The 115,343-nt window shown below is 41.9% G+C and carries 99 protein-coding genes and 1 pseudogene (1 of these 100 only partly in view); 55 read left to right on the top strand and 45 right to left on the bottom strand.

The features are described 5' to 3' along the window. Together feoB and J2128_RS11965 are read right to left on the bottom strand one after the other, a co-directional pair. Window positions 1-1,150, bottom strand: the 5' portion of a protein-coding gene (feoB, locus tag J2128_RS11970) for a ferrous iron transport protein B (RefSeq protein ID WP_209691659.1). 695 nt of this gene lie to the left of the window's left edge; the window shows 1,150 of its 1,845 coding nt (coding positions 1-1,150); its start codon is at window positions 1,148-1,150; the stop codon falls past the left edge of the window. Between the two features lie 19 nt (window positions 1,151-1,169). Further along, complete coding sequence (locus tag J2128_RS11965; protein ID WP_209691658.1) at window positions 1,170-1,817, bottom strand: metal-dependent transcriptional regulator; 648 nt, start codon at window positions 1,815-1,817, stop codon at window positions 1,170-1,172. A 101-nt stretch (window positions 1,818-1,918) separates the two neighbouring features. On the opposite strand from J2128_RS11965, the gene J2128_RS11960 reads away from it, so the two are divergent. Then, the gene (locus J2128_RS11960; protein WP_209691657.1) at window positions 1,919-2,701 is read left to right on the top strand and encodes a DUF2115 family protein; all 783 of its coding nucleotides are present in this window, start codon (window positions 1,919-1,921) and stop codon (window positions 2,699-2,701) included. A gap of 298 nt (window positions 2,702-2,999) precedes the next feature. Then, the gene (locus J2128_RS11955; protein WP_209691656.1) at window positions 3,000-4,727 is read left to right on the top strand and encodes a response regulator; all 1,728 of its coding nucleotides are present in this window, start codon (window positions 3,000-3,002) and stop codon (window positions 4,725-4,727) included. Window positions 4,728-4,834: 107 nt separating this feature from the next. Here the strand turns inward: J2128_RS11955 and J2128_RS11950 are convergent, their stop codons facing one another. Continuing rightward, entirely contained in the window at window positions 4,835-6,178 is a 1,344-nt protein-coding gene (locus J2128_RS11950; RefSeq protein ID WP_209691655.1) for a PEGA domain-containing protein, read from the bottom strand. A 482-nt stretch (window positions 6,179-6,660) separates the two neighbouring features. Here J2128_RS11950 and J2128_RS11945 point away from each other — a divergent pair, with 482 nt between their 5' ends. Both J2128_RS11945 and J2128_RS11940 read left to right on the top strand, forming a co-directional pair. After that, window positions 6,661-8,331: a YIP1 family protein gene (locus J2128_RS11945; RefSeq protein ID WP_209691654.1), complete on the top strand. Its 1,671-nt coding sequence runs from the start codon at window positions 6,661-6,663 to the stop codon at window positions 8,329-8,331. Window positions 8,332-8,428: 97 nt separating this feature from the next. Then, complete coding sequence (locus J2128_RS11940) at window positions 8,429-9,643, top strand: PKD domain-containing protein (RefSeq protein WP_209691653.1); 1,215 nt, start codon at window positions 8,429-8,431, stop codon at window positions 9,641-9,643. Window positions 9,644-9,699: 56 nt separating this feature from the next. Here the strand turns inward: J2128_RS11940 and gpmA are convergent, their stop codons facing one another. The 4 genes from gpmA to J2128_RS11920 form a co-directional block, all read right to left on the bottom strand. After that, complete coding sequence (gpmA, locus tag J2128_RS11935; protein WP_209691652.1) at window positions 9,700-10,452, bottom strand: 2,3-diphosphoglycerate-dependent phosphoglycerate mutase; 753 nt, start codon at window positions 10,450-10,452, stop codon at window positions 9,700-9,702. Window positions 10,453-10,534: 82 nt separating this feature from the next. Beyond that, window positions 10,535-12,163 carry a zinc ribbon domain-containing protein gene (locus J2128_RS11930; protein WP_209691651.1) on the bottom strand — a complete coding sequence of 543 codons (1,629 nt, stop codon included), beginning with the start codon at window positions 12,161-12,163 and terminating at the stop codon, window positions 10,535-10,537. A gap of 117 nt (window positions 12,164-12,280) precedes the next feature. Beyond that, window positions 12,281-12,880, bottom strand: a complete 600-nt coding sequence (locus J2128_RS11925; protein WP_209691650.1) for a DUF2115 domain-containing protein — start codon at window positions 12,878-12,880, stop codon at window positions 12,281-12,283. A gap of 15 nt (window positions 12,881-12,895) precedes the next feature. Beyond that, the gene (locus J2128_RS11920) at window positions 12,896-13,645 is read right to left on the bottom strand and encodes a TrmB family transcriptional regulator (protein ID WP_209691649.1); all 750 of its coding nucleotides are present in this window, start codon (window positions 13,643-13,645) and stop codon (window positions 12,896-12,898) included. A 541-nt stretch (window positions 13,646-14,186) separates the two neighbouring features. Here J2128_RS11920 and J2128_RS11915 point away from each other — a divergent pair. The 3 genes from J2128_RS11915 to J2128_RS11905 all read left to right on the top strand — a co-directional run bounded on the left by J2128_RS11915 (window position 14,187) and on the right by J2128_RS11905 (window position 19,701). Next, on the top strand, window positions 14,187-14,630 hold the full coding sequence (locus J2128_RS11915; RefSeq protein WP_209691648.1) for a hypothetical protein: 444 nt from the start codon (window positions 14,187-14,189) through the stop codon (window positions 14,628-14,630). Window positions 14,631-14,660: 30 nt separating this feature from the next. Further along, the gene (locus J2128_RS11910) at window positions 14,661-17,048 is read left to right on the top strand and encodes an RND family transporter (protein WP_245323721.1); all 2,388 of its coding nucleotides are present in this window, start codon (window positions 14,661-14,663) and stop codon (window positions 17,046-17,048) included. A 313-nt stretch (window positions 17,049-17,361) separates the two neighbouring features. Further along, window positions 17,362-19,701: an RND family transporter gene (locus J2128_RS11905; protein ID WP_209691646.1), complete on the top strand. Its 2,340-nt coding sequence runs from the start codon at window positions 17,362-17,364 to the stop codon at window positions 19,699-19,701. 109 nt (window positions 19,702-19,810) lie between these two features. Here J2128_RS11905 and J2128_RS11900 read toward each other — a convergent pair whose 3' ends face one another. The 3 genes from J2128_RS11900 to J2128_RS11890 form a co-directional block, all read right to left on the bottom strand. Next, on the bottom strand, window positions 19,811-20,728 hold the full coding sequence (locus J2128_RS11900; RefSeq protein ID WP_209691645.1) for an AEC family transporter: 918 nt from the start codon (window positions 20,726-20,728) through the stop codon (window positions 19,811-19,813). A gap of 686 nt (window positions 20,729-21,414) precedes the next feature. After that, entirely contained in the window at window positions 21,415-21,615 is a 201-nt protein-coding gene (locus J2128_RS11895) for a hypothetical protein (protein ID WP_209691644.1), read from the bottom strand. Next, window positions 21,605-22,048: a PIN domain-containing protein gene (locus J2128_RS11890; RefSeq protein WP_209691643.1), complete on the bottom strand. Its 444-nt coding sequence runs from the start codon at window positions 22,046-22,048 to the stop codon at window positions 21,605-21,607. Before J2128_RS11890 ends, J2128_RS11895 begins: the two co-directional genes overlap by 11 nt. Before the next feature lie 126 nt (window positions 22,049-22,174). Here J2128_RS11890 and J2128_RS11885 point away from each other — a divergent pair, with 126 nt between their 5' ends. The 12 genes from J2128_RS11885 to J2128_RS11830 all read left to right on the top strand — a co-directional run bounded on the left by J2128_RS11885 (window position 22,175) and on the right by J2128_RS11830 (window position 35,909). Beyond that, window positions 22,175-23,314, top strand: coding sequence for a glycosyltransferase (locus tag J2128_RS11885; protein ID WP_209691642.1), 1,140 nt, complete (start codon window positions 22,175-22,177; stop codon window positions 23,312-23,314). A 158-nt stretch (window positions 23,315-23,472) separates the two neighbouring features. Next, a complete protein-coding gene (locus J2128_RS11880) occupies window positions 23,473-24,438 on the top strand; it encodes a GDP-mannose 4,6-dehydratase (RefSeq protein ID WP_209691641.1) in 966 nt (321 codons plus the stop codon). A gap of 100 nt (window positions 24,439-24,538) precedes the next feature. Next, window positions 24,539-25,591: a GDP-mannose 4,6-dehydratase gene (gmd, locus tag J2128_RS11875; RefSeq protein ID WP_209691640.1), complete on the top strand. Its 1,053-nt coding sequence runs from the start codon at window positions 24,539-24,541 to the stop codon at window positions 25,589-25,591. A gap of 19 nt (window positions 25,592-25,610) precedes the next feature. Beyond that, a complete protein-coding gene (locus J2128_RS11870; protein ID WP_209691639.1) occupies window positions 25,611-26,690 on the top strand; it encodes a glycosyltransferase in 1,080 nt (359 codons plus the stop codon). A 118-nt stretch (window positions 26,691-26,808) separates the two neighbouring features. Beyond that, the gene (locus tag J2128_RS11865) at window positions 26,809-27,576 is read left to right on the top strand and encodes an ABC transporter permease (RefSeq protein WP_209691638.1); all 768 of its coding nucleotides are present in this window, start codon (window positions 26,809-26,811) and stop codon (window positions 27,574-27,576) included. Between the two features lie 12 nt (window positions 27,577-27,588). After that, the gene (locus tag J2128_RS11860; RefSeq protein ID WP_209691637.1) at window positions 27,589-28,830 is read left to right on the top strand and encodes an ABC transporter ATP-binding protein; all 1,242 of its coding nucleotides are present in this window, start codon (window positions 27,589-27,591) and stop codon (window positions 28,828-28,830) included. A gap of 124 nt (window positions 28,831-28,954) precedes the next feature. After that, window positions 28,955-29,869 (top strand): radical SAM/SPASM domain-containing protein, encoded by a 915-nt coding sequence (locus J2128_RS11855; protein WP_209691636.1) that lies wholly within the window; start codon window positions 28,955-28,957, stop codon window positions 29,867-29,869. 418 nt (window positions 29,870-30,287) lie between these two features. Continuing rightward, entirely contained in the window at window positions 30,288-31,007 is a 720-nt protein-coding gene (locus tag J2128_RS11850) for a class I SAM-dependent methyltransferase (RefSeq protein WP_209691635.1), read from the top strand. An 11-nt stretch (window positions 31,008-31,018) separates the two neighbouring features. Next, window positions 31,019-32,263, top strand: coding sequence for a bifunctional 2-polyprenyl-6-hydroxyphenol methylase/3-demethylubiquinol 3-O-methyltransferase UbiG (locus tag J2128_RS11845; protein WP_209691634.1), 1,245 nt, complete (start codon window positions 31,019-31,021; stop codon window positions 32,261-32,263). Continuing rightward, a complete protein-coding gene (locus J2128_RS11840) occupies window positions 32,264-33,847 on the top strand; it encodes a glycosyltransferase family 1 protein (RefSeq protein ID WP_209691633.1) in 1,584 nt (527 codons plus the stop codon). Then, window positions 33,848-34,756: a glycosyltransferase family 2 protein gene (locus J2128_RS11835; RefSeq protein ID WP_209691632.1), complete on the top strand. Its 909-nt coding sequence runs from the start codon at window positions 33,848-33,850 to the stop codon at window positions 34,754-34,756. An 88-nt stretch (window positions 34,757-34,844) separates the two neighbouring features. After that, window positions 34,845-35,909 (top strand): glycosyltransferase family 1 protein, encoded by a 1,065-nt coding sequence (locus J2128_RS11830; protein ID WP_209691631.1) that lies wholly within the window; start codon window positions 34,845-34,847, stop codon window positions 35,907-35,909. 173 nt (window positions 35,910-36,082) lie between these two features. On the opposite strand, the gene J2128_RS11825 is transcribed toward J2128_RS11830, so the two are convergent. Then, complete coding sequence (locus J2128_RS11825; RefSeq protein ID WP_209691630.1) at window positions 36,083-38,290, bottom strand: hypothetical protein; 2,208 nt, start codon at window positions 38,288-38,290, stop codon at window positions 36,083-36,085. Window positions 38,291-38,431: 141 nt separating this feature from the next. Between J2128_RS11825 and J2128_RS11820 the strand changes: the two genes are divergently transcribed. Continuing rightward, window positions 38,432-39,385 (top strand): glycosyltransferase family 2 protein, encoded by a 954-nt coding sequence (locus tag J2128_RS11820; RefSeq protein WP_209691629.1) that lies wholly within the window; start codon window positions 38,432-38,434, stop codon window positions 39,383-39,385. After that, window positions 39,378-39,809 (top strand): GtrA family protein, encoded by a 432-nt coding sequence (locus tag J2128_RS11815; protein ID WP_209691628.1) that lies wholly within the window; start codon window positions 39,378-39,380, stop codon window positions 39,807-39,809. The genes J2128_RS11820 and J2128_RS11815 overlap by 8 nt, the downstream gene beginning before the upstream one ends. Window positions 39,810-40,716: 907 nt before the next feature. On the opposite strand, the pseudogene J2128_RS11810 reads toward J2128_RS11815, so the two are convergent. Further along, window positions 40,717-41,654, bottom strand: a pseudogene (locus tag J2128_RS11810) (IS5 family transposase). A gap of 91 nt (window positions 41,655-41,745) precedes the next feature. Next, window positions 41,746-43,359: a hypothetical protein gene (locus J2128_RS11805; protein WP_209691627.1), complete on the bottom strand. Its 1,614-nt coding sequence runs from the start codon at window positions 43,357-43,359 to the stop codon at window positions 41,746-41,748. A gap of 253 nt (window positions 43,360-43,612) precedes the next feature. On the opposite strand from J2128_RS11805, the gene J2128_RS11800 reads away from it, so the two are divergent. Both J2128_RS11800 and J2128_RS11795 read left to right on the top strand, forming a co-directional pair. After that, window positions 43,613-44,644: an NAD-dependent epimerase/dehydratase family protein gene (locus J2128_RS11800; RefSeq protein ID WP_209691626.1), complete on the top strand. Its 1,032-nt coding sequence runs from the start codon at window positions 43,613-43,615 to the stop codon at window positions 44,642-44,644. 10 nt (window positions 44,645-44,654) lie between these two features. Continuing rightward, window positions 44,655-45,377 carry a nucleotidyltransferase family protein gene (locus J2128_RS11795; protein ID WP_209691625.1) on the top strand — a complete coding sequence of 241 codons (723 nt, stop codon included), beginning with the start codon at window positions 44,655-44,657 and terminating at the stop codon, window positions 45,375-45,377. A 334-nt stretch (window positions 45,378-45,711) separates the two neighbouring features. On the opposite strand, the gene J2128_RS11790 is transcribed toward J2128_RS11795, so the two are convergent. From J2128_RS11790 to J2128_RS11745, 10 genes are all read right to left on the bottom strand, one after another. Next, window positions 45,712-47,478 carry a flippase-like domain-containing protein gene (locus J2128_RS11790; protein WP_209691624.1) on the bottom strand — a complete coding sequence of 589 codons (1,767 nt, stop codon included), beginning with the start codon at window positions 47,476-47,478 and terminating at the stop codon, window positions 45,712-45,714. A 42-nt stretch (window positions 47,479-47,520) separates the two neighbouring features. Then, window positions 47,521-48,240: a transaldolase gene (locus J2128_RS11785; RefSeq protein WP_209691623.1), complete on the bottom strand. Its 720-nt coding sequence runs from the start codon at window positions 48,238-48,240 to the stop codon at window positions 47,521-47,523. A gap of 90 nt (window positions 48,241-48,330) precedes the next feature. Beyond that, entirely contained in the window at window positions 48,331-48,924 is a 594-nt protein-coding gene (locus J2128_RS11780) for an HAD-IIIA family hydrolase (protein ID WP_209691622.1), read from the bottom strand. A 7-nt stretch (window positions 48,925-48,931) separates the two neighbouring features. Continuing rightward, window positions 48,932-49,537 (bottom strand): SIS domain-containing protein, encoded by a 606-nt coding sequence (locus J2128_RS11775; protein WP_209691621.1) that lies wholly within the window; start codon window positions 49,535-49,537, stop codon window positions 48,932-48,934. A 14-nt stretch (window positions 49,538-49,551) separates the two neighbouring features. Then, window positions 49,552-50,262 (bottom strand): sugar phosphate nucleotidyltransferase, encoded by a 711-nt coding sequence (locus tag J2128_RS11770; protein ID WP_209691620.1) that lies wholly within the window; start codon window positions 50,260-50,262, stop codon window positions 49,552-49,554. Further along, window positions 50,262-51,245: a hypothetical protein gene (locus J2128_RS11765; RefSeq protein ID WP_209691619.1), complete on the bottom strand. Its 984-nt coding sequence runs from the start codon at window positions 51,243-51,245 to the stop codon at window positions 50,262-50,264. The genes J2128_RS11770 and J2128_RS11765 overlap by 1 nt, the downstream gene beginning before the upstream one ends. Next, entirely contained in the window at window positions 51,242-52,219 is a 978-nt protein-coding gene (locus J2128_RS11760; RefSeq protein ID WP_209691618.1) for a Gfo/Idh/MocA family protein, read from the bottom strand. Before J2128_RS11760 ends, J2128_RS11765 begins: the two co-directional genes overlap by 4 nt. A 5-nt stretch (window positions 52,220-52,224) precedes the next feature. Next, on the bottom strand, window positions 52,225-53,088 hold the full coding sequence (locus J2128_RS11755) for an SDR family oxidoreductase (RefSeq protein ID WP_209691617.1): 864 nt from the start codon (window positions 53,086-53,088) through the stop codon (window positions 52,225-52,227). After that, window positions 53,085-54,056 carry an NAD-dependent epimerase/dehydratase family protein gene (locus J2128_RS11750; protein WP_209691616.1) on the bottom strand — a complete coding sequence of 324 codons (972 nt, stop codon included), beginning with the start codon at window positions 54,054-54,056 and terminating at the stop codon, window positions 53,085-53,087. Before J2128_RS11750 ends, J2128_RS11755 begins: the two co-directional genes overlap by 4 nt. 411 nt (window positions 54,057-54,467) lie before the next feature. After that, the gene (locus J2128_RS11745) at window positions 54,468-55,172 is read right to left on the bottom strand and encodes a class I SAM-dependent methyltransferase (protein WP_281069318.1); all 705 of its coding nucleotides are present in this window, start codon (window positions 55,170-55,172) and stop codon (window positions 54,468-54,470) included. Between the two features lie 376 nt (window positions 55,173-55,548). On the opposite strand from J2128_RS11745, the gene J2128_RS11740 reads away from it, so the two are divergent. The 3 genes from J2128_RS11740 to J2128_RS12805 all read left to right on the top strand — a co-directional run bounded on the left by J2128_RS11740 (window position 55,549) and on the right by J2128_RS12805 (window position 57,652). Continuing rightward, the gene (locus J2128_RS11740; RefSeq protein WP_209691614.1) at window positions 55,549-56,709 is read left to right on the top strand and encodes a glycosyltransferase family 2 protein; all 1,161 of its coding nucleotides are present in this window, start codon (window positions 55,549-55,551) and stop codon (window positions 56,707-56,709) included. 279 nt (window positions 56,710-56,988) lie between these two features. Beyond that, window positions 56,989-57,429, top strand: a complete 441-nt coding sequence (locus tag J2128_RS11735) for an acylphosphatase (RefSeq protein ID WP_245323717.1) — start codon at window positions 56,989-56,991, stop codon at window positions 57,427-57,429. A gap of 13 nt (window positions 57,430-57,442) precedes the next feature. Next, window positions 57,443-57,652 (top strand): hypothetical protein, encoded by a 210-nt coding sequence (locus tag J2128_RS12805; protein ID WP_245323715.1) that lies wholly within the window; start codon window positions 57,443-57,445, stop codon window positions 57,650-57,652. Between the two features lie 157 nt (window positions 57,653-57,809). Here J2128_RS12805 and J2128_RS11730 read toward each other — a convergent pair whose 3' ends face one another. The 7 genes from J2128_RS11730 to J2128_RS11700 form a co-directional block, all read right to left on the bottom strand. Further along, window positions 57,810-59,159 (bottom strand): ATP-binding protein, encoded by a 1,350-nt coding sequence (locus tag J2128_RS11730; protein ID WP_245323712.1) that lies wholly within the window; start codon window positions 59,157-59,159, stop codon window positions 57,810-57,812. A 441-nt stretch (window positions 59,160-59,600) separates the two neighbouring features. Next, window positions 59,601-61,979 (bottom strand): oligosaccharyl transferase, archaeosortase A system-associated, encoded by a 2,379-nt coding sequence (locus J2128_RS11725; RefSeq protein WP_209691613.1) that lies wholly within the window; start codon window positions 61,977-61,979, stop codon window positions 59,601-59,603. Between the two features lie 174 nt (window positions 61,980-62,153). Further along, the gene (locus tag J2128_RS11720) at window positions 62,154-63,035 is read right to left on the bottom strand and encodes a hypothetical protein (RefSeq protein ID WP_209691612.1); all 882 of its coding nucleotides are present in this window, start codon (window positions 63,033-63,035) and stop codon (window positions 62,154-62,156) included. Window positions 63,036-63,182: 147 nt separating this feature from the next. Continuing rightward, window positions 63,183-63,812 (bottom strand): YIP1 family protein, encoded by a 630-nt coding sequence (locus J2128_RS11715; protein WP_209691611.1) that lies wholly within the window; start codon window positions 63,810-63,812, stop codon window positions 63,183-63,185. A 167-nt stretch (window positions 63,813-63,979) separates the two neighbouring features. After that, the gene (locus J2128_RS11710; RefSeq protein WP_209691610.1) at window positions 63,980-64,531 is read right to left on the bottom strand and encodes a YIP1 family protein; all 552 of its coding nucleotides are present in this window, start codon (window positions 64,529-64,531) and stop codon (window positions 63,980-63,982) included. Between the two features lie 262 nt (window positions 64,532-64,793). Then, window positions 64,794-65,165, bottom strand: a complete 372-nt coding sequence (locus J2128_RS11705) for a hypothetical protein (RefSeq protein WP_209691609.1) — start codon at window positions 65,163-65,165, stop codon at window positions 64,794-64,796. A gap of 35 nt (window positions 65,166-65,200) precedes the next feature. Further along, window positions 65,201-65,404, bottom strand: coding sequence for a hypothetical protein (locus tag J2128_RS11700; protein WP_209691608.1), 204 nt, complete (start codon window positions 65,402-65,404; stop codon window positions 65,201-65,203). On the opposite strand from J2128_RS11700, the gene J2128_RS11695 reads away from it, so the two are divergent. Continuing rightward, a complete protein-coding gene (locus J2128_RS11695; RefSeq protein ID WP_209691607.1) occupies window positions 65,398-65,556 on the top strand; it encodes a TraR/DksA C4-type zinc finger protein in 159 nt (52 codons plus the stop codon). The genes J2128_RS11700 and J2128_RS11695 overlap by 7 nt on opposite strands. Window positions 65,557-65,641: 85 nt before the next feature. Here J2128_RS11695 and J2128_RS11690 read toward each other — a convergent pair whose 3' ends face one another. Next, the gene (locus J2128_RS11690; protein WP_209691606.1) at window positions 65,642-66,280 is read right to left on the bottom strand and encodes a type IV pilin N-terminal domain-containing protein; all 639 of its coding nucleotides are present in this window, start codon (window positions 66,278-66,280) and stop codon (window positions 65,642-65,644) included. 2 nt (window positions 66,281-66,282) lie between these two features. Then, window positions 66,283-67,086 (bottom strand): type IV pilin N-terminal domain-containing protein, encoded by an 804-nt coding sequence (locus tag J2128_RS11685; RefSeq protein WP_209691605.1) that lies wholly within the window; start codon window positions 67,084-67,086, stop codon window positions 66,283-66,285. A 400-nt stretch (window positions 67,087-67,486) separates the two neighbouring features. Here J2128_RS11685 and J2128_RS11680 point away from each other — a divergent pair, with 400 nt between their 5' ends. The 4 genes from J2128_RS11680 (at window position 67,487) to J2128_RS11665 (ending at window position 70,835) form a co-directional block, all read left to right on the top strand. Further along, window positions 67,487-67,852: a DUF5658 family protein gene (locus J2128_RS11680; RefSeq protein ID WP_209691604.1), complete on the top strand. Its 366-nt coding sequence runs from the start codon at window positions 67,487-67,489 to the stop codon at window positions 67,850-67,852. Between the two features lie 511 nt (window positions 67,853-68,363). After that, entirely contained in the window at window positions 68,364-69,476 is a 1,113-nt protein-coding gene (locus J2128_RS11675) for an iron ABC transporter permease (RefSeq protein ID WP_209691603.1), read from the top strand. Then, window positions 69,467-70,252 (top strand): ABC transporter ATP-binding protein, encoded by a 786-nt coding sequence (locus tag J2128_RS11670; protein WP_245323709.1) that lies wholly within the window; start codon window positions 69,467-69,469, stop codon window positions 70,250-70,252. The genes J2128_RS11675 and J2128_RS11670 overlap by 10 nt, the downstream gene beginning before the upstream one ends. 202 nt (window positions 70,253-70,454) lie before the next feature. Then, the gene (locus J2128_RS11665; RefSeq protein WP_209691602.1) at window positions 70,455-70,835 is read left to right on the top strand and encodes a hypothetical protein; all 381 of its coding nucleotides are present in this window, start codon (window positions 70,455-70,457) and stop codon (window positions 70,833-70,835) included. Window positions 70,836-70,889: 54 nt separating this feature from the next. Here the strand turns inward: J2128_RS11665 and J2128_RS11660 are convergent, their stop codons facing one another. Genes J2128_RS11660 through J2128_RS11640 form a run of 5 tightly spaced genes read right to left on the bottom strand, consistent with a single transcriptional unit; the run spans window position 70,890 to window position 76,786 of the window. After that, window positions 70,890-71,864: a flagellin gene (locus J2128_RS11660; RefSeq protein ID WP_209691601.1), complete on the bottom strand. Its 975-nt coding sequence runs from the start codon at window positions 71,862-71,864 to the stop codon at window positions 70,890-70,892. After that, window positions 71,861-72,289, bottom strand: coding sequence for a type IV pilin N-terminal domain-containing protein (locus J2128_RS11655; protein ID WP_209691600.1), 429 nt, complete (start codon window positions 72,287-72,289; stop codon window positions 71,861-71,863). The genes J2128_RS11660 and J2128_RS11655 overlap by 4 nt, the downstream gene beginning before the upstream one ends. A 22-nt stretch (window positions 72,290-72,311) precedes the next feature. Beyond that, window positions 72,312-74,123: a type II secretion system F family protein gene (locus tag J2128_RS11650; protein WP_209691599.1), complete on the bottom strand. Its 1,812-nt coding sequence runs from the start codon at window positions 74,121-74,123 to the stop codon at window positions 72,312-72,314. Next, window positions 74,107-76,005 carry a type II/IV secretion system ATPase subunit gene (locus J2128_RS11645; protein ID WP_245323707.1) on the bottom strand — a complete coding sequence of 633 codons (1,899 nt, stop codon included), beginning with the start codon at window positions 76,003-76,005 and terminating at the stop codon, window positions 74,107-74,109. The genes J2128_RS11650 and J2128_RS11645 overlap by 17 nt, the downstream gene beginning before the upstream one ends. 7 nt (window positions 76,006-76,012) lie before the next feature. Next, window positions 76,013-76,786, bottom strand: coding sequence for a hypothetical protein (locus tag J2128_RS11640; protein ID WP_209691598.1), 774 nt, complete (start codon window positions 76,784-76,786; stop codon window positions 76,013-76,015). Between the two features lie 728 nt (window positions 76,787-77,514). On the opposite strand from J2128_RS11640, the gene J2128_RS11635 reads away from it, so the two are divergent. The 15 genes from J2128_RS11635 (at window position 77,515) to J2128_RS11565 (ending at window position 94,268) form a co-directional block, all read left to right on the top strand. Then, on the top strand, window positions 77,515-79,161 hold the full coding sequence (locus tag J2128_RS11635) for an ABC transporter substrate-binding protein (RefSeq protein WP_209691597.1): 1,647 nt from the start codon (window positions 77,515-77,517) through the stop codon (window positions 79,159-79,161). Continuing rightward, entirely contained in the window at window positions 79,145-79,999 is an 855-nt protein-coding gene (locus J2128_RS11630; protein WP_209691596.1) for a class I SAM-dependent methyltransferase, read from the top strand. Before J2128_RS11635 ends, J2128_RS11630 begins: the two co-directional genes overlap by 17 nt. 9 nt (window positions 80,000-80,008) lie before the next feature. Continuing rightward, window positions 80,009-80,992, top strand: a complete 984-nt coding sequence (locus J2128_RS11625; protein ID WP_209691595.1) for an ABC transporter permease — start codon at window positions 80,009-80,011, stop codon at window positions 80,990-80,992. Next, complete coding sequence (locus J2128_RS11620; protein WP_209691594.1) at window positions 80,989-81,924, top strand: ABC transporter permease; 936 nt, start codon at window positions 80,989-80,991, stop codon at window positions 81,922-81,924. Before J2128_RS11625 ends, J2128_RS11620 begins: the two co-directional genes overlap by 4 nt. Before the next feature lie 3 nt (window positions 81,925-81,927). Further along, window positions 81,928-83,643, top strand: coding sequence for an ABC transporter ATP-binding protein (locus J2128_RS11615; protein ID WP_209691593.1), 1,716 nt, complete (start codon window positions 81,928-81,930; stop codon window positions 83,641-83,643). A gap of 144 nt (window positions 83,644-83,787) precedes the next feature. Then, entirely contained in the window at window positions 83,788-84,543 is a 756-nt protein-coding gene (locus J2128_RS11610; RefSeq protein ID WP_209691592.1) for an AAA family ATPase, read from the top strand. Window positions 84,544-84,986: 443 nt separating this feature from the next. Continuing rightward, complete coding sequence (locus J2128_RS11605) at window positions 84,987-85,712, top strand: type IV pilin N-terminal domain-containing protein (RefSeq protein WP_245323706.1); 726 nt, start codon at window positions 84,987-84,989, stop codon at window positions 85,710-85,712. A gap of 4 nt (window positions 85,713-85,716) precedes the next feature. Beyond that, a complete protein-coding gene (locus J2128_RS12800) occupies window positions 85,717-86,346 on the top strand; it encodes a type IV pilin N-terminal domain-containing protein (protein WP_245323705.1) in 630 nt (209 codons plus the stop codon). An 11-nt stretch (window positions 86,347-86,357) separates the two neighbouring features. Continuing rightward, window positions 86,358-87,236 carry a type IV pilin N-terminal domain-containing protein gene (locus J2128_RS11595; RefSeq protein WP_245323704.1) on the top strand — a complete coding sequence of 293 codons (879 nt, stop codon included), beginning with the start codon at window positions 86,358-86,360 and terminating at the stop codon, window positions 87,234-87,236. A gap of 3 nt (window positions 87,237-87,239) precedes the next feature. Beyond that, the gene (locus J2128_RS11590; protein WP_209691590.1) at window positions 87,240-87,920 is read left to right on the top strand and encodes a type IV pilin; all 681 of its coding nucleotides are present in this window, start codon (window positions 87,240-87,242) and stop codon (window positions 87,918-87,920) included. 69 nt (window positions 87,921-87,989) lie between these two features. After that, a complete protein-coding gene (locus J2128_RS11585; RefSeq protein WP_209691589.1) occupies window positions 87,990-88,889 on the top strand; it encodes a bifunctional 2-polyprenyl-6-hydroxyphenol methylase/3-demethylubiquinol 3-O-methyltransferase UbiG in 900 nt (299 codons plus the stop codon). Continuing rightward, complete coding sequence (locus J2128_RS11580) at window positions 88,886-90,049, top strand: iron ABC transporter substrate-binding protein (RefSeq protein ID WP_209691588.1); 1,164 nt, start codon at window positions 88,886-88,888, stop codon at window positions 90,047-90,049. Before J2128_RS11585 ends, J2128_RS11580 begins: the two co-directional genes overlap by 4 nt. Window positions 90,050-90,532: 483 nt before the next feature. Then, complete coding sequence (locus J2128_RS11575; protein ID WP_209691587.1) at window positions 90,533-91,618, top strand: FmdE family protein; 1,086 nt, start codon at window positions 90,533-90,535, stop codon at window positions 91,616-91,618. 505 nt (window positions 91,619-92,123) lie between these two features. Next, complete coding sequence (locus tag J2128_RS11570) at window positions 92,124-93,026, top strand: bifunctional 2-polyprenyl-6-hydroxyphenol methylase/3-demethylubiquinol 3-O-methyltransferase UbiG (RefSeq protein ID WP_209691586.1); 903 nt, start codon at window positions 92,124-92,126, stop codon at window positions 93,024-93,026. 60 nt (window positions 93,027-93,086) lie between these two features. After that, the gene (locus J2128_RS11565) at window positions 93,087-94,268 is read left to right on the top strand and encodes an ABC transporter substrate-binding protein (RefSeq protein ID WP_209691585.1); all 1,182 of its coding nucleotides are present in this window, start codon (window positions 93,087-93,089) and stop codon (window positions 94,266-94,268) included. Between the two features lie 163 nt (window positions 94,269-94,431). On the opposite strand, the gene J2128_RS11560 is transcribed toward J2128_RS11565, so the two are convergent. Continuing rightward, window positions 94,432-95,616: a cytochrome c biogenesis protein CcdA gene (locus tag J2128_RS11560; RefSeq protein ID WP_209691584.1), complete on the bottom strand. Its 1,185-nt coding sequence runs from the start codon at window positions 95,614-95,616 to the stop codon at window positions 94,432-94,434. Between the two features lie 591 nt (window positions 95,617-96,207). On the opposite strand from J2128_RS11560, the gene J2128_RS11555 reads away from it, so the two are divergent. The 7 genes from J2128_RS11555 (at window position 96,208) to J2128_RS11525 (ending at window position 103,294) form a co-directional block, all read left to right on the top strand. Continuing rightward, a complete protein-coding gene (locus J2128_RS11555) occupies window positions 96,208-97,104 on the top strand; it encodes a class I SAM-dependent methyltransferase (RefSeq protein ID WP_209691583.1) in 897 nt (298 codons plus the stop codon). Further along, window positions 97,101-97,988: a class I SAM-dependent methyltransferase gene (locus J2128_RS11550; RefSeq protein ID WP_209691582.1), complete on the top strand. Its 888-nt coding sequence runs from the start codon at window positions 97,101-97,103 to the stop codon at window positions 97,986-97,988. The genes J2128_RS11555 and J2128_RS11550 overlap by 4 nt, the downstream gene beginning before the upstream one ends. A 294-nt stretch (window positions 97,989-98,282) precedes the next feature. Continuing rightward, complete coding sequence (locus J2128_RS11545; RefSeq protein ID WP_209691581.1) at window positions 98,283-99,050, top strand: slipin family protein; 768 nt, start codon at window positions 98,283-98,285, stop codon at window positions 99,048-99,050. Continuing rightward, window positions 99,047-100,177 carry an iron ABC transporter permease gene (locus J2128_RS11540; protein WP_209691580.1) on the top strand — a complete coding sequence of 377 codons (1,131 nt, stop codon included), beginning with the start codon at window positions 99,047-99,049 and terminating at the stop codon, window positions 100,175-100,177. Before J2128_RS11545 ends, J2128_RS11540 begins: the two co-directional genes overlap by 4 nt. After that, window positions 100,174-100,965, top strand: a complete 792-nt coding sequence (locus tag J2128_RS11535) for an ABC transporter ATP-binding protein (RefSeq protein WP_209691579.1) — start codon at window positions 100,174-100,176, stop codon at window positions 100,963-100,965. Before J2128_RS11540 ends, J2128_RS11535 begins: the two co-directional genes overlap by 4 nt. A 364-nt stretch (window positions 100,966-101,329) precedes the next feature. After that, window positions 101,330-102,412 (top strand): FmdE family protein, encoded by a 1,083-nt coding sequence (locus J2128_RS11530; protein WP_209691578.1) that lies wholly within the window; start codon window positions 101,330-101,332, stop codon window positions 102,410-102,412. Window positions 102,413-102,661: 249 nt separating this feature from the next. After that, window positions 102,662-103,294: a type IV pilin N-terminal domain-containing protein gene (locus tag J2128_RS11525; protein WP_209691577.1), complete on the top strand. Its 633-nt coding sequence runs from the start codon at window positions 102,662-102,664 to the stop codon at window positions 103,292-103,294. Between the two features lie 55 nt (window positions 103,295-103,349). On the opposite strand, the gene J2128_RS11520 is transcribed toward J2128_RS11525, so the two are convergent. The 7 genes from J2128_RS11520 to J2128_RS11490 all read right to left on the bottom strand — a co-directional run bounded on the left by J2128_RS11520 (window position 103,350) and on the right by J2128_RS11490 (window position 113,457). Beyond that, entirely contained in the window at window positions 103,350-105,413 is a 2,064-nt protein-coding gene (locus J2128_RS11520) for a putative cobaltochelatase (protein ID WP_209691576.1), read from the bottom strand. A 138-nt stretch (window positions 105,414-105,551) separates the two neighbouring features. After that, window positions 105,552-109,235, bottom strand: coding sequence for a cobaltochelatase subunit CobN (gene cobN / locus J2128_RS11515; RefSeq protein ID WP_209691731.1), 3,684 nt, complete (start codon window positions 109,233-109,235; stop codon window positions 105,552-105,554). 21 nt (window positions 109,236-109,256) lie between these two features. Then, entirely contained in the window at window positions 109,257-110,051 is a 795-nt protein-coding gene (locus J2128_RS11510) for an ABC transporter ATP-binding protein (RefSeq protein ID WP_209691575.1), read from the bottom strand. Window positions 110,052-110,053: 2 nt separating this feature from the next. Continuing rightward, window positions 110,054-111,139 carry an iron ABC transporter permease gene (locus J2128_RS11505; protein WP_209691574.1) on the bottom strand — a complete coding sequence of 362 codons (1,086 nt, stop codon included), beginning with the start codon at window positions 111,137-111,139 and terminating at the stop codon, window positions 110,054-110,056. 7 nt (window positions 111,140-111,146) lie between these two features. Then, complete coding sequence (locus J2128_RS11500) at window positions 111,147-112,406, bottom strand: ABC transporter substrate-binding protein (RefSeq protein WP_209691573.1); 1,260 nt, start codon at window positions 112,404-112,406, stop codon at window positions 111,147-111,149. Beyond that, the gene (locus tag J2128_RS11495; RefSeq protein WP_209691572.1) at window positions 112,407-112,955 is read right to left on the bottom strand and encodes a hypothetical protein; all 549 of its coding nucleotides are present in this window, start codon (window positions 112,953-112,955) and stop codon (window positions 112,407-112,409) included. 292 nt (window positions 112,956-113,247) lie between these two features. Next, entirely contained in the window at window positions 113,248-113,457 is a 210-nt protein-coding gene (locus J2128_RS11490) for a hypothetical protein (protein WP_209691571.1), read from the bottom strand. Window positions 113,458-113,855: 398 nt separating this feature from the next. Here J2128_RS11490 and J2128_RS11485 point away from each other — a divergent pair, with 398 nt between their 5' ends. Continuing rightward, entirely contained in the window at window positions 113,856-114,596 is a 741-nt protein-coding gene (locus J2128_RS11485; protein ID WP_209691570.1) for a type IV pilin N-terminal domain-containing protein, read from the top strand. A 5-nt stretch (window positions 114,597-114,601) separates the two neighbouring features. Continuing rightward, window positions 114,602-115,324 carry a type IV pilin gene (locus J2128_RS11480; protein ID WP_209691569.1) on the top strand — a complete coding sequence of 241 codons (723 nt, stop codon included), beginning with the start codon at window positions 114,602-114,604 and terminating at the stop codon, window positions 115,322-115,324. The last annotated feature ends 19 nt before the right edge of the window (window positions 115,325-115,343 follow it).

The raw sequence follows: 115,343 nt of genomic DNA, 5'->3' as shown, positions 1-115,343 counted from the left end.
TTGCAGGGACATTGCACCCGAACCCAAGGACCATAGGTATCAGGGCCTGACCGTGCATCCCGATTTTGTGCATTGCCCTGTCCGCAAGAAACGATGCCCTTGTCATATACCCGGTATCTTCGAGGATTGATATCAGTATGTAAAAAGTGAAGACGTAGGGAAACGCCACACCAAGGCCTGCCTCGACTGCTATAAGAACGGAAAAGACAATCTCCTCAGAAAAAGGTGATAGGCCGGCGGAGTACATCGGGTTTATAAGGAAGGTGTCAAAAAGGCCTACAATCGTCTCTTCGAGAAAAGAACCGATGAAAAACACACAAAGGAGGGTTGATATGAGGACGACAGCCATTATCGGGACGCCGGGAATCGTTCTTGTAAGAAGCCTGTCTATATTTTTTGAAACGCTTCTGCCCTCGCTTTTCACGACGCTCTCAGAAATTTTTTCGGCCTCGTTGTGCCTGTTTGCAGCTATTATCTGGTGCACCGACATCCTGTGCTGCTCTTCAATCTCGTCCCTTACAGCCTGTGCATCGTCAAGAAGCTCTTTATCTGTCCCGATTCCTTCAAGGGCTAAAATCGCTTCAATTCTTTCGCACTTCAGTATCTTCTGAAGGCTTTTCAATGCAGCCTCTATGTGCTGGTCATATGAAACCCTGTATGAGGGAATTTTTGCGTTTTCAAGAGCGCAGGGTATTATTTTTTCAATATTTTTTCCTTCGGTTGCGGCTGCGGGAATAACCTCGCAGCCAAGGGTTTCAGAAAGTTTTTTAGTGTCAATAAAAATTCCCTTTTTTTCGGCTTCGTCCATCATATTGAGGACGATAATCGCAGGAATCTGATACTCTGCGATCTGAAGAAGCAGGTAGAGGTTTCTTTCAAGCCGTGACGCGTCAAGGACTGCGATGAGGACGTCAGCCTCTTTTCTTAAAAGAAAACGTCTTGCCTCGGTCTCCTCCTCGGAAAGACCGTCAAGAGAGTATATGCCCGGGAAGTCGACAACCTCAAATTTTTCACGCTGGTAGCAGACGTTTCCGGAGAGCATTCCTATTGTCGTTCCCGGGAAATTTGAAATTTCAACTCCTATTCCAGTGAGAAGGTTGAATATAAGGGATTTTCCGACATTGGGGTTTCCGATAAGGCCAAACTTCAAAAAAACTCCTCCAAAAAAGTCATATCCTTTCCACAAAGACCGATGAGGCTATTTCTGGGCTTAGCCCTATCTCGCAGGATTTTATAATCACTACCATAGCTCCGTTCGAAAGCTTACGTTTTATGATTATCTTTTCTCCGGGAATGATTCCCAGGTCATGCAGCCTGTTTGTCCTCCCCGGACCCCCCATGGTGCAGAGGATTACAACTTTGTCTTCCTCTGAAAATCCGGTGAGGGGTTTTCCGCCGCAGTTGTAGAAATGGCTGAACATTTCGTGTTCCCCTCTCCTTCTGCATCTGCCGTGGCCCCTGATGTAGTTTTTAAGACGGTTTATTGTGTCCTCGGATGCGCCGTGCTCAAGAACGCAGGCTCCTTTTGAGGCGGTGTCAGGTTCAATTCCGAGCATCTCGGTAAGAAATGCCTCCAGGACCCTGTGTTTTTTTATTGTGCACTCACCTGTCCTCCTGCCTTCTTCAGTAAGGGTTATGCCGCCTTTGTCATCTGTTTTTATGTACCCGTTTTTTTCCAGCTCGAACAGATCTTTTTTTGTGTCTTCACTGTTTTTGCCAGAGACTTCCGAGAGTTTCTCTAACGATCCGGTGTTTATTCTGGTTATCGAGTGATTTATTATTGCTTCGAGGTAGTCTTCATATTCTTCGGGCTGCATAAATCTACATTATTAATGATTGTAAAAAAGGAAAAAGATTGGTATTATTAGGAAAATGAATAAAAACCAAAAACAGAAAATAAATAGCTGGTGGTTGCATTTTGGGTTTAATTTCGTTTTTTAAGAGTGTTTTAGGCGGTGGTGAGAGAAAGGGCAGACAGCCTTTTGATGATGCTGTCATCAATTCCCTGTTTTTGAATGTCTCCGGTGCAAAACCAGAAAAGATAGGCCATGTTCTTTCAAAATACTCTGAACGGATCCATGGAATTACGATAGCCTGCTCTGTTCTTTCCGGGGCCGGGTCGAAGAACCAGATGATTGACGTGATTGCTTCTGAGGTCGAAAAGTACCCGCTGAGAGCTCTTTCAGTCATGATGAAAAATTTTGAGGAGAAAACAAGGTACATTGATGAAAACTACAGGAAAAAACTTCTTAAAAAGATTCACGAGCAGATATTTGACACTTACCACACTCTCTTTGTGATCCGCGAAAAGCGTGATTACCTGACTTATGCGTCAGGTCCGGGGCAAAAATCCCCAGAATACTGGAAAATGGTCCTTGAAGCCTGCAGGACAAAGGCGTCGCATGATGACCCTTATTACCTTTACCTGAAGTACCTGCTTGCAGGTTTTCGGATGTTCGTGCTTAAAGAGCCTGCGCATCCTTTGGGTACTCCTTTTCCCGGAGGGCCCGAAGTTGAAAAAGACTATGACAGGTATTTCTGCCCTTTACGGGACAAAGCGGATGATGTCGCATTTTCACTGTGCCCGTTCTGCCCTGCGGAGCAGTCTTCAGAGTACATGCTTACATATTCGGCAAAGGAAAGGAAAAAAAAAAGCAAAAACGCTTCAATTCAAAATTATTTTACAAATTTCAAAGGGTAATTCAAATTACCTTTAAAATACCGGACTTATTATCCGGCCATTTGTTTTTTAAAATCCTTGTCTTTTTTCGTATCGGAATATTTTATTCTGGTGCAAATACTGGGTACAGCTGAAAATTCGGGTTATCCGGCTTTTTAGAACTGCTCTTTTATTAAAAATATAATTTGTCACTTTATTTTTTTGTACAATTGATACCACCATTCAATTATATATATGATTTTTTACAAACTGGAAACTACTACGGAAATGGGATTTTGTTCAGTAGTTGAATGTACGTGCGGTCAGGTGGATTTGAAGATTGAAATCAGTTCTTGTAGTGGATGATGAACCCCTTGTTCTCGAAATTTTCGAGGGTATTGTCGGCAGGGGAAAGGGGGATATAAAGATAGAATGTTGCAGTTCCTGCGATGAAGCCCTTAAAATGGCTTTAAACTCAGATTTTGACGCTATAGTCTCCGATTATAGCATGCCCGATATGACAGGGACTGAATTTTTGAAAAAGATAAGGAGTTTCGGAAAAGAGACTCCTTTTATACTTTTTAGCGGCATGTGCAGCAGTAAAGCGGCCGTTGACGCAGTAAACGAAGGTGTAGACTATTTTCTGATAAAAAACAAAAATTTTCCTGAGCAGATAAGAAAGCTTGACGAGATAATCACAATTGCGGCAAGGCACAGAAAGGAAAAGAATGCAGAGTGCCCTGAAAACACGAAGTACAAGTCTCTGATAGAGTCTATGGACGATTCTATATATCTTGTTGACCGGAGGGGCCGTTATCTTTTTATGAACCGCAAGCACCTGGAGAGGCTTGGCAAAGCGGGAGAAATTTATAAGGACCGCAGATATTCTGATTTTCACTCACCTGAAGAGACGTCTCATTTCGAAAAGGAGATATCAGACGTCCTTTTAACCGGAGAGGAGCGGGAAGAGGTTTATGAGAAGTGTGGCAGAAAGTACAGAAGGCAGATAAACCCGGTAAAAAGCATTGACAACGGTGAGACCATCGCCTTTAACGTGGTCTCAACGGAAATTACAGAGAGCGGAAATGATGACGGCGAGGAGGAGAATTCTATATATATAGTGGACAGGGACTGCCGTTACATCTCCATAAACCCCGGGCATATGAAAAGGCTTGGCATATGTAGTGAGAATGCCTTTTTGGGGAAAAATTATTCCGACTTTCACCCTGAAGGGAAAAACAGGGAATTTTCAAGAATCATAAATTCAGTCTTTGAGTCAGGGGAAATAATAAAGGACGAGTATTCATGCAACGGCTGTTATTTCACCAGAAGGTTTTGTCCTGTAAAGGACATACATGCAGGCAAAGTGCAGGCGGTGACAATAGTCTCCACCAATGTGACTGACCAGAAGATTGTTGAAAAGAGTCTGATTGAAGCAAACAAGAAGATAAACCTTTTGAACAGCATCACAAGGCATGATATACTCAACCAGATGACCGTTCTCCAGGGATACCTTGAGCTATCGCTTGACGGCTGCACAGATGAAAGCCTGAAGACATTTCTTGAAAAGCAGAAGGTGGCGGCGGATACCATCTACAGCCAGATTGTTTTTACGAGAGACTACCAGGACGTCGGCGTAAAGTCTCCTGTATGGCAGGGTGTGGGGGAGCTTATAGGAAAAGCCGTGCAGGGCCTGGATATGAAAGGAATCATGGTCGAGGACAGGTGCAAAACTCTTAAAATATTTGCCGATCCCCTTATGGAGAAGGTATTCTACAATCTTATAGACAACTCCCTGAAGTACGGCCAAAAAGAGACGAAAATTGTATTTTACTATGAAAAGACCCCTCATGGGATTAAGCTTGTATGCGAGGACGACGGTGTCGGGATAAGTAATGATGAAAAACAGGCTATATTCAGGCAGGGTTATGGTAAGAATACCGGGCTCGGGCTGTTTCTGATAAAAGAGATACTGTCGATAACGGGCCTTGAAATAACAGAAACCGGTGAATATATGAAAGGGGCAAAATTTGAGATCTCGGTTCCGCAGACGATGTTTTCTGAATAAAAAATTTGACTTTTTTTGGTAATTTTTAATTAATTCCTTTCCAAAAATCTTCTTTTTTGACAGTTAATATCCAAAATATCCAAAAAAAGCATGAGATTAAAAAAGGTTTATTCCTTTTTTTTCATCATGTAAAGTGCAATGCCCCCAAAGACTCCTGCCGTCGCAACCGTTAAAGGAAGGGGGGATGACTGCGTCTGGACAGGAGTCTGTTCTCCAGTCTTTGTTGTTGTTGCCTGTGAGGATGACGAAAGTCCCATTTTAAGTGTCGAGGTCTGTCCTGCGTATACCGTTATCTTCGAGTATGTATCCTGGTACCCTGAAAGGCGGAGCATAACAGTGTGTTCTCCGGGAGAGATTCCTGAAAGCGTATAGGGAGTCGTTACTCCCTGGTAGCCGTCGTCAAGGTAGATCATAGCTCCGGAAGGGTTTGAGGAGACTGAAAGAAGCCCCGTCCCTGATGAAGAGCCTGCTGACATTTCTGCATATACCTTTACCGATGTTCCTGACATTACAACCGACGTCGTATAGTCCGAGTAGCCTTCAAGCGTCAGCGTTATTTTGTGACTTCCGTCTGCAACGTTTTCCACCGGGTAGTAGACTTTGTCCATGGTCTCCCCTACGTATACACCGTCAAGGTAGATTTTGGCTCCGGAAGGGTTTGATTTGACGAGTATCTCGTTGTTTGCCAATATCGGGTCCAAAACCGCATATACCGAAATCTGTGTTCCCTGAACGACATTGACTGTCTTCTTGTAATTGTAATACCCGTTCTTTGAGACCTCTATCTCGTGATCCCCCGATGAAAGTCCGGTAATTACATAGGGGGTTTTTCCGACTATATTCCCGTTCATTGCAACGTACGCGCCACTCGGGTTGGACGTAACCGATATTGAGCCCGGTGTCTCCAGGCTTAAATAGACACTCTGAGTATAGCCCCCGCTGATGTATACGTTCTGGCTTGAACTGTCATATCCGTCCTTTTCTGCTTCAACCGAATAGGTTGTTCCTGATTTCAGTCCCGAAATCGTCAGGGGCGACAGTCCCTGGTAAACGTTGTTCAAAAAGATGCTTGCTCCCGAAGGTGACGTGGAGATATAAAGGCCGCCTGTTCCTGACTCTGTCGGTGTAGCTGTTGCCATTTTGTTTAAAGTAACATAGACGTCGGCCGATTCACCGGCGGCAGGCGTACCCGGAAGCGAAGTTGAGGCAGTATAATACCCGGATTTCTGTACAGATACCTTGGAATACGGGGTTGCTGTCGTATAGACGCCTACTGAGAGCACGTTGCCCGAAATTTCACCCATGTAATTGCCGTCAAAGTAGACGCTTGCACCGTCCACGTTGCAGTGGATGTTGTACCATCCCATATCGCCGCCGACTGCGCAGGCCGGGAATGCCAGTGCGCACATGAAGACAGCGGTCAGAATTATTCTGTATGCATTAAGCTCCATAACTGATCATAATTTTTTTTTCAACAGATATATTCTTCGGGAAAAATCAGGTAAGTCTGTAAAAATTTATTTTATATGGGTTTTGCTCTCCCCTTATAACAGCGGATTATACCGACCGCGTTTTGTTTACTTTTTTCAGATAAGTCCAGGGATTTTTTTATACTTAAGACGGCAAATAATTTGTATTCATAGGTTCAAATAATTAAATGTCCTAAATGAAGTAACGGATAAAAGGCCTGCATCGGGGAAGAACACTAAAAAAGGGTTATAGATATAATAACTGCAGGCAATGATGCTTTAAAAAGACAGCAGAATACACCAGAAAAAAATAACCGGAGGCAGTGTGCGCCTTCCGGTATACTGCAGAATAAATTCATGTGAATCGTGTTGAAAATTGATCAGGTGAGGGTATAAAGGGGATTTGTCTCTCCTGCGTCTTTTTTCATTTAATCAGAAAGGTGATCAGAACGAATTTTCCGGACTTGGCCGGTGATGAAGGAATTCTCGCCGAAATACCGAATATAGAAGTAAAATCGATAGAATTCAGACTGTTTCTGACTAACCGGAGGCTTATCCTCTCGGAGGACAATAACAGGACGAGACCTCCTGTTATAGTTCCGCTTCAGGTCATAAGGAAAATAAGCCCGGGGAAGAATTTTTCGGATGACCCTACTTTAAAGCTTTCTCTGAGTGCACCTGACGGTTCGGTAAAAAAGATGGTTCTTTCTTTTACCCAGGACTTTTCGGGTGTGAGGGACAAAGAAAGGGACCAGCTCAAAAAAGTCATGGAGGGTGTTGTCTCCGAGTCCCAGATGACTGTAAAAAGCGCACCTGCGCCGGGGTCTTCTTTTCCCGAATATCAGGATATGAACTGTAACAGTCAGTATCCGGGAGACTTTCAGGGTCAGTCCCCCCAGCCGCCTTACGGCTGCGGCGGGCATCCGCAGCAGGAATTTCACGGCGGAGTTATTCTTACGGCCCAGAATGTTGTCGTAAAATCGCAGGAATATACTGCATCCCTTTCAAATGACAAGATAACGCTGACCGATCCAAACAGGCCCAACAAGCCTTCTTCAATACCTCTTGGCTCTGTGAGAAGTGCAGAAAGCGAGACTTCCGAGCAGGGAGAACCTGCAGTCGCCCTTATGGTCGAAATCCAGAACGGGAATATCCGCAGGATGGTTCTTAGGTTTTCCCAGTGGTATGACAAGAACCGCTGGGGAGAGCGTGAGGTCTGGGTCAGGGCCATACAGGACGTAATTGCAACAGGAAGTGTAGGCGAACTTTACAGGCCGACTGAAGCCGACAGCACTCCCCAGTACAATAATTCTGACCAGTATTCCGCAAGACCTCCCTCTGACGTATATTCCGGAAGTGTTGGGGGGCGTTCAGGAGGCATTATAGACTCAGAATCATACGGCAGCGGATATGATGAGGGTTACGGAGATTTTGACAGGAGTCCTGATTCAGGGAGGAAACATCCGCGCAGCGGGGTGAAAAAAGTCAGAAAAGCTCCAAAAAGAAGAAAACCGGCGGGAGATGATATGTTCGGCGGCAGAAGAGGAGGGCCCGCTTTTGATGAAAATTCTACTCTTGGAAGGCTTATCGGGTTCATCAAATCCCCGGCAGATGCTTTCCAGGGAACAAGGGGTCAGGATGCTGTCGACGCCGTGCCCACATTCATAATTTCAGTCCTTATATTCGTGATAGGAAACGCCGTTTTTCTGAACTGGTACGCAAGCTCTCTTGATTCTGCGACATACCCGGTTTTAAGCACCTTTTCAAATCTTGGAAATGCGCTGGTCTTTGTTGTCGAGATTGCAGTGCTTATAGCTTTGTTTACCGTTATATACGGTATACTTCTCCACCTGAGTGTGGTTATCATAGGCTACAGGAGCGAGCTGAATGACGGGGTGAGGATTTCTTTGTATTCAGCGACTGCATTTGTAGCCGGAATTATTCCTCTTGCAGGGATTTTTATAATACCCTTCTGGGGATTTATTCTTCAGGTCATAGGCCTTAGGGAAACTTACAGCCTTTCCGGGGGACAGGCCCTCGTATCGGCTCTTATACCGGCATTTGTTGCCCTTCTGCTGTTTTATTTCTTTATAATCTCAGGAGAAAGCAGTTTTTCGATATTCGGAGGAGCATAAGGTGAGAACCGGTTTTTTAACCGTTTTTATTCTTATTTGTTTATTTTGCGCAATTGCATCGGCAGCTGACGTATCTTTTGATATTTCCCAGGGGGGCATGAATACTGACGATTACCTTAATGTCACGTTTACAGGCTCAATTTCAGGCGCCACTGCATCTGAAGACTCCCGGTGGGTATGGAATTTTGGCGACGGCAGTGCTCTCGGTCACGGGAGAACTGTAAGCCATATCTATTCAACGGACACTCTTCCGTTTGACATGAGTGACCCCATCGAATACATGATTGCCCTTGATGTGACGACAGACTCTGATTCCGGCGGAATTAAGGTTGAAACATCAAGAAAGATTACTCTGAGTGAGCCATCTCTCTCGGCCGCATTTCTTGCGAACGTTACTTCCGGAAATTCTCCCCTTACTGTTGAATTTACCGATATGACCCATGGAAGACATGCAATTGTTGGGTGGGATTTTGATGATCAAAGCGATAAACCGGCAATATCACCTGTGGTGCATACTTTTGACCTTGAGGGCACGTATTCTGTTGTCCTGACGGTTTCAAGGGGGGTTGGTGAGACTTCAAAAAAATCGATTGACATAGTTGTAAAAAAACCCGGTCCTGTAGTTTCATTCAGGTCAGATGTCAGTTCAGGCAAGGCTCCTTTGACCGTAAAATTTACCGACCTTTCAACTGTTCCTGCCGGAAACATCACGGAAAGGACATGGGATTTCGGTGACGGCACTACTGTATCAAATGTCATGAACCCGGAGCATATCTTTGAAAAAACCGGCAATTACACCGTTGTTCTTACGGTTAAAGGAAACGAAAGAGAGTCTTCAGATAAGATGGTTATATATGTAAAAAAGCTTGAGGCATCTTTTTATGCAGACAAAACATCGGGCCCAGAGTCTTTAAGTGTACAGTTTACGAGTGACTCGGTCGGAAATATCACCTCGTATTACTGGGACTTTGGTGACGGGCATAACAGCGTCGACGAAAACCCTGTTCATATCTACCATAATGCGGGGATTTATGATGTGACTCTTACGGTGTCAGGGCCCGACGGTTCTGAAATAAAGAAAAAATACGGGTATATAGAGGCTTTAAAGAGTTCTCCTGTAAGCGGTTCTGAAAAGGATAATGGTTCATCTTCCATTAATGCTTCTATAAATTCGACGGAAACAGTTGAACAGACTTTTGATTTTAACAATTTTAAAATACCTGATATTCCCGGGGCAGGTATTGTCAGAAACGAGTTTGAAAAACTTTACAACTTTTTCAGGGAGTACCTGTTTCTGGTGACGCATCTTTAAATTCTTTTTATTTCTTTCAGTTTTCTGAAAGGGCTAAAAAAGCGTGTAATTTATATTTAATCCTTTTTGGTCCTGCCCTGGTTTGATACGGCTTTAATCGCCGCATTTATTTTTTCCTGGTCTCCGAGGTAATAATGGCGGACGGGCTTTAAGTCGTCGTCAAGCTCGTACACAAGGGGCACTGCCGTAGGGATGTTCACGTTTGCAATTTCATCGTCAGAGACTTCGTCGAGGATTTTCACAATTGCACGTATACTGTTCCCGTGGGCAGCAATCAGGACTCTTCTGCCGGATTTAACGGCAGGTGATATTTCACCGGTCCAGTACGGAAGAACCCTTGCGACAGTGTCCTTCAGGCACTCGGTAAGAGGTTTTTCGCCTGGTGAAAGACCATCGTAGCGCCTGTCGTTTTCAGGGTTTCTCGGGTCATCAGGTGATAATTCCGGCGGAGCGGTTTTATAGCTCCTGCGCCAGGTGAAGACCTGCTCATCCCCGTATTTTGCAGCTGTTTCAGCCTTGTTCAGTCCCTGTAAAGCTCCGTAATGTCGTTCGTTCAGTCTCCACGACCTTATCACGGGAATCCACATCAGGTCCATTTCGTCAAGAGTAGTCCAGAGTGTCCTGATTGCTCTTTTTAAGACTGATGTATAAGCCAGATCAAAAGCATAGCCATCATCTTTTAGGAGTTTTCCTGCCAGATGAGCCTCCTCAAGGCCTTTTTCAGACAGATCAACGTCAGTCCACCCTGTAAAACGGTTTTCTTTGTTCCACTCGCTCTCACCGTGGCGGAGGAGAACTATTTTATACATATTTCAGAGACTCCGTATCTTTAGTTAATTTGTGCAGGATATGAAAAAAATGATTGTTTGTGTTTAACCGGAAATAAACTTATTAAACCGTTGCAGATGCGGTCACAGTTCCGTAGTCGTCATTTGTACGCTCTGATGCAGCGTAGTGGCCTTTTGGGTCTATAATATCAACCAGAAGCTCATTTGTGTCACCGGGCACAGTCTTGGACGCCGTTACCTCAATTGTTCCTGAAGGATTGTCTATCGTTATCTGCTTGTATCCGTATATTGTGGAATCTCCGTCTTCGTCTGTAATTGTCGTTGTAACACCGTTTACGGAATAGCTTCCTTTCCATCCCCCGTCATGCAGTACTTGAATGTTCCATGAGCCGAAGCTTTTTGACACATTAAGATCGCCTGTGTTTATCGGGGAATATGAGCCTGGAGACGATGAGTCACCTGAGGATGGTGTTGTTTTACCTGGATTAACTGGCCCTGAACCTCCTATAATTCCGCTGTTGAAGGCATAGAATACAACCGCGAGGATTACGACAACTGCAACGACGGCACCGATAATTTTCGGGAGACCTTCGGGCATTCTGCTTTCCCTGTAACCGTATGAATCATATCCTCTTCCCCCGTGCTTCATAGCTTTTTTACGCTCTTTTTCGGCGAATTTAGCTTCCTTCATCCTTTGTTTTTCAGAATCCCTGTAGGCTTTCTGCTGCTCTTTACGGGCTTTCTTTGAAGACGGACCGTATGGGTCCGGGGGCATTTGCGGGCGGCTGCTGCGTCCTTTGCCCCTGAATTCCGGGTCATCTGCAAGGCTGGGTCCCCCGGAGTAATCCCTGCGGGATGTATTTTCCGGCATTCTTCGCGGGGGTCTTACCGGCTCCCTGCGGTTATACGGGTCTTCAGCCGGCGGAAAAGACGGTCCTGATTGAGGGGCAGCCTGCATACTTTCTGATTTTTGTCCGCATGAAGGGCAGAATAATGAACCTTCAGGAATTGACGAGCCACAGTAACGGCAGAAAACAGGTTTTTTCGGGCTTTTTTCTCCATGCGCCAAAGGCGGCATCCTCTCCCCGCGCGGCGGCATATTCCCGTATCTTTCACGCTCATTGTAGCCTGAATTTCTTCCGTAAGGGTCTCTGTCGCTTTCGACAGGTTGTCTGTTCATTGCGGGGGGTGAATAAGGCTCCCTGCGCGGCGGCATTTCACCGCGGTTATTATACTGGTTTTGGTTTTCAAAGCCGGGCCGGTGTTGCGGCGGGTTTGAAAACCCCCTGTCCGCTCCGGGAATGTTTCCGGGCGGGGCGCCGTATGGTGGTATGTTTTCCTTTCTCTGGTTCTGAAAGTCCTGCCGGCCCTGAAACTGTGTATCAGGAGATGCAGGAACCGCTCTTCTCAGTTTGTCTACCCATTCGTCTCTTTCTGAGTACCGGTAGTCATTTGTCTGGGCGAATTTAAGGATAAGTTCTCCAAGCCCTCCGTTTGGTTTTTGTATTGAAAACTCTATTGTGGGGGTTCCTGACGGGTCTGCCAGCGGCTCATATTTTTTTACAAGATTAAGAGGAAATACCAGCTCTTTTCTCTCGTAGATATCATCTGATTTTTTTGCAAAAATTATGCGCTTATTTGTGAGAAAAGCGTCAAATGATACGTCTTTTACAATTACACCCGGGGATGACATCATAATCTGCTCTCCGGGATTTAATTCGGGCCTGTACATATTAACGGTTTAATTGTATGACCGCTAAAAAAAATAAATTATTCCATGGTGAAGGGATGACGATACAACCGGCAGGTTCAATCAGCCGGTAATCCCCTATGAAATCGGCAGTGATGTTTAAATGTTTCTTTTGTCCTGTTTTGCGGGACAGAAATTGCATACCGAGTATAATATCTCCTCTTCCTTGTCTCTTATGGGACACAGGTAGCCGTCATGTTCTTTTACAACCTCAAAGCCTCCCGGAAAAGGTGTTCCTACAGGGTGTCCGGGCTCGTCCTCCACAAACATTGCAAAAGCGCAGACAAGGTAATAAAAAAGGTTGTAGTAAGGATTTTTTTCGTCATCTTCGGACCTGCAATCGTATATTTTGTTGTCAAAGCAGGCTTTGGGTATAATATCGCAGTACTTCAGGTATGTGTCACGGCATTTAACCGGCTCATTGTTATCGCGGAATAATCCTTTCCTGTATAAAAGAATTAGTCTGTGATACCGCCCCGAAAGCCATTCCCTAGCATAAGGCCTTAATTTGTCCCTGTAATTTTCGGGAAGCCTTTCTATCTCACCTCTTGACCTTGAAAATATAACCTGAAGTTCATAAGCATTGTACTTCAGGACTTCCTCTGCCAGAAAAAGTCCAAGTTCACCTTTCCCGTAAATCTTTTTCATGCGGGATGATATATTTTCAATAACCGGGCAGTAACTGTTTGTTTTTTCCATTTGTCAGCGTTTTATTTATTTTTCGTCAAGCATTTTTATGAATGCCTTCAGGGTGTAGGTGAGCTGAGGCAGTTTGATTATTACGCTCGTGGTTTTGCCGTTTCTGCTCCCTACAAAAAATCCGTTAACTTCGTCCGTAATCAGAGTCATAGTGCTTTTGGGGTGGTTTTCGGTTTTTTCCGTAAGTGAGGATACTTTACGCCCGAAGTTTATCAGGTTCTCGCTGAACTCGGACACCCTGAAATTTGTTCCGGCAAAATCTGCCTTGTTTTTTGCATATATCTCTATATACACTTTTTTTTTCACTTTTTTCAGTTCAGGTTTTATCCACGCGAACATGGCGTAATCATCAACAAGAATTAAAATTTCCCTGTCTGCGTTCTGGATTAATGTCTTAAGCCTGTTTTTGATTCCCCATTCGGAATGGATGGCCCATATGGTTGACGGGGGCTTTGAATCCAGATGGAGTTCTGAGAGATATTCTATCGATTTGTCTATGGATACATTCATGTCATTTTTAAGTTTTCCAAGTACTGCGCCCGGATTTTCTGCATAATAGTATGACGGGTTACCCTCCTGGATTTCTATGTAGTTTTTGTCTGAAAGACTCTTTAATACCGAATAAATTCTTCCCTGCGGGACGCCGCTGTGTTCGTGTATCTCGCGTGCGGTTGCCATTCCGAATCCTACAAGGGATATGTATGCCTTCGCTTCATATTCCGTAAAACCCAGCTTTTTTAGTGTATAAATGACTTTTTCAAGCATTTGCAACTCCGATAGTTACAATTAATTAATAAGATGTTTCTTTGTTATATAATTTAAGCGGTAAAAAAAAGCAATGAAATAACCATGGCACCTACCCTCCCCAAAAGTTTTCAGAAAGTGCGAAAAAATGAAATCATCCCGGTTAGCTGAAGATATGAAAAGCCTGGTTTTCACATGTTTGTGCTGTTAAAGTGCCGGAACACTAAAAAACGGTATAGATTTTGTGTGTCCTCCAAATTTTCGCTAAATAAATTCTGAAAATGTGCAAGTGCAAAGAATTCGTTCTCCGTTTTGATTATTTCTTTTTTTTGCTGCCGGAGAATATTGCCGTAAAAAATCCCCCGGGAAAAATGCAGGAAATGATGTTTTTTTCTCCGGGGCAGTTACAGGATGCGGTGGTAATCTCCAATATTATTTTAGAGCTTCATATAATCGTTTTTAGATTGTATAAACTTTGGTGGTTGTACTTCCTTTAATATCTCTTCTTTCGAAAACGTACAAGAGTAAATATAAAACATTTTGGCAAAATGAGGCTATAGCGATGAAAAAAGAAAGAAATTCCTGCACCGTTCATTTTCTCCAGGATGTTTCCTGCTTAAAATCAAGAGGAATCTGGGAGGATGCAGGCTTTACACCGCCTCCTGTTTACATGCATCTGACTGAATTTCTGCATCTTGCATATTCAAATGAAGGTTACATCTCAACAGATTATTTAAAAAAAATAATCAATGCGGTAAATAATCCTGAATATCTGAATACGGGGCTGTTTGATATAAAAGACCGAAACAGAATGTACAGCTTTGCAGATTCCCTGGGTATTGATTCCTTAAATGGCGGTGATGTTGAGGTTGCCGCAAGAATCACCGAGGACATATTGTCTGACTATATCCATCCGGATAGTCCGGTGTTTTGTTCAGGCAAAAGTCCGTATAATCATAAAAAAGGGACTTTTGGATGTATTTTTCACGGAAGGCCTGAAGAATAAACCAAAAAATCAAGTCTTTCGAAAAGGAGGATGATAATTTTGAAATCGATATTTGAACTGATAGCGAATACAATTAATAAAAGGCCGTTTGTGGTTGCAGGTCTTATTGCCGCGATATTGATAATGGCGATATATGGCGCCTCGATGACAACAATGGCCACAGGAACCAAGACCTATCTTTTTACTGACAGGCCTGTAGGTTCCCTTCTTACCCATTATACTGATACGTTTGGGTCAGATATGGTTGTCCTGATAGTTGAAGGGCAGGACGTAATAACGCCTGATGTTTTGAACTATCTTGACAGTCTGGAGGGAGATCTGAGAAACACGAGGTACGTGTCGGGCGCGACAGGTCTTGTAGACCTTATCAAATCAGCGAACGGCGGGACCATCCCACAGAACGAAGCGGATATTGAGACTGTCCTGAACTCTGTGCCTTCGGACACCCTGGATTTGCTTCTCCCGTCAAAGACGATGACTCTTGTAAGTATTCCTCTTGATACGGGTCTTTCCGATGAATCAAAAGACGGGATTGTTGACAATGTCGACAGCGTCATTCAATTTTCGGGCACACCTGCAGGAATAACTGTTACTGCAACCGGAAGCCCGGCGTTTTCCGTTGAAATGAAGGACGATATGCAGAAAAGCATGGGGACTCTCATTGGTCTCGCAATGATTTTCATGGTCATTGCAATGTTTTTCCTGTTCGGCCATGTAAGGTACAGGCTTCTTCCGGTCTTTATAGTATTCTGTGGGATTGTCACTACATTCGGAGTAATGGGATTTGCAGGGATACATATAACAACAATCGTAGTTGCAGCGTTTCCTGTACTTATAGGGATAGGGGTTGATTATGCAATCCAGTTCCAGTCCAGGTTTGACGAAGAGATAAAGGTGTCTTCAATGAAGGAGGCGGTATTTACCACAATCACCAACTCCGGCCCCGCAATATTTTTTGCCATGCTTGCAACTGCACTTGGTTTTGTGGCACTGTCCATTCTCGCACCTTCGCCGATGATTTCGGGTTTTGGAACGACGTGCATCATAGGAATTGTCTGCTGTTATATCTCGGCAATGGTAATAATTCCGACATTTGCGACTATTGTGAAATATAAGCCCAAGACCGGGGGTCTGAATCCTGTTGACAGTGCACAGTCATGCCAGCTTGATTGGAAGGGCTGCGAAGAACCGCCTGTGGTGAAACCCGGGACAAAGGGCTCCTTTATGGAGAGGTATGATGTTGCAATAGGAAAGCTTGCGGGTAAAATAGCAAAACATCCTATTCCGGTTCTCCTCGTCCTTATGATGGTAGCGGTTGTCGGAATCCAGCTTGACGGACTTGTAATCATCGATACCGATGAGGATTCGATGGTTCCCCAGGACATGCCCGCAAAGGTTTCGATGGACAAGCTCGGGAGCGTTATCGGGTCCACGAATACAATTACAACATATATTAAGGCTGATTCAATAGAAGACCCTGAAACTTTGCAGTGGATGTATGATTTCGGTGAGTACGCGCTTGGAAAACAGAGCGACCTTACGGGTGTCACAAGCATTGCAACATATCTTAAACAGTACAATAAAGGAGTCCTCCCTACAGAAAAGTCTGATATAGAAAGAGTCTGGGGCACTATTCCGGAAAGTATACGCGACAAATATGTGGACGGTGATACCGAGGCCGTTATTGAGTTTTCGATGAAAGACATCTCGATTCCGGCAACACAGGCGCTTATTGCTGATATGCAGGACGACCTGGACTGGTACAAGCAGCACCCGGGTATGACTGCGACGTATACCGGGCAGATGGTTATGTTTACAGACCTTATCAATGGAATCAAAGAGACCAAGGACCCGATGACATATCTCGGGTTTGCGCTTATACTTGCGCTTTTGATACTGTTATACAGGAAGTTCTCCGCAATCACGCCGCTTGTCCCTATTATAATGATTGTGGGATGGAACGGGTTTATCATGTATTCCCTTGGTCTTACATACTCGCTTTTAACGGCATGTCTGGGGGCAATGACCATTGGTATCGCATCTGAGTACACGATTGTCATGATGGAGAGGTACCTTGAGGAGAAAAAGAAGGGTCTTGATACGGTAACTGCAATCCAGATGTCAGTGCAGAAAATCGGTGCGGCAATTTCAGTGTCAGGTCTTGCAACAGTCTGCGGTTTCTCTGCACTTACCTTGTCAACGTCACCGATTATCCAGAACTTCGGAATAGTTACTGTAATAGCTGTAGGGTTCTCGATTCTTGGTGCAATTATTGTTATGCCTGCCGCGATTTCCGTCTTTGAGTCTATCGGCGACTTTATGGAAGAAAGAAAGCGCACACGCTCTGCAGGATGTCCAAAGCAGAATAAGAGAGATGCAGGAGTCCTGGCAAGGTTCACAGAGCTTTTAAAAATTTAAATACTATTTTTATATTTTTGTTATAACTTTAAGTTCTCATGCATTGAGTCCGTGTTTTTACGGTTTTTGTCCCCTGTATTAATGCCTTTTTTCCTTGAAAATTTTGTAAAAAAATTACGGGAATTTTTAGGTAGTTGTGTTCGTTTTTATGTATTTAAAAAAATTAAAAATAGTTACACCTGCTTTTTATGATAGAATTTTATGAGGGTAATTATTTTCCTGATAAAAACGAATTTCTAAAGACAGGACTTTTAAGAGGATCTGAAAATATAAATAATAGTATCTTATTTGCCAGGCAGGAGGAAAGGTCACCTTGAGATCACCGTATGAATATATAGCAGAAGCGATTAACCGAAAACCATTTTTAATTGCCGGCCTTGTCGTTGCAGTAATAATTATTGCGATGTACGGGGCCTCGATGACCAGTATGAAGACCGGCACGGACACCTATCTTTATACTGATAAACCCGTGGGCTCTCTTCTGGTCCATTATACCGATACATTCGGGTCTGACTCGGAGATTCTTCTGATAGAAGGTGCAGACGTAACGACGCCTGATGTGCTGAAATATCTTGATACGCTTGAAGGCAGTATCAGGGACCAGAAATACGTTTCAAGCGTGACAGGTCTTGTTGACTTTCTAAAATCGGCAAACGGCGGAGTACTCCCCCAGAACAAGGCTGATATTGATAAAGCCTTAAATTCAGTCTCTTCTGATTATCTTGAACTTCTTCTCCCGTCAAAGACGATGACTCTTGTGAGTATTCCCCTTGAGACGGGTCTTTCCGAGGACTCAAAGGACGGTGTCGTGTCAAATCTTGACAGTGTCATATCCTTTTCGAATCCTCCGGCAGGAATCAGCGTGACAGCAACCGGAAATCCTGCTTTTGCGGTTGATATGAAATCTGACATAATGTCCAACATGACCACTTTAATAGGCCTTGCAATGGTCCTGATGATCGTTGCGATGGTGTTTCTGTTCGGTCATGTCAGGTACAGAATGCTTCCGGTCTTTATCGTGTTCTGCGGGATTGTGCTGACATTCGGTGTTATGGGTTTTGCCGGGATTTCGATAAGTTCGGTTGTTGTTGCGGCGTTTCCGGTCCTTATAGGAATAGGAATAGATTATGCCATCCAGTTTCAGTCCAGGTTTGACGAGGAGATACGAAAAAAAACAATGAAAGATGCTGTTTTCACGACAATTACGAGTTCGGGGCCTGCAATTCTCCTTGCCATGACTGCAACGTCACTTGGTTTTGTCGCGCTGTCTCTTCTTGCCCCGTCTCCTATGGTTGCGGACTTCGGGACAATCTGCATAGTGGGAATTATGTGCTGCTACGTCTGTGCAATGGTGATTGTCCCGACTTTTTCTATTATAGTAAAATACAAACCCAAAAACGGGTTGCACGGGGGGCCTGATGGCAGAAACCATCCTGATGATATTTTAATTGAAGGCAAAAGCAGCCGTAAAGTTCCTTTAATGGGGAGATACGACATTTTCCTGGGGAGTATTGCAGGAAAGATTGCAAAACACCCTGTCCCGTTAATTCTTATTTTTGCCATGCTTGCAGTTGTCGGGATGCAGCTTGACGGGCTTGTAATCATCGATACCGATGAGGACTCGATGGTCTCGCAGGACATGCCGGCGATGATCTCGATGAACAAGCTTACAAGTGTCATCGGCTCAACCGATACTATTACGGCATACATTAAGGCTGATTCCATAGTTGACCCTGAAACTCTTAAATGGATTGATGAGTTCAGCGATTATGAGCTTGAAAAGCAAAATGATCTGACTGGTGCGACAAGTATAGCCACGTATTTCAAACTTTACAATAACGGTGCTATCCCGGCAAACGAGGCTGATATCAAAAGGGTATGGGCATTAATCCCGGACAGCTACAAAGATAAGTACGTAAACGGGAATACCGAGACGGTAATCGAATTTTCAATGGAGGATATATCCATTCCGGCTGCACAGGAGCTTGTTGAGGACATGAAAAAAGACCTTGACTGGTACGGGCAGCACCCCGGTATGACTGCAGCGTATACGGGCTCAACATACATGTTCACAGATCTTATCAACAGTATAAGCGACCTTAAAAACCCTATGACGTATCTCGGGTTTGCTCTGATATTCGTCTTTCTGCTGCTTGTCTACAGGAAGTTTTCGGCCGTATCCCCGCTTGTCCCTATTATAATGATTGTCGGGTGGAACGGGCTTATTATGTATTCTCTCGGCCTTACATATTCGCTTCTCACGGCAACACTTGGAGCAATGACAATCGGTGTTGCATCTGAGTATACTATCCTTATCATGGAGAGGTACCAGGAGGAAAAGGAGAAGGGAAACGATATGATTTCATCGATTCAGGTTGCAATCCAGAAGATAGGGACTGCAATATCCGTATCCGGACTTACGACAGTGTTCGGGTTTTCGGCCCTTCTTCTGTCCACGTCACCTATAATACAGAATTTCGGGCTTGTCACCGTTATAACCGTAGGATTTTCTCTTATCGGTGCTATTATGGTTATGCCTGCCGTAATTTCAATATTTGAAAGCTTCAGTGCATATATGGAGAATAGAAGACGCAAAAACGGCTGCAATGAGGTGAAAAGGTCCGGATCTGAACCGGATGTGACAGACCTGTAAATTTTAAGGAAAATTCTTTTTTATTTTTTTTAATAATTTGAAAAAAATTTGTATTTTTGTTCAGGTTTATGTTTATCCTGTTTTTTGCACAGGTTCTTTTTTTTATTTTTTACAGAAGGAACAGTCCTATCAGGGGAATTGTTGCGACGCACAGGAGTGTTGATATGAATACGCCTTTTGAGGCGGCGTTTGAGTCTACGTTATATTCTTCTGCAAGCAGGACACCGTTTGCCGCAACAGGCATCGCAGCAAGTATTACAGGTATTCCGAGAATCATAGGGTCGCTTACGAATGGTGCAAGCACTGCGAAGAGTGCAAGGGGAATTCCAATAAGGCGGAATGCTGACATTACGTATATGTGATAGTCGGAAAACATCTCCTTAAACGGCATTGTCGCAAGAAGGGCCCCGACGACGACCATTGCAAGCGGTGTCGTCAGGTTTCCGAGCGTTTCCACGACGTCGTAGAACGGCTCGGGTATTGTCCAGCCTGCAAAGAAGAGGAGAAGTCCCAAAAGCGATGAAATAATTCCGGGGTTGATGAAGAGTTTTATGTCGAAGTAGTGGCCCATATCAGGTCTTAGCATGAGGATACCAATTGAAAAGACTAAAAGCCCGAACGGCAGCATAAAAAGTGATGCATAAAACGCGGCACCCTGCCCGAACATTGCAACCGAGACCGGTATGCCCATAAACCCGAGGTTTGAAAAAACGAGCATAAAGCTGTATACCCCCCTTTCCAGGTCGCTTTTTACAAGGAGTCTGGGAACTACAAAGGCGAATGCGAATGAGATCAAATAATAAATCCCTGCTATAAGCAGAATTTCCATTGTTTTGTCAAATATTTCCTCGTTTATCGGGATCTGCATTGATGTTATTACAAGGCACGGGAGAGTTATGTTTACAAGAAACGACGAGAGCCCCTTTGCACCGCTCCTGTCGACAATTTTCGTCTTGAAAGAGACATACCCAACTCCCATAAGTATAAACAGGACTACTATGCTGTTTACTACTACCAAAAACTCCATGCTTTTTCTGCCTTCATATATATTTTGTCAGCGGACTATAATAGGAGAGGCCAGACTTATTGCCGGTATATATTATTTTATATAGCATGATCTTATGTTATGAAGATTATGCGCTATTCTATCCTGAATAATTTGCGGGAACTAATCAGCCTTTAATTATTGAGCAATTTTTACAGCTTTCTGAAAGATTACCGGCAGTATAAGGGGTAAGAATGTCTGTTCTTTTTGATTTATTCTTTCAGAATCCTGACTATTTTTCAGTTCTGTTACTTTAAACTGTACCTTAACTTGAGAACTGTTTTAATCACAACAAATGGCCTTTCCATTTTGTATCTCTTCCTGCTTATTCCCTTATTACGAAGTTTCTCAGTGGTACTTCTATGATGACTTCAAGTTATCTGTTTCATGGTAACATTATATACTTTTCATTCAGCTTCCAGTTGTTCCCTTGTCCAGATAGACGATCTCACTTTTATTAAAATTTGTCTGATTGAGGTTCTGTCATTAAAATCTGCCCTTTCAGGTTAGGGATCAGAGAGACAATGCCATTCTCGGCTATATTCCGGATCGGCAATATATTTAGATTCGCTTTTAATCTCAAAATTGGTGAATTTACTAAAGAGTTAGTGTTCGATCTGACAAAATAAACTATCTGTGTTTGAGGAGGAGTTTATAGAAATTCTCAATTAATTTTTTTCTCTTTTCTCTGTTATTCCTTCAACAATTCTATCGAAATCTGTTTCAAGCCATTGTTTACGGTTTTTAGTGTAATCTCCGCTGCCGTGCGAATAACTCTGAATAAATCTTACTGCATCTGCAGGTCCAAGATTTTTTACTAATACTTCAAATCCAAGGATCCTGATTTCATTCAGAGTTTTAGTTTCCATGTGTTTCCTCCATAAGCCAACTTAGTGGATTACTGACTTTAATATGAATGTTTCCTTCATCTTTATTAATGTGTTTGATAAGTAAATCATCCGTTGTCAGGAATACTGCACCGGTACTTTCAGCAGATGCAAGATGCAGGGCATCAAAAGAATCAATGCCTAATTTGTGAAATACGCGGGCGCGGGAGATTATTTCAGTTGTGATTAATACTTTTTCATCTGAGAAACTCAGCAAATTTTTTATTGCCTCAATTCTTTCTTCATCTGGCATTTGTTCAATTTCGTATTCTATAACTTCACTTCCTATTAATTTCCAGTCTGTCATGCACCTGCTGAGAATTACAATTACGGCTTCAGTCTCCATTCTGATTCTATACGAAGTTTGATCATCAAAGAGTCTGCAAAGGGAACAAACATCAAGGTATATTTTCATGAGTCCGCCTGATTTTCTATAGAGTAAGAATATTATTAATAATATATGTAAATAGTTGTATCCGGCTTTGGATGACTCAGAATATTAAAGCTGATGTAATATCAAGATAAATCCCGGAAAAAACCGATGAAGATTGCGTTTGTCTACGATGCGGTGTACCCTTACGTCAAGGGAGGGGCTGAAAAAAGGATATATGAGCTTTCGCTTTGGATGGCAGAAAAAGGCCATGAGGTCCATATATTCGGGATGAAGTACTGGGACGGCCCAAACGTCGTAAAAAAGGACGGAATAATATACCACGGTGTATGCAGAAAAAAAGATTTGTACGTAAAGGGAAGACGTTCGATATTTGAGGCTTTTTATTTTGCCTGTTTTCTTTTTGTTCCTCTTTTAAGGGAGAAGGTATCAGTAATCGACTGCCAGGCGTTTCCGTATTTTTCAGTTTTTTCATCGTTTTTTGTATCAAAAATAAACCGGTGCCGCCTTGTTGTAACGTGGCATGAGTTCTGGGGAGAATACTGGTACAGGTACCTTGGACTTTTTGGGGTGTTCGGAAAGTTTATAGAGCGTATGACAGCCTTTTTGGGTGACGGGAGAGTTGCTGTATCGCATCTTACGGCAGAGGGTCTTGAAAAGTCAGGCATAAAAGGTGTTCATGTAATTCCGAACGGGATTAACGTTGATAAAATAAAAAATACTCCTCCTTCGTATGAATATTCATCCGACCTGATATTTGCAGGACGGCTTATCGCCGAAAAAAATGTAGACCTTCTTCTCCGTTCACTGGTCTTTGTCCGTGAAAAGTTTCCGTGCGTAAAGGCTCTTATTGTCGGGGACGGCCCGGAAAAACTAAATCTTGAGAAACTTTCGCAGGAACTGGGACTTTTTGGCACAGTTTCTTTTTCGGGATTTTTTACTGATGAAAGAGGTGTGATTTCAGCGATGAAGGCTTCAAAGGTTTTTGTTCTTCCTTCTGTAAGGGAGGGTTTCGGGATAACCGTCTGCGAGGCTATGGCCTGCGGTCTTTTCGTTGTTACAGTGAATCACCCTTCGAACGCCGCACGTGAACTTGTGTGCGAAGGTGTAAACGGTTACGTTGCAGAACTGTCTCCCGGATCGCTTGGTGATGCAGTCATAAAGGCTCTTTGCAGTAAGAAGGAACCTGAGGTAAAGGGTGAGACTTTCTCTTATGCGTGCGACTATGGGTGGGAGAAGATTTCTGAGAGGCTGATTTGCGTTTATGAAGGTAAAAGTTCAGAGAAATAAATATATTTTAAGAGGATAGTTTTGCATGATTTTATCTGAAGATATAATGTAAAAGTTTGCCTTAGAAAAAGCTATTTGTGTAGTTAAATAAAAAACAGTATAAGCTTTGTAAAGCTGAAATACTCCGGATTTTTAATCTGCCTGTCAAGGGGAAATTTATGAAAAGAATACTTATTACAGGAATAAGCGGCTTTGTCGGCGGACATTTTGTGGATTATCTTAAATCCGCAGGGAAAAATCTTGAAATAATCGGGATAAGCCGTCATATGCCTTCATGGGACTTTGTCGGCTTTGAGCCTGACTGCCTTAAACACTATGAGGCCGACCTTAATGATCTGCCGCGTGTTAAGTCTATTATTGAGGACACGGAGCCGGACTATATTCTCCATCTTGCAGCACAGAGTTCCGTTGCGGAGAGCTGGAAGACTCCTGTAGACTCTTTCATGAACAATACCAATATTTTCCTGAATGTAATCGACACGGTAAGACGTATTGACAACGGTGCAAGAGTCCTTTCTGTAGGCTCATCCGAGCAGTATGGAATTGTTTCGGAAAATGATCTTCCCCTTTCGGAAACAAGAAAACAAAGCCCGGAAAACCCGTATGCCGTAGCAAGGGTCTCGCAGGAGCTTCTTGCAGGAATCTATGCACGGGGGTATGGCCTGGATATCTGCTGTACACGCTCTTTTAACCACTGCGGCCCGGGCCAGAGGGACAAATTTGTCGTAAGCTCGATTGCAAAACAGTTTGCGATGATAAAAAAAGGTCTACAGGAGCCAATTCTTCATATCGGAAACGGCTCTATAATACGCGACTTTGTAGATGTCCATGATGTTGTTTCGGCATACTGTCTTCTTCTTGAAAAAGGAAAAAGAGGAGGGGTCTACAATATATGCAGCGGTGTCGGGAGGTCCATTCTGGACATCATAAATATTCTTTCAGAGATGTACGGAACAGATGTTGACGTCCGCCAGGAAAGCTCGCAGATCCGCCCCATAGACAATCCAAGGATTGTAGGTGATTTTAGAAAGATCCATGATGAAACCGGGTGGAAGCCTAAGGTTTCATTTGAAGACAGCTTAAGGTCGGTGTATGAATACTGGGATAAAAGAATATCTGCGTAAAGTGATGAATATTTAATGAATTATCAGCCTGAATAAAATATGTAATAAAAATGATTTCATCCAGCAGTATGATATAAAAATTTAAAGGAGACCTGAAAAAATGGCAGAACAGAAAAAAGCATTTATTACCGGAATCACGGGCCAGGACGGATCTTACCTGGCAGAACTTCTCCTGCACAAGGGTTATGAGGTGCACGGCCTGATAAGGCGGTCATCGACATTTAACACATCAAGAATTGATCATATATATGTCGACCCGCATGAGTCTGATGCAAAACTCTACCTTCATTATGGCGATTTGTCTGACTGTGAGCAGATAAGTGGTATCATATACAATGTAAAGCCCGATGAGATCTACCATCTCGGGGCCCAGAGCCATGTCAGGGTAAGTTTTGACATACCTGAATATACGGGAAACGTTACAGGACTTGGGACGACAAGGATTCTTGAAGCTATAAGGAGGAGCAGGTGTAAGGTAAGGTTTTACCAGGCGTCTTCAAGCGAGATGTTCGGCGGTGCTAAGCCCCCGCAGGATGAAAACACGGCTTTTGTCCCGAGAAGCCCTTATGCATGCGCCAAAGTCTATTCCTACTGGATGGTCAAAAACTACCGCGAGGGCTACAACATGTTTGCATCGAACGGTATTCTCTTCAACCACGAGTCCCCGCGCCGCGGTGAGACTTTTGTCACAAGAAAGATTACCCGCGGAATCGCTTCGATACTTGCAAAGAAAGAGAAGTACCTTTACCTTGGAAATCTCGAGGCAAAACGCGACTGGGGATTTTCGCCTGAATATGTCGAGGCTATGTGGATGATTCTTCAGGCTGACAGACCTGATGATTTTGTAATCGGGACAGGCGAGACTCATTCCATAAACGAATTCCTTGACGAAGCCTTTTCATATGCAGACCTTGACAGAGACGTCCATGTAAGAATCGACCCGAAATATTTCAGGCCAACCGAGGTTGATGCTTTAAGGGCAGACCCTTCAAAGTCGGAGAAGGTTCTGGGGTGGAAGCCGAAGGTGAACTTTAAGGACCTTGTGAAGATAATGGTTGACTCTGACATGAGGAGTGCGGGGCTCGAGGCGCCCGGAGAGGGTGATGAAATAATCCAAAAGAAGTTTTCAGAGAAGTGGTGGAAGAAGGACTAATTTTTTCAGGTGTTCTCTTTTGAAAACTGCCATTTTTCATGACTATTTCGGTGCTGTCGGAGGCGGGGAGAAGGTTGTTATAGAAATGGCAAAGGTTCTTGATGCCGACATTATAACAACCGATACGGACGCCGTTGAACTAATGGGGAATAACATTTCATGTATAAGTCTTGGAAGGACCATCCATTTTCCCCTTTTAAAGCAGATGTCTGCGGCACTGAAATTTTCTCTCTGCGATTTTTCAAAGGATTATGATTTTTTTATATTCAGCGGCAACTGGGCGCATTTTGCCTCAAAAAGGCATCGTCCTAATTTATGGTACTGCCATACTCCTGTGAGGGCTTTTTATGATTTGTACTCTGAATACTGTAAAAAACAGCCTTTTCTGAGAAGACAGGCCTTTAAGCTGTGGGTTTTTTTCGGCCGCTTTTTTGACAGGCGGTCTTTGAAGTATATTGAAAGGATTGCGGCAAATTCGGAGAATGTCAGGGAAAGGATAAGAAAATACTACAACCGTGATTCTGTTGTCATATATCCTCCTGTAGATACGTCCAGATTTCAGTGCAGGGAATATGGAGACTTCTGGCTTTCCGTGAACAGGCTGTACCCTGAAAAAAGAATTGAACTTCAGATTGAAGCTTTCAGAAGATTGCCTGATGAAAATCTTGTAATTGCCGGAGGCTATGCAAAAGGTGACCAGGCGGCAGGATACGCAGGAAAAATATCAAAAAATCTGCCTTCAAACGTGAAGATTATCGGAGAAGTACCTGAAGATAAGATACTGGATTTGTACTCGCGGTGCAGAGGGTTTGTTGCAACGGCCGTTGATGAGGACTTCGGGATGACTCCTGTTGAGGCGATGGCATCAGGCAAGGCGGTTGTTGCGGTTAATGAAGGCGGGTTTAAGGAAACCGTTGTTGACGGGGAGACGGGTTACCTGGTTGGAGCTGATGCAGAATCAGTTGTTAATGCTGTAAAAAAAATATCATATTCACCTGGAAAATACCATGATAAATGTGTTGAAAGGGCCGGGATATTTTCCCTGGATAAGTTTGAAGAAGGAATAAAAAATGTTGCTTCAGAGGTTTTCAACCGATAATTATTATTTTCCGTGTGAGAAATTTAATAAGATCGGTTAATTGCATTATGGTAAAATTTCCGGAATGAAGTTTAATGAATATTATTATGGTTTTGCGCTGGTAAGGGGATGCTTCTGATTGAATTATAGTCTGGTAATGGATTTTGCAAAAAGGGACCTTACGGAGAGATATTCAGGCTCTCTTTTGGGATTTGCCTGGAATTTTATTTTTCCTCTTGCAAATATTATAGTTTATACGTTTATTTTCTCCGGGATTATGGGTGCAAAACTTCCCGGTTCGTCTGATGTCTTCAGCTACGGCATATATATCTGTGCAGGTATTCTTCCCTGGACCGCTTTTTCAAGCATGTTCGCAAGAATTGCGACTGTTTTTCCTGACAACCGTCATATTTTGACGAAGCTTAACACAGACCTGAAATATTTCCCGTTGTATATTGTCGTATCAGAGACTGTAATATTTGCAGGGACCATGCTGTTTTATTTCATATTCCTCATATATGCGGGATATCAGTTTTCGTGGCTTTTAATATTTGTACCGCTGATATATTTAATTCAGGTACTTTTTGCTTATTCCCTCGGGTTCTTTCTGGCAAATTTCATGGTTTTCCTGAAAGACCTCCGCGAGGCTATTCAGGTGGTTTTACTGTTCTGGTTCTGGTTTACACCAATCGTCTATGTCTTTGACATCCTTCCTGATTTTGCAAAGTCTGTTATAGTGTGGAACCCGATGACCGCTATTGTAAACGGCTACCAGTCGATATTCGTGTACAATGAAGTCCCGGGTTTCACGTTTCTTGCGTACGTTCTGCTTCTGAGTATTTTCATGCTTTTTGTTTCGTTCTGGATTTTCAAAAAGCTTGAGAAGGATATAAGGGATTTCATGTGAGGTGGGTTTTAAATGATAACCGTTGAAAATGTAAGCAAGGAATACAAAATCTACCGTTCTCCTGCTGACAGGCTCAAAGAAATTGTACTTCGAAAGAAGTACCACAAGGAGCTTCAGGCTTTGTCCCACATATCCTTCTCTGTTGCGGACGGTGAAACGCTTGGAATTGTGGGTGAAAACGGTGCAGGTAAATCCACGCTTTTGAAGATTCTTCAGGGAGTCGTAATTCCGGATGAGGGAAAAGTTACTGTTACCGGAAAGGTTACGGGGCTTCTGGAGCTTGGAACAGGTTTTAACCCGGAACTTTCAGGTGTTGAAAACATATACATGAACGGAACAATGCTTGGAATGGGCAAAACCGAACTTGACGAAAAGAAGAGTGATATAATAGAATTTACCGAACTCGGCGATGCCATAAACGACCCTATTAAGACGTATTCCTCCGGAATGCTTATGCGTCTTGGCTTTTCAATAGCAATTCATGCGGAACCCGCCTGTTTTCTGGTTGATGAGGCTTTGTCAGTCGGTGACGCATATTTTCAGCAGAAGTGCATGAGAGCCATCCAGGCGTTCAAGGATAGGGGTGGTTCAATTATTTTTGTTTCGCATGACATGAATGCAGTGAAGATTTTATGCGATTCGGCGATTATGCTGGATCATGGAAATTTTGTAATTGGAGGTTTTACCAAGGAAGTAGTTGATTATTATCAGAATGTTCTTTTAAAGAAATCTCATAAAGGAAATAAAGAAGAATTGAAAATAGAAAGTACTGCTAAAAGTGGATGGCAAAACCATTCTGATCTTAAGGACTCATCTATTGAAATTCTAAGCATGAAATTGCTTTCTAAAGGTGGAGAAGTAATTGATTCAATTGTTAGTGAAGAAGATCTCATTTTGGATGTAAAGTTTAAATCAAGTAGAGTTCTGAAAGAACCTCACATCGGTTTTACAATTAGAAATAAATTTGGGCAAGTAATTTTTGATACCAGTTCGTGGTGGTTGGGATGGAGGTCTTCATGCTATGATCCAAATACTATTCTGCATGTCCAATTTAAAATGAATGTCCCGTTATGTCCTGGAGATTATTCTTTTTCACTTGGAATTGCAGATAAACCAATAGGAAAAGGGTTATATGAAGACTATTTATTTATGGCCCATGACATGGTAATATTAAAAGTAATTGTTAATAATAATTCTATTTTATATGGTGGTGTATTCAATATAAAACCAGCTTTTAGTGTAATAAGTGATTAATATGGATGTATTTAAATCAATTTCCGGTAATCTAAACGATCAATGCAAAATAAAATGTTATTATAAAAAAAAGAATAATTCTTTATTATATAAGTTCTATCGAAATGCCTTACGTAATGAAGTGATGTCAAGACCCCTGATGATACATATCGAAACAATAAATTATTGCAATCATAATTGCATATTCTGCGCATATCAATATCAAACATCAAAAAAAACTGTTATGCCTTTGTCCATATTTCAGAAAGTTACCTTAGATTATGCAAATATTGGCGGGGGGATGATATCCTTGACTCCTTCCCCTGGGGAAGTATTTTTGGATAATTTGTTATTAGAAAGGATAAAAATTATAGAAAAAATGCCTCAGATAACTGGTTTATCTGTAACCACAAATGGAATTGGTTCAGAGAAATGGGAAGATGAGGATTTGTATTATATATTAAAAAAATTAAAAAGGGTTTATGTCTCGATATATGGATTAGATTCAGATGAATATTCAAAAATTACGCAATGTAATACTTATGAAAGGTGTATTTCTTCAATTCGCAGAATTGTAGATTTATCTCCTACTGAGAATATTGTCTTTGGATTCAGATTGTTAAAAAACAGAACTTCAGATGAAATAGATTCTTGGATTAATAAAAATTTTTCAAAAAAAATTCCTTTTCAATATATGACAGTATATACAACATGGGGATCATTACTTGATCAGGAATTACCCATATTATCTGATGATGCAGAATGGAAGAAAATGCCCAAAATAACCAATCCATGTTTCAGACCACTTATCTCAATAAAAATCTGTGTTAATGGTGATGTTTCTTTGTGTGTTTGTTCAGATAGTTCAGCTAAGGATTTGTTGCTTGGATCGGTAATTGATCGTTCTCTGGAATCATTATTTAATTCAAAAAAGTGTAAAGAATTCTGGGATTCTGATAAGAATATTCCTGATTCGTGTAAAAAATGTTCAACATACATGCCTGTGGATGAATTGCAACCCGATTGGATAGAAGATCCAATTGATTATATCGGCGGATAACTTTCTCAATGGAAACTCAAGAGGATGTAGACATGTGAATCCATAAGTATTTCCTCTAAAGATACTTTAAATATTATATGGCCCTTTATTAATAAAGAATATTAAATTTTAATATATGATATATATACCGGTTTATTGGAGAGTTGTTGATATGAATCAAGGATTAACTCAAATCTGAAGTTCAGTCATATTTATAATCAGATGTCTATTCAGTATGTATGATATACAACATTTGAATTTTTTTACCTGATAATGGTGCCATTATACTCTCGCATCTGCAATATGGATCCAGAAGTTGAATTTTGCTATTTTGAATGAGTTAGAATTATTAATATTTGTAGAGAGATTGTATAAAACAAAAAACAGATATTGAGATAGTATGAAATTTTGCAAAGAGAAATCTACTGGTGCAGATCAGTTGCCTTTTGCTCATTATGGTGCTGGTGATTCCGAAAGGTGCATTGAGATTCCTTGGACAATGAGCCAGTACCACAACGAACAAAAGGTATTAGACATTGGATTTGCGCATGCTGAGGAAAGGTACTTAATCGAATTACTAAATTTAAAAATTCCTGAACTTCATGGACTGGATATTACTGATAAAAAAGTTGACGGAATTATTCCTCATGTTGGAGACATCAGAAAAACAAAATTTGCAGATAATTTTTTTGATTTAATTTTTTGTATTTCTACAATAGAGCATATTGGAAAAGATAATACGATATATACAGGTTTTGCCGGTGAGGAGGAAAAACGTGGAGATATACGTGCACTTCGGGAAATATACCGAATCACTAAGCCCGGCGGGAAAGTTGTTATTACTGTGCCATATGGTAAATTTCAGGATTATGGATGGTTTATTCATTACGATAAATGTAGGTGGGATAAATTAAAAACCTCTTTTCCATGGACAGTAGAGAAGGAAGATTTTTATATCTATAATGACGGATGGCAGAGTTGTAATAGGAAAGATCTTGAAAATACATTATATAACGATAATGGGGCAGTTGCAGCGGCAGGACTATTATGTGCTCTTTTAGTCAAATCTAAGAACCAAAATAGGAATATCCTATCTTGGTTTAGATTTAATGTTTTGGAAAAAGGAATATTAAATAAGAATCTTAAAACAGAATACTAAAGGTAATTAATATGGGTGATCAAAAAAACCCTGAATTAAATGATATTTGGGATTCAGGTATTCGGAATAATATTGAGTATCTCAAAGATAATTGTGATGTCCAGTCACCCGACTATATATTAAAACCAGGTTGCAGAAAAAAGTCGTATTGGTCTTGTTTATCTGATTTATTTCATCATCGCAGTAAATTAAATCTATTTGTAAAAAGACAGACGATTTTTAATGAGCATCTCATTCGAATAATTGAGATGGTTCAGGACAATATTAATGATCAGTTTAAGACAATTGATACCCAGATTAATAGTTTAATAAAAAGTCATGAAGATTTGAATAATCAACTTCAAAATGTTGTTAATGTTCAACAATCTGATCTGAATAATATTTATAACCAGTTTAAGACAATTGATACCCAGATTAATAGTTTAATAAAAAGTCATGAGTATTTAAATAACTATATTCAGAATATTGGTATTGCCCAAAAGTCCGACCTGAAAAATACGTGTGATCAATTTAGGAAAATTGATACTGAGATTAGTAATTCTCTCAGGAAAATTAATGAAGTTGATTGCTATTTGAAACCTCAATTATCATCTGAATTATTTAACAGGTTCTCCCCCAAAGCAGATAGATTTAATTATTTGGATTTTGAGAACTTATTCAGGGGTTCTGAGGAGCTTATAAAACAAAGGCAAAGCTGGTATGTAGATTATTTTAAAGGTAAAAATAAAGTCCTGGACCTCGGATCAGGTAGGGGAGAATTTTTAGAATTACTGAGTGCTGAAGGCATTTTTGTGACCGGTGTTGATAATAATGAGGATATGATTCAAGTATGCCGCAATAAGGGTCTTAATGTAATTCATAGTGATATATTTGATTATCTTAATTCAATACCTGACGATTCTTTGGATGGGATTTTTTCTGCGCAGGTTGTAGAGCATCTTCCTTTTGAAAAGTTGCACGAGTTTTTTAGGCTGGCTTATAATAAATTGAAAGACGGGGGAATTTTTGTTGTTGAAACAGTCAATCCTTATAACCTTTCGGCATTCAGATTTTTCTTTTTAGATCCGTCTCACCAAAAACCGTTATTTCCGGAATTTGTTTATTTCATGTGTCAATCATCTGGATTTAAAGAAATTTTAGTTAAATATATTTCTGCTGAAACCAGTTCAGGCAAACCATGTACTGAAGACAATGGTGGGCAATGGAAATACGGAGATTATGCAGTTATTGCAGAAAAGCATTTAGCGAGAGATTAAATGAAAATCGGAATCAATTTATTGCCTTTAAGACCCGGAAAAAATGGAGGAATGGAGGTTTATCTTCGGAATCTTCTTGAACATCTGTTTTTAATTGATAATTTTAATCAGTATTACCTTATTACGGCACCTTATAATGAAAATTCTTTAAAATATACTGCAAAGAATTGTCATAATATTCCGGTTCACGGCAGTTACAGAATTTTGAGTAGTGTTTGTTCAAAATTAAAAATCTTTGGTTCTGCCGATCAGAGGTCTGAAGACCCTTTAGTCGAAATTATTAGAAAATATGATTTTGATCTGTGGTTTTGCCCATTTTTAAGCCTTGATCCTCGTCCACTTAGTATTCCCGGAATTGTTACGATTCCAGACCTTCAGCATGAATATTTTCCTGAATACTTTTCCAAGGAGGAGCTGGCCCTAAGAAAAGGATATATACTGCCTTCTTGCGAGCAGGCTTCCAAAATTGTTACAATATCTGAATTTTCAAAAGAAAGTTTTATAGAAAAACTTGGTATAGATCCGGAAAAGATTGTAGTTATTTATCTTGCAGCAGGAGATAATTTTGGGAAATCCTCTGAAAATGCAGGTTTAGTTTCAAAAAAGTATAATCTCCCTGAAAATTTCCTTTTGTACCCGGCAAATGCCTGGGAGCACAAGAACCATCTAATGCTTTTGGAAGCGTTTAAAGAATATAGGAAAAGGTATTCAGACTCTTTAAATTTAATATTTACAGGCAGTGGTTTTGGAGTTAACAGGAGTATCCAGAATTTTATATCTGAACACAGACTCACGGATTGCGTTCATGTTCTTGACTATGTTGATAAGGAGGATATGCCGGGATTGTATGCATGCGCAAAGGCTCTTGTATTTCCCTCTCTTTTTGAGGGATTTGGAATTCCGGTAATTGAAGCGATGGCATCGGAATGCCCGGTAATTGCCTCAAACACTACAAGTATTCCGGAAATTGCAGGTGATGCTGCTTATTTGTTTGATCCAAAAGACCCCCAGGATATATGCGTGGCTATGCATAAAGTTATATCAGATAGTTCTCTGCGTGATGAACTGATTTTAAAAGGGAAAGAGAGGGCAAAGCTGTATTCTTATGAAAAAGTTGCTGAGATGCACTTGGATCTTTTCAGATCTGTTTGTAGTCACGACTCGCGTTCAGATAAATGCTGTAAGAATGATTCTCATAGATTTTATGGACTTTATTCTGACGGTTGGTTTTCCAAAGTAAAGTTTATTTATTGCGGTGCAAAAAATTACCGTCATTTGTGGATAAATCTTCGGGGGGAACTTCCGGTAAATTATCCGATGAAAATAAAAGTAATTCTTAATGGAAAAAAAACATATAATATAGGTATCCCGGAGATAGGAAAGTATACTTTTGGGTTTGAAATACCTGATATTTGTGAAAAAAGTGGAGAATGCAGCGTTGAAATTATTTCAAAAAAATCATATTCTCCCAAAAAACTAGGTATCGGGGAAGATGAACGCAAACTTTCCCTGGTTTTGGAATCACTTAAAATGTCTGAAAATAATGAAAACCCAACTGATTTTGTTAACATGGAAGTAATCTGAATGAAATCCCAGGAAATGCCGCTGGTCACTGTAGTTACCCCTTCATATAACCAGGGAAAATTTATTGAAGAGACCATTCTCAGCGTTTTAAATCAGGATTATCCAAATATTGAATATATTGTTATGGACGGTGGTTCTACCGATGAGACTCTTGAGGTCCTGAAAAAATACAACGGGCGTATTGTCTGGTTTTCGGAAAAGGACAATGGTCAGACAGATGCCATAAATAAGGGTCTACGCATGGCAAAGGGTGAAATTCTTGCTTATCTCAATTCGGACGATACCTATCTTCCCGGTGCTGTCAGCCGTGCTGTGAATTATTTCAGGGAAAATCCTGACGCAAAGCTGTTATACGGGGAAGGTTATCATATAACCGCTGAAGGCGAGGTCATCGAAAGATATCCCACCGAGCCTTTTGATTTTAATCGTCTCGCTGAAACCTGTTATATCTGCCAGCCTACGACATTCTGGAAACGTGAAGTCATTGAGACTGTAGGTTTGTTTGATGACAAACTTCAGTTCTGCATGGATTATGATTACTGGATAAGAGTGGCGGAAGAGTATGGAGGTTTTGATTACCTGCCTGAATATCTGGCAAATTCCAGGTTTTACCAGGAAACCAAGACGATGTCCAAGAGGCTTGAAGCGCATGCAGAAGTTCTTGAAGTTATGAAAAACCATTTTGGAAAGGGTAATGTCCCTTCAACGTGGGTTTATGCATATGCGCATATTTACATGGATAATTTTGTTTCACGTGATACAAAGCTGAAAAATATTTTTTTTATGATTGGTATGACGACAATGTCAGCGTTCAAATTTTTGCAGTACAATCACAAAATTCCGTTTTCAGAATTTCAGAGATGGAAAAAATGGTATATCGATTCTTTTTTCCATTATTTTGTTAATTAAATCCAGGAAAATAAAAATGAAGATTGGCATTGATATAAGTCTTACTGTAGGGGAAAAGGCAGGTGTCGGGTATTACACGTCAAATCTTGTGGATGCTCTTGCAAAAATCGATAAAAAAAATAAATATATTTTATATCCGTTTTTTTACTATATTTATCATCAGGATTTTAAAACGGCTGAAGCTCCAAAGCAAAAAAATTTCCATATCCGTCTTAAGAGAATGCCTAAAAAAATAATTGATTATTTGTGGCACTTTGAATTTTTAAGAAAAAATATAATCGGTAATGTTGATATCCTCCATTCGACGACATTTTGCACTCCAAGAGATCATTACGGAAAACTTATAGTGACTATTTATGATGTAAGTTTTCAGGCACTGCCTGAATGCCATACCGAAGAAAACAGGCAGCACTGCCTTAAAGGTACTATTGATGCAGTAAATAATGCCGACTGTATTATTACTATTTCAAATCACGGTAAAAATGAACTTGTGAAGTACTTTGATGCAGACCCTGATAAAATTAAAGTTACTTATCTTGCAGCAAAAGATATATTTTCACCTTCCTGCCAGGATGAACAGAAAAAAATAATTGACAAATATAAACTGAGTAAAGGCTTTATTCTTTTCGTAGGTTCATATGAACCAAGAAAAAATCTTATCACTTTAGTAAAGGCATATGTCAGTCTTCCTGAATCGACAAAAAAAAGGCATTTGCTTGTTATTGCAGGCGGAAAGGGGTGGCTGAATTCAGAAATAGATGATATTATAGAATTAAATAAATCTTCAGATATTCGCCGTATAGGATACGTTGATGAAGACGACCTTCCGGGTTTATACTCTGCAGCTGATGTTTTTGTCTATCCTTCTTTATATGAAGGGTTTGGTCTTCCTATACTTGAGGCTATGGCCTGCGGGGCACCTGTTATAACATCAAACACTTCTTCAATGACTGAGGTTGGCGGCAATGCAGCCCTTTATTTTGATCCTCATGATGAAAATCAGTTGAGAGAACTCTTGATTAAAACAGTTGACGATGAAAGCCTGAAGGAAGACCTCAGGCAAAATGGTTTTAGGAATGCAAAAAAATTTTCGTGGGAGAAAACTGCAAGAAAAACTCTTCAAATCTATGAATCTGTGTATAAAAATGATTAATCTATTTTTTTATATGGAATTATAATTCAGATCCCTGATTAATAATAAATATAGCATTCAAGGTGTTGAAAATGTCATTTTAGAGTGAGGAGCTGATTTTACTGCACAAGGATGAGATATGAAAAAGGGTTCATAGGGGCATTTGAGTTGTTTAAATTAGGTATTGGTAGTTTTTAGTTTTCTCCAGTAATTTTCATTTGTGAGATATGCACTAAAAAATCCCTTGGGTCTTCTGGAATTATTACACTGGCATTTTCAGGATATCTCGTTTTAAATTTTATAACATTTAATCCTGGTTGAATAATCAGTGGAATTGATACTGTTTCTGTTCCATCTGTTTCAATTGTTTTTTCTGTTTGGGATTTTCCTTCAACAACTGAAATATTTACAATTCTTTTGTTGGTTTCAGGGTAACCAATGCCTGGAATGGATAAATATGACAAATTAATATTTTGTTCTTTACTACCTTGCCAGTATAGATATATTTCCATTTCTTTTCCAAGCCAATTAAATTCAGATCCTTCTGTTCCCTCCATTCCTTGAGGATTTTCGATGAAAGCAATTAAGTTTTCTTTTGTTTTTTTTGGAGACATTTGAGGGTATTCTCCTCCGAATGTTATTTTTGTTGCATTTTCTGGAAATAGTGAAATGTTATTAAATGGAAACTTTTTAGAATACACTTTTTCAAGAGGAACATCTCCCATTACACTATTTATAAAAAAAATTCGATCATTTCTTCCGTGATAAGCTGCCCAAGCCAAAGGATATGGATGAGATATAGATAAAATAATATCTTGATCTTGAGTATTTTCTAAATAATTGTAGAGTTCAATCATTTCTTTTGTATTGTCTGTTTCTACTGCACTTCTATACCCACCAGTTATGCTGGATGATGCAAGGCATCCAGAAATTACTACTGATGATATTAGTAAACAAATCAAAGCGATTTTTGGGATTTTATATATATATGGGTGAAGAAAATCTTTTATTTGGGTGTTTGTATCATCTTCTTCCTTTTCCCAAAATCCAGATAATAACACCCAAACACCAAACATCAATAATGGAGATACTGCCATCAGCATTTTGTAAAATTGATATGGATAAGGTTCTGCTTGAGAAAGAAGTACCAATGGGAATAATGATATTGTGAACAAAAGAATAGTTATTACATCCTTTTGTTTTCGCATTAAATTAATAATTCCTGTATATGCAACGATTGAAAGGAGTAATGCGGAGAAATTCACTATAAAAATTAATGTAGAATATGTCAATAGTGGTCCCGAATAACCAAACCATAAATATCCTAATCCTTCTACAGTTTCAGAAAATGGGAATATTGACTGTAATATATTTGGTATATTTCCTCTGGTAAGAGCAGAGAAACTCCTAAATATATAACCCACGTTAATTACCAATCCCCCGAGAACTATTGAAAAAAAAACCAAAAGTGATGAGAGGATCTCTTTTGTTTGAAGAATATACCATATCATGCCGAAAAATGCCAGAATTATAAGTAATGGTGTAAATTCAGAGTATATTGAGTGACTCCCTGCAAATATTATAATGCCAATTGCAATAAAATGCCAATCTTTTTCTTTTAATGAGAAATATATAATTAGTGGAAAAATTAAAAGAAATGGGACTGCAAGCGCTTGTGAAAAAAAATCCTGCAAGTGAATTAATGCAAATCCCGGAATACACGCTGCTGATATTGCTGCACCATATTGTGCCCATTCATCTTTTATCAGCCGTCTGGAATAAATCCATATAACAAAAAAAACTAATAATGGGCTTAATAGGGAAATTGCTCCATATGCTGTCTTTGCATTCTGAAAGGATAAAACTGCAACATAACCCTCTAAAACACTTTGACCTATACGATCATCTTTCTTTATAATTGCCTCTGCTAAATAAGGAATCTCACCAACCTGATCAAGAGATGTACTGAACGGACTATCTATTAGAAATTGAGACGTAGCAACGTAATTGTATTGATCAATCCATCCATATCCCAGATAATTTGATGGACCCAAGGCAAAATATCCGATACCATTTGATAGAATCACAATAAGGGCAAGAATAAATAGTTTTTTAGGAATTTTGGGTGTTTTGGGATTATTTTGTTTATAATAAATATAAGTTCCAATTAAAATCAAAATGAAAAATGGAAATACAGATATTGATAACGGGATATTCAAATAAATAAAGGTTTGCAAAATTAATATAGAGCAAGAGATTCCCAAAAATGGTATCAGAATCCAGAAGTACGAATTTTTATATTTTTCTGGTATTAATATCCAAGATATCGCCAAACCACTTAAAAATATTATCAATAATGTCAAAAATAACATTATTATAGATGAAATAATTTCAACAATCACATTATAACCTCAAATATTTGTTTTTAGATCTATCTACGTAATGCGCTTAAATGTTAGAATTATGTTCTGAATATTTCTAGGATATTTGTTTATACTAAAACAATATTTAAATGTATTTTAAGAATAACATAATTAGAGAGAATGTCTCAAATTTCGGAATTGATCTCAATAGTCGTCCCAGTTTATCGAGAAGAAACCAATATTAAACCATTTCTTCAAAGAACAGAGAAAGTAATGGAAAAATTTAATCATTCCTATGAGATTATTTTTTGTCTTGATCCTTCTCCAGACAATACGGAACAGGTGATAATGGATGAGATAAAGAGGAATGAAAACATCCGTCTTATCAGGTTCAGCCGGAGGTTTGGTCAGCCTGCTGCAACTCTTGCCGGAATTCATTTCTGTAAGGGGGATGCCTGTGTCGTAATTGATGTAGACCTTCAGGACCCACCTGAACTTATTGAGAAAATGGTGGAAAAATGGAAGGAAGGCTACAAAGTTGTCTATGCTAAAAGAAGTTCAAGAAAAGGAGAGACCCTCCCTAAAAGAATTATCACTAAATACGGATATCGCATAATAAACAGGATATCGGATGTGGCTATTCCTTCTGATACCGGAGATTTCCGTTTGATGGACAGAGTTGTTGTTGATGAACTTAAGAAACTTCATGAATCGCATGGTTTCCTGCGTGGAATGGTTGCATTTGTTGGATTTAAGCAGACTGCTATTGAGTATGACCGCGATGAAAGGGCGTCGGGCGTCTCCAATTACAACAGGTATATAGGATCGCTGAAGATAGCATTCAACGGAATAGTCGGTTTTTCGATAAAACCATTGCAGCTTGCAACGCTCCTTGGAGGAATTATAGCATTTTTTGCATTTATACTGGGTTTCTGGATACTTCTTGAAAAGTTAGTGTTAAATGCCGACCTGACGCCTGGCCTTACCTGGACTATTGTCTTAATAACTTTCCTTTCCGGAGTGCAGCTTTTATCGCTAGGGATTATGGGTGAATACGTCGGGCGTATTTATGAGGAAGTAAAACAACGTCCATTATATATTGTCGAAAAAACGGAGAATCTTGGTAATGAATAATCTCAGGATTAAAATGTCTGATATTTTATCAGATTTTGATCTTTTATTCATTATAAAAAAATTGACCAAATACTGTATTTCCGGAGGCACAGGGGCTCTTATTGATTTTGGAGTATATTCTTTTTTAATATACTTCTTTTCAGCAAATTATCTCTTTTCAAATTTGGTTTCTTTTACATGTGGGACACTTGCGACATATTATCTTCAAAAAAACTGGACTTTCAGGTATAAGGCAAATAAAAGGTTTTCTGCTTTTAAAAGGTATATTCTGGCAGTTATAGGTACTTATATATTAAATACGCTGCTATTGTTTATTTTCATAGACCTTTTGGTAATCAATGTGTTTATTGCAAAAGTTCTCCAAATATTATTAAGTACTATCTGGGGATATTCAGTCAACAGTATCTATGTATTTAAAAAATAAAATATACTCCTCTCTATTTGTGGAAACAGCATAAAAATATGAAAATTGATGGTGAAGGTATTTTGGCTTTATTTAATCACGAATGAAGGGAAATTCCTTATACGCCCTGTAGAAGACCTACTTCCTTTTTTTGAAGTAGCATAATGAAGAATTGTCTTGATCTTGATTCCTTTAATTTGATTGTTTTGTTAAAATTTTAGTAAAAATACAGGCAGAAAGCCATTATCCATCGTAAAACATTGGCATTTTGTTACTCTTTGAGTCTGATTAATCAATTATTTTGCATTTTTTCTACCATTCACCGGAGATTTTGAAAATTTCCATCCCAAGACCAGCAAACTCTTTGAATCAACTGCAATTGATGTTTTTACAAAACTTTTAAGTCTTTTTCCAATTCGCTTTGAATAATAGTGACTCGCATAATCGCAGTTAAACCCGGTTGCATCAATTGATGTAATTGGGATTTTCTTTCCTTTTCTGCAACGATTTTCTGATTGTTTTGTTAAGATTTTAGCAAAAATACGGGTGGAAATCTCGGAAAAAATTTATGGAGAGTAGTGAAATGAGGGATCTCCTGTACGATCGATCTTTCGGTCGCTATTTTACAAGAGGATTTCTGCAAAGCCGTAATCTTCTTTTTTGATCAGTATTTATCGATTTTAAGAGAATTGTTTTAGATTTTTCTGTGTGAATTCTCCGTTTCTTTAGGATTCATCTTAAGAAATTTGACTTTAAAAATTTTGAAACCTAATGATTAGTATTTCAGAAGTGATAAATAAAAAACTAACAAAATTCAGAGAATTACTATTATCTCAATTTTAATGATTCAATAAATACAAAGATTTCCTTCTTCTGAGTTTTTCTCTTATTCTTTGAGTATGTCTTTCAATTTTACACAGCTATCGCTCTAGAGTGCTCTTTTGCTAACTGTCTTCAACTGATACCGGTTAAAGCAAAATGCTGAGAACGTATTTTTCACCCATACTCTTTTCAGTTCTGTTACCCTCACAGATTCGGATCGAAAGACTGTTTTAATCACAGCAAACAGTCTTTCCCCTTTAGACCTTTTTCTGCTGATTCTTTTATTACGGATTTTATCCCTGATATCAATCGGATGTCCTCTTGCTCCTCTTTTCATAGTTGCGTTAAATCCCTTGCATTCCGCTCCTTGGTATCCCTGTCCCGGTAATTTCCCCTTCTCTGGATAGATCAATTTGGCTGTCGTGAACGGATGCAGTAGTCGTATAAATTCTTCGAATCAGATCATAATCTCTGCCAAGAATTGCGTGTAATTTATATCCAAAATGAGATTTTTCTCCTTTCTTTGTCCATGTACCATCCTTGCTTCTCTTGGTTTTTGCTTCCTTTCCTCTTGGTGTATTCACTTTTTTATGTCCGGGATTTGAGTGAATAAATGTTGCATCCTGGATCATTCCTTTTCGTATTGTCAGACCTTTCAAATCCAATTGTCGTTGTAATTCATCCCAGATTAGAGAATCTTTTCCTGATTCAGATAATCTTTCACGAAAGAGCCAGACGGTAGATCTGTCAGGGATCTTTTCCGTATAATCGATGAATTGTCTGAATGAAATCCTGTCATTAGCCAGTCTTTCAAGTTCCGGATCTGAGAGTCCGAGCCATTGCTGAATGACAAAGCATCTTAATCATCGGAACTTCATCAAGATTAGGACAACCTCCCTTCTCTGTATTGTTTAAATAGAGCTCTTTGATGATAGGATTGAATTGTTCCCAGTCAATCATCTTCTCTACTTCACTTAAGCGGTCTCCCAATTCAGCAATATATTCATTTTCATTCTTAATTGCAGAATTAGTGAATGTGCTCATTAACCAGAGGTCGATCTTTAAGAATTAAATAATTCTTTTTTGAGGGGTTTATAGAAATCCTCTAAATATCATTTGAGCTAAAATTGTTAAATTATTTGCAGAAATCAATTTGTATTATTTTAATATTTTTTAATAAAGATCCATTCTTTAAATGTAGTGCATGATATTTTTTAACGGACCATTCATGGGCAATATACGTTTGATTATTTTTAAATGAATTATTAAGTATAAGTAATGATGGAATAATCCTAGTATAAAAAGGTATTGAAAGATTATATGCCCCCAATGAACACATTGGTGGAATATATGTTATTATTATTGGTTTTTCACTAAATTGTGTATCAATATACAAAGTATTTGTTGTATTAGTGATTGCTTCAGGTATATGAGAGGACTCACTGTATGCAGGAACAAAAGAAATTGCGATCACTATCGAAATAATTGGACATAAGTATATCAATTTTTTCATTATGCCCTTTTTTATAGTTAGTCCTAAAATGACTATATAACAGTAAGATATTGGTGTAATTAACGTAAATAAAGTGGCTTGAATCATAGATAATCCAATAAAGTTACCATTATTTAAAACAAATATCTCAATTATTATGCCGGCATACAAAAAGTAAAATAATGAATAAAATGGCTTGTTTATAAAATCACCTAAAGCATTCTTCTTGTAAATGTACTGCGCTGTAATAATGATCAAAACTACTATTGGGAGAATTGAAAATATTATTCTTGTATCTGTATTAAATATTGTAGATGCCCCATTGGGAATTAAGCAACTGTCACCATAAAATCCTCCAGTTAAAAATATGTTAAAATTATTAAATATCTCATTAAACGATGTGGAAAATAAATCATCAAAAGAGCTAAATCCAGAGTATCCAACATTAAATAATTGGTTTCGAATTGTAACAATTAATGCCACTACTATTAGGAAGAAAGGGGCTAATACAAAAAGTATTCCTTTCTTTATATTTTCTTTTATGATTTTTTCATTAAAATTTGGTAAAGTTTGTTTAAGTCTGTGAATCATAGCATACTCACAAACAATATAAAAAATAAAAAATATAACGCCCAATGATAATATAAAAAAACCTGTAATATGGGAGAATATTGAAAGAAATAAGAATATATATGACGCTAAACCAGTAAAAATAAGTTTTGATACATTAATCTTGTTTTCTTTGATTTTTGTATACGTAAAAGTAACTAGTAATAGTGCTAATAATGCAAAATACCCGGATAATATTCTGGGCCATGTTCCCCAAACAAAAATTAATGAGTTCATTAGTAGAAATCCAAATCCACTGAAAGAAATTGGAAAAATTATGGATTCTTTATTGAACTTAAAAAAGAGACATGCAATAAATATAAATATGGCAAATGTAATTACACTTATAATTTCTAAAAGTGAGCTAAGCCCTTCGATTGAGCTTAAATCTAGAATATGTGACATAAGTGTAACAAAATAATAATCCAACTGATATGTGAACAGATTAGAACGTTCATATATTGGAATATTGCCAGCCATATCTAAAGAAATTAATCCATATACATCAGTATATGGGTGAAATGGGAAAAAATGAAATAACAGTATTATTGGCAAAATAGAAGAAACAGTAATAATATATATTATCAAATGGTTAAAAGAAATATTTTTAATAATCTCTTGAGCTGATTTTCTTAAATTAAATAGCAATTTTTTACCTCGTACGTGATTATTTCTTAGATCATTAAATTCTCGCTTTATGAAATAAAAGTTTTTTCTTTTATTAAATGATTTATTTAATGTGAGGCCGATTCAATATTTAAGTTGAATCCAAATTTAAATACAAAAATGATCTTCAGTAGTATGACTTTTTGGAAATGGTAGTTTTTATGGTAATTTTCAGATCTTCCACTTCGAAATCTCTATCTTTAATTAAGATTATAACACTTTTAGTGAAATTTGAATGAAAATACTTGTAACCGGTGGATGCGGTTTTTTAGGTTCTCATATCTGTGAAATGTATAAAGAACAGCATGAAGAGGTTGTTTCTTTTGATAACCTTACTAAGAAGGAACTTCTGCGGACTGGGTATAAAGTAAATGATGCTAGAAATTATAATCTGCAATATCTCAAAACAATTGGCGTTTCAGTGATTAAGGGGGATATTAGTAAGTCTCAACAGCTGGAAGAAGCTGTAAAAGAATGTGATTATATAATTCATACTGCAGCGCAGCCTGCTATGACCGTATCTATAGAAAATCCCCGGTTGGATTTTGATACAAATGTTCTTGGAACGTTTAATGTCCTTGAGGCTGCAAGGAAATATGACATTCCAGTAGCGTGTTGTTCTAGTATCCATGTATATGGGAATGGAATAAATAATTCTCTGGTTGAAGGGGATAAAAGATTTACACGTGTTCCTACTGTAATTGATGAGAATTATCCAATATTGCAGGGATGTCTGACTCCACTTCATGCCTCTAAGAGAGCGGATGAAATTTATTCTCAGACTTATATTGATACATATGGCTTAAAAGCTGCAATATTTAGATTAAGTGGAATGTATGGACCACGTCAGTTTGGAGGTGAAGATCATGGGTGGGTTGCAAATTTTGCAATAAGAACTGCTATTGGTCTTCCTATTAAAATTTTTGGAACTGATAAGCAAGTTCGAGATATACTGTATGCAAAAGATGCGGCATTAGCATTTGATGCTTTTTATCAACACCAATCTCCTGGTTTGTATAATATAGGAGGTGGTGAGTCAAATATGATCTCACTTGGGGAATGTCTTCAGATCATAAATGATCTTACTGGTAAGAAATCTTTAATTGAAAAATATGATGCAAGATTGGGAGATCTGTGGTATTTCGCCTCAGATATCTCTAAAGCCAAAAAATGTCTTGACTGGGCGCCAAAGGTTAGTAATTATGAAGGTCTTACAAAAATCGTTGAATGGATATTAAAAGAAAAGAATTTGTTTGCCGCTAATTGAGAGAATTATTATGAAAGCACTTATTCTTGCTGGCGGAAGAGGAAAACGCTTGGGGGACTTAACCTCGCAAATAAATAAATGTATGATCCAAGTTGGAAAAAAACCGGTTATTGAGCACAGTTTAATGCGTGTAACTGAAATTCCAGAAATTAGTGAAGTAATAATTGTTGTTGGTCATCGTGCAGAAGATATAATTAATCATTTTGGAATTAGTTATAATGGCAAAAAGATACAGTATGTTATTCAATGGGAACAATTAGGATTAGTTAATGCAATAGAATGCGCAAAAGATGCCATTGGAAGTGATGATTTTTTACTGCTTCTTGGTGATGAAATTTTTATCAATAGCAGACATAAAGAGATGGTTCAAACATACGTGAAAGATTGTCCATTTGCTATGTGCGGAGTATTTGTTCAAAAAGATTTAGAAAAAATATCTCGTACATACACTGTTTTGTCTGATGAAAATGGCAGAATATTCCGATTAATTGAAAAACCAAAAAAACCCTTGAATCATATTCAAGGAACTGGAAATTGTGTCTTTAGAAATGAAATTTTATCATACATTAAAAGAACTCCAATACATCCAGAGCGTGGAGAAAAAGAATTACCCGATTTGATACAATGTGCTATTGATGATGGGAATGAAGTAAGTATATTTAATATCTGTGATAATTATGGTAATATTAACACAGTTTGTGATAGAGATGAAATCGAGATAATTATCCATTAATAGTTTAACCTTAAAAAACCCTAATATTAATTTTAGAAGAGACAAAATTTTTATAGTTTCAATTTCGTTCTATTTATAATCTTTTTGTATCACTTAGTATTATTTACGTGAATCTTATGCAAAACTAGAATTCTGTGAATGGTTGTAATAATCTAAATTCTCTTAGTAAACAGAGGTAAATGAATTACAAAGAATCAGTCCTTGCAATGGACAAAGGAAACACAAATAAATCTTATTTTATGCGTTTTTTATCAATAATTAATAAAAGGATTGACTATTAATTAATATATAAAGCAGTATTTATTGTTTTAACAGAATTTTAAAAAAATATCTGTTATATTTTTTCTGATGGATTATTTATACTCTTGTCTTCTGAATTCATATTTTTTTTGAAGTATCCTCTTGATGCAAATGCAATATGTATTGTTGCTATTATACCAAAAATAAAGATTACAAGTCCTCTTGCAACATGATCTATAAGTGCAATAGACATTCCCAAAGCGCTTGGAACAGAAAAAAGCATTAGTACTCCTGTAATTGAAGCTTCGTGAATCCCAAGGCCAGCAGGAGTAAGGGGAATTGTCTGAGCTATGAATGCTACTACTCCACTAAATGTTGCATAAATAAAAGGTAAGCTATATCCAATGCTTTTCGCAGCAAAAAAAATGCTTAGAACTTCAAAAAACCATACAGGTATTGATAGGCAAAAACAGGTAAATATCGCTCTTGGATTTTTTGAAATATTAGATAGTCCTTCCTTTATGAGTAAAATTGACTGATTTATCGATGGAATTCTAGGTTCAAAGATTTTTATGATTACCTTATCATATCTATAAATTACAAATAAAATAAAAAACATTATAAATAAAATGCTAAATGATGCAATTTCAACATATATGAGTGATTCCCTATAGAAAAATGCGGAGCTAATCTCTAAAAATAAGATAAGTGTAATTACGTCTAGAATCCTTTCAATGACAATAGTAGAAAGCGTCATACCAAGGGGTGTATCAGAGTTTATTTTGAGGGCAGCGGCACGAGCGATTTCACCTAAACGTGCAGGGATTAAATAATTCAGAAACCAGCCAAACATAATGCATCTAAATAATATATCTCTTGAGTGAGTGTATCCTGCACTTTTTAAGATAATATCCCATCGCCAAGTTCTTATAAAAAATGAAAAAAGAATTGCTAAACAACTTAATAAGATAAATCCCAAATTTGCATTAGTTAGAAGTGATATAATCGTTTTAACACCAGTTAAATTAAGGAGAAATGCAATAATTAGTGCTCCAAAGAACAAGGCAAGAAGGATGCCTAACCATGAGCCTTTAATGAAAAAATGAAAAAGATCTTTTAGTGAAGAAACACTTTCCTGAAAAAAAAGTTTTAAAAAACGTTTGCCAAAAATAATCCCATTCTGAGGCAATTTTAATTTAGCTTCCCCCGCTTTTCGATTTGCCCAATATACAGGTACTTCGACACTTCTAAATCCAAGAATGTAAGCTTTAACAGGAATTTCCACTGTAAGATCAAAGCCACTAGACTCCAAATTTTCAATTCCAATTGCATCTAATACTTCTTTTCGGTAGGCTTTAAATGCATTAGTTACATCATGATTGGAAATTCCAAAAGAATATCTCACTAAATTGTTGAATGCTCTGTTAGAAATTAACTTTGCAAAAGGATATTCTTTGAGGGTCGCACCTTTGATGAAACGTGATCCGTATGCAATATCATACCCTTCATCAATTTTTTTAATAAGATTAATTATATCATTTGGATCTTCAGAGAGATCTCCCATAAATGGTATTATTATATTACCTTTTGCTTCAGCCATGCCTGCTTTAACAGCATTTCCAAAACCCGGTGATTTTTTTCGATGGACAGGATGAATATGCGAGTCTTTTTTTGCAAGTGACTCTATTAGTTTAGGAGTAGAATCTGTACTATTATCATTTACAATTATGATTTCATAATTTTTGATCAACTTTGAATTGGCTAATACTGGAGTTAAAACGTTCACTACATTATTTAGATTTTCCTCTTCATTTCTAGCTGGTACAATACAAGAAATAAAATATGAATTTTCTAATCCCATTTTAGTTCATCCGCAAATATGATTTTTTAATTTGGGGTTTAATCACAATATGTTGTATCCTGCACTTTTTGCATCGTTATAAAACATCTTTACGGTCTCAAGAGAAAACTGGTTTAAATCCTTGTTTATTTGAGGGACCTTTTTCAGGATGTCGTTTGTTATTGTGATTATATCGCAGCCGCAGGCCTCAGCCTGAACCAGATTCAGAATTTCTCTAGTACTTGCCCATAAAAGTTCAGTCTTAGGTTTTGATTTAAGGATTTCTGCAGCCTCTTTCATTATGGGTGCGGGGTCTCTTCCGCTGTCGGCAATCCTGCCGGCAAATACTGATATAATGCCGGGTGTATCAGAAGAAAGTGCCTCTGCAATCGTTTTCACCTGTTCAAGGGTGAACACCGCCGTAACATTAAGCTTCAGTCCCTCTGAGGAAAGTTTTTTGATGACAGGGGATGTACTCTCTCCTTTTGTGTTCGTTACCGGTATTTTGATGTAAACGTTGTCTCCCCAGCCTGAGATAATCCTTGCCTCGCGCTCCATTCCTTTAGGGTCGTCTGAAAAGACTTCAAAAGATATAGGGAGATCAGGTATCTCCTTTAACACTGTTTTGGCAAATTCCTCATAGCTTGAAACACCGGCTTTTTTCATGAGGGTAGGGTTTGTAGTAAATCCGCTTACAACCCCTTTTTTGTATTCTTCGACCATTCCGTTAAGATCTGCACCATCAGCGTATAGTTTGATATTAAAATGTGTTAATCCTCTCAATTTAAACTCTCCATTATACTATTTATAAAATTTTCCCGAAACTATAAAGGCACTTTTTTACGATATCATTAAATTATAGCTTGCATTTATCTAAACCCTTTTGGATGGTCTTTCAAATTTAAGGATTATATTTTTGGCCTCTTCAATGTTCTCTGCATAAAAGTCCGGGTTGGATTTTCCTCTTTTATCAGATGAATGCGGCTCTTTTATAAGAATTGTCCTGGTTCCTGCGTTTTTGCCGCATTCTATGTCGGAATCTCTGTCACCAATCATCCATGATTGGGACAAATCTGTTCCATAATCTTCTGCAGCTTTCAGCAGGAAATAGGGTTTCGGTTTTCTGCATTCGCAGATGTATGAATATTCTGGAACGACTCCGTCAGGGTGATGGTAGCAGTAATAAAATTCACGGAAATGTATATTGTTCTCTGTGAAAATTTCCTCCAGCTTTTTATGTACAGCTTTAATCTGTTCCAGAGTTGTTTTTCCTTTTGCATAGTCGGGCTGGTTTGATACGATAAACAGGTCAAAGCCGGCATCAGCAAGCGAGTGAAGCGACCGGATTACTCCCGGAAACAAAGAAAGGTCTGCAGGGTCATGCGGGGGTTCAAATTCACCGGTACCTGGGTTAAAAACAAGCCTGTTTATAACACCGTCCCTGTCTAAAAAAACCGCTTTTTTCATATGAAGGTTATTTCGTACTTTCCCATTTCATCTCATATTTCTGCATTTTCGGGCTTGAAACGATAAGGTGCCATACAACAGCCTGAAAAGCTTCAGTCTGTGGTGTGACTGTCTTTCCGTTTACCGTAGGGATAATAACGCAGGCGTCTGCAACCTCTGCCGTATATCCTCCGTCACGTCCGACGACACCAATTATTTTCGCGTTATTTTCTTTTGCATACCTGAGAGCGTTAACAAGATTTACACTGACGTTTTTCTCTTTGTTCCCGCCACCGACTGAAAAAACAAAGATGCAGTCCTTGGAATTAAGCCTGCTTCCCTTAAGCCAGCTCTCAAAAACTGTCTCCCATCCGTCATCGTTTACCCTTGCCGTAAGTTCAGAAACGTTGTCTGTTGGGGCGTAGGATTCAATTCCTGCAATTTTTCTGAAATCATTGACCGCATGCGATGCGTGGCCCGCACCTCCGCCTACTCCAAGAATAAACAGTCTGCCGTTGTTTTTTCTTGTATCCAGAAGAATATCTGTCATCTTTTGGATTTGCGTCTGGTCTATTTTATTTATAATTGTAACAGCGTCATCAAGAAAATCAGAGATGTAATTGTCTTCTGTCATAAATTTAAGCTCCGTTACATCTGACGTGGTTTTCTATTCAAGATATATTCTTCGGTTTCTTTTATTCCCTGAAGTGATCCTGTCTCGTAGAATCTGGTCTCGGCCTCATATGAGCTCACAAGCCCCAAATCAGCATATTCCGAGAGGACGAGAGAGAGATCAAATGCTTTGTCCGGAGGATATCTGTCGAATATATCTTTTTTTGTGACAATCATGCCGTAGTCGATATACTCCATTGAAGGGTCACTTCCTGTTTTATCGTATTTTATAATATTCCCGTCTTTTAACGTAACATTACTTTTATCAAACATGTTTCTGTTTTTGTAGACTGTCATAAGAAGAGGAAGACCTTTTTCATAAAATGTGCTGACTACAGTTTTGATTTCTATGTCAAGGTATGAGTCTCCGTATGTTATTATGAAATCTTCAGGAAGGATTGATGATGCCTTTTTTACTGCACCACCTGTCCCCAGGAGTTTGTCTCCGTCGTATGAATATTTTATACTGACATTAAATCTGCTCCCGTTTCCAAGGTGCTCTTCTATCATTCCGCCGAAATTTCCGAGACAAAGAATAATCTCCTTAACACCCTTTTCTTTCAGGAGAAGGATCTGCTGGTCTATAAAGGGGCGCCCTGCAATTTCCAAAAGAGCTTTTGGCTTTGATTTTGTTAAAGGATAGAGGCGGGTCGCAAGACCTCCGGCCAGAATCACAACCGGCAGCATCAGGATGTAGTCACCACTTTGCTTCCGTCGAAATCAAACCTGAACCTGACCTCCTGAAGGCCCTCATGCCTCATTGCATTGCGGAGTTTTTTGTTGTCCTCGGAGTAGAACATAAGAAAACCTCCTCCTCCTGCCCCAATTAACTTACCTCCCAAAGCTCCGTTTTGCATAGCAATGTCATACCATTTGTTGATTCTGTCGTTACTCATGGAGTTTGAACGTTTTTTCTTGTTTTCCCAGTGTATGTTCATGATATTGGCGAATTCATCCAGGTCTCCAAGTTCAAACGCCTTTTTACTTTTGTACCCAAGTTCCTTCACGGAATGAAGGTTGTCAATCATTGAAGAGTCGTTGTTTTTGCTCTTGTCGTCCTGTTCCTTTAGTACATTTGACGCAGAGCGTGAATATCCTGTGAAAAAAAGAAGCAGGTGGTCTTCCAGGTTATACAGGGTGTCCTCGGAAATATTCAGTTTTTCAGCTTTTACGCGGTCGTCTTTGCAGAACGTGAAGCAGTTTATTCCGCCGTATGCTGATATGTACTGGTCCTGCTTTCCGATTGGTTCTTTGAGCAGGTCCATCTCAATATGGCAGGCTTCCTCTGCAAGGTCCGCAGGTGAAACAAATGTCTTGTTGTAAGTGTGAAGGGCCTTTAGGAGTGCACATGTAAAACTGCTTGACGACCCGAGGCCCGTTCCTGCCGGGATATCGGCAAGACTTGCAAGTTCGAAGTTTTCTGATTTAATATTAAGGAGTTTAAGTGATTCTCTTATTATAGGGTGCTGGATACTTTCAATATCGTTTACATGCTCTGTTTTAGAATATTTAACTATAATTTCTTTCTGGAATGTCTCATGAAGGGTAATATATACATATTTGTCGATGGCAGCGGATATCAGAAATCCTTCATTTTGCCTGTAGTATGATGGCAAATCTGTACCGCCTCCGCCAAGGGATATTCTAAGAGGGCTTCTTGTGATAATCATATTTCATATTCACCGTAGATTCTTGATACAATTTTTAGATTCTCTCTGGCATCATAAAGGTCCGGGTGTAAAGATACACCCGATTTCACAGCTTCTTCAAATTGTTCAAACTGTGTTCTCCATGAATTGTCCGGGAAAGGGTATTCCCAGATAGTTGTTTCTGGAGGCCCCATCTGAGGGAGCATTCTGTATAATGTAAGGCGTTCGGTTCCGTAACTCCCGCCTATTCCGTCTATCTGGAGTTTTCCGGTTTCGCAAAATATTTCATATGAAAATAAGTTTTTCCATTCTGTGCAGCTTACATGAAGCCATGCAGTTTTCCCGGATTCAGTTTCAAGGTATATAAATCCGTTGTCTTCTACCGGCATATTCCAGAAGTATGTATGAATATACCCGTCCACTCTGGTGAAATCACCGAGAAACCACCTTGAAAGGTCTATAAGGTGAACCCCCTGATCCAAAAGCTCTCCCCCTCCGGAAATTTCAGGGTTGGCACGCCATTCATTCTCATAGCCTTTTCTTCCCCCGTGACCGTAACGGCCCCGGATATACATGATTTCACCCAAATCCCCCGATTCGATTATTTTTTTGGCTTTGATGAAGGAGGGATGACATCTGAGATTGTAGCCGACCATAATCTTAGCAGGTTTATTTTCGGATTCTTGGATTATTTCGTCGAATTCCTTGTAGTTGCGGGCTGCCGGCTTCTCTACAAGGACATTGATCCCTGACCTGACCGCTTCAAGGGTTATAGGCGCAAGCCAGTTGTTTGTAGTTGAAATGATTACAGTATCGATTCCGCTTTCTTTAAGCATTTTTTTCCACTCGGAATACGGTTTGACTCCCTGGTACTGACACGCAAGCTGTTTGGCACGGTTTATGTCTATATCAGCGACTGCATGAAGGTAACCCTGAGGCAGTGAAGCTGCTCTTTTGTGTCCGATAAGGCCGCATCCTATAATACCAACATCCATTTAAATCACTCTATTTTTAAATTACGATCTTCTGGAATTATTCTTCTGAGTGTATATATATCACTGTTTTTTAGATATTCTATGTAATCGGGAAGTTTTTCCCACCTGTCCCATACAGCGCTGATAAGCTTACCGTTTAAACCGCTGCATTCATTTTTTACAAGGAAATGTATAAGTTCTGCGGCTTTTTTTTCGGTTTCCGGATTGTTTACCCCCAGATTTTTTGCAGATTCAATTTCGCATTTTCCTGCACAATTTTCTCCTGCGTTTATTATATCCTTGGTGAGATTGCTTAACATTGCACCGGGTGCTATACAGTTCATGGTTATATCATATTTTTCCACTTCACGGGCTACGGTTTCCGTGAAACGTACAAGTCCGCATTTTGCTGTAGCGTAACTGGAAAAATTCGGACGGGGACCTGTTGCCCCGCCTCCTGAAATATTTATTATCCTTCCAAAATTGTTCTTGATCATTTCAGGTATGAATTCCCTGCAGATTTGAACAGGAGCAAGAAGGCATGTATTGAGACAGTTTGTCCATTCGTTCCAGCTGTTGGTGTAAACAGGTCCTATAGGTCCCTGAACTGCAGCATTGTTTATTATGATTCCCGGGCTTCCGGCATCATTTTTTATTTTGTCTGCCAGAAAAGGTATTTCATTTGTATTTCCAAGATCAAATCCGTAATAATATATCTGAGAGTCTAATCCGTATTTTTCTCTTAGTTCTTCGGCGTTTTTTATAAGTTTTTCCTCGTTTCTTGCAACAGTAATTATATTATATCCGTCTGCCAGAAATTTTTCTGCAACAAGACTTCCCAGCCCTCTTGATGCACCTGTAATTAAAACCAGATTTGAATCAAAGCTCATCTTCTCTCCAGTACCCATGGGTTTTCAACGAGAAAATCAAGAGTCTTTATGATTCCCTGCTGAATATTATTCTTTGGTTTCCATCCAAGAGACCTTATTCTGGAGCAGTCAAGAAAAATGAACGGGTTATCTCCAATCCAGCCACGTTCACCGCCGGAATAACTGATCTTTGGATCAAGGCCCAGGTGGCTGCAGATCCAGTTTATTGAATCGTTAACTTCAACGTATTCGTCAGTTCCCAGGTTGAAAATGTTTACGGATTTATGAGATTTTTCGAGAGCAGTGAATATTGCGTCAATACAGTCCTGAACGTACAGGTAAGACTTTTTCTGGTGCCCGTTTCCAAGAACTTCAAGATGGCCGGGATGATCACGAAGCTGTTTGTAAAAGTCGAATACATGACCGTGCGGGTATCTTTCTCCCAGAATTGATACAAACCTGAAGATCCAGGCGTTAAATCCAAACCCTTCAGCATAAGCCTGTATCAGGCCTTCTCCTGCAAGTTTTGATGCACCGTAAAGGGATGTCTGAACAGGAAAAGGGGCATTTTCAGGAGTTGGAATGATTTTGGATTCTCCGTATATTGACCCGGTTGAAGAAAATGCAATTTTATTAATCGAATTTTTTCGCATTGCTTCCAGAACGTTGAATGTAGCAATTGTGTTCTGTTCGAGGTCTTTTGACGGGTGTTCTGTTCCAAAACGTACGTCTGCATTCGCTGCAAGGTGAAAAACGAAGTCACATCCTTTTATAGCCTCATTTAAGGATTTGGTATCAAGAAGATCACCTTTAATAAGTTTGAATCTGCTGTTTTTATTTGCTTTTTCAAGGTATTCTCTGATACCTGTTGAGAAATTGTCATATACGACAACTTCATTTCCCTGCGAGAGTATTCTGTCGACGAGATTGCTGCCGATGAATCCTGCTCCGCCTGTAACAAAATATTTGATTTCCGGCATTTCTGACATTATTATTGACGACAAATCAACATAAAATTATGCAGAAAATTCTGTTAAAATATTTTTGGAATTTTCGGGTTCTGTAGAAAACCTTAATCACTTTTTTCTTTTCTGCAACAATTTTCTGACAGTTTTCGTTAGTATTTTAGCAAAAATCAGATATATATTTGATTCCTTTATTATCTCCAGGGAGATTTTCACAGGATTGATTCCCTGTTCTGCGACATTTGTTTAGTAGTTCCGTGTTCATTTGTGGTTAAGTAAGTTTGGAACTCCTGTATGATCGATCTTTTGGTAGTTATTTTACAAAGGAATTTCTGCAAAGCCCAAAAATGAGTTCCCAATAATTATGCTCAGATTTGGCATTATATTTATAAACAGGCATATAAATATAAAAATTTATATGCCTGTTTTATTCATTTATTTTCTGATTTTAATTATAAGGTATACTGCATGCCTTGGATCAATTTTTGAAAGAAATTTTCCCAAAATTCCGGGAAACGGGTAGTACCCGGCCCCGCAGATCTTTTCAATGGTAAAACCATTATATTCCATAAGTTCTGTAAGACCTTTGTAGGAAAATATACGCATATGTATTTCTCCCGGACTTGCGTGTATCATATCATGTTTTGGGTCCATGGGATTTCCTACAATTACTTTGTTGCTTATATGTGCTGAAAATGGCTGGTATCCAAAGATAAGAGAAACAATGTTATGGAAACTACCAATATTCGGTGTAGACAGAACAGCATAACCACCGGGCTTTAGGACTCTGTAAATTTCTTCAAGAAAAACATCCGTTTCGGTAAGGTGCTCAATGACCTGATTTGCATGAACGACATCAAATGATTCATCTTTGAATGGCATTTTCTGGTTAAGGTTGCAATTGCAAACATCAACAGGTGAATATTTATGGCATTTCGTTGCCCTGCTTTGAAAATCAACTCCGTATATATTTACGGTCTTTATATGGTCCGCAATTTCCTTTGAAAATAAGCCATTTGAACAACCGCAGTCAAGTAGTTTTGCGTTAGGGTTCTCCTCTGTCATACCGAAAATTTTCTGCCGGTTCTCTGAATCCGCCTGTAAGAATATAGAGAGCAAAAGACGATTGAATGTTGGCATTTTCATTTTAATATTACATATTTATCTCAATAATCTTTTTTATAATCATATGATAATCCGGTTTTAATAGCTGCTTTCATATCGTTTGTTCATATTGAATAAAGATGCATCATTGAGAGACATTCATTTATCAATGTCAAAAATTATACAGAGTTTATTCAGTGATTAAAGTTGAAAATAAAAGGACTTTTGTACATTAACGGTTGTCCTGAATTAAAAAGATTTAAGCAATTTCTAAGGGTAATATATATGAGTCTTTGTATCGGGAGTAGATTTATCAGATAGATTGTGATATTCAGACTAAGTAAATCTTAAAATTGTCATCAAATATTCCTGATGTATTATACAGAATTTTAAATCTAAATATCGACCTGGTATGACAGAAGATACTTTACCGTCACTAAACGAAAATGAGAACAGGCCTTACCTGTCAATTGTCCTCCCGGCTCTTGACGAGGAGCTGACTATAGCCGGCTGCATCGAAGAAATAAACAAATGCCTTGAAAAAAACGGTCTTTCCGGCGAGATAATCGTATCGTCATCGTCAACCGACAGGACCGATGAAATATCAAAGTCACTTGGTGCGGTTGTTATAAGACCTGAGAAGAAGGGCTACGGTAACGCTTATCTTGATGCTTTTAAGATATGCAGGGGAGATATAATAGTCATCGCCGATGCCGACGGGACGTATGAGCTGAAGAAAATTCCTGAATTTGTAAAAAAAATTGAATCGGGTTCCTCGCTTGTCATGGGAAACAGAACCGGAAGGCTGATGGAAAAGGACGCTATGCCCCCCCTTCACCGATATATCGGAAACCCTGTTCTTACCTGGATGCTAAACCTTGCCTTCGGGACAAAAATATCCGATGCCCACTGCGGTATGAGGGCGATTAAAAAAGAAGACCTCGAAAAACTGAACCTTAAGACACCCGGGATGGAATTTGCATCAGAGATGATAATAGAGGCTGCAAGAAATAACCTTTCGATATCCGAGGTTGAGATAGAATATTACAGGAGAAAGGCCCCCTCAAAGCTTCATAGTTTTGCAGACGGCTGGAGACATTTCAGGTTCATGCTGTTGTACCAGCCTCTGCCTTTTCTGGCAGTTCCCGGCTTTCTCTTCCTTGCAATGGGTTTTGTCCTGATGGTCCTTTATTATCTTGAGGGCAACGTTGAAAATTCAAACATTCATTCATTTATTCTTGGTTCGATACTTTTGATAGGAGGTCTCCAGACAGTTCTTACCGGAATAAACATAAAAACGTACTCCGTAGTTTCAGGATACAATATAAAGACAGGGGTTATTGAAAGGTTTCTAAGCTACCAGAACCTTGAAAAGGAGATTGTTACAGGAATAGTCCTTATGGCAGCAGGGGCTGTAATCGGTCTTTACATCATATTAAGCTGGATAAAATCCGATTTTGGAAGCCTTTTTCAGGTAACAAATGCCATTGCCGCACTGACGCTGTTCATCTCCGGGATGCAGATTATATTTTCAGCGGTCTTAAACAGTATGATGCTGATGAAGTATGAATAAAATGGTAAGTTCAAGTGTTTATCAGTTAAATCAGTTTTATAGATTTTAATTGAGATAGTTTTGGTGGACACTTATCTTTATGTTTCCTCAGGATGATTTTCATTTGCAGATTATTATCTTTTAAGATTATCTGTTAATTGTCAGTTATAATCCACGATTCTTATTTTTTCTGGCAATAAAATAGTTCTATGTCATCTGTTAACGTGCATGCTTTAAAAAATTATGATATCATCTGGTGCAAAAAATAATTTATCATCTTATTTTCATAATATGAAAATAATGAAACGGATTCATATCATTGTTGATGGCTATGTTCAGGAGGTTGGTTTCAGGGAATTTGTATTAAAAGAAACTTTTGGCAGAGGCATCACAGGATATGTAAAAAGCCTTGGCAACGGAAAAGTCGAGATAATTGCGGAAGGAAGTGAAGACGAACTTTCTTCCCTTATTTCACGAATCAATATTCCCAGATACCCGGTATCAGTTACTGAATGCAATGTTTCACGGGAAAAAGCATCCGGAGAGTTCAGGAAATTTGAAATTTTAAGGGGTGATATGCAGGACGAAATTTTTGAAAGAATTGATTACGCCGGAACAATTCTGCATGAGAATCTTGATATTTCCAAAGAAAATCTATCAGTATCAAAAGAAGCTCTCGACATCTCCAAAAACACTGAAAAATACAGGAACAATCGTCAACCTGCAAAAGAGTACGCTTGATAATCAGGATAAGATGCTTGACCTGGAAAAGGAGACAAAGGATGAGATTGTCGGCCTTAGAAAAGATACCGGAAGATATCCTGATGAAGAATTTAAGGAGATAAAAAGAGAACTTGTCTTCAATAAAAGATGCCCTGGCAAGAGCGGGTATAAAAGTATGAATTTTTTCCATTTATCCGTAATCTTCCGAAAGCCGGATATAACTGCAGTAAGAGAAAAATAACACTATTTAAACTATTATTCCCGGTTGATTCAAAACGTAAAGTTTCATACAAAAGTATAACACCATTGATAAAAACTGTCCCTGCAGAGCCTTGTTAATCGTATTTTTGATGCAATATTGTTTTTTCCGGTGAATGAAAATAAACTGGAGCAAAATATCATTTTGTAAATTCTCTTAATTCGTTCTCAAGAGAATAAGCCGGAATGATATGGATTGTTTTGTCATCCAAAGTAACCATGTCTTTTTCATTTTCAGTTACAATGTAGCCTTCATTAAGGTTATAGTCCTCCATTGCCTCTTTAAGGCCGCGAATTTCCCTGTTTTTTGTGTCTAATTCTTTAAGTGACAGTGAAACCTGTACAGCCATAGAAATTTGGGAAACGTTGCTTTTAAGAATATTATTCTGCTCCATAGTAACCGGGTACTTTGATTTTACAACAAAATCACATTCATAATTCCTTTTATGATAATATATTTCATCAAAAATTCTGTTTAATAAGCAGAATACATAATTCTCAAGAAGTCTTCCCTTATTTTCAGAGAAAGTAAATGATATGGCATTTATAATCCCTGTATCGAGTGCATATATCTTTTTTGGATTGGCAATCTGTTTTTTCACCGACCAGGTATATTTCATAAGGGTATAAAGAAGATAGCAGTTTTGAGCATATTCTGTATACTCTTTTACCGTATCTGGAGAAATATGCTGTATTTCTGCAATTTTGTTGAAAGAATACAGATTTCCTGAATTTGATATCAGATAATAGAGAAGGTTTACGAGGTCAGAATTATTCCTGAGGTTATTTGGGAGTATTATATCTTTTAGATATATTGTCTCATAGTAATTTTTCAGAATCTGCATCTTAAGGCTGTTATCAGCTTCAACAACTATACGCGGATATCCACCAAATTTGAGGTACTCATCAAATAACTGTCTTTTTTTAATCACTTCCGGATTAATAATGCCTTTAAAAATTAAAAATTCCTGAAAAGAAAGCGGATAAACTGTGCAAGCGAGATATCTCCCCGAAAGTCTTGAAGCTGCACTATTTTTAAGGACTGAAGATGTGGAGCCAGTCAGTATGCATTTGATATATTTTTTGGTGTCATAAAACGTTTTTATGGCATATGCCCAGTATTTATAGTTCTGAATTTCGTCTATGAACAGGTATAAAATTTCCTTATTTTCTCTTTTGCTCGTGTATTCTTCAACAATGCTCCCAAGAAGGGATGGATCATCTCTCATTGACATAAAAAGGGGTTCATCAAGGTTGATATACAAAATATTCTGTTTTGGGGTTCCTGTTTTTATGAGATAATCAATTAACTGATATGCAAGTGTGGACTTGCCTGTTCTTCTTGCTCCGGTTAACAGAAGAATTTCTTTTGCATTTAAATATTGAATTATTTCCGGAAAAAACGACAGGCGGTCTATTCCTTTGTCAAAATTCTTTGAAAACCACCATGGGTTCTGGCTTTCAATGACTATTTGCATGCCCTGATCCATTTATGGTTTATATGCTGTTAAGTATATTTAAATTGTCGGTTATATCCTATGATTTTTTAGAATATCGTATACTATAAACTATGATTATGCATGAAACATTGTTGATAGTTATGTCCAAAAAGTTGGTTTCAGGTAATTTGTCCTGAAAGAGACATTCGGCAGGGATATAACTTGATATAAAAAATCTTGGCATCTCAAAGAAAACGCTTGATAATACCGGTGGCAATAATTGATCTGCAAAAAAGTGCTCTTGATAAGCAGGACAGTCTGATTGGACCTGGAAAAGGAGACAAAAGGATGAGATTGTCGGCCTTGGAAAAGATACCGGAAGATATCCTGATGAAGAATTTAAGGAGATAAAAAGAGAGCTTGTCTTCAATAAAAGATGCCCTGGCAAGAGCGGGCATAAAAGTATGAGTTTTTCTCTAAATAAGATATTAATCAGTTCTTTCCTATTTCATCCTCGCTTACATCAAAATATTCACCGGTTCCGGTGATATGATACTGTCCGTCTGCTTTTACGTCGTACGGGTTGCCTGTTGTCGAATACGGAAGGATGAATGTGCCGTTCTCGCTTTTCTGCCTGTATACGAATTCACGTCCTGTATTGGTCGTGATGTTTAATTCAACCGTTCCTTCACCTGCAACCTCGTATCCTTTAACGTACTCGAATATCTTGACGTTGTCGTCACTGTCGGGCGATTCGTAGACAAGACGGAAGTGTTTCAGTGCGTTTACACCCACGGGCGGGCTGAAGGGACTGTAACTTACATCGCTTTTCTCTGAAGAGGCTTTTGTATATGACCCGTCAAGGTTTTCAAGCCTTACAGCCATTGTGTTGTAATACTCCGGTGTGTAGACATAGCTCTGGTAATTTCCCGATTCATCTACAGCATACATTATGTAGTCCGAAAGTACCCTGTTCCCTGAAGTCCACGGAAGGATGGTGGCAATTCCTTTTACAGGAGTCGTAAGTTCGCTGTTTGTCACGACAAACCTTGAACCTGCGTTATCAAGTATCTCTGAACCCGTATCTTCCGAGCCCGATATGAAAAAGTCGGCACAACCGGTGTCCCCTGCCACATTGTCCTGGAACGGGTTGGAGTTCGGTATCCTTTTTCCTATGAGAGTAATTATATGCCCGAAGTCCCACCATGTCATAACACCGTAGGATTCTTTTGGATATGTGAAATTGTCAGCCGAATACTCCTTGTAGTAGTCGACTCCGGTTTCAGGAGTGTTTTCATTCATCCAGTTCATTGCTTCTGTCCATTTGTCCTTCTCAAAGCTTACACTGGAGTAGTCCTGGGCAAAGTTGATGTCGTTAATAAGTGATGTTCCAAAGAAAAGGGCAACAATTACTGCAGTAATTAGGAAAACCGCTGCACCTGATGCGTTTCTGTTCTCTTTTCTACCCTGTTTTTTTGCAGGTTTCTTTTTTGATTTTGCTGCGGCGTTTTTTTCGTCCTTATTATCTATGTAGCCTTTAAAGCTGCTGTAATAGTTTTTATAGACGTATGATATGCAGATTGCCGAGAGAACTGCAAACGGAATTGCAACGAATATTTCGAATCTCAGGTGCCTTATTGTAACGTAAAGAACGGTGATGGTCCAGATTATGAGAAAGAGATTTTTTCGGTCTTTTTCCGAATAAATTGTGTATAGTGATGCCAGAAATCCGCCTGCCGCCAGGATGAATGCAAAATTGTAGCTCTGAAGAGCGTATTCAAGACTCCACGGCTTCATTTCCGCTATCGCCACGTTTTTAAACCCGAATATAAGGTTTGCACCTGAAAAAAGCGTCGTGAAAACCTCCGGCACTGCTATTATGGCTATGACTGCTGAAACGGCAGCTGCCCCCACAATTATCACGGGATAAAAAATCTTTTTTTCCTTAAGACCGCTTTTGTTCAGGGCTGCGGATATCAAAACAAGAATCCAGGTTGCAGCGATTATCAGAATTGGTATAAGGGCATGGACAATTGTATACGACGATAGCGTAAAGCCCGGATATTTTACACCGAATAATGCTATCAGTACTGCCGGTATCAGAAGCGATATAGTATTTATTATGCCCTCTTTTACAGGAATTTCGCCCGAATAATGGCAGAGTATGCATGAAATCAGGGTGTATACCGAGATTATGACAAGGAAAAGAACGGTTGTTGGCGACGTGAAGTAGCATGCCGAGTAAAATATTCCTGCTGCAACACTGTATAATAAGAGTTTTTGGAGATCTTTATCCTTTAAATCCGTAATTTTTCCGTTCAGGGATATTCCTGACGCGAGTATGTAGAACAGGCAGAAAAGGGAAGAAAAAAGGAGTTCTGCTGCATGGTGGTCGACATATCCATATGATGTGTAGTTCAAAAAGAAAAGTGATATGAAAGGAGTTATAGCCGCTGCAATAATTCCAGTGAGCCTTTTTCCGGTTATTGCTTTTGCCGTGAAGTATACGACAAATACCATCGCCGCTGCGATAAGAGGTGTTACATAGGATGCGGCGTTTATGATGCCAGCCTGGCCCGATGCACCTGTTAATATCACGAAAGCGCCTGCAATCATCGGGAAAAGCGGTCCCCATCCGATGTTTTTGCCGTATGGGTATGCAGTCATCGGGTCAAACCAGTCATACTGCAGGAAATTGTCTGCCATCACCTCTATCTGCCTTAAGTTGTACTCTGCATCCCCTCTTATCAGGTGGACGAGGCCTGTGTCAGGGAGAAAAAATGCAGGTAGGACTCTCAGGATAAATGCAATGAATGCAAAAACTATGAGAATAAGAAAAATATTAATATTCTTTTTTAAAATTTCTGACATATATTACTTAAATATTGGCCGGTCAGCAAAAAATGTTTTCCCGGAATGTTAAACCGCCTGCCTGTGTGAATCGTTTACGGAACAGAATTCTTTGCGGTTCACCGGGACGAAAAAAAGATTTGTTTTTCTTTAATTTAAGGTTCTCTCAAAAAACCCCGTAACGGATCTCAGGGTCTATCTTCTTTTAATGGCGAAGAGAGCACACCCTGCTGTTCCTGCTACGATTATAAGCACTGGGCCGAATCCTGACTGTGTCGGTGTTGCAGCTGTTGTCTGTACAGGTTCTGTTGTTGCCGCAGTTGTCGGCGGAACTGTCGTTAATGCTGTTTTCTGTTCCTGGGCCTCGGTTTCTGCTTCAAGAATTGTGCTTTTCTGCGTATCGTATATTGTAAAGTCAGATACTGCCTGGGGTCCTACCATGCCTGCGTATGCCGGGCATGAGTCAGAGGACGCCTCTCCTGAAATCAGTTTAACCTGCAGTACATGCTGTAAGTCCTCGTTGCTCCATCCGAATTCGTGTGTCTCTCCGGGGAGCATCTCCTGTGTTTCTATTGTCACTCCGTCCATTTTAACCGAGACATCGGCGGATGATGCTTTGCATACGGTTCCGCTGCAGTCCGAGCAGTCAGGAGTCATTTCTGCTGATAACGTGTAGCCCGAGTAGAATTTTGATGTAAGAACTGACGGGTCACCGTAGGCTGCGGTAAGCGGAGTTTCCGTGGACCCGATATCGCCGATTTCGCCTATGGATATCCATTCAGAGCCGCCCATTAACGTCGCCTCGATGTTGTCGCCCTGCTTGAGGTCTTTGAAAGCATCGGGGTTTGACATAGTGCCCGAAACCAGATTATTTTTAAGACTTGATTTGGCATAGGTGATCCATTCTCCACCCTCATACACAAACGCCACTTTCATGGTGATAGTGTCTGTTGACTGGTCAACCAGCGATACCTGTCCCTGGTATTTTTCCTCCAGAAGAACAGCAGATGCCGGGGTACACATTGTTATGCATAACACGGCTGCTGCAATAAATAACAAAAAGCCTGATTTTTTCATTCTCCACACCTTCAGGAGGGAAGAAGCTACAAGAGATTCTCCCGTTTATCCCGGTCCTGCAATATATACTTTATTGTTTTTTAAACCTTTGTTTAATTATTAAAAAAAGTGGAAATGATGCCGGAAAAATTAGGTTGTTTTTTGGACTTACCACGGGTGCATTCCGGCAGCGGACATCATACCAGAGAGAAATGTCGCAATTACAGCCCCGAAAAGGACTATTCCTATGATAATAAGTATTATCGGGACAAGCACGACAGCAACAGCTTTTCCTGTTGAAATTTCGTGATATGCCTTAATTCCTATTATCTGGAGTATCAGGTACCATATTGAGGCGATTATGTTGACAAACGGGATCCACCCGAGAAGAAGTGCCGGTGTGCTTGCATAGAATACCGATTTAAAGGTCATTCTGTAGCCTTTTTCTCCTCCAAAGAGCAGAACAAAGCAGTGAATCATAAACCCGGACAGAAAGATAGTGAACAGGCTCAGGACAAACATCAGGTAGATGATGAATATGTTCATTGTGGTTGCAAAACCGCTGAATGCTGACAATGCCTCACCAAACTGCGGCCCCATTGAGTTGCCTGCAATGGATACTGCTTCGCTGAACGAGTTTAAACCTGTTGCAATTGATACGATACCGTAAAGTACTGAAAATATTATGAGAAGAATCACATAATACTGGTAGGCTTTCCCAAGGCTTTCGTCTTTGTAGGCCAAAAAAGTCTCGGTAGGCTTCACTATAAAACCCTTTACCTTTTCTAAGGTACTCATGCAGGATTATAACACATTATATAATATATATAATTGTCCCTGACTTTTTCGGGAAACAGTAAATTTTCAGCCTTATTTTGAAGGCCTGAGGAAAAGAAAAGCCGGGTGAGAGAATCCCTCCGGCCGAAACATGTTTTTTTTATTTTGCTTTAAATTTTAAATATTTCTTACATTGCGCTTACGGCAGCAATCGTAAGGAATCCCACAAGGAGGAATACAAGAATTGTCATTATGATTATAGGCAGAAATACTGCAATTATTGCCCTTGCGGTCGAGATTTCATGAAGTTCACGTATTGCCAGAACTTCGAGAATTAAAGACCAGATTCCTGCTATAAAATTTATGACTGGTATCCACCCGATAAGCATTGACGGTGTAAGTGAATATGCGACTGCCTTATAGGTCTGTGTAAGGTCTTTTCTGCCCCCGGCAATAAGGACGAATATGTGTGTTATAATTCCGGTTATAAAAAATCCTATGGTGCCTAATACAAGTATCAGTACAATCAGGAATACCGCTGAAGCAGCTCCGAATCCGGGGATCATATTCAGACCTGAAACCCCGGCCATGAGAAGTATGGCGCTTAGAACGACATAGATTACAAAAGTAATCAGGAAATACTTGAAAGCGTCACCGAAACTTTCGTCACGCGAATTTTTGAACGATTCGACAGGGTTTAACAGATAACCCTTCACCTTTTCGGGAAAATCAAATGCCATACATAGACAGCATTTTTTTCGAATTTAAACGTATCGATAAGATTCACATATTTATCATGCATATACGGAATGCGCATGGAATATACATTAAAAAAATCCTTTTTTCAGCTATAAATTTTCAGGTATTGCATAAAAATCCGGTTAATGCATATCACTGGTTCCAGTCTAAAAAAAGATTACTCCTTTTTTTCGGGCCGGCATTATTTTTCTTTATGATAAATTTTACCCGGGGGGAGACTCTGTTAAAAACACTCATACTGATTTAAGCGTTTTTGCTCTTTGAAGCGGCGTATCCCAGGTACCCGCCGAAAACTGCGGCAAGACCTGCAATCAGCCCTGAATAAAACGCAATTCCACCGCCTGATCCACCGGAAAGTATGAATACAAACGATATTATGTTAAGTATTCCGAAGAAAAGTATTGTCAGTGAGGAGTCTCCTGCATTTTTTGCACTGCCTTTTTTCATTCTTGCGGCTGAGATTCCTACAATCAGACCTATTATGACGAGTACATATCCTGTAGAAACTCCTGTAAGCGAATAGTCGATTCCTGATATTATAAAGAGCACTGCACTGAGAAATGCTAGCCATATGGGAATTTTTGCTTCTTTCGGACCTAAGCTGCCAAAGTTCATCTTTAATAAATATACTGAATAGATGAAAAAATTACTTATCGTATTCGTATTTTCAGAATTCCCGTATCTTTTGCGGCAACGTATGTAAACATGGACACCGAGGACGCCGTAAGGGTATCTGTAACGTCACCAAAAAGGGAGAAGGGTGCAGGCCAGAAAGGAATGAAGGACGACCCGAAGGTATTTATCGACGCGCCTGAGTCAGAGCTTTTCAGTATCGAAAAGGTGAAGGTTGACATTCCGAAATGCGGACCTTCCGGGGTTTACGGTCGGCATGGTCAAATGCAGCAGGTGCAATGAGATAGTCCGCGACTCAAAGGAAGTTGTAACACCCGACGGAGAGGTTCTCTGCAAAAACTGTGCCAACGGGTCTTATTACTATAAAGTTTAATAAAAATCATTATTTTTTTAAAATTTGCTTTTTTCCATCGAATTTTGTCCTGTAAAAAAAGGGTGTTGAAAGGTTGAATTTATGCTTATCCTTTGATCGTAACAACAGCACGTGATATGAGGGTCCCACTGCTTTTGTCATTGACATCAAGATAAAATGACTTTCCTATGTTTTCCTGATTTACAAAGCATAAATTCCAGAATGACGTTTTAAATCCATCATATGTGTAATGTGTCCCGTCGAATTTAACTTTGTAGCCTTTCTTTCCATCGTAAGGTGCTACGGTTGGCTGAAGTTTTTCAGGGTCACAATTTGCGATATTTACGTAGAATGTATCTCCGGGATTAAACGATGTAATGTTGTAACCGTCAACAGCACCTGTCTCCGGGTTAAAGTACTGTACAGGTACACTGTTTGAATCAGTAACTGTTGCAAGGTTTAATGCATTTGTTGACATTGCCTCAAGGTTTGAACCGAACGTTGGACCGTTTTTCAAGGTTATTACCATGTCGGTCGTTGGTATTGCCTCTCCACCTGCGTGGATGATTTTAAGGCCTGATGTTGTGCTGAACTCTCCCTGTATCGTAGCCTGGGGCGCCTTTGTCTGCCCCTGTGCAAATCCTCCTGCAAACCCGCTTACAACCGCTGCGATGATTATCGTTACAACAAGCATTAACATAACACCTACAACAGGTGACACAGCCGAATCATTATTTTTCATCATTTTTAGTCCTCCACTGCTATGTTGCTGTTGTAAATTGCTGCACCCGTCGGTGTGTATATTATTTTGACATTTACAGTATCTCCGGCTCTTAACTGCTCCCAGCCGGATCCAAGAACTGCCTGCACCGGGTCGGCCTGACCTGTGTTATACTGTCCTAATGTGTAAGCGTACTGTGTTACACCGTTGTAGCCGCTGTCGGCAGCCATTCCGGAAACTCCCCCTACTGCCATCCCGGAATTGCTTCCATACGGATAAGCGTACATGCTTACGCCTTCCTTTAATGTGTACTGCCCAAACCATCCGGTTTTAGTTGAGTTTATGGAACTTTTGGATGCGTTTCCCATGGGGTCACCACTGTTAGTGTTTTTTATGCCTACACCAATACCGAAAGGTGCTGTTGACCAGTTAGTAATTGCATTTGTCTTCATTCCTGCCCAGCATATTACATTTGCACTGTTTGGAAGGCTGGTACTTCCACCTGTGAAGATAGCACCATTGGCCATATTTTTTTGAGCCTGTGTAAGACCAGGATCAGTGTTGTCCTTCATAGTCGTTGACCATGATGTGACAACTTTCAGGTCTGAAGTACTTATGGGTTCACTTACACCAAGAACGGTTGCAGTAAACCCGCTTCCTATATAGCTTCCCGTGTTTGCAATTGTAACATCCATGGAAAGCGTCGGCGACTTATCCTGTGAACCGATAAGTCCGCCCGCAAAACCGCTCACAACCGCTGCTATGATTATAGTCACGACAAGCATCAGCATGACTCCCACAACGGGTGAGACTGCGTCTTCAGAATTCATTATGTTTCACCAAAAATGATGCATTACCGCATCAGTTTAAGTATGTAATTAGAATAATACTTAATATTAGGCTTAAATTAATCAATTTAGGTTAATTACTCTTCTTCCTGTTAAATTTATTTCCTGTATATAACATTTCTGCAAAATCAATGTGCGGATATTAATATACGTTATTTAAATAATACTATTTGATTTCGGGCGTTGGTTAAAATATATTTGAACTTCAATTGTTTGCAGTGATTACGCTTTTTGATTAGTAACGCCAGTAATATGCACCTGATTAATTTTTTTCACACTGTGTAATTATTAGCCTGGATTATTTTATGCAAATTTTTTCTGCAATGCAAAAGATTATATCTGATATGCTATGTAGTCAATCACCGTGCAGGAAAAATATTGCATGAACGGCGTGATAAAGATGGAATGGCCTATCAGAAGTCCTCCCCTGTATAATCCCGGAGGATTCAGCATTACAGTTGCAGGCGGTCTTATAGTCTTGGCTGTCCTCTTCAGCCTTGATGTCGCAACTACACAGTTCATCCTTTCGAACGGCGGCTATGAACTGAATATATTCATGAAGGCTGTTGCAGGAACGGAAATTTTTCATATAGCCGTGAAGTCGGCCGTTTTTGCAATTATTGCCTTTGCAGTGGTTTACTCAAATTCGAGGCTTAAAAATTCCGGGACAATAGCGCTTGCCGCAATAATCCTGTGGTATGCATTTGTATTCGCCCACAACATGGTTTCAGTGCTTGCAGTACTGTAATTATTCCTAATAAAAAAAACAAAAATCTTTTTTTTGGCAGTTTGCATTCATCTGCATTCAAAGTACAAAAGCAACATATCAATGCCTGTTTATAACCGCCGGAAGAATACGACTTTTAACAGCTGTATTTCATTCCTTTGCGAAGGGATATACCACATGTATCCGGTTCATCGTGAAAGTGATGATCGGTGAATTCTGTTGACTGGTATTTACAGGTGAGCAGCGGTTTTTCAGGACGCAGTTAAGTTAACATGATTAATTTTACTTTTTTCAATAATTAAATATACAATGCAGTGAAAATTAATAATCCGGAAGATTTGAAAGATAAAACCGGCATATTTCTGCTTTTATTTTACATAAACCCCACCGGACGGTCAGTTCTGCCGGGATTTGTGCGGAAATAAAAGGTTTTCCAAAAAGCCTGAATTTTTTTGTCAGGCGAAGTCAACAAAAACAAAATTTTCCGATTAGAAAATATGAGCAGATATTGTCATTGAGAGGCTGTTTACGGATGAACAAAAATGAAAATAAAAAGGAGATATGCCCTGCTGAAATAACCGGGAAAAGAATTTCATCCACGTTTTTTTTGGATGAAAGGGTTAAGGATATTTTAAAAAAGGCCACTATATACGTAGTTCCGTTCCTTTTATTCTTCATATCTCTTTTCTGGGGAAGATATATGATGGACCCTTCGGATGTAATGACTGTTCTTGCGGGGAAGACTGCCGATACCTTTTTTCCTTTCCTGAATCTTCAGAATACATACAATTCGATAAATGAAACTGTAATTATGCAGATAAGGCTTCCCAGGGTGATTGCCGCAATGCTCATCGGTGCGGGCCTTTCTATTGCCGGAGCGTCATACCAGGGCCTTTTCAGAAACCCGCTTGTATCGCCTGACATTCTTGGTGTTGCATCAGGTGCGGGTTTTGGTGCCGCCCTTGCAATACTTCTCTATGCAGGGTCTTTTATGACCCAGGTATCGGCCTTTGTATTTGCGATTGCAGCGGTTTCACTGACATGTCTTATCGCAAAGGCGTACAAGGGTTCGGGAACTCTTGTCCTGGTATTATCGGGAATAATCATAAGCGCCCTGTTTTCAGCTCTCCTGTCGGCCCTCAAATATGTAGCGGACCCGTATGATACCCTCCCTGCGATAGTATTCTGGCTTATGGGAAGCCTTTCGTCTGTTTCAATGTCAGACGTTCTTTCTGTCGCACCCCCGATATTAATAGCGGGATTTGTGCTTTACCTTATCAGGTGGAGAATAAACATACTTTCCGTAAGCGAGGAGGAGGCACGTGCACTCGGTGTAGACACGAAAAACCTGGGGAGAGTAATCATCCTGTGTGCAACCGTAATCACCGCGTCATGCGTCTGTATCTCAGGCATAATCGGCTGGGTAGGCCTTGTAATCCCGCACATTGCCCGCATGCTCGTAGGTCCTGACTTCAAAAAGCTTATTCCCGCATCAATTCTTCTCGGTGCATCATACCTCCTGATAGTAGATGACATCTCAAGGACTCTGATTGAAACCGAGATTCCTATAGGAATTCTCACGGCTCTTATAGGAGCTCCTTTCTTTGCGTATCTCCTGACAAGGAAAAAGGTGGGATGGCTGTGATACTTGATGTAAAAAACGTTTCCTTTTCATATGACGGCAAAGAGAACATATTCGATAACGTCTCTTTTTCACTTGAGAAAGGGGACATAATCTCGATTCTCGGTAGAAACGGCATAGGAAAGTCAACGCTGATAAAATGCCTTATTAATTTTTACAGTGTACGTTCCGGTTCAATCAGCATAATGGAGAGAGATATAAACGACTACTCACTGCCGGACCTTGCAAAGGTTATAGGATACGTCCCTCAGGGCCATGAAACTGTTTTCCCGTTCTCCACCCTTGATTTTGTCCTTATGGGCCGGTCTCCTCATCTCTCTTTTCTCTCCTCGCCTGCTGAAAAGGACGTTGAAATAGCAAAAAAAGCCATCGAAAAGCTAGGTGTGGGCTACCTTATGGACAAAAACATCAACGAGATAAGCGGCGGTGAAAGACAGATGATTATGCTTGCACGTGCCCTCGCCCAGGAGGCAAAGATTCTGATTCTTGACGAACCTACTTCCCACCTTGATTTCGGAAACCAGTTCCGTGTTTTAAAGGCCATAAGCAGACTTTCGGATGAAGGGATAGCAATAATTATGAGTACTCATTTTCCGGACCATGCCTTTATGATATCAAGTAAGGTCGCCGTCATGCATGACAGAAAGTTCATAGCAATCGGTAATGCATGCGATGTTATAACAAAGGACAACCTGAAGAAAGCTTATGGCGTTGATGTCTCCGTAAGTTATGTTGATGACGCAAAAAGGGATGTCTGTGCTCCGGTCTTCATCCGTTAAAATAACGGTTACCGGACAAAAAACATTTCTTCCTGCCTTTTTTTAAATCTTAACCTTTTCCGGGTATTTTGGATATGAGATTTTTATCCTGTGCTTTTTTTCCGCAAAATTGCAGTTTCATACCTTCTGATGGCAGCGTATCAAAGGTATGCCTTTTGCCGACTAATATCTATTTATACAAAAGCGCCGAAAAAGTTCTGATATGGAAGAAAAAAAGGGACATTTTGAAAAGGGAGTCTGGATTGACGACACGCCTTTGAAAGATAATGAAAAGCCCCTTGAAAAAAACGACAAGCCGGAAGAAGCCTATATCCCTGTCTCGTACGAAAGCGAAGATTCGGAAAATTCAGGAGCACCCGGTGAGGATACGACAAATGCCGGGTATGATGGTGACATAGACCGGCTCGTATCAGAAGCCGCGGAATCCGTAAAAAAAGCTGTTGACAGCGTCGTGAACCTGGCAAATACCCTTATCGGAACTAAAAGTGGAAGAAAATCCGTTGAAAAGAAGGCCAGAAAAGCCGGTGAAAAACTGATAAAGTCAGTCGAAGACATCGTCTCTGATGCAAAACGAAATTTCTGATTTTTTCAGGAAAGCAAATATCAAAAAGAGAAATAAATAAAGATATATTTAGTATCATGACGCGGATATTTCTATATCCGTCTCTTTTATGGCAATATCAACCGGATACGTGAATTCTATCCCCAAAGGATCGCCTTCATTCTCAGGTAGTGGTACTATCACATTGTTAAATCCCCTTCCTGAAAGGGAACTGAGTTTTTTTATTATGCTGTTATTTACCGTGTAGTTTATTTCAGAGACCCCTGAGTCGTATATTGTAAAGTTGACCATAGTTGCGTTGTATATTCTGGATTCGTTTATACTGGTTTTAAGTCTTAATGCTGCGACACCGTTTCCACTGGTGTAGTAGTCATTCCCCTGTTTCAGGCTTACTATATTCAGGGTAACTTCGGTGCAGTTTATACCTGGCTGGACGGTCCCGCTTTCATCGAACATCTGTTCTGACTGGCAGTCAAGGTCAAAAAATGACGAAAAAAAGCCGGACTCGTTTATTTCGTCAAGGACTTTTTTCATGTCTGTGTACTGCAAAGGCGTCTCTTCCCCGTACTCGGTTGTAAGGTTCACGTAGCCATACTGCCATTTATATCCCTGGTCCTGCCAGAAATTGCTCAGCGGCGTATATGAAAAGTCTACAAGTGATGAGTTGAAATCATGGGTCGTCTGAGGTATTACGGGTTCACTGTCGGGGGGACTTTCGTATGTAACGTTAAACCCGAAGAGTTCAGAACTGTTTTCAACCGAAAGAATCCCTCCTGATTTTATCGACGAGAGAAAAACGTCTCCCCCGCCGAGCTCAAAGTTTCTGCTTATGCTTCCTTCCGACTTTTTCCAGACAGCGTTTTCAAGGTCTGACGAAAAGGACAAAAATTCACTCTGGACGTCTGAGAGGTGTTCAATTTCCGCTTCGGCCTTAAGCGACGGGACGTATGTGTTGAAGTATACCGACATTGCCGTGACGATGATTGCAAGAACCAAAAGACCGGCTATTACAGGAGCGACAGCATCTTCGTCTTTTTGTCGCCTTTTCAATTGTTTACCCTCCCGAAGAAGACAACGGACTTTGATACGACTACCTGGACATCAAATCCGGTGATATTATGCCCTGTTCCGACTTCCATGTTGTCACCGGGCATAAAATTGGTCTGGTTTACATTTTTGTCGATTGTGATATTCCCCTGGGGCACAATGTACCGCAGGCTGTCGTTTGAAAATATAACTTTCATGTCCCTCTTTGCAAGAGTGTCCCCTCCCTTGTGCCACAAGGTTATATTCTGGCCGTTATCGGATGTGTTGTCACCTATCATCAGGTTGACCGACGGCTCCCTGTCGTCAGGGATATACTGTGATACAGATACTGCAAAGAGCGATACAAGTATGAGGACAAGGCTTAGCATCAGCATCTCTCCTATTATGGGTGATACGCCGTCCTCGCAGTTTACCAGTTTTTTTTTCATTTTTTTCATCCCGGAATGATTTTTAAACCTGTATTATCACCGAAAAGAGGGCGGCCGATGCAGCGAGAAAGATTATGCTGTGTTTAAGCCCTGCAAGTGCATTGTTTGAGCTCAGCTGCCCTGCCATAATTCCCGAAAAAAGCCCGAGGATAATTGATATGTGAAACATTTCCTGTATATTCTGGTCGAGGTTGAAGGTTATGTCAAAGTCCATGAAACTCTGGACAAATGAGACGTTAAGCTCGTACGCGGAGTACAGAAAAATGCCGAACGACAGGTAGATTATGGCGACATAGATAAAGGACACACCGAAACGCTCGTTTTTCATCTTAAGGAAATGCTCGAGGTCTCCTATTGCTATTGCAAGGATTTCCCTTAAGTGGTCGGTTATCTCGCTTGCTTTTATAACAAGGGATATAGCCCTTTTTACTGATACAAGCCCGATTCTTTCTTCAAGTTTGTAGAGAGCGTTCGAGACGCTCGTCCCCATCTTGATTTCTTCGGAAGCGATTTTCACTTCTGATGTAAGTACGCCGATTTTGCTCTGGGCGATTATGTGAATTGCACTCTGAAGAGTCATCCCCATGTCTTTCATATCGGATATTTCCCTTAAGAACCCGGGAAGCTGCGACTCAAATTTTTTCAGGTACCAGCTTCTGGCCTCATATGCAAATGCGACAGGAAACATGAACGCAGAGATAAGTATGCATATAAAAACCTCAAACGTGTACTTCGGGAACATCTCTGCAATGTAGCCGTTCATGTAAAGGTACGCGGTGGCACCCGCCGCAAGCATACCGAATATCAGGCCGTACTGGTAGTCCGAGACATAGTATCTCAGGGGGTTTTTCAGCACATCCTTAATCTTTATGATCTGCTTTTTGGACTGCAGATTCTTCAGGAACTTTTCGTCAGGTTTTTCTATATTTTCCTCATCGATTTTGGTATCTGCATATTCGGACTGGATGGTCTCTTTTCTGCTTATCTGGAGACTGTCAGGCGGCATCATTATGTAGAGGATAAAGATCATTGCGCTCGCCCCTATCGGAAGGCCGATGTACATCAGGGGCTCAAGCATGTCGACCGTGGTCTGGCCCGAGAGGTTTTGCGCAACTATCATTATCATTATTGCGATAGGTCCCGCGACAAAGGCCGTTACGTAGATTTCGGCCATAATCTCCATCGTCTTCAGTGTGTTTTCCAGCTCCTGCATTGCGGTCTCGCGGTAATGGGCTGACTTTGACGCAAAGAAGTCGGTCATGCTTCCTCCGGTCTTAAATACCATTGCGAGATCGTTTAAAAGCTCGGCGAAGTTTTCTGAAGGTGTGCAGTCCTGGGTATTTCTCATCGCTGTTAAAAGGTCGTCTCCGAAATATTCGACATCTCTTACAATCATTGAGCACTCGTTTGAGACTTCACCGTAGAGGTCGTCGGCTTCGCTGACGCTTTTAAAGATTGAAAAAAGAGTCATCGTGGTTGACAGGGCCTGCATGTAGGTTATTGCATACGGCAGGTCAAGCTCGATTCTTGTCTTTCTCCCGGCTGCGACCATCTGCGGGTACATGTAGGCGAAAAGAAATATTCCCCCGACTGCTATGAGGAAAAATAGTATGGCGGAAATTTCAGGAGGAAGAAATGATATGGGGTTTATATCAAGTTCAAGAAGAATAATGAGGTTTATTGCCAGTACATAGACAATTCCTGCAAACATTGTCCCCAGAACGATTATCAAAAGGTACTCTTTCGGCGTTATAGGCAGGTGCGAAGCACTTAGAGAGCGCCTGAAATCATCGGTATTCAGGGTATTTAAAATAGAATTATTCCTCAAACTCATATTTCCCGCTCTTTGTAAATTCGTCGAACACTGCCGTTATCTCGTCCGATCTTCTCACTCCGTGCTTAAGAAGACCTTCAAGGACTTTCTTTCTTATTTCAATCTGTTTCAGCGTTTCTTCCTTTGTCCAGCCGTGGCTGTACGAGATGTCGTTTATTATTTTTGAATCAGTGTAGATCTTCCTGAAGCTGTCCTCGACAGGGTTCCATTTGTATAAGACGTTGTACCTGATGTCCCCCTTTTCAGCGATGACCTCGTCTATTGTTATGCACCTCCTGACCATTCTTCCGCCGATGTACTGGAGCTGCTGGATTATGAAGAGGTCCAAAGCCCCGAACATTGCGACAGGCACGTTAATAGGGTTCGTGGTAAGCCTGTTTATCGCCTGTTCCACTCCTCCAGCATGAAGGGTTGAATATGTGGTATGCCCGGTATTCATCGCCTGGAACAGTGTCTGTGCCTCTGCTCCCCTGACTTCGCCGACTATTATATATTCAGGTCTCTGCCTCAGTGCGGTTTTAAGAAGGGAGAACATGTCGACGTTTCCTTTTCCTGATTCAGAGGCGCTCTCCCTTGTCTTCATCGGAAGCCAGTTCTTGTGAGGCATCTGAATCTCCCTTGTATCCTCGATTGAGACTATTTTTGCAAAATGCGGGATGAAAAGCGAGAACGCATTCATCATTGAAGTCTTTCCGCTCGCTGTTCCGCCGACAACGATTGCACTTTTCCTGTTCTCAACGCAAAGCCAGATGAAGGCAAGGATTTCGGGGTCGTATGTCCCGTAGTCGATTAGGTCTACCGGAGTCATCGGGTCTGCCTTGAATTTTCTGATTGTAAAAGAGCTCCCTTTAGAGGAGACGACGTCAGTATAGGTAATCTGTGCACGTGCACCTTCGGGAAGTGCTGCGTCTACAAGAGGAGCCGTAAGGGAAAGCTGTTTATCTGCTTTCTGAGCGATTTTAAGCACGTACTTGTTCAGTTCGCGTGTCTCAAAAATGATGTTTACAGGCAGGTTCGAGTATTTTCTGTGGAATATGAATACGGGAATGTCAGGTCCGTTGCACGTGATATCCTCTATATTTTCGTCATGCATCAGGGGGTCAAGCTTTCCGTAGCCGTTGAAATTTCTTCTCAGGTAGTAATAGATTACGTTTACCCTCTCGTCGTTTATTTTAGGGTCCAGACTTTTTGCAATTCTTCCGACGAGGTCAAAATCCAGATTTATATTCTCTTTTTTCACTTTCGAATCATACAGGAGTATTGATCTTAGCTGCGAATCGGTCTCTTCCAGTATTAAAAGGTCCTTTTCTGTAATTTTCGGCTCGAATACAAGGTACTGGTTGTTGTTTTTTTCGTCTTTAACTATCACGGCGTATGCTTCGGGGGGGTTGAGCCAGTATGTGTCAAGAATTTCATATGAGTCCGGAATCTGTCCCGGCTTTATTTCGGGCTTTAAAGGGCATGTTATTTTATGGAAAAGCTCTTCTTCATCTTCATCAGTTTTGAACCCGAGAAATTTTTTCAGGTCAAATTTCTGTTTGACGCCTGTTTTTCCGGCTTCTGTTTCCTTCTTTGTTTTCATCCCGAAAACGGTTTTAAGATCGGATTTCTTTTTGATTTTGTCTTCTTCTTTTGTCTCCCCTGAAGCCTGTTTGAATATATTTGTCTTTAATTTGAGGCCTGCACCGGATACTGATTTTAATCTGCCGTTTATTTTATCAGAAGTGCTTTTCATGGCCGATATAAGGTCAGCTGATTTATTGTCCGAAATATTTGTCTTTTCAGAATTCTGAAGTTTTGTTGAATCGTATTCTCCTGTACCGGTTTTTTCCGGTTCTCTGCTTTTGAAGGCTTCATGAATTTTTTCAGTTGTGTCAGGCATTAAATGGTCACCACACGCTGTCTTCGGGGTATTCTCCAACAGTGTTTTCACCGGATATTTCTGTCAGCGAACCTGAATCCTTCGGGATGCCTGACTTTACTTTAAGGTCGACGTCCAGTCCGTTTCCGTAGATATTGATCCTGAATACGCCTGCCTGATATATTTTTATCGACTGTTCATCTTCTACGCTGTACTGGCGTGCATACCCCCCTTCTGCAACCGGTTCGCCGGTGTTGTAGTCTGTTACATTTATATTTAAAAATGAGAAGTAAGGGTTTATTTCAGTCTCGTTAGGGCCTATGACGGTATCTGTAACATCATAGTATATCACGAGAGGGCCTTTTCCGGCTGTCGCCTTTATGCTCATGGCAGTATATTTCATTGAAATAGAGTCCTGGTAAAGAGTCTGAAGTCTTTCAATTTCTATTGGTTGTTCGGGAGGTGTTTTGGTGTCAAAATCCGTATTATTGAAAACCGGGTCGTCAGGTATGAAGCCGTTAATCACAACCGCCGAATCCCTTACACCTGTACCTTCTGTTTCCGGTGAACTGCCCTGGGAGTTGCCGGGTGAAGGGGTGTACGGGTTGTCGGGATACGAAGACGGATAATTTTCCCCGTTGTCCTCCTGTGAAGAAAACAGGCTTCCCCCGTTTTCCGGCATAATGTATTTCAGTCCGACAAAAACACCTATCACTATGACAATTACAAGCGTCGCAATGATGCCTATTGTCATGATTTTAATCATCTGGTCAGTATCTACGCCCTTTTTCCCCTGCGCCATAAGCCTTAAATCCTTTTTTTGAATGAGCTGATATCAATTATAATGTGTTTACTTTAATCAAAAATTTAATAGTATATTTGTCCCTGCGATTATATTTTTATGCATTTGTCAGTTATTGATCCCGCATTTGCAGAGTAACGTAAATAAAAATTTACTTACATAACTATTAATTTAATTATCCTGCCAGATCCGGCATTCATATTAGTTGTGGCACAACAGTTATCATAAATGTTTGTTTTTGTGTATTATATAATATTTTTTTAAATTTTTTTATTACACTTTAATATAACACTTATTTTTAATTTTTTTCCAGATTAATTTATGACTGCTAAACCGGTCCCGGGTAACTGCTTCAGTTATAAATCAAAAATATCTCTCTTAAGTAATTTATGGTGCGTTTTTCCTGAAAATTCAAAAAATGTCCAATTTTGTGTTATTATCCATAAAAATCTTTTTAATGTGACTAAATAATTATGATTTTTAATAAAATATCAATTTAGTAATACATTTATAGATACAGATATTACAATCTAAAAGTAAGTATCTGAATAGATCATAATAACTGCTAAATAAAAGGGTTGATGTTGGATTTTGCTTAAATGATTCCTGTTTTTAGGGTGTTTTTCAGTTGTTCTGTAAGACTTGTTGCCCTGAATTATCACTGATATCAGGATTCTGCCCTTTTTTTGCAGCAGTTTTTCGGGGTCTATTTGCGGTGGAGTGGTTCTATGAAAAAATATCAGAAAATCCTGGCCGGGGTGCTTTTAATAGCTGTGTTTTTGGTAATGTCGTCAGGCTGCACCGGTCAGCAGTCTTCAGGCGGCGGTTCTGTTTCGGAAAACAATTCTTCGGGTGTACTGGCTGCTGATGTCGTGCACCTTTCAGGCGGTGATTATGGTTATCCCCAGCCTTTTACAATATACCCGCGGGGTCCCGGGTCTTCGAAGGTAAGGCTTATATTTGACAGTCTTGTCGAAAGGGACGAAAAAGGAATAATCCCCTGGCTTGCCGAAAACTGGACCGTCAGCGAAGACGGTCGTGAGTATATGTTTTACCTTCGCGACAACGTGAACTGGCAGGACGGGGAACCCTTTACAGCAGACGACGTAAAGTTCACCTATGACTATGAGCTTGAAAACGTGCCGGTTTCAGGAGGCATCGAATCCGGAATTGTGGATAGAGTTGAGGTTGCCGGTCCGCACGCGGTAAAGTTCGTCCTCAAAGAGCCTGCGGCGACATTTTTGTATAAAATGACCGGATTTCTGGTAATCCCTAAGCATATATATGAAAATGTGTCAGACCCGGTTAATTACCTTGAACCCGACGCTGTCACTGGAACGGGGCCTTATATTCTTGGTGAATACAACAAGGAGCACGGTTCGTACAGGTTCGTTTCAAACGGGAACTTCTGGGGGCCGGAGACTGCCGTAAAGACAATAGAGTTTGTTCCGGTAAGTGACTCCATGATTGCCTTCGAGCAGGGTGATATAGACTTTACAAGCGTTTCTCCGGATGTCCTCGACAGGTTTTCGGGGGACTCCGACATAAGGCTTGTAGAGCAGCCTGCTTTCTGGGGCTATGACTTTTATTTCAATATGAAGAAATGCCCGGCCCTGGACGACAAAAAAGTCAGGCAGGCGTTTGCCTATGCGATAGACCGCGATGAACTTGTCGAAAAGATAGCGAGAGGGGCCGGAAAATCCGGCAATCTGGGAATTCTTCCGGACGATCATATCTGGTACAACCCTGACCAGCCCGCGTATTCTTATGACCCGCAGAAGGCAGAGGAGCTATTAAAAGAGGCCGGCTGGAAGGACACCGACGGTGACGGGGTCCTTGACAGGGACGGGGAAAAACTTTCGTTTGTTCTGACCGTCGGAAGCGGTGAGGCAAGGATAGGAGAGCTTTTGAAGGAGAGGCTCGGTGATGTCGGAATAAATATCGATGTCAGGGCTCTTGAGAGCAAGTCCCGTGATGCAAATCTCAACAGCGGCGATTATGAGCTTCTGGTAAGCGGTTTCGGGGGATGGGGCCAGGACGCCGACTATCTCCGCACAAGGTATTCGGATGAGACGGGAAGCAGTACGGCAGTGGTATCCGGAGCGGCGGTATACGGCTACCACAACGACACGATAAACGAACTCGGCGAAGAGGAGCTTCACGAGACCAACGAAAGCGAAAGAAAGGAGATTATATACGAAATGCAAAAAGTCCTTGCCGAAGAAGTCCCTGCAATACCGCTGTATTATACCACAAGCACAGATGCATGGAGGATTTCGACATACGACGGCTGGATGAACATGTACGACCACCACGCAAGGACGCATAGCAAACTGTCATATTTGAAGAGGGAAGGAATTGCAGCAGAACGATAACATAAAATTCATTACGGACTGCTGGACGCAGAGTGTAGTGAATACAGGCTTTTACGACGAAAAAAAGACCGCCTGCTTCTGGGACAAGAGGTCAGGTGAGTTTGCCGCCGGCATGAGGGATGCCTGGAGAGGAAAGAAGACTGATGAAATTCTTTCTTTTCTTGAATCATCCGGATTTTCCCCGGAGGGAAAGAAGGTTTTAGACATAGGGTGCGGGCCTGGAACTCTTGCAATTCCTCTCGCAAAGACGGGTGCGAAGGTTACGGCGGTCGACATTTCCTCGGGAATGCTTGAAAAGCTCAAAGAAACAGTAAAAAAAGAGTCCCTTGCAATAGACATCGCCGAATGCTCGTGGTGGACTGCCGACATTGACAGCCTCGGCTTTCGGGACGGATTTGACCTTGTGCTTGCCTCTATGACTCCGGGAGTAAAGGATTTTGACAGCTTTAAAAAGATGATGGCGTGCTCAAAGGGCATGTGCTACTACAGCAATTTCCTTAAAAGGGGCGGAGACCCTGTCCAAAACGAGATATTTATGCTTACGGGAAGGGAGAACCCGGCCGGTTACGCGAACGGGATGATGTACCCGTTTATGTACCTTTATCTTCTGGGTTATCACCCGGAAGTAAGGATAAGCCATTCCGTATGGAAGGAGGAGTCGCCGTGGGAGGAAGCCGGCAGAAAGACCGCAGAATTTGTCGGCCGCAGCCGCGAGTGTGACGAAGACACCCTGAATGTCATTCGAGAATGCTACAAAAAGGCTTCGCCTGACGGTATATACCGCTCCGAAACTGACGTCTATACCGGGATGATGACCTGGAAGGTAAAGGACTTCTGAAGGTTTTTTATGAAGGATGGCAGGAGTTCGTTTATATTCAGGCTTTTTCTGACTGTCCTTGTAATCCTTGCCATAAATTTTTTTCTTCCCAGGATGATGCCGGGAGACCCTTTTTCGACGACTTCTTCAGATGAGGCAGGAGAGGACGTAATCGTGATGACAGAGGAGCAGAGGGAGTATTATATCAGCTATTATGGGATGGACAGACCAATCTACGAGCAGTTTGCAATATACCTCAGAAACCTGGCATCAGGGAATCTGGGTAAGAGCATATACTACAAAATGCCTGTAATCGACGTAATAAGAATCCATTTGCCGTGGACGATATTAATTGTCCTGTTGTCAACGGCTCTCAGTACGGTCTTTGGTGTCTTTCTGGGGATGATTTCAGCAAAAAACAGGAAGAAAAAGAGCGACAGGCTTATGATGACAGGAATGATTGCTTTTGCGGAAATCCCGTCATTTCTCCTGGGGCTTATCCTTCTTTTGATATTCGGGGCCTATCTTGGACTATTCCCGCTTGCAGGCGCCGTAACGCCGTTTGCAGACTATCCAAACGTATTCTATTTTGCGGGAGACGTTTTGTATCACGCGTTTCTGCCTGTAGTTGCTCTGTCGCTTGCACAGCTTACAGGTGTGTACCTTCTCACAAGAAACACCCTGATAACGGTCATGACGAAGGACTACATAAGAACGGCACGCGGAAAGGGAATAGGAGAGAAGAACGTCTGGAAGAGGCATGCCTTAAGAAACGCCCTTCTTCCTGTCGTTACGAGGACGGGCTTCATGATAGGAATCATGATGGGAGGCGCAGTCCTTGTCGAAAGCGTTTTCAGCTATCCCGGAATTGGGATGACTTTAAGGACGGCTGTTGTAGGTCGTGACTACCCTCTTATACAGGGGATTCTGCTTGTCCTTGCAATAGCGATACTTGCCTGCAACCTGACTGTCGACAGAATCTACGGAAAGCTTGACCCGAGGGTGTCGGTATGAACGGTTTTAAAGCTTCACTGCAGGAGCCTGGCCGTATCCTGAAAGTATCCCGTGAAAATGTGAATGAACTTGTTAAAAGCTTTAAAAGTACATTTTCAAAGTTCAGCATAGAGGGCAAAATTGGTGTTGCAGGACTTTTTTTAATTGTTATGATGGCAGTATTCGCACCACTTATAACAGTGTACCCGCCTGACAAAATAACGGGTGATTCCCTTGAATCGCCTGACCCGGGGCATGTCCTCGGGACCGACGAACTCGGGATGGATATATGGTCGCAGGTGTGCTACGGTGCAAGGATGAGCCTTACGATAGGTCTTGCTGTAGCTTTTATCGCAGGTTTCGGCGGCGGTGCCCTTGGAATTCTGGCAGGCTACCGCGGGGGAATCTTCGACGAAGTCCTGATGAGGGTAATCGATGTCACGATGGCCCTTCCGAGTCTTCCGCTTCTGATTGTAATCTCGGCGTTTCTGGGCCCGAGCATCGTGAACGTTATAATAATACTTGTCCTTTTCAGCTGGGCGAAACCTGCACGCCTGGCACGTTCTCAGACTCTGTCGATAAAAAAGAACAGCTACATAGTGTCCGCGAGGATGTTCGGTGCAAAACCGTTTTACCTGCTGAGAAAACACATATTCCCTGAAGTCCTCCCGATTCTTCTGGTGCTTATCATAGGAATATCCTCGCATGCTATAGTTGCCGAGACAGGACTTGCTTTTCTGGGACTTGGTGACCCCACCTCGAAGAGCTGGGGGATGATGATAAATTACGCGACGAGTTTTCGTTCGATATATTTTACTCCGTACTGGCAGTGGTGGCTTCTTCCGCCCCTTTTCATGCTGATATTTCTTCTTTTATGCCTTGCCTTCATAAGCAGGGATATGGAGCGTGTCCTTGACCCGAAGCTGTTGAGAAAAACAGGGGGGAAGAGCTGATTTATGCTTTCGGTTAAAGGCCTTGAGTGCACGTACATGGCAGGAGATAGTTCCGTAAAGGCTGTTGACGGTGTATCCCTGGAGTTAAAAGAGGGTGATGTCCTTGGAATCGTCGGTGAATCCGGAAGCGGAAAGACCACGCTTGCACTTGGGATTATGGGGCTTCTTCCCGAAAATACTGAGGTTTCGGGTGAAATACTGTATGAAGGCAGTATGATTTCAGGTATTTCCGAACCTGAAATGGACAGGTTCCGCTGGAAAGAGATTGCAATGGTCTTCCAGAACGCACTTGAGATATTAAATCCTGTCATGAAAACAGGGCCGCAGGTTATTGAGCCGATGATAAAACACCTTCAAATTTCCCGTGATGAGGCTGAATACAGGTGTGCATCCCTGTTTGAGGCCGTCGGACTTGAACCATCGTGGATGAACTCATACCCGCACCAGCTTTCGGGAGGAATGAGGCAGAGGGTGCTTCTCGCAATGGCCATTTCCTGCAGGCCGAAGCTTCTTATCCTTGACGAGGTGACATCGGCTCTTGATGCGTTTGCAAGAAAGGAAATACGCGACCTTCTGATGAAGCTTAAGAACGAATTCAGCTACACAATGATTGTCATATCGCATGACATCACTTTTGTGTCGTCTGTTGCATCAGACATTGCCGTTATGTACGCCGGAAGAGTCGTCGAGAGCGGGCCTGCACGTGAGGTGATAGTCTCTCCCTGTCATCCTTATACGAGGGGGCTTGTGAACTCGACTCCTGACATATTCATCTACAAGGACCTGTGGGGGATTCCGGGAGACTCTTTGTATGGCACGGAGTCTTCGGGCTGCCCGTTTTCGCCACGCTGCACCCAGAAGACAAAGGAATGCGGGTTGTCAAAGCCTGAACTCTGCGAATGCGGAAAAGGCCGCATGATAGCGTGCCACAGGGGCGGAATCATCACTCTCCTTGAGGCTGAAAACCTTGAATTCAAATACTCTCTGCCTGGCAAAAAGGAGCTTTTGGCAGTCGGCGGTGTCTCCGTTGATGTGAAGGAGGGTGAGGTCTTTGCTGTCGTCGGGCAGACGGGCAGCGGGAAGTCTACCCTGGCCCATATGCTTGCGGGAGTGGAAAAGCCGTTTTCAGGCAGCGTTAAGTTTCGGGGAAAGCCCCTTCTGCCAGGTGGGTGCGGTTCCTGTTTTGACGGTGTCCAGATAGTTTTCCAGGACCCTTTCAGCGCCACAAGCAGCAGGTTTACCGTCCTTGACGCCGTAAAAGAGCCTCTTGACATAAATAAAATCGGGTCTTCTGCGGACAGGGTAAAAATGGTCTCAGAAGCCCTTTCACTTGTAAGGCTTCCTTCTGACGATTTCTTTGTGAAAAAATACTGCGGCGAGCTTTCCGGGGGCCAGAGGCAGAGGGTTGCCCTTGCACGTGCGATGGTCATGAGGCCGAAGCTTCTGATTGCAGACGAGATAACATCGGCACTTGACGTTTCGACTTCTGCAAACGTAATGAGACTTTTGAAGGGACTCCAGAACAGGCGTGGTTTTGCGATGATCTACATCTCGCACGACCTTGCTCTTACCTTAAAGATTGCAGACAGGATTGCTGTAATGAAGTCAGGAAAGATTGTCGAGGCGGGAAACGCCCATGACATTATGCTTTCCCCCGGAAACGAATACACAAAAAAACTTGTAGGGTCAAGAATGGGTTTATGCTGCCATTCGCACTGAATATAACCTTTTTTCAGGGGCCGGGACGTCTTTTTTATTTTTATGTTCCTGTTAAATATATGCGTTTAACCGGTTCTTAAGGCAATTAAATAAGATAATGATTTAATAGTGTAACACTAAATTTTAATAAAGAAGTGTTTTATTATGAAAATGGTAATCTGCGGCAAAGGCGGGAGCGGAAAGAGCACAATCGTCTCCCTTCTTGCAGGAGAATATATTAAGGAAGGACGAAAGGTTCTTGTAGTTGACACAGACGAGTCAAACGCCGGTCTCAACCGGATTTTGGGGATGCAGCCCCCGAAAGACCTTATGGAGTATTTCGGCGGCAAAAGAGAGATGATGGACGGTTTAAGGAAATCCGAGAAGGAGGGACAGGAAGTCTCCATGTGCAACTGGACGATTGATGAAATTCCTGGAGGTTATATTACAAAAAAAGGCAGCCTCGGACTTGTTGCAATCGGAAAAATCCACGAACCCGGCGAAGGGTGTGCATGCCCGATGGGGGTTTTGTCCAAGAAGTTCTTGTCAGACCTTAAAACCGAAGACGACGAAGTCGTGATAATCGACACTGAAGCCGGAATAGAGCATTTCGGAAGGGGTGTAGACGGTGTCTGCGACGTGATTCTTATGGTCGTTGACCCGTCATACGAGTCCCTGCGTCTTTCAAAGGATGTAAAGAGGATGTCGGGCGTCATTGACCTCCCCCTGTATTATATCCTCAACAAGACAGACGATACGACTTCGGGGTATCTGAGGGACAATATCGACGACAAGGAAAAGATTATCGCCGAGTTTAAGCAGAACCCTGAAATTCTTTCGGCAGGACTTCTTGGAAAAGAGGTCGAAGCCAGTGTGCCTGCCGTTTTTGACATCATAAAAAAGCTGGGTGCGCAGGCATAATTTAAAGACTGAATAACCATTTTTTTTGAAAAATTCTGATTATTTTTTTATTTTTGCGGATATTTCATCTGAAAAATGCCGTTTCTGGGATCACCCTGTGTAAACAGCTTCGATCAGGTCTGGAAAGCCAGGTTGGTTATTTTTTCTAACCTAACTAAAATAAATTTGTATTCCTAAGATCATATAATAATTATATATTCCATTCGCCCTGTAAAGTAGATCTCTGTGTAATCTTTTGCAATTTCTGTTATCTGCTGAAATATCAAAAATTTCTGCTTGTGTTAACAATAAATTAACTGTTATGTATAATAAAATCAAATCATAAAATTTAAACTTAAGTGATTTTTAATAATAAAATTAAATTATGTATTACTCTATACATAATTAATTCAACATTGTTATCAGAATTCACATTTTGGAAGGTCTGGTATTTTATGCATTTTATGAAAAGAGGATTGGACGAAAGAGGAGTATCACCTGTTGTCGGCGTCATGCTGATGCTGGTGGTTACTATAATTATTGCCGCTGTTGTAAGCGGTTTTGCCGGAGGGATGATGGGCAGCAATCAGAAGGCTCCTTCCCTCAGCATGGATATCAAAATATCCAATACCGGCAGTTGGGTAGGAAGCGGATTTACCGCAACAGTTCTTGGAGTAAGTGAGCCTATCTCCACAAATGACCTGAAAATTATCACTTCCTGGTCAACAAAGAAAGATGGTAAAACGGTTGTAGGTGGATCAACAGTCACTCCGGGAGTAACCAAACGCATTGCCGGTGACGGCCTGAACGTTGGATTGGGTGCTCCGTTTGGCTTTGGAAACGGTATAGACGGGACGAGTAATGTAACGTATCCCTACACTGTGGATCAGGATTTCGGCAACTTTACTCTGATACAGGGGACGGGTCTTCTTGCAATTCCGGCAGGAGCAAAAGAAGGTGACGATGATGCAGTAGGCGGCCTGGTCACTCAGAATAGTGGTTCAGGGTATGGTATTCCGAATGAATTCAATTACACTTCCGGTGAAGACAAGAGAATGGACGCTGCTGAGTATGTTCTTGGTGAAGGATGGGAAGCACTCCGTTCGGGAGACAAGGTTCAGGTGAATTTTGTCTACATGCCGACAGGCAAAGTGATCCTCAGCAAAGAGGTCGGTGTTACGGAGGGATAAGAAGATGAAGTCAGAAAAATTACTTAAATCCGAGTCTGATGCGGTGTCTCCTGTTGTCGGTGTCATGCTTATGCTGGTTGTGACAATTATCATTGCGGCAGTTGTAAGCGGGTTTGCCGGGGGTATAATGACAAGCTCTGATAAGACACCCCAGGCAACGATAAAGGGTACATTCAGCCTGTCAGACGGGATGCGTATAACCCATACCGGTGGAGACCCCATTGCTATGCATAAAGTTGTATTTGGAATCTATGACGGAGAGACATTTGGTCCTGATGTTGATACAGTAACTAAACAGACACTCAACAAGTCGACTATGACATACTACAACGCTGACGGAAAAGTTGAGGATGTTATGGGACCGAGCGGTTCTTACAATATGACTTCTTTTGTGGCAGGTAGTTCTATTTACATCGGTGAAAGATATTGTGCCCCGGATTATCTCCAGCCGGGAATATGTCCTGATGGTTATGACTATGATAATGACAAGTCGCAGTACCATAATGACAAGTACAAAAACCGCTGGTCCCTGTGTTTGTATAATGTAAACAACATAGGCAGGGATTTTGTTCTTACAGTAAGTGATACGAGCGGAAACCTGATAGCAAAAACGAAGGTAACGGTGACTTCCTGAGGTGATTTGTCATGAAAAAAAATGTTTCAGCATATAATATTGGCATAAAATCAAAGTTCGAAAATGACTCGGCGGTGTCTCCTGTTGTCGGAGTTATGCTTATGCTTGTCGTGACAATAATCATCGCTGCGGCAGTAAGTGGTTTTGCGGGATCACTGCTTGACACTACGGAAAAGGCGCCGAGCCTGACTATGGATGTGAAAATTGTCAATAACGGATACTGGCCGGGGACTTACTTCACTGCAACTGTTACCGGTGTGGATTCAGCAATTCCTTCAAGTGATCTGAAGATTACGACGGAATGGAGTGCCACGGATTACACCGACGGAGAGCCTGTCTCGGGAGGTGCGACAGTTATTCCTGGAGTAACCAATACACGCGTTCACTATTCACCTTGGTCTAATGATAATAATGAGGATAACTATTCTTATGTTTCACCTCTGGGTTATGGGACAGGTGTAGGTATGGAGGGTGATCATACGACCGGAGGCGGTCATCATGACGGTACCTTAAACGACTTTGGAAATTATTCGCTTACTACAGGCACAACATTGTGGGCACAGCCTTTTGGAAAGAGTTCTTCTCCGGTTTCCGGTGGATACGAGGGTTTTGACGTAGGATACGGGCCTCAAAGCCAGTGGCAATACAGTTATGGCACGTCTACCTGCGTATATTATTCACACTTATCAAGCAGATACTCTAACCAGAGTTCCGGGTTGCAGCACCGTACTGACGCCCAGTTCTATTCCGACAAGCAAACTGACCAGATGCAGGCAGTTCTTGGAAAAGGATGGGAAAATCTCCGTGCAGGAGATGTAGTTACCGTTACGGTAGTCCATACGCCGAGCGGCAAAACGATATGGCAGAAAGATGTTACAGTGGAGGCCTGAAACATGAAGTTTTATGATAGTGTAAACCGTGATTCAGGTGTGTCACCTGTTGTTGCAGTCATGCTTATGCTTGTTGTGACTGTGATTATAGCAGCTGTAGTGAGTGCGTTCGCCGGCAATATGATGACTGCCGACAATTCCGCACCTCAGGCTACAATTTCCGGAACATACAGTCAGTCAAACGGCCTTACAATGACGCATGGCGGTGGTGACAGCCTTGAGATTTCTGACCTTGAAATTCTGGTCAGACCTTCAGAGGAGTTCGGAAACGGTATGAGTAGTTTCGGTTCGAGAAAACTTAACTTTTCGACAATTACAAATGGAAAACAGGTTGACGGCAGCCATATTTACTGGATTGAGCAGCATGGTACTTCAGGTGTTGTGTCATGGCTTCCGGGTGAGACAATGTATGTTATCAATGACGGGGACGCATTGAACGGTGACCTTGCATTAAGTGGTCTTCTTGATTATGATAAAGGTGGTACCTGGCATGGTCATACTTATCCTGCGACAGGAGCTAAAGTTGAACCGTACTACGATGCGTATGATAATTATGACGGCAGCGGTCGTCCTGAAGTTGACGGCTTTAACAACCAGTTCAATATTGGCAAGACAATTACACTTGAAGTCTATGATAAAGAAGGAGATATGATCTCCTCTTACGATATGACAATTCAGCCGTAAATAAGTGAATAGAGGTTGTTTCACTTTAAAAATAACCTCTCTTTTTTCATTTTTAACAGGATAAGAACCATGGACACTAAACCTGATAATTCCTGGAATCTTGAATGCTGGAGCGAATGCTGGAAAGCTGTAACCTCTTTTGTTCAGGAGGAGCAGGATGAAAAAAAACTTGCGGATGCATGGGATAAAAGATGGGATAAACGCCATGAAAGGCCCCCAGGAGATTTTGAAGACGACCATATTAAAAGGTCGACTATCGAAACGATTGATTTTCTGAAAGACTTTGGGTTCGATCCTAAAGGTAAGAAAATCCTTGATATAGGATGCGGTCCGGGTGTACTGACTCTTCCTCTTGCACGGATGGGCGCCGAGGTGACTGCTCTTGATATTTCCCCGGGGGTGCTTGAGCGTCTTTCGAAAACTGCAAAAGAAGAGGGTTTTTCAGTGAGCACATCTGCTGTCTCCTGGTGGTCGGCGGATATTGACAAGCTTGGTTTTAGGGGCAAATATGACCTTGTCATAGCTTCAAGGACGCCTTCGATAAACGATGCTGACACTCTTGAAAAAATGATGGCATGCTCAAAAGATCTCTGTTATTATTCAAGTTTTCTTAATGTCGGAGAAGATAAGGCATTTATGGATATTCAGAAGATGATTTCAGGAGAAGACAACTCAGGCCGGAAAATGCGTAATCATCACGGGGCATATACAATGATATTCCCGTTTATGTACCTGTATTTTTCAGGATATTCACCTGATATAAGGATAAACCGCCCGGGACAAAGAGAAGAAGAATGCGATAAAGCTTCAGAGCGTGCAATAAAGTTCTTTGGGCATGGTCGTTTCCTTGACGATGAAGTAAAAGAAAATATCCGTGATTATTACAGAAATGCTTCGGAAAACGGAATTTACAAGCCAAAATCTTCCGGGTGTCACGGAATGATGATCTGGAGGACAAAAAAGGTATGAAGCCAGCTTATTTAGTGAAAAATCTTGCTATTGTGACTGTATTTTCTTTTATTTTGATCTCAGGATGCACTGAAGTGACTCAGCCCGTCCAGAACAACAGTTCAGGTTTTGTAAATATTACTGACGGATTTGGCCGTGAGGTTACAGTCCCGTCTGAAATTAACAGTGTTATATGCACAGGAAGTTCAGGTGTAAGATATATTGTATATCTTGATGCTGCGGACCTGCTGGCAGGTGTTTCAAGCGGTGAACAGACAAATGATACGTCTTCGCATGAGACAAGACCTTATAAGATAGCAAATCCTCAGTTTGCAGACCTTCCGACTATAGGATCTTCTAAGACCGGTGAAAATCTTGAACAGATTATGACGCTGAATCCTCAGGTCCTGTTTATGGCAGGTTATACCAGTACCAGCCTCAATGACTCTCCTGGAACGGTGTCTGATGCTGACATAATGCAGAAAAAGACTAATATTCCTGTAATATCCGCCCCAACCGGATCTCTTCTGACCGAAGAAGGCAGAGAACAGATGTACTCCACATTCCGTTTGATGGGAGATGTTTTTAACAGGACTGAGCGTGCCGGGGAGCTTGTGGACTATATTAAGTTGTCAATATCTGATCTTGAAGAGAGAACCAAAAATATTACTGATTCGGAGCAGAAAACCGCTTATATAGGAGGTCTTTCACACAGCGGTCCTCATGGCATAACGTCTTCCCAGCCGAATTACCCCCCGTTCGAATGGGTCCATGTAAAAAATATTGCAGGTGATTATGATCTCAACTACGTGGAATACTCAAAGGAGTCTTTATTGTATACCGATCCTGATTATATCTTTATAGACGCTGGAACATTAAACCTAATGGATGAAACAGGTGCATTTCAGGATATAAGGAGTAATACGTTCTCTGATATGAAAGCAGTGAAAAACGGTGATGTCTACAGCGTTTTGCCTTACAATCATGCAGGAAATAATCTTGAAACAGTTCTTGCTGACGCTTATTACATAGGAAAAGTCGTCTACCCTGGCAGGTTCAGCGACATAGATCCGGTAAAAAAAGCCGATGAAATCTATATGATGTTTGAAGGAAAGCCTGTCTTTGATAAGCTGAATGCAAACTGTAACGGACTTGGACTTAAAAAGGTAAATCTCACATGATTTTTCTGCATTGATTATGTGAAGAAAAATTATAATTCCATTTGAAATAAATTTATTTTTTCAACGAATTTGTTTTGGAATTTTAAGTTTTTAATAAATAAAAATTGTAATCCTTAATTATTTTTATATATTAACCTCTTTGAGCTGTTTTCACTGTGCGGTATGATCTAAATGGGATATGAAATCAATTTAGTAATACTTTTAATAGTAAACATAATAATTATTGGTTTGGTTTATTGTTGCGAATATGATTTTTCTTCAAAAGCCGCTTTCCGCCGAATGTCAGTGAACCAGCAGAATCCGTAAATTAGTCCTGAATTCATTCGCAGTTTAATGGACAGGTCCATTAACAACTGGTTGGTAATTCGTGAACTCATTGCCCGCGTGATGGATTTGGAAAATTATTACGGATTTATGTGATTTTCAGGAAGGGAAGCACTTTTTTCATGAAGATGTCTGTTCTGATGATTAAACGGAGGAAAAATGAGGACTGGTTATTTAAAACTTATTTCAGGTGTAGTGCTTTTATGCCTGCTTATAATGCCGGCGATGGCCGATGCCACGGATGATTATGTATTGGAGCAGCTCGGAGAGCGTGCCGCAATCCTTGCTATGGACGAACTTGATTTCGGCTACGGTGACCCTGACGTTCTTGTACTGACAAACGCCGGAAGGGCGGTTGTAGACGGAAATCCTACAAATAAGGTGCTTTCAGGCATAACGAACGTATCCGGGCTTTCAAACGGGGATGCGGATATGTATTCGATAAACCGCGGAGACTGGAAGGCGCTCTGGATTTATTTCTACAACAAAGATACTGGAAAGGGGCTTTATCTGGTCCCCGGTGACGACTATTACACGATGACGAAGGGACAGATAATGGACCTGCCTTTAGATGACACTTTTTCGACCGCAGACCTTGTCACAGGCGACATCTACATGATGCTCGCGGACACTGACGACGGCAATGCAACGGAAGAGGCTCTCGGGAGCAATGCGTTTTCGCTTCTTTCCCTGTCAAACTCATGGGCATACGGTGCACCGTATGACCTGATGACTGTCGCATCACTTCACAACCACTTATGCCCCGGTGTCCTCGGAGGCTACGTCCCTGCAAAATATGTTGAGGAGAAACTCCCTGCCGAAGAGTCGGATTCATATACGGCTGTATTTACATCGGCTTCATGCAAGCTTGACGCATTCCCTGTAATGTGGGACCTGACTCCCGGAAAAAAGAACCTTGCAGTAGTGTCAGAAGGGTTCACAGAAGACTCGCAGGAGGCTTTTAAAGCTAAATACGGCACAAGCCCGGCAGGAGTCTTTGTCAGGTGGAACAGCGGGGAAAATTACGGTGACGGGATAGTTATAGCTTCTCTTCCGTCGACATCGCCGCCCTACGAGGGGCCTTCATGGGGTTCAAAAATCTACGGTTCTGTTGAAAAAGTAAAGGACCTTGACGACCTCGACAGCCTCTACACCACCATCTATGAGTTTAAGGTCAATGGCAGCCGGCTTTCCGAACTCAAAGACCCTGAAAACAACCCTTATGAAGTCATAGGGATGATTTAAACACCTTTTTTACTATATATTGCAAACCCCCGAAAAGCCTGACGCAGATTATTATGACTGTCTCTGGTTTTATTACGGTATTTGCCATTTAAAAGTGGAGATCTCTTCATCAGCTATACATTTTGGTGTGACCGTTTTGAGCATTCGGATGAACTGCCGGATATAAAATATTATAAATATTGGATGAAAATTCATTTAATAATACTTTTAATAATCAAAGTAATAATAGATCTCCTGTTAAACATTAAAAAATATGACCGTTTCCCCGTGCCCTGCAGAGAATGCCTGATAAAGGCATGCTTCGGTTCTTAAAACCATGCATTCAACAGGTTTGAGGTCTTTTTCTGACGTTTACCGGCAGCCGGTAAAGGCGCAATTGTAAATGTCAGGAAACATCCGGGCAGCACTTTATGGTATGAATGTCTGCCTGAACAGGAAAAATCTGCAGGGCCTGAAAAGGATAAAACAGGCGTATTTTAACTTTGGATTTCTTGGGAGGTTTTGAATGGATAATAACGACAACCTGGAAAAATGGGTGGAGTGCTGGAAGGACAATTCAAAAGGTATGCAGGGTCTTTTCAATGAAAACCGCACGGCTGAGAGGTGGAACAAAATGTCGGAAAATTACGGCAGGGACCATATGGGAGACGAATCCGAAAGACACCGTGAAAGGACTGATGGGATATTCGGTTTCCTTAAGGATGCGGGATTTAACCCTGAAGGTGCAAAAGTCCTTGACGTAGGCTGCGGTCCTGGGCCCCTTTCCATACCTCTTGCAAAGGCGGGTGCCAGTGTTACGGCGGTCGATATCGCATCCGGGATGCTTCAGAGGCTCAGGCAGGAGGCGGAAGAAGAAAATCTTTTGATAGACTCAAGAGAGCTTTCATGGTGGAGTGCGGATATCGACGAACTCGGTTTCCGGAAGAATTTCGACCTTGTAATTGCATCGATGACACCTGCTGTCAACGGTCTCGAAAGCTTTGAAAAAATGATGGCATGCTCCAAAAATCTGTGCTATTACAGCAACTTCGCCGGAGGGGGCAGACCCGAAGAGGATGGGTTTCACAGTCTCATACAGAGTTTAATCCAGCAGCAGCCAAAACCGGAGGAAGAAAATAAAAAAATGCCCTCGCACCGTTTTCATCCCGGAAACGGTCTGTATTACCCGTTCATGTACCTCTACCTGTCGGGGTACAGGCCGTCTGTAAAGATAAACTCTTTCGGGCATAAAGAAGGGATAAAATGGGAGGACGCGGCTCTTCGTACTATAGAGCGCTTAAGTCGTGAGCACACCCTTGATGATGCGGCAAAAGGCAAAATAAATGATTATTTCAGAAATTCGGCCAAAGACGGAATCTGCCCGCCAAAGCAGGGTATGTACACCGGTATGATGGTGTGGAAGGTATGAAGAGAAATCTTGTACCGGAAAACCATGCCCGGAAAATAAATTCAGAGGAAGGGGCTTTTTATGACCGGATTTGAGAATACTCTGACTTTTTTTAAGACAGGTCTTATCCTGCTGGCAACATCAGTTATTCTTGCAGCCACTGTTGCAACCTCCGGGTGTACAGCGGCAGGAGGCGGGTACAGCTACAGTGGGGATGTGAACTCCTCGGTTTCAATAAACGACAGCTACGGGCGGGAAGTTATCATCCCCTCCGAACTTGACACCATAGTGTGTTCATCCGGCGGAACGTGTACAAGGTACATCACATATCTTGACTCCTCGGACAAAATTATCGGAATAGAAAGCGGGGAAGACGAAACCGAGACCAGCAGGCCGTATACTCTCGTAAACCCCCGGTTTTCAGACCTGCCCGTAATCAGTACCAGAGGTGACGGTACAAATCTCGAACAGGTGATGCTGTTAAACCCTCAGGTCATATTTATGGCCGGGAATTCTGTCATGAATGAGTCCGGCCAGACGACATCTTCAGCGGATATCATGCAGCAAAAGACCAATATTCCCGTAGTGGCATTTTCTCCGGGGTCATTCAGGGACGATGAAGGGCTTGAGGAGATGTTTTCAGGGCTGAGGGTTCTTGGAGAGGCCCTTTCAAAAGAGGACCGTGCCGAAGAATTAATTTCATACATTAAGTCCTGCAAAGACGACCTGCAGGAAAGAACCGCAAATCTTTCCGAATCCGAAAGAAAAACCGCCTATATAGGAGGGCTCTCTTTTGGAGGAGCACACGGACTTATGTCGACGAGTTCGCAGTATGTTCCTTTATCGTGGTGCAATGTGGAGAATATTGCTAATATTACGGACATGTACAGTACCGAGTTTTCAAAGGAATCCCTGTTATATGCCGATCCCGATTATATATTCATAGATGCCGGGACCCTTGGCGTTGAGGACGAAATAGGGGGTTTTCAGGATATAAAAAGTGCAGCCTTTTCTGATATGAAGGCAGTGCAAAACGGTGACGTATACGCGACCCTTCCGTACAACTATCGTGCGACCAACTATGCTACAGTCATTGCGGACGCGTATTTCATAGGAAAGACCGTTTATCCCGAAAGGTTCTCGGATGTCGACCCTGAAGAGAAGGCCAATGAGATATTCACAGAGTTCGTTGGCGAACCTGTCTTTGACAGGTTGAATACTATCTGCAACAACCAGGGATTTGAGAAGGTTTCCCTCAAATAAATTTTTGATCTTTGGTCCGGTAAAAACTAAAAAACGGCCTTTCTGAAGTTCATAGGGACAGTTCAAATAATATTTTTTATACTGTTTTTCTTCCTGAGAAGGCGGGATTTCTTCAGGCGTTTGGAATTTAGAAGGTTTATGCAAAAAGAGCAGGCCGAAAAATTCACATGTAGGGAGTCAGTCCCTCAAAAAACGCAAAAAAGCCGATTAAAAGAAGCACTGCACCCATAATGAACCTTAAAACTCTCCTGTTTTTCTTCCTGAACAGATCTGCGGCAAGGGAAGTCGTCCCGAATGATACAAGAAGGACAATTGCCGCAAGCGGAAGGACAAACATCAGGTTATAGAGTACAAGGTACAAAAATCCCCTTCCAAAAGCAACGGAGGAAGACAAAAGGCCAAGGACCGCAAGATATATCCCTCCGGTGCACGGAAGCTCAAAGCCTCCCGCAAGAATCCCGAGAACAAAAGCTCCGGGAACAGTCGCCTTTTTAGCCCTTTCCGCAATTATTCCCTTTGTAAATTCAGGAACCCTTAAAGAAACCGCCGCTTTTTCGGATATGCCCTCGTATAAACTGATAATTCCCGCAACCACCGCAATCAGCCCCGCAGCTACCGAAAAAGGACCTGCAAATCCCGACACCGAAACTGCACTCATTATTCCAAGTCCTGCAAGAATATATATGATGTAGACTCCGGCAATGTATGAAAAGCCCGTTAAAATCACAAACTTCTTTGAACCGGCCTTGTTCAGGGAAATAAGGAGGAATATCAGAACCGCAAATGCACAGGGGTTGATTCCGTCGAGAAGACCTGCAAGGCATACAAGGCCTGCGTCAAGGTAATGGCCGTTTTCTCCGTTTTTTTCATCCGGTAAAGCGTATCCCGTGGAATTGTCTTCAGGCTCTTTTTTCCATCTCTTCTCATATGAAAGGTCAGGTATCAGTCCCTCTTTCAGTCCTTCAAAGACTTCGGTGATGTTCGAATTTATTTCGCTATAGCCTTCAAGCGCTACTGTGTCGCCTGTATAAATTATCGGATAGCCCGGGTACGAAAGACCGTATTTATCGGCGAAGTCATAGAAAATCGTAAGGTTCTCGTCAGACAGCTCAACGTCATAGTAATAAACGGTTAAATCCGGGTATTTCTCTGCGGCCTCTTTTATAACCGGCATTGTCCTATGGCATGCACTGCAGTGGCTGCCGTAGAAGAAGTACACAGATGTGTTTGAAAACGTGAAGTTGTCATCATTTTTAAGGCAGTCCTGCCCTTTCAGGCTGTCGCCGGCGTACACCTGGAACACGGCAGCGGATAAAACGAATACTGCAAGAAGAACTTTGGATATCATATTTCTGGTGGTCACAGCAAAAAACCGGCAAACATTTTGTTTAATTGTTAATATTTAATCTCTAAAAAATATTATCTAAATGTCTTTTTAAAGGTGTTTTGAAAAGCCAGCACAAAGGTGAGCCTTAGCAATTAACCGAATGTAATTAATTAACCTTTTACCATTTACAGAAAAGTCTTTTTTTCGGTTATCTTTTTACACAAATTTTGGGATATGCAAAAAATGTCCGCCTGGCTGATTATATAACTAAAAAAACCTGAAGATTCATTTAGTAATACTTTTAATGGCCAACGTAATAATGTACCTCCTGTACGGCGTCGGATATTACGATAGACCTCTTGTCTCCTGCAAAAAAACCCTACGGCAGGTAGCGTGAATTCCTGTATCTCTAAGTTATGGCGATTTTGCCATGGGCGTTCTGAAAGTCAGATTTAAAGGGTTATATCAGATATTCCCGTAAAAATCAGAAAAGAGGTTTTTGGCCTGAATTTTTTGGTATTCATAATAAACAAAGTGCATAAGGCCTGAAAATGCAGGTCCTAAAAAAGGGAATCCGTATATTCCGGCTCATAATTTTAGAGGAGAATCCGAATGTGCAACAATGAAAATCTTGATAACTGGACTGAATGCTGGAAAAAGAATTCAAAACAGATGCATGGTCTGTTTGATGAAAACCGCACTGCCGAGATGTGGAACAAACGCTCTGCAACTTTCGGGAAGGGAAGAGGAGACAAAGACGACTCCGGGAACAAAAGGACGGAAGAAATTTTCAGGCTTCTTGAAAACGCAGGATTTAACCCAAAAGGTGCAAAAGTCCTTGATATAGGATGCGGTCCGGGAACTCTGTCCATACCGCTGGCAAAGAAGGGGGCCAGTGTTACGGCCGTTGATATAGCGTCCGGGATGCTTGACAGGCTTAAAAAAACCGCTGAGGATGAGAAGCTCTCTATAGATGCAAGGGAGCTTTCCTGGTGGACTGCCGATATAGACGAACTGGGCTTTCGGAAGAGTTTCGACCTTGTTATCGCGTCAATGACCCCGGGGATAAACGGCATCGAAAGTTTTGAAAAGATGATTGACTGCTCAGACGGACTCTGCTACTACAGCAATTTCGTCAGTACGGGAAAAGACCCTGCACGCGAGGAGATAGGAAAGCTTCTCGAAGAAAAAGGGTTTGAGGCGAAAGACAAGCACGGCGTCCCTCACGGCCACGGAAACGGTCTGATTTATCCGTTTATGTACCTTTACCTTGCCGGCTTCAGGCCGGATGTGAGGATTCTTTCATCCAGGCATATGATGAAGCGCAGCTGGACCGAAGCGGCCGATATGACGATAGAAATGATGGACCGCGACGAAAAGCTTGGAGACGCTGAAAAGGACATAATAAGAAACTACTTCAGAAACGCGTCCGAAGACGGTCTTTACGGCCCGAAATCGGTTACATATACCGGGATGATGGTCTGGAACGTGAACGGGAGGAAGGCATGACGCAGGAGGACAACCTGGACAGCTGGAGCAGGCTGTGGGAGGAGACCACCACAGAGGTTCATGATGACGATGACGAGACCAAAACAGCCGTGATGTGGAACAAAATATGGGATAAGCGTTCCAAAAATTCCGAAAAAAGTCACGGTGACGATAAAATTCTGAAGAAAAGTGCCGAAGAAACGGTACAGTTTCTGAAGGAAAACGGTTTCTGCATCAAAGGCTCGTCAGTACTTGATATAGGCTGCGGAATGGGCGCTCTTTCACTGCCGCTTGCAAGGGAGGGTGCAGCTGTAACTGCACTTGATATCTCCGCTACTTCTCTTGAAAAGATAAAAGAGACCGCAGAGAAAGAGGGTCTGTCTGTAGATACGACGGAATGCTCGTGGTGGACGGCCGATATCGACAAACTGGGATTCAGAAGGAATTTTGACCTTGTGATAGCGTCAAGGACGGCCTCTGTAAATGACACCAAAAGCTTTGAAAAGATGATTGCATGCTCAAAAAACATGTGCTATTACTCAAGCTTTCTCAGTTTTGCTGACGATGAGGACTTCAGGAAAATCTGCATGACCGTATTTGGGGGGATTCGGGAAAACGACAGGACTGCCAAAATTCATCATGCGTACAACATGTTTTTTCCCCTGATGCACCTCTACTTCTCGGGTATTGAGCCCGTAGTAAAAATAGACGGTTTCGGAAGAAACGTTGAGATGCCTTTTGAAAAAGCGGCTGAAGCTGCTATAATGCACCTTTCGCGGGACCATGAGCCTGACGAGAGTGCAAAAGAAAAAATCTTTTCATATTACAGGGAAGTCTCCGTTAACGGGATGTACAAAGCACCTTCACGCGGGTGCCACGGGATGATGGTGTGGAGAGTCATTTAGTCTGTTAAATGCATTTTCGCGAAGAAATTGTGTGATATTATCATTTTTTATTGTTTCTCTTTTTTTCTTTTACACCTTTTCTAAAAATCTGTAATCTATGTTTTTTTAATTGATTAGATCCTGAAAAACGGTTAAATCTGTTTTGGCCGGATACCTGTCTGTAGCCTTGTTATACAAAATAGCAAATCAAAAGTGTTAAAATTATTAATATTTTACATAATATGAATGAACTTTAAATTATTGTATAATACTATTTTTGCCAGTGTAATATCCGCAGGGTGGAGGTGTCTTTAAGTGGATATTTTTGAGGCTGTACTGCTGATTCTGGTGATAATTGTCGTAGTGTTCCTGTCCGTAAAGGTGACACGCCAGTATGAGCGTGCCGTAATATTCAGGTTAGGAAAGCTTGTCGGCCAGAGAGGCCCCGGAATATTCCCTGTCTTTTTTCCGACCGACAGGATTGTAAGGGTAGACCTCCGAGTAAGGCAGCTTGACGTTCCGAAGCAGACGATAATAACAAAGGACAACATAAGTGTCGACGTCGACGCCATAATCTATTACCATGTAACAGATGCGTGCCAGGCGATAGTGGAGGTTGAGGACTACGAGGCTGCAACGGCACTCATTGCCCAGACGACGCTTCGTGACATCCTCGGCCAGAACGAACTTGATACGATTCTTTCTGACAGGGACTCTTTAAACCGTGAGATACACACCGAAATCGAGAACGTGACAAGCCCCTGGGGAATTAAAGTGGATATCGTAACAATCCGCGACGTATCTGTTCCTGAAAATATGCTGCGTGCAATCGCACGTCAGGCTGAGGCAGAAAGAGAGAAAAGAGCACGCATAATCCTTGCTGAAGGTGAATATCAGGCGTCTGAGCGTATGTGCGAGGCAGCAGGTCTCTATGACAAAACACCTTCTGCAATGAAGCTTCGCGAGTTCCAGACACTGACCGAGATAGCAAAGGAGAGAAACCTTATTGTAGTCACTTCCGGTGTCGGGAATGCAGATAGCATTGCAACCACTGTCGGCTGCACAAAGGCGATGGAGCGGTGAGGGAATACAGGATGAGGCGTAGTCCTGTCCCGAGAAAGGTTCCTGCTACAGGACGGACCAGGACCGGAAAGGTAAGTGAAGTAGAAAAAGAACACTCGTTGTCGGTATGGAAGAAGCTTCTCTTTCTTCTCGCTGTGGTGCTGATTATAGTCATTGCCTCGGGTTTTATCATAACGATAGGCCCGATGCCGATAACGGTGACTGAAGTCTATTCCATAATAATAGACAGGGTTGTGCCGGGCTTTTGTGAGGTCACAAAAGCCATGGAAAATACTGTCTGGGAAATACGCCTTCCGCGGGTTGCAGGTGACATTATTGTAGGTCTCGGTCTCGGCATATGCGGCTGCGTAATGCAGGCCGTTCTCAAAAACCCTCTTGCAAGTCCGTTTACACTCGGAATATCCTCAGGTGCACAGTTCGGGGTGTCGGTTGCAGCCGTATTTGGGATAACGTTTCTTGGCGGGCCTTATTTTCTCATAGGTAACGCTTTTGTATGTGCACTCGTGTGTTCTGCGGTCATAATCTGCCTTTCGGGACTTAAGGGGGCTACTTCCGAGATGCTTGTCCTCGCAGGAATTGCAGTAAATTATTTATTTCAGGCATTGAACCAGCTTTTCAGCTTTGTAGCAAGCGAAGAGCAGCAGGAGGTCATGAACATGTGGGGAATGGGAGGACTGTCCGACTTAAACTGGAACAGTATAGGTATTCTTGCCGGCGTAACCATAATTTGCCTGCCTCTCCTGTACATGAAAGCCTGGGACCTGAACCTTATGACGGCAGGAGACGAAAGTGCAAAAAGTATGGGTGTTGATGCAGGTTTTACACGCATTTACATCATGGTGGTCTCAAGCCTTTATGTCGCGGTTATTGTGGCGTTTATCGGGGTCCTGGGATTTATAGGCCTTGTAGCGCCTCACATGGGGCGTATGATCCTTGGCTCTGACCACAGGTACATGATCCCCGCTGCAGGAGGTCTGGGGGCGCTGATACTTCTCATAGCGGATGCAGTCTCTGTGCACCTGTTATCGCCGATAATAATTCCGACAGGTGTTACGATGTCGATAATCGGAGTTCCGTTCTTCCTGTATCTAATCCTCCGCGGAAGAAAAAAGGAGTACTGGACATGATAATAAAACTCTCTGTCAAAAACCTTCACTTCAGTTATGACAGCGAAGATATTCTCAACGGAATTTCTCTTAACGTGACCGACGGAAGGGTCGTAAGCCTTCTTGGTCCCAACGGCTCGGGAAAATCGACGTTTCTCAAATGCATCGACAGGATTCTTGAACCGCAGGCGGGAAAGGTGCTTGTCGACCGCCAGGACCTTCTTAAAATGGGGAGGATGGACATTGCAAAGACCATAGCTTACGTCCCCCAGAACTCGATAAGGTCTTTTCCGAACAGTGTTTTTGACGTAGTCCTTATGGGGAGAAGGCCCTATCTCGGGTGGCGTGAGGATGTGTCTGACGAAGATGAGGTATGGAGTGTTTTAAGGCTTCTTGGAATTGAAAACCTTGCAATGTCGTCTTTTACGGAACTTTCCGGAGGCCAGCAGCAGAAGGTCCTTATCGCCCGTGCACTCGTCCAGAACACAGGTCTTATTCTCCTGGACGAACCCACGAGCAATCTTGACCTGTGGCACCAGATAGACGTAATGGAAGTCATCCGCTCTCTTGTCAAAAAGAAGAGGCTTACGGCGATTATCGCTATACATGACCTGAATATGGCTGCAAAATATTCGGACGTCGTTGTCATGATGAAGAGGGGCAGGATTGTTGCGGCAGGCGACCCCGAAAGCGTCATAAATTCTGAAAATATTGAAAAAGTATACGGGGTAAAGGCAAACGTAAAGCGTTCGGACGACTTTTTGTATATAGTCCCGCTTGAAAGGATTCCGGTAAAGGCCGGACGGTAACAAGAAAGACCTGTCAATATGACTTTTTTTTCAGTCTGAGCCAAAATAAAACAATTTTTGCATTAAAACCCTGTTTTTTAAAACCCGTTTAATTTTGATGCTTTTTGTAAAGATTTCTGTTTTATGCAGAATATGATTGTTGGGAATTATAGATTCATTTAGTAATACTTTTATGTTTATACTTCTTAAGAAAATGATTGTGGATTCTGTGATTTCTCTACTTTTTCCATACCAGGAAACAGTATAATCTGAAATTGTGGAAATCCGGAAATCAAAAATCCGGGTGACAGGAATTCTGTTGACCGGTGTTATTCTGGTTTGAAAAAAATTATACCCGGAATATATCCGGGGTTTTGGAGATAAAATGAAAATTAATTACCTGAAATTGGCGGCAGGCATACTTCTGGTGTGCCTTCTCTTTGCTCCGGTGATGGGTGCATCATCGTCCGGTTCTGACAGATTTAATGATCTTGGACAGCGTGCGGCTTTAATTGCAATGGAAAAGCTTGGATTTTCCTACAATGACCCGGATGTTGTGGCATTGACTGATGCGGGACGCGTAGTAATAGACGGCCGGACTACTGAAGGTGCGGTTTCCGGAATTACGAAGGTGAGTGGTCTTCAGAACGGAAACGGCAATCTTTTCCAGATAAACCGTGCCGAATGGAAACCCTTGTGGTTCTATTTCTATGACAAGGGCACAGGAAAAGGTGTCTACCTTGAGCCTGACACCGCGTTTTACAACATGAGCGAAAGCGATGCCGCCAAGGTTGCGACAACCGCTGCGTTTTCAAAGATTGCATCTGTAACCGGTGACATAAACCTGATGCTTGCAGACACAAACCAGGGCAATGAAACTGAAAAAGCCCTCGGGGGAGAGGCATTTTCGATTCTTTCAATAGCAAACGCCTGGGCGCACGGGGCACCTTACGACCTTATGTATGCGGCGTCTCTTCACAACCATTTCTGCCCCGGTGTTTCGAGCGGGTACATTATATCTGAGTTCGTGCAGGACAGGCTTCCTCTCACCGACGGCACTTCATATGTCGTAGTGTCTTCCCCTACGTGGTGCAAGGAGGACGTCTACGTGACTTTATGGGATATGACGCCCGGAAAGGGAGGTGTCTGCACATCTGTTAACTTTACGTCTGATTCCCAGGCAGTCCTTACTGAAAGTTACGGAACACGTCCTGCCGGGATATTTGTCCTGTGGAACAACACAGAGAAGACAGGAAAAGGCATTGCCGTAGGGTTCAACTTCGACTCTTCGGAGTGGACAGGGCCTTCATGGGGGCAGAAGATATACCAGACTGTTGACATGGTGGAAAACCTTGACAACCCGGAGAAGTACGTGACTGTCATGAAGGAGTTTGACGTGGATTCGGATATGCTCAAAAAGTTTCAAAATCCGCTGAACAACCCGTATGAAGTCTGCGGTATGATGTAAAATGCGGATTTTTCCAAAAAAGGCGTTTAAAACTGGTATAATCCTTTATTAATCTTTTTTTTACACTGTCCTTTTGGTTCAGAGTTCATATTAAATATTACAAAAATAAAAATAAATAGTAATTGGCTGGTTTGTTTTTCGGCGGGACGATTCAGAAGGACTTTTGGTTTTTAAACGGGAGCCCGGATAATTTTTTGTACTGCCTGAAAAACGTTACTTATATGGACATTTGAAGGATAAGGTAATATTATGCTGTCTGATAAAAGAACAGATGCCGTATCGCCGGTTGTAGGGACAATGCTCATGCTTACGCTTGTAATTATTCTTGCGGCCGTCCTCAGCGGATATGCCGGGGGGATTGCCGGAAGCGAAACTAACAGCGGCGGGGACCTCCGGATTACTGCGCATACGACTATTACAAACACAGGCGGTGATGACAGCAGGTTTTTTATAGACGTAATCTCGTGCACTCCCCTGCAGACAAAAAACCTGAAGCTTAAGACTTCGTGGAAGACATACAATAAAACCGGAGAACTGGTGTCAAGTGACACTACGGTTTCTGCAGGTGTGGAGAATTTTGATTATACAGTCGGAAATACCGAAAATAAGGGAGTGGCCCCTGTTGAGAATGACAGCGGGGAGATTTGTGACTTTGGGGATTACGCACTGATGGCCGGCTCAAGAATGGAGGCGTACCCTGCTGAAGAATACAATGATTTTTCATATGAAAGCGGTTTTTCCGGTGACATGATGCAGGCGGTTCTTGGTGATGACTGGAAGAATCTTCAGTCAGGCGACGTTGTTTCCGTTATGTTGATATATGTCCCGACAGGGACGATAGTCTACGACGAAGACGTCTACGTGAATGCAAAAAGCAGATGAAATATCCATTTAAATTCTTTTAAAGTTTTTTTTGTTTTATTTTTGGTTTTTATGTTCATGTAAAACGGCTGATTTCGGCTGAAGCTATCCCTGAGACCTCCTGAAATCCCAGATCGTCAAGTGAATAGTAGCTCCCCTTCGAGTGTTCGGCAACCATTTTGCAGTACCCAAGCTGCATTTTAAGAAAACCACTTCCAGAAGTTTCGGTGTCAATCAGGACAGTATGAATGTCGTTTCTGAATATCTCCTCCGATACTGCCATAAGCTCTTTTTTTATGTCTCCAGAGACTGATTTGTTTGACCTCCCGTCGGATATGCATACGAGAAGAGGAACGATATCGCCGTTTTTCCGCTTTTCCTGCATTAATACATCCATTCCTTTTGAAAGCCCTGCATAAAGGGGCGTCCTTCCGCCGGTCGGGAGTTCTTCAAGGCATTTCTTTGCAAGGTCAACGCTTGAGCACAATGGAAGTATTACCTCCGCGGAGTCACCCCTGAACGCTACAAGCCCGATTTTGTCCCTTTTTTTGTATGAATCGTTAAGCATTGAAAGAATAGCGCCTTTTGTGCTTTCCATCCTTTTTTTTGCACCCATTGAACCGCTTGCATCAACTACGAACATGCACGCGGCGGACGTTTTGCCTGCCCTTTTTTTCTCTCTTAAATCTGACTCAGCTATTGATATTGCAAAGTTTTTCTTTTCTCTTTCCTTCTGGAAAGGTGCGGCGGCACGTATCGTTGCGTCAAACGCGATGTCTGAGGGTTCACCTGATATCCGAAACCCCCTGTACGAACCTCTTTTTGATGTCGTTTCAGACTCCGTTCTCCTGCCCGATACGTTTTTTCGCCGAATTTTATCTTTTTTTACGGATGAGGAGATCTTCGAGGTATCCACAGGTCTTCCTATTGCATAGGTTACGTCAGGTGCATCGCCTTCGTCATTTCCTGAAGGTGAACCGTTTCCTCCTTTTGGGGATTTTTGTTTATCTTTCGGTTCGTCTTCTCCGATTTCATTTTCCCCGGTGTTTTTTGGGGTTTCGGAAGGTTTTTCGCTTTTTTTATCCTGTTCCTCCTTCTCCTTTTCACTCTCGTTTTTTTCGTCCATGACTTCGTTTATCATGTCGTTGTCAAGCTTCGGCTCCTCAAAGGGTTTTTTTCTCATCCTGTGCGGAAGTGCAAGCTGCATGGCCTCTTTTATATCGGAGTCGCTGACTTCTCCTCTTTTGTCGAGTGCCGCTATCGCCTTTGCTGTCCTCATAACGGCAATTTCGGCCCTGTGGGTCGTGATGCCGCAGTTCAGGCAGACTTCTGCTATTTTTCTTATCTGTCCGTCCGAGATGGCAACAAAGGGAAGTATCTCCACTGCATCTTTAATTCTCTCCCTGAGTTCGTCCTGCTTCACTTCATATTCTCCGGCAAACTCCTCCGGGTCTTTTTCAAAGCTTTCTGCGGTTCTTGCTATTTTAAGCCTTGATTCAATGTCTTCTATACCTTCTACCGCGACCTGCAGGCCGAACCTGTCCAGAAGCTGCGGGCGGAGCTCGCCTTCTTCCGGATTCATAGTCCCTATAAGGATGAAGGATGACGGATGCGACAGTGATATTCCCTCTCTTTCCACGACGTTTACTCCCATCGCGGCCGCGTCAAGGAGTATGTCTGCAATGTGGTCGTCAAGGAGGTTTATCTCGTCGACGTAGAGAATTCCCCTGTTTGCATCCGCAAGTATCCCCGGCTCGATTCTCTTCTCGCCCTCCTTAATTGCCTTTTCGATGTCTATAGTCCCTAAAACACGGTCTTCGGTCGCACCGAGGGGGAGCTCTGCAACCCTCACCTTTCTTTTGAACGGCTTCGGTTTTTCCTTCTTTGAGCGGCAGAAATCGCACATCTCCTTTTCGTTTTCAGGATTGCAGCTGTACGGGCAGCCCGCGGAGACGGTTATTTCAGGCAGCACCTCTGCAAGTGCACGTACTGCCGTGGACTTGGCCGTTCCTTTGTCTCCTCTTATCAGGACCCCGCCTATTTTCGGGTTGACTGCGTTTAAAACAAGGGCCTTTTTCATTGTCTCCTGCCCGATTATGGCCGTAAACGGCAGGATGCTTCTTCTTGCTGACGACTGCATTACTGTAAAAGCAGTTGGTTTCCCTTTGGTATTAAGTTTTTATATTATGTTAATACTTAAAATGCGTAAAAATCATATGAGTATGAAAAAAGAAGATTCGATTTAATAAATATGAAATACTGTATGCACCTTCTGGTCTTACTGCCTTTTGTGTTTCTGTTCAGCTATCTCTTTTAGCGTATAAACGTCGACCGCTCCTCCCTGGATTTCACCTTCCGCGTCTCCTCTTCTGTCCTCCATGTCGCCTTCTATGTCCATGTATGCCTCTTTGAGCCTGTCGAGCACATCAGGGTCGGCGTCCCACAAGTCTCTTGCTTCGGCCTCAAGAAGCCGTCTTCCGATCTCCTCAAGAGCCCACGGGTTCTTTTCGGAGAAAAATTTCCTGTTCTCCTCGTCTAAAACGAAAGTTTTCGCAATATCATCAAAGATGGAGTCGTCTACCTCTCCAGTCGTAGCCTCCCAGCCGTAGACGTGAGTTACCCTCTTCGAGATGTCTTCTGCCCCTTTGTAGCCGTGCTTTTTCATCCCGTCTATCCATTTGGGGTTTAAGAGTTTCGTCCTCACGACACGCCTGATTTCGTCTGCAATCGTCCTGATTCCTACTTTGTCCCTGCTCCTGGTATCCCCGTAGTATACGGGAATATCTTTTTCCGAGACCGTTCTTGCAGCGGCTGTAAGCCCCCCGTGGGCGCCGAAGTAGCAGCAGCAACCGAGAAGGTCGTATTCGTCGGTCATCGCGACATTGAACGTCAGGCTTACGGACCTGAGCTGTTTTGTCATGTTCTCCTTTGACTTTTCCCCGAAGTTGTCCCTCCCGTATGCATAGCTGTTCCATTCGAGAAATACGTCGGCGAGATCGGCCTCGTCCTTCCATGCTGACGAGTAGACGGCGAGGTTTACTCCGTTGCCGTAAGTTCCGGGGCTGTTACCGAATATCCTGTCGCTGCACCCGGATTCAAGAGTATGCTTTCTTACGAAGTTTGTCCCGGGAGGTTCGTCCAGTTCAGAGACCGCTTTTACCGCGTCGTCTAAAAGTTCGACGCAGCTGTAGAAGCTGTCCCTCATAATCCCGCCGATTTTTACCGTTATATCGATTCTCGGTCTTTTGAGCTCTTCAGCGGGGATTATTTTAAAGGACTTCACTTTTCCTCCCTTCCACACAGGTTCGACGCCGATTAACTTCATCATCTGCGAGAATACCTCCCCGTCTCCCCACATGATGTCGGTCGAGACCCAGTAGAAGGCGATGTTTTCAGGGTATTCGCCGTTTTCCGTCGTGTATTTGTTCAGGACCTCGTCAGCAAGCCTGTTTCCTATTCTCCAGGCGGCCTTTGTCGGGACCTTGTTCGGGTCAAGCGAGTAGAGGTTTCTTCCTGTCGGCATTATTTCAGGGTTTCCCCTTGTTATAAGGCCGGACGGCCCGGGCTCTATGTATTTACCGTTCAGCCCGTGGAGAAGGGAGCCTATTTCATCAGAATTTTCTATTCTTTCGTTGACCGAACCGGCGTCAGCTATGAAGCGGTCGGCCTTCTCTTTGAGAGAGGGGTTTTTCAAAGGGTCTTTTCCGGTCGCATCCTTTATCGCAGGGTATGGGTCAAGACCGTCCATTACGTCAAGAATGACTTTTTTTGAGAGTTCTTCATCGGCCCTCAGGCGTTCTATGTCATCGCCCGCGGGTCCCCCGAAGGCTTCGGCTGCAAACTCTTTCGGGCCTTCGTTGTAGTTTAAAACGGAGTATATCAGGTCTGCCCTGTCTTCGCCTTCGGGAAGCCTGCCAAAGATATGCATCCCTTTCGGGATTTTGGTCTCGTAGGTCTCGGTTACCACCTTGTGGGCGGCGTCGATTATCTCGTCGAAGGAAGCCTCCATGTACTTCAGGCCCTTCAGGTTTATCGAGTAGGATATTCCCGTCTCTTCAAGGAGGTCTTCTATCGTATGCGTCAGTGCATGTGCACGTGCCCTGTCGGAGTCCTTCGCTCTTTTGTACTCGGATATCTGCTCTTCAAGCTCCTTTAAATTCCCGTAAAGCTCCGAAGTCGCCATAACGGTCTGCATATGGTCGACGGTAACCGCATATGAACGCCTCTTTGCAATCGTCCCCTCCGGCGGGTTGTCCGAGTTGTAGATGTAGAGGTGAGGCATTCCTCCTATAACAAGGTCTGGATAGCAGGATTCGGAAAGTCCCACGCCCTTTCCCGGCAGAAACTCAAGGTTTCCGTGCGTTCCGACGTGGACTATCGCATCTGCCCCGTAGACTTCGTCGAAGTAGTGGTAGGTTGCAAGGTACTGGTGGGTCGGGGGAATCTTCGGGTCATGGAGTATCCTGCACGCCTTTCCGTCGCACCTTGACCCTGCACACCCCCTTTTGGGCTGGACGCAGACAAGGGCGTTTCCAAAAGATATCCCTGTTATGACAATGTCTCCTTTATAGAGCATGGCCGGGGGGACGCCGTCAATCTCCTCTCCCGGAGGATTTCCCCAGGATTTGGATACATCGTTTCTGACTTTTTCCGGCAGCGTGGAAAACCAATTCCTGTATTCCCCGGCCTTCATTATCTCAAGCGCCCCGCCTTTTTTGACGATCTCTTCAACCGAGGTCCACCGGAATTCAGACACCGCCTTTTTCGACATTATTTCGTTGATTAAAGTCTCGCCCGATTCCGGGGGGCTGACGCCGTATCCGGTGGCCTTCATGGCTTTGAGGATACCGGATACGCTTTCAAGGGTGTCGAGGTTTGCGCCCGAGCCAACGGTCCCTTCGACCGATGCGCACGGTTTGTTGTGAAGTATAAAGACAATCTTTCTCTCTGACCTGTCCTTTTTGCAGAGGCGAACCCATCTCATTATCCGCTTTGCAATTTTGTCCATCCTCTCTTCAAGTGCAGCGTGAAGGTTCGTCTCGACTCCGGATGAAGCCTCCTTTTCGGCAAAGGAAAAGGGTATCATCTCAATGAACCCCTGGAACTCGGGAAGTGCAACAGTCCATCCGGTCTCGGAGCCTGTCATCCCTGACTCGGACTTCTCCCATTCATCTGCCGAGCTGTGGTACATCGTCAGGGGATGAAATACGGGGATGTCCATTCCTTTAAGCAGTTTTATCAGGGATTCACGGTCTTTTGTCTGGACAAACGACCTTAGGTCGACAAGTGCGTCAAGATTTTCCGGCATGTATTTTCTGATGCACTCTGCACTTGAAAGTGCTCCAAGCTCATCGTCTCCGTTTGAAAAGCAGAATACGCTGACGACGTTTGCATACCTCTCCAGCTTCCTGATAAAAGAGTCGACGGCCCTGAGGTCTCCGCATATCCACTGCGTCCTCGGAAACATTATCCCTATATTGTACCCGGATATGACACCCCTGTAGTCGAAGTATTCACCGGGCGAGTCGAGGACGAACGGGATATCCGGATGGTATATTCCCTCCCACCTGGTCTCGGACGGCTCCGCGTAGGGGTAGTTAAGCCCCAGGACTTTTGTCGCACAGAAAGCAAGCATATTGTAGATGTTTTCAAGTCCCCCGTAGAGAAAATAGGCGCTTACGGTTGATACCACCGAAAGGGGGACTGTTGATGCGGACCAGAACATGTCGGAGTAGCCGTATGAGACTACCGGAAGATTTTCCGGAAAGCCTTCCGTTATGTCATCCCAGTAGGGGTCGTGCGACGGGTGTATCAGGACGAAATCCGAGTCGGCGAAGGATTTTATGCATTCCGAAACGAGGTCTTTGTTCTCCTTTAAGTCGTAGACGTTCCAGTCCGAAAGCTCGAATCCTATTCTTTTTGCCGCATGCCTGATTACTGAAATTTCACTTCCCCATGATATCGCTGATATTTTAACCGTAATTTATACCTCCTGGAAAATCTCCGCAGGTTTTAACGGGATTATGCAGACCCTGTCGTTAATCCTTTTTATGCAGGTCTCAATCCCATAGACGTCTTTTATTGTTTCTTTTTTGAGTACCTCTTCCGGTCTTCCCGAGCAGAATACCTTCCCGTCTTTTAGCATCGCAATCCTGTCGCAGTAGCCTGCGGCAAGGTTTAAGTCATGAAGGGATACTATGACGGCAGTGCTCCTTTCTTTTGCAAGGCTTTTCATAGTCTCCATGACCTCCATCTGGTGTCTTACGTCAAGGCTGCTCGTGGGCTCGTCCATAAGAATTACAGGTGTCTCCTGTACAACCGCCCTTGCAATCATTACGCGTTGCCTTTCGCCTCCCGAAAGCTCGCCTGTCTTCCTGAACGCAAAGTCTTCGACTCCGAGAAGCTTCATCGCCGAAAACACTTTCTCTTCGTCTTCAGGGCGGACATTCCAGTTCAGGTGTGGCCTTCTACCCATAAGGACAGTCTCGTAGACATACGAGGAGAGTCCTTCGGGAAGGCTCTGCGGGACGTATGCAATTCTTTTTGCAATTTCCGTTCTGTCAAGGCTTCCGACGTCCTTACCGAACACCTCAACCTTTCCCTTTGGGCTGAGTATTCCGTCCATGCACTTTATCAGGGTGGTCTTTCCGGAGCCGTTCGGGCCGACAAGACCGAGGACTTCACCGGGTTCCGCTTCAAGTGATATTCCTGAAAATACCGGCTTTTCACCGTATGAAAACGAGAGGTCTTCAGCTGATACCGCAGGGCCTTCAGGCATTTTTAGTAGTCACCTCTTTTGAGGAACAGGTACAAAAAGAACGGGACGCCTAAAAATGCGGTCATGATTCCTACGGGGATTACTGAAGGATATATTATTATCCTGCTGAAGTCGTCTGCCGCGAGGAGGACGGCGGCCCCCACAAGCCCCGATGCCGGGATCAGGATCCTGTGGTCGCTTCCTGTGACCATTCTCGTCATATGCGGTGCGACAAGCCCGATAAACCCTATAGTCCCGGTGAATGCTATTATAACGGCCGTGATGACTGACGATATGAACATGAAAGTGGTCATCGACCTCTCTACCGGGACGCCTATGCTCTTTGCAATCTCATCACCCTCTGCAAGTGCGTTCAGATCCCATGCCTTGTATACGAGGTAAGGCGTGATTACGGCGAGGATTAGACATACAATCCCGAGTTTCGCCCAGGTTGTGCTGTCAAGAGAGCCGAACATCCAGTATACTACAGCCGCGGCCTGGTCGGTGGACCCGAAGTATTGCAGAAGTGACGTTATTGCTGAAAAAAGGTACATCAGAGCAATTCCTGCAAGTATCATGGAGGATGAGGAGAGGCCCTTCTTCTTTGACATCGCGTATATCCCGAACGACGCGAGCATTGCGAATATGAATGCAAGGAGTATTACCGCAAGGTTTCCGCTTAAAACGGCGATTCCCCCGAAAAGGATTATCGCGACCGATGCCCCGCATGATGCGGCCGATGCTATTCCAAGCGTGAACGGGCTTGCAAGCGGGTTTCTCAGAATCCCCTGCATCACTGTTCCCGCGATTGCAAGGCCGAACCCTGCTGCGACTGCAAACAAAACCCTGTGAAGCCTTATGTCCCAGACCACAATTCCGGTTGTACCGGCTGATAACGGTTCGCTTCCGGATAAAAATTGTGATATCCTGTCGATAAGACCGCTGTAAACTGCACGGTATGCATCAAGAACGGAAATATCGGCAGAACCTATCGCTATCCCCGCTCCCGCAAGAAGTATTATCAGGAGGACTGCTGCCAGAATAAATGTCCTTTTTTTTGCATTCTGCCTTCTGCACTTCTCCTGAAATTCCTGCGAGTTTATTGGCATATCAGGTTTACACCTTTGCAGTCTCTTGGTATGTGAAAAGACCTGAACTGCTCACGTTGTAGTCCAGGTGCTGGAAGTCGGAGACATACTCCTGGTGGACTTCTTCAGGGTCGACATCTTCGAATTCGCCAGGATAAAACCATTTTGCAAGGTAAAGCGTTCCTATGATATACTCCGGTCCCCCGAAAATGTCGGTGCTTAAGATATGAAGCCTGTTGTCTTTAACTGCATCAAGGCTGCTCCACCCGGCACGTGATGTCAGGGTGACATATACGCTTTTTGCAGAATCCGTGTCGTTGTCCTCGTACCCGCCGAATTTAAGCTGACCTGAGCCGATGAGTTTTACGATGACATCAGGGTTTTTGAGAAGAATTTCTTCAGGGCTTACTATAGGGTATTCGGGCGTTGCATTCTCGAATATGCTGAATCCTCCTGCAAGATTTATCTTTTCATTGTACCCGGAACCTTTTGCGGCGCTCTTGTAGTCGTCCCAGCTTTCAAAGTATACCTTCGTCCTGTTATCCTCAGGTAATGAGCCGACTTTTGATTTAATCAGGTCAAGGTTTTTTCCATAGAATGAGACAAGTTTTTCTCCCTCTTCTTCCCTGTCTACTGCCTTTGAAAGTTTTTCTGCCTCCTCAATGTATGTTGACGGGTAATACAGGTCAAAGCGGATGAATTTTATCGAAGGGTCCATCCCCTGGACTTTCTGCTGTATCTCGTCGCAGGTGTCCTGCATAAACGTCGCATACGTCAGGACTGCGTCGGGCTTCAACTCTATTATCTTCTCGTAGTCAGGCGACCAGACGCTTCCTACGTTCGTTTTTTTGCTGTATTCCGGGAAGAAGTTTGTGTCCTGAAGCGTATACTTCCCGACTCCCGAAATCTTGTCGGAACTGAAGTTGAGAGACCGCAGAGTTTCAAGCATCTCGCCGTTTAATACGACCACATTCTTTAAGGGCCGGTAAAGTGTTATCGTCCGGCCTGTGGAGTCCGTTATCGTCTTCGGTTTTCCTCCCCAGTTTGCGTATATGTATGCGGCGTCCGAGAGGTTTTCGTCAGGCTCAGTGTCGGTTTTGTTGAGGTATTTTTCCGCAAGGTAAGAGAGAATACCTTCGGAAAGTTCATCTGAAGAAATATTCTGGTCATTGTTTTTGTCAAGCGGCAAAACGTCTGTACCGGAGTTTGCTCCCGCGTATGCAGCTCCCGCCAGGTAAATGACTGATATGCAAAACACCAGAAGGACAGTTTTATTTATTGCGGTCATTTATGCCTCACCCTCTTCCTTCAGAGCGCCAAGACAGGCCCCGGCCGCAAGGACGGACATTGCGGAGGTAACCCACAGAAATCCCGGAGTTGCCTGTTTCGAGGGTGACCGGCTGCCTTTTCCCTCCGCTTCTTCCTTCTCTTCTTTTTCGGATTCCTTTACCGTCATCTCGTCGCCGCCGTGAGTCCCGTTTTCAAGGTCATCCCATGTCGCAAGTATTTCGCCGGATTTGAGGTCTTTGCAGACTACGTCAACCCATATTTCAGTCTCCCCGGTGAGGCTTATGATAAGTGTTTTCCCGTCGCTTCCGTAATGGCCGTCCGGGATGTTAGTGTCCTTCATTTCAAAAGTGCCGGGAAATTCGACTGAAAGGCCGCCGGCGGATATGTTGTATATCTCAAAGTCTATTTTGTATCCGTCGTCCTCCCCTGTCGTATTTACGGGGTTTATCGTGTATGATACGCCCTGCTGAATTTCCTGTGCAGATGCTCCTGCAATTAATGCAGATACCAGAAAAAATCCGGTTAAAAGTAATCCAAAGAACCTCATCCTCTCTTCCTGTTCTGACTTCCTTTTTATAAGACTAATTTTTGAGTATATTGTAATAATTCTGTCACGGCATCGGTTAGGTCTATTATATTATCCAATACTAAAAAAGTGTCACTATTTTAAAAAAAAGTAATTAAAAGAAAGACTATTTTCTATTTAATGTCACTTGTTGCTACTATTAAAAAATAAACCATTCGATGCTGATATTTTTGGCATCCAGAAAAATCAGAAAAGTTTTTATCAGAACCTGATACTGTATAATTTAAGGCCTAAAATAATTTTTTAGGTTTAATTAAGGAACTTTCGGGTATGAGATAGTACAATGCGAAAAGTTGAGCCCGAATTCCTGGTTGTATTTATCCAGCAGATTATCTACATTAATATCTGATAATTCATCAGGGTATAATATTTTAGCCATCAGTGCAGCTCCGGCAAATGATCGCGGACCGTACAATATGTCATTTCTGATGACGAATGTCCTGTTTTCCCTGACGGCCTTCATGGAAGATGCACCTGTACGTTCTGTAGTTTCATTTTATGGATCATGAATATTTGTGCCTTTCAGACTGCTATGGCAATAGCGCATGTATTTTATTATTATGTGCTTTTTGACAGTTATTGAATTTTGTCCGAAAATTTGTCTGAATAATCTTTTTCCGGTTATTTTCCAGTTAATACGGCCAAAAACGGTTATTGTAAAAATTTATCCGGTATTTGTCTGATTATAATTGTCATTAATTATCTGGTAAAAAGGATAATATTTAATATTTTATCTCATCAAAAACTCAAAAAATAATACTTTTATAGGAGAATATTCTATTTTTATCATAACTAGTAATATGAAATTTAAATTTTATATGCTAGCTATTTTGTGTTGTAGTTAAACAAAAAGGTGAAATTATGTCTGGTAAAGAAAATGAAGCAGTCTCGCCTGTTGTGGGCGTTATGCTTATGCTTGTCGTAACGATAATTCTTGCCGCTGTAGTCTCCGGTTTTGCCGGTGGTCTTGCCGGTTCCCAGGAGGTTGCCCCTCAGGCAAGTATTGCCGTTTCGACAGGTTATGCAGGTGACAATTTTGATATAAAATTTGAGCACCTTGGCGGAGACCCAATAAAAACGTCCGACTGTGAATTTATCACATATCTGACGCTTCCTAACGGAACTGTGGTAAAACATACGCAGACTGGGACTTCTCCTCTGGCAAGGAGTGAAACGCCTGTCTTAAAGGGCACTGTTTATACTTATTCACGCGGCCCCCATCTGACCGACCCGCAGAAGTATGCATATCCGTGTAGTCCTATCGAAAATGAATCACTGCCTTCAGGCTGGACTGTCGAAGGAATAAACAGCCTTGAAAACGGAGAAAACTACGCATGGTTTGGGGATGCGGTATGGCTTTCCGGTGATGTCGCAAGGACATACAACAACGGCTACACCGCAAATTTCGTAGGCCTTGTTGATTATGTAACTCCTGACAGCGAAACGGGTGATAATCCGTTCCCGGGGACAGACAATGTTTATGATTCTGCATGCAGTCTTCTCAAGGAATGTGTGGACAACAACTGTAATCTCGACATCAAACTTATGCATATTCCGAGCGGGAAATACATTCTGGACAAGTCGATTATACTTCAGGGGTGATATAGATGAAAACAAATGCTATTTCTGACGAAGCAGTATCACCTGTAGTGGGTGTGATGCTGATGCTTGTTGTTACAATTATTATTGCAGCCGTTGTCAGCGGTTTTGCCAGTGGTCTTGCAGGAGGAACCAGTGTTGCCCCGCAGGCTTCCGTTGTTGCAACTGATTTTGACATAAGCGGTGTAATTGATGCAACCCCGGGCAACGCATATGGCCAGGGACTTGCAAGGCCTGATCAGGGCCTTAATACTGCAGCGGGAGTCATAAACGTGGTTTTTGAGCATAAAGGCGGTGACACCTTAAACTTGGACCAGATTGAAATCCACCTTGGAAAACAGAGTGAACCCGAGGTAAGTTCACTGGTTTCACGTACAATGGAGCCCCAGACTGGTCCTGATATGAGTACTTCACAGGGAAACTTCGGTACAATTGGTGACAAAAGCCTTATTTCAGGGTATAATTCCGGGTGGGACAAGTACATAGAAAGTTTCCCCGACAAGAATGAGGTTGTTGTAAAACCCGGAGACAGATTCGTGCTTCATGCCGATTACGGTGCTAAAGACTCTAACGGAGATAACCTGATTGCCTGGCATAAACAGGGCGGTGCATACGGTTTCCCGATAAAAGAGGGTGACGTTCTCACGTATGATATCATGGACAAAGCCAGCCAGAAGGTAATTGCGTCAGGAAAGATTACTGTCCCGCAGTTTACTGTTAGTCAAAGCTGAAAAACAAAACATGGAATTA

This window comes from Methanomicrobium sp. W14, assembly GCF_017875315.1.
Taxonomy (GTDB): domain Archaea; phylum Halobacteriota; class Methanomicrobia; order Methanomicrobiales; family Methanomicrobiaceae; genus Methanomicrobium.
This window is presented reverse-complemented; position numbering and strand designations above follow the sequence as displayed.

Coding starts and splice junctions, on each gene's coding strand:
- J2128_RS11965 (WP_209691658.1), bottom strand. CDS start 1,817: ATGCAGCCCGAAGAATATGAAGACTACCTCGAAGCAATAATAAATCAC.
- J2128_RS11950 (WP_209691655.1), bottom strand. CDS start 6,178: ATGGAGCTTAATGCATACAGAATAATTCTGACCGCTGTCTTCATGTGC.
- J2128_RS11940 (WP_209691653.1), top strand. CDS start 8,429: ATGAATACTGACGATTACCTTAATGTCACGTTTACAGGCTCAATTTCA.
- gpmA (WP_209691652.1), bottom strand. CDS start 10,452: ATGTATAAAATAGTTCTCCTCCGCCACGGTGAGAGCGAGTGGAACAAA.
- J2128_RS11930 (WP_209691651.1), bottom strand. CDS start 12,163: ATGTACAGGCCCGAATTAAATCCCGGAGAGCAGATTATGATGTCATCC.
- J2128_RS11925 (WP_209691650.1), bottom strand. CDS start 12,880: ATGGAAAAAACAAACAGTTACTGCCCGGTTATTGAAAATATATCATCC.
- J2128_RS11920 (WP_209691649.1), bottom strand. CDS start 13,645: ATGCTTGAAAAAGTCATTTATACACTAAAAAAGCTGGGTTTTACGGAA.
- J2128_RS11915 (WP_209691648.1), top strand. CDS start 14,187: ATGAAAAAAGAAAGAAATTCCTGCACCGTTCATTTTCTCCAGGATGTT.
- J2128_RS11910 (WP_245323721.1), top strand. CDS start 14,661: ATGATAATTTTGAAATCGATATTTGAACTGATAGCGAATACAATTAAT.
- J2128_RS11900 (WP_209691645.1), bottom strand. CDS start 20,728: ATGGAGTTTTTGGTAGTAGTAAACAGCATAGTAGTCCTGTTTATACTT.
- J2128_RS11895 (WP_209691644.1), bottom strand. CDS start 21,615: ATGGAAACTAAAACTCTGAATGAAATCAGGATCCTTGGATTTGAAGTA.
- J2128_RS11890 (WP_209691643.1), bottom strand. CDS start 22,048: ATGAAAATATACCTTGATGTTTGTTCCCTTTGCAGACTCTTTGATGAT.
- J2128_RS11885 (WP_209691642.1), top strand. CDS start 22,175: ATGAAGATTGCGTTTGTCTACGATGCGGTGTACCCTTACGTCAAGGGA.
- J2128_RS11880 (WP_209691641.1), top strand. CDS start 23,473: ATGAAAAGAATACTTATTACAGGAATAAGCGGCTTTGTCGGCGGACAT.
- gmd (WP_209691640.1), top strand. CDS start 24,539: ATGGCAGAACAGAAAAAAGCATTTATTACCGGAATCACGGGCCAGGAC.
- J2128_RS11860 (WP_209691637.1), top strand. CDS start 27,589: ATGATAACCGTTGAAAATGTAAGCAAGGAATACAAAATCTACCGTTCT.
- J2128_RS11855 (WP_209691636.1), top strand. CDS start 28,955: ATGTCAAGACCCCTGATGATACATATCGAAACAATAAATTATTGCAAT.
- J2128_RS11845 (WP_209691634.1), top strand. CDS start 31,019: ATGGGTGATCAAAAAAACCCTGAATTAAATGATATTTGGGATTCAGGT.
- J2128_RS11840 (WP_209691633.1), top strand. CDS start 32,264: ATGAAAATCGGAATCAATTTATTGCCTTTAAGACCCGGAAAAAATGGA.
- J2128_RS11835 (WP_209691632.1), top strand. CDS start 33,848: ATGAAATCCCAGGAAATGCCGCTGGTCACTGTAGTTACCCCTTCATAT.
- J2128_RS11820 (WP_209691629.1), top strand. CDS start 38,432: ATGTCTCAAATTTCGGAATTGATCTCAATAGTCGTCCCAGTTTATCGA.
- J2128_RS11815 (WP_209691628.1), top strand. CDS start 39,378: ATGAATAATCTCAGGATTAAAATGTCTGATATTTTATCAGATTTTGAT.
- J2128_RS11800 (WP_209691626.1), top strand. CDS start 43,613: ATGAAAATACTTGTAACCGGTGGATGCGGTTTTTTAGGTTCTCATATC.
- J2128_RS11795 (WP_209691625.1), top strand. CDS start 44,655: ATGAAAGCACTTATTCTTGCTGGCGGAAGAGGAAAACGCTTGGGGGAC.
- J2128_RS11790 (WP_209691624.1), bottom strand. CDS start 47,478: ATGGGATTAGAAAATTCATATTTTATTTCTTGTATTGTACCAGCTAGA.
- J2128_RS11780 (WP_209691622.1), bottom strand. CDS start 48,924: ATGAAAAAAGCGGTTTTTTTAGACAGGGACGGTGTTATAAACAGGCTT.
- J2128_RS11775 (WP_209691621.1), bottom strand. CDS start 49,537: ATGACAGAAGACAATTACATCTCTGATTTTCTTGATGACGCTGTTACA.
- J2128_RS11770 (WP_209691620.1), bottom strand. CDS start 50,262: ATGCTGCCGGTTGTGATTCTGGCCGGAGGTCTTGCGACCCGCCTCTAT.
- J2128_RS11765 (WP_209691619.1), bottom strand. CDS start 51,245: ATGATTATCACAAGAAGCCCTCTTAGAATATCCCTTGGCGGAGGCGGT.
- J2128_RS11760 (WP_209691618.1), bottom strand. CDS start 52,219: ATGGATGTTGGTATTATAGGATGCGGCCTTATCGGACACAAAAGAGCA.
- J2128_RS11755 (WP_209691617.1), bottom strand. CDS start 53,088: ATGAGCTTTGATTCAAATCTGGTTTTAATTACAGGTGCATCAAGAGGG.
- J2128_RS11750 (WP_209691616.1), bottom strand. CDS start 54,056: ATGTCAGAAATGCCGGAAATCAAATATTTTGTTACAGGCGGAGCAGGA.
- J2128_RS11745 (WP_281069318.1), bottom strand. CDS start 55,172: ATGCCAACATTCAATCGTCTTTTGCTCTCTATATTCTTACAGGCGGAT.
- J2128_RS11740 (WP_209691614.1), top strand. CDS start 55,549: ATGACAGAAGATACTTTACCGTCACTAAACGAAAATGAGAACAGGCCT.
- J2128_RS11735 (WP_245323717.1), top strand. CDS start 56,989: ATGAAACGGATTCATATCATTGTTGATGGCTATGTTCAGGAGGTTGGT.
- J2128_RS12805 (WP_245323715.1), top strand. CDS start 57,443: ATGCTTGACCTGGAAAAGGAGACAAAGGATGAGATTGTCGGCCTTAGA.
- J2128_RS11730 (WP_245323712.1), bottom strand. CDS start 59,159: ATGGATCAGGGCATGCAAATAGTCATTGAAAGCCAGAACCCATGGTGG.
- J2128_RS11725 (WP_209691613.1), bottom strand. CDS start 61,979: ATGTCAGAAATTTTAAAAAAGAATATTAATATTTTTCTTATTCTCATA.
- J2128_RS11720 (WP_209691612.1), bottom strand. CDS start 63,035: ATGAAAAAATCAGGCTTTTTGTTATTTATTGCAGCAGCCGTGTTATGC.
- J2128_RS11715 (WP_209691611.1), bottom strand. CDS start 63,812: ATGAGTACCTTAGAAAAGGTAAAGGGTTTTATAGTGAAGCCTACCGAG.
- J2128_RS11710 (WP_209691610.1), bottom strand. CDS start 64,531: ATGGCATTTGATTTTCCCGAAAAGGTGAAGGGTTATCTGTTAAACCCT.
- J2128_RS11705 (WP_209691609.1), bottom strand. CDS start 65,165: ATGAACTTTGGCAGCTTAGGTCCGAAAGAAGCAAAAATTCCCATATGG.
- J2128_RS11700 (WP_209691608.1), bottom strand. CDS start 65,404: ATGTCAACCTTCACCTTTTCGATACTGAAAAGCTCTGACTCAGGCGCG.
- J2128_RS11690 (WP_209691606.1), bottom strand. CDS start 66,280: ATGATGAAAAATAATGATTCGGCTGTGTCACCTGTTGTAGGTGTTATG.
- J2128_RS11685 (WP_209691605.1), bottom strand. CDS start 67,086: ATGAATTCTGAAGACGCAGTCTCACCCGTTGTGGGAGTCATGCTGATG.
- J2128_RS11680 (WP_209691604.1), top strand. CDS start 67,487: ATGAACGGCGTGATAAAGATGGAATGGCCTATCAGAAGTCCTCCCCTG.
- J2128_RS11675 (WP_209691603.1), top strand. CDS start 68,364: ATGAACAAAAATGAAAATAAAAAGGAGATATGCCCTGCTGAAATAACC.
- J2128_RS11670 (WP_245323709.1), top strand. CDS start 69,467: ATGGCTGTGATACTTGATGTAAAAAACGTTTCCTTTTCATATGACGGC.
- J2128_RS11665 (WP_209691602.1), top strand. CDS start 70,455: ATGGAAGAAAAAAAGGGACATTTTGAAAAGGGAGTCTGGATTGACGAC.
- J2128_RS11655 (WP_209691600.1), bottom strand. CDS start 72,289: ATGAAAAAAAAACTGGTAAACTGCGAGGACGGCGTATCACCCATAATA.
- J2128_RS11650 (WP_209691599.1), bottom strand. CDS start 74,123: ATGAGTTTGAGGAATAATTCTATTTTAAATACCCTGAATACCGATGAT.
- J2128_RS11645 (WP_245323707.1), bottom strand. CDS start 76,005: ATGCCTGACACAACTGAAAAAATTCATGAAGCCTTCAAAAGCAGAGAA.
- J2128_RS11640 (WP_209691598.1), bottom strand. CDS start 76,786: ATGGCGCAGGGGAAAAAGGGCGTAGATACTGACCAGATGATTAAAATC.
- J2128_RS11635 (WP_209691597.1), top strand. CDS start 77,515: ATGAAAAAATATCAGAAAATCCTGGCCGGGGTGCTTTTAATAGCTGTG.
- J2128_RS11625 (WP_209691595.1), top strand. CDS start 80,009: ATGAAGGATGGCAGGAGTTCGTTTATATTCAGGCTTTTTCTGACTGTC.
- J2128_RS11620 (WP_209691594.1), top strand. CDS start 80,989: ATGAACGGTTTTAAAGCTTCACTGCAGGAGCCTGGCCGTATCCTGAAA.
- J2128_RS11615 (WP_209691593.1), top strand. CDS start 81,928: ATGCTTTCGGTTAAAGGCCTTGAGTGCACGTACATGGCAGGAGATAGT.
- J2128_RS11610 (WP_209691592.1), top strand. CDS start 83,788: ATGAAAATGGTAATCTGCGGCAAAGGCGGGAGCGGAAAGAGCACAATC.
- J2128_RS11605 (WP_245323706.1), top strand. CDS start 84,987: ATGAAAAGAGGATTGGACGAAAGAGGAGTATCACCTGTTGTCGGCGTC.
- J2128_RS12800 (WP_245323705.1), top strand. CDS start 85,717: ATGAAGTCAGAAAAATTACTTAAATCCGAGTCTGATGCGGTGTCTCCT.
- J2128_RS11595 (WP_245323704.1), top strand. CDS start 86,358: ATGAAAAAAAATGTTTCAGCATATAATATTGGCATAAAATCAAAGTTC.
- J2128_RS11590 (WP_209691590.1), top strand. CDS start 87,240: ATGAAGTTTTATGATAGTGTAAACCGTGATTCAGGTGTGTCACCTGTT.
- J2128_RS11585 (WP_209691589.1), top strand. CDS start 87,990: ATGGACACTAAACCTGATAATTCCTGGAATCTTGAATGCTGGAGCGAA.
- J2128_RS11580 (WP_209691588.1), top strand. CDS start 88,886: ATGAAGCCAGCTTATTTAGTGAAAAATCTTGCTATTGTGACTGTATTT.
- J2128_RS11575 (WP_209691587.1), top strand. CDS start 90,533: ATGAGGACTGGTTATTTAAAACTTATTTCAGGTGTAGTGCTTTTATGC.
- J2128_RS11570 (WP_209691586.1), top strand. CDS start 92,124: ATGGATAATAACGACAACCTGGAAAAATGGGTGGAGTGCTGGAAGGAC.
- J2128_RS11565 (WP_209691585.1), top strand. CDS start 93,087: ATGACCGGATTTGAGAATACTCTGACTTTTTTTAAGACAGGTCTTATC.
- J2128_RS11560 (WP_209691584.1), bottom strand. CDS start 95,616: ATGATATCCAAAGTTCTTCTTGCAGTATTCGTTTTATCCGCTGCCGTG.
- J2128_RS11555 (WP_209691583.1), top strand. CDS start 96,208: ATGTGCAACAATGAAAATCTTGATAACTGGACTGAATGCTGGAAAAAG.
- J2128_RS11550 (WP_209691582.1), top strand. CDS start 97,101: ATGACGCAGGAGGACAACCTGGACAGCTGGAGCAGGCTGTGGGAGGAG.
- J2128_RS11535 (WP_209691579.1), top strand. CDS start 100,174: ATGATAATAAAACTCTCTGTCAAAAACCTTCACTTCAGTTATGACAGC.
- J2128_RS11530 (WP_209691578.1), top strand. CDS start 101,330: ATGAAAATTAATTACCTGAAATTGGCGGCAGGCATACTTCTGGTGTGC.
- J2128_RS11525 (WP_209691577.1), top strand. CDS start 102,662: ATGCTGTCTGATAAAAGAACAGATGCCGTATCGCCGGTTGTAGGGACA.
- J2128_RS11520 (WP_209691576.1), bottom strand. CDS start 105,413: ATGCAGTCGTCAGCAAGAAGAAGCATCCTGCCGTTTACGGCCATAATC.
- J2128_RS11510 (WP_209691575.1), bottom strand. CDS start 110,051: ATGCCTGAAGGCCCTGCGGTATCAGCTGAAGACCTCTCGTTTTCATAC.
- J2128_RS11505 (WP_209691574.1), bottom strand. CDS start 111,139: ATGCCAATAAACTCGCAGGAATTTCAGGAGAAGTGCAGAAGGCAGAAT.
- J2128_RS11500 (WP_209691573.1), bottom strand. CDS start 112,406: ATGACCGCAATAAATAAAACTGTCCTTCTGGTGTTTTGCATATCAGTC.
- J2128_RS11495 (WP_209691572.1), bottom strand. CDS start 112,955: ATGAGGTTCTTTGGATTACTTTTAACCGGATTTTTTCTGGTATCTGCA.
- J2128_RS11490 (WP_209691571.1), bottom strand. CDS start 113,457: ATGAAGGCCGTCAGGGAAAACAGGACATTCGTCATCAGAAATGACATA.
- J2128_RS11485 (WP_209691570.1), top strand. CDS start 113,856: ATGTCTGGTAAAGAAAATGAAGCAGTCTCGCCTGTTGTGGGCGTTATG.
- J2128_RS11480 (WP_209691569.1), top strand. CDS start 114,602: ATGAAAACAAATGCTATTTCTGACGAAGCAGTATCACCTGTAGTGGGT.